An 84933-nucleotide genomic window follows, 5' to 3' on the forward strand; every position below is an offset into this window, starting at 1 on the left:
GCCGAGCTGACGGAGGCGATGGCCGTGCGCTATCACGCGGCGCGGAAAACAGGACGGCGGCGCAATCCGCCGCGAGCGACGAAACACTCCTGAAACACGATTCTCCCCGCGCCGCGTGAACGCATCCGCGTTTCGGCTCGACCGAGATGCAGGGACACAACAACGGCCCCTGCGCCACACTGGAGAATGAAGATGTTTCGTAAGCTTGCACTTGGTCTGATCGCCGCCGGTTCGCTCGGCGTTGCCGCTCTCGCCCCGACCGCCGCGTCGGCCCACGGCTTCCACCATCACTGGGGTCACGGCTGGGGCTTTGGCGGCGTCTATGTCAACAGCGGCGTCAACAATTGCTATCAGGAGCGCGTCGTCCAGACCCGCCACGGCCTGCGCGTCCGCGTCGTGAACGTCTGCGCGTACGGGATCTACTGATATCTCGCATTCACGACAAAGCCCCGATCGCACCGCGATCGGGGCCTTTGCGCGTCAAATTTTTTCCACTAGCCGGCCTGTCTATGCCGCCGAAACCAGGCCCAGGTCTCACGCGTCGTCCTGATGTAGCCGCGGCCACGATGGACGATTTCGCCGTCGACGATCCCGTTCAGCTTCGGCAGCGCGTGGAACGGGATCGAGGGATAAGCGTGGTGCTCGACATGGTAGGGCATGTTCCACGCGATCCATTTGACGATTGCGCCGGTGTAGGTGGTGCGAGTGTTCTGGAACGCGCTGCGGGTGCGCTCGCAGCCGGTGTGCTCCGCATAGAGATAGGGCCGCAAGAAGAACTGCCCAATGATCAGTGGCACGATCCAGACCCAGAGCAGCAGCGCCGACGAGAACCACAACGACAGCACGAGCAGCGCGACATAGAATCCGGCATAGACGCGCGCCTCGGTCACGATGACCGCACGCTTGTTTTCCGGGATCCAGGGCACGGTGACCTTACCACTGATGGCATGGCCGAGCATCAGCCAGAGACGGCCGGCGACCTGCAGCACGCCGCTATAGGCGAGCGCGAGCTGGGTGTCGGATTTCGGTTTGACGCCGACGACCAGCTCGGGGTCCTTGTCCGGATCCTGGGTGTAGCGATGATGGTCCCAGTGAAACAGGCAGTAATATTCGTAAGGCAATCCGATGACGAAACCCGAGAGATAGCCAACCACGAGATTGAGGCCGCGGCTTTTGAACGCGGTCTTGTGCGCGGTCTCGTGCACGGCCATGAACAGGAAGGCGACGAGATAGCCCTGCACCGCCATCAGCGGCAACGCCCAAAAGACACCCCAGGTCGAAGAGACCCTACAGATCAGCGCGCCGACCAGTACAACCAGGCCGTAATGGCTGAGGCTTTGCGCGGCACCCCTGAGATTGGAGCGCACCGACAATTCGCGCAGCATCGCCGGCGTCAGCGGCTTCAAGCGATGGCTGGACTCTGAAATCGTTGCGTCGCTCATGATCGGATGTCTGCCCTACTTGCCGAGAAGCTCTGCGATCTCGGCCTTGATGAAAGCCCGATCGCGCGGATTGTTGACGGGGTTGCCGGCGCGATGGCCATGCAGCGACGGGATCGGATGCAGCACCGCAGAACGCGCGTTGACCAGCCGGCCGAGTTCGTCCTCGTTGTCGCGAACGTCGAAATAGCGATCGGTCGCGCCCGGCATCAGCAGCATGTGCCCCTTGATCGCACCGAGCGCGCGATCGAAATCGCCGTCGAAGGTCGTGCAGCGACTGATATCGCCATTCTGCCAGATGCCGATCTGCGCCAGGAGATCGTTGGCATCGCGCCGGGCAAACGCCGCGTCCCAGGTGCGGACGAGATAGTCGTCCAGCGAGGTGAAGCCTGCTTCGCGCCAGATCTCGTCGCGATAGAAGCCGTGCGACATCGCCCAACCCGCGTAGACGCGCCCCATGGCGCGATAGCCTGCGACGGGCTTCTCGACGAAGCGGCCGTCGCGGAAGGCCGGATCTGCCGTCAGCGCGGCCTTCACGCTTTCCAGGAAGACGTAATTATAGGGCGCGCAACGGGCACTGCCGCAGACGACGGCCGCCCGCTCGACCATATCGGGATGCAGCGCCGCCCAGTGATAGGCCTGCATGCCGCCCATCGACCAGCCATAGACCAGGGCAAGCTTCGAGATGCCGAACTGCTCGGCAAGCAACCGATGCTGGACCGCAATGGCATCGTGATAGGTCGGGATCGGGAATGGCGCGGCGCTATTCGACGGCGAGGACGACAGGCCGTTACCGAACAGGTTCGGGATCACGATGAAGTAGCGTGTGGGGTCGAGCACGCCGTCGGGGCCGATCAGCCACTCGGTGTCGGTGTGCTGCGCGCTGAACGAGGTCGGGTAGAGAATGACGTTGTCCTTGTCCGGACTGAGCGTGCCGTAGGTCTTGTAGGCGAGCTTGAGCGAAGGGACGACGGCCCCGGACCGGAGCGTGACGTCGCCGGCCTCGAAGATCTCGTAGTCGCGCCCTGCCGTCATGGACCGAACTCCCGCTCACGCGACAAGCGCGCCGCGGAAACAGCGATGCATCGATCATGCCGGTCCCGCAGACGCATCATTGCGTCACGCTTAATAACTGTACTTATAGTCCATTTATTGTGAATCAGCAAGATAAATCCGGTCGCAAGCCGGCTCAGGCGATGGCGGCCAGATAGCGCGCGACAGAGGCCGCGAATGCGGCCTTGGCGCCTGCTGCGATGTCGCGACCCCACCAGGCACCGTAGATGCGGTCGAACGCCAGCGGCTCGACGGCCGCCGCAATCCGTCGCACCGCGGCGGCATTGAGCGGCATGTAGTTCGGATAGGAGTACATGAAACTGACGAAGCGGCGATCCATCGTCACCTGCGCGATATCGCCGGCGAGCAGCGCACCCCTGCTGTCCGCACCGCGCGCATAGTGCAGTATGGTGGCGCCGGGGAAATGACCGCCGGTGCGCAACAGCAGCAAATCGTCGGAGATGCGATGGCTTGCGGCGGTCCAGTGCACGATGGACGCATACGGACGCGTCACCCATTGGCGATCATCGGCGTGCAAATAGACCGGCACCCCGCCGAACGCCTCGCTCCAGTCGGCGAGCGCGCCATAGTAATGCGGATGCGAGATCGCAATCGCCTTCAGGCCACCGCGTGACCGCACATGCGCGATCGCCTCCGGCGTCGCCAGCGGTACGCAGTCCCACATCAGGCAGCCGTCCGCGAGCGGCACCAGCAGCGCCCGCTGACCGATGGCAAAGCTTGGCTCGAGTGCGATCCCAGTCAGGCCGAGATCGTCGCGCCAGACGATGCGGTGACGTTTCGAGAGCGCCTCGCGCGTGAGGAAAGTCTGCCCCTTCCAGCCGACGAATTGCCGTTCGTCCTCGCAGATCGGACAGGACGCGGGGGGATTTTTGCCATCCGGGAATTGCGCGCCGCAGGTTTCGCAGGTCCAGAGGGGCATGCCCTACTCCCGACAGAGACGATCCAGCGTCAATAAGGAATTGCTGGCCATGACTGCAAGGCCCACGGTCGGCCAGACCTGCGTGCGGACGGCCCCGGAACCTGTCGCAATGATCATTCCACGGTGATCCAGGACCTGTCTCCGTTCGTTCCCAGACCCACAGGTCGCTTGTCGAGGCGCTATGATCGCTGCTATCCGAGCTTTAGATGCGCCAATCCGGGCGAAGGCTGGTTTTCCCCGGAGGCTTGAAGCGCGGCTGTCGACTGGCACGAGCAAAGGGCCGAACACAAAGGTGGATTGGGCTGATCTGATCGGACGCGTCGCCTCGACCCGGGACCGGGAGGCCTTCAAGCGCCTATTCGAGCATTTCGCGCCGCGCATCAAGGGACTGATGCTGAAGGCCGGGTGCAGTTCGGACGAGGCGGAGGAGATTGCTCAAAATACCATGATCGCCGTCTGGCGGAAGGCAGGCCAGTTCGATCCTGCGACGGCCGGGGCCGCGGCATGGATATTCACCATCGCGCGCAACTTGCGCATCGATTTGTTCCGCAGCAGGACGCGGGCAGACCGCCTGCGGGGCACCTCTGAGCTTCTCGAGACGCCGGATCCCGCCGAGCCCGCGGATGCCGTCATGTCCCGGGTGCAGGATGCCGCGCGGATCAATGCGGCCGTCAAGCAGCTCTCGATGGAGCAATCCATGGTGGTGAGGTTGTCGTTCATCGAGGAGAGGCCGCACCCGGAAATCGCGAGCCTGCTCGGCATTCCGCTCGGAACGGTGAAGTCGCGGATCAGGCTGGCGATGAACCGCCTGAGAGACATATTGGACGAAGAAGCATGACGATCAGCCATCATCCACCGGAAGATCTTCTGGCCGACTTTGCGGCCGGCAGGTTGGAAGAAGCCCATCAATTGGTGGTGGGGGTGCATGTTGCCGGTTGCGCACGGTGCGGCCGGTTCGTGCAGGCCATCGAGCAACTTGGCGGCTTGGCGCTTGAAGATGTCGAGCCGGTGCCGGTCGCATCGGATGCGTTCGAGCAGGTGATGTCACGCATTCACGAGGCTCCTGAAAAACGAGCGGCGCCGACTGCCGAGGTCGCTCGCGGCAACGAGCAGGATGTTCCGGCGGCGCTGCGAAACTACCGCATCGGCAAGCGCAGGCGCATCGCTCCGGGTCTGAGCATGCGGCCGATCGAGTTGTCCGGTTCGGGGACGGCGCGGGCCTTTCTGCTTCGCTCCGCTCCGGGGAGCCGCATGCTCGAACACACGCACACCGGCACCGAACTGACCCTCGTGCTCGAGGGCAGCTTCAGCCACGAGGGCGGCCGGTTTGGTCCGGGTGATTTCGACTATGGCGACGACGAGGTCGATCATCGGCCTGTGGTGGGCGACGAGGGCCCATGTGTTTGCCTTGTCGCAATGACGGGCGACCTGCGCATGAACGGCCTGCTCGGCAGGCTGATCGGGCCATTCGTGCGGCTTTGATCCGTTCGCCTCCTCCTTCCGCCGGGTGATCCGAACGCGAGCCCGGAGCGTTTCGAAGGAAACGCAAGGGGAGACAGGCCATGGCCGGTTTAAGCCTGACACGACAGGCGCAGAGCGAAACATTGCCCGAACTGCTGGCATGCGTTTCGGCGGGCGACACCCGGGCCTTCGCAGCGCTGCATATGCTGACACGGAGCAGGCTGCGCAGGACTGCGCTCGCCGTCGGAACTCCGCCCCACGACATCGAGGACATTCTTCAGGAAACCTATCTGAAGATCTGGCGCAACGCTTGTCGGTTCGACAGCGGCCGCGCTTCGGCGATGACCTGGATGTCAGCCATCGCCCGGAATACCGCCATCGACCATCTGCGGGTCAGAAGACTGCCGACTCACGAGCTGGACGAGGCGCTTCTGATTCCGACAAGTGCTGATCAGCCGGCGATGGACGATTTCGACTACGCCCGCGCCGAACCGATCGCACGCAGCGTGCTGGCTCGTTTGCCGGAAGACCGCCGCAGGCTGGTGGCGCTGGCCTATCTCGAGGGTGAGAGCCGCGCGAGCTTGTCGCGGCGCTTCGGTGTGCCGGTCGGCACCATCAAGACCTGGCTGCACCGAACCCTTCTGGCGGTACGCAAGGACTGCCTCGCCGCATCCGCTGCAGCCTGACGCGGGCGAGGAACCCGCGGGTGCCCGCAGAGATCATCGAATTTCCCAACCGAGGACACCAGGACCCGCTGGTGTCCTCCGTTGCGAGACTCGAGCAGATGGTGAGAGAGGTCGAGCATCTGGCAGCGGACCAGTCCGCGGAAGGTCTCGATCATTTGCTCGCTGTCATGGAGCGCTTCGGCGATCGTCTGGTCGATCTTGCGCACCTCGTGCTTGACGACGATGCCAGGCGGAGTGTCCAGATCGCATTCACGTCGCTCTCCGACAAGATCGCGGTGACCCGAGACGCCTTTGACGAGTGCGATGGAGCGACAGATCTCTGAATTCGGCGCGACGCTCTCCCATTCGACGCCATGAAATCAGCTCTGCGACTGATCTTAATTGAGACGGAGCAACGAGATGTTCAGCAAGGTCGCAAAACCCACCCAGCCGGCGTAGGGAATGAAAAGCGTCGCTGCCAACCGATCGTTCGCCCATTGACGCCAGACAAAGGCAAGGATCGCGGCGAACAGCGCAACAATGACGCCGAGCGCCACGTCCATGCGATGAAGCGAAAAGAAGATGGGAGACCATGCAAAATTCAGGATCATCTGCAGGCCCCATAATCTCATCGTCGTTCCGCGCGGCTCCGCCTCGAAGGTGCGGAAGCCCGCCACGGCGATCATCAGGAACAGAGCCGTCCAGACCGGCGCGAAGACCGCATCCGGCGGATTGAAAGATGGCTTGTTGAGCGCCGCGTACCACGCTCCCGGACGGTTCAGAACCCCGATCAGAATCCCCGCAGCAGGGACCAGAAACAGGAAAGCGGCGCATCGGTACCACCTGCCAGCCTTACGATCGCCATCTTGCCGCAGCGCTCCGTTGTGCGTCCCATCCATGATCAATGCGCCATTCGTTGAGCGACGAGAAATCCGGTCCAGGCGCTGACACCGGCGAGGAAGGATCCCCAGCACACGTCCGCAACAGTGAGCCCCGTCGACCAATTCCTCAGCGTTGCCTGGTTGGTCAGATCGTAGGTCGCATAAGTGAAGCAGCCCAGCATCACGCCGGACGTGAAGGCGCGCAGAGCGCCGCCATCCTGCTGAGACGGCAGCACCGCGAACCAGATCAGGCCGACGGGATACGCCAGATAAAATACTGCCGCGGCTGCGAGGTCGGGCTCCGAGCGCAACATGTCGCCCAGCACCGGCCGGTAAAGCCTCTCAACCATGGTCTTGAGCCAGATCATGTCGAGCGCGACGAAGGTCGCAGCGACCGACAGATACGTAAAGAGCAGGCTCATGTCCGGTCTCCTCTCCGGTGGTGTCGCAACCGGCATGGCAAAGGCAACGCCTGGAAACGACGTGAGCCCTTCGCTGGATCACGTTGCGCCCTCGTTCCGCCTTGCCGCGCAACCTTGTCAGGCCCTTGAACCAGATCGTGCGGCGCGGGAGTTCCGATCATTCCGGCGCCTTCTTGGGCGCTCGTGGAAAGAAAGCGCTGGTGCGTGCCTGATAGTCTCGATACCGGCGGCCGCGGGATCGAAGCATCTGAGCTTCGAGCGGGGGAATTCCGGTCACGTGCACGAGTATCCAGTACATGATCGCCGGCGCGATCAGGCTCGCCCAGCCCCATGCGTAGCCCGGCGACAGTGCGATGACCGGGTAGGCCAGCCATCCGAGCCATTCGAAGAAGTAATTCGGATGACGCGACCAGCGCCAAAGCCCGACATCGCAGACCAGGCCCGAATTTGCCTTGTTGCGTTTGAAGCCTCGCAATTGCTCGTCGGCGATCGCCTCGCCTGCAACGGCCGCAAGCATGATGGCGGCGCCAACATAGTCCTGAACGCCCAGGGCAGCCCGTGGCGCGTGTGCAGCCAGGAAGACAGCGAATGGCAGCGGCACCGAGGCGAAGGCCTGCGACTGCAGGAACGCGAACATGCGAAGCGGCGCCTGTGAGCCCCATTCCTGCGCATAGCTCGCATATCGCGGATCGTCGATACCCGCCGCGGCGCGCCGGGCGATATGCGTCCCGAGCCTCACCGACCAAAGCAGCACGAGCCCGCCCGCGAGCATCTGGCGCATCGGCAGCGCCTCGCCAAACGGCAAAAGGGCCGCCACCGCCCCAACGAGGCCGACGGAGTAGGTCCAGATCGTATCGACCCACCCGGAATTGCCGGTTCGCTGCTGAACGATCCAGGCCAGCCCCATCAACAGCGAAAGCGCGAGAGCGATGCCGGCGACGATCAGTATTTGCAGGAAATCCATGCCTCACCATACGCAAACTCGGATCCTTACGTCCGCCCCAGGCCCCGGTTTCACGGGTGATCCACGCTGTCCGCTGGAACGTTTCCTCAGGCGTGTGTGGACGGGTCAGCTATGAGAGCTGTCCTGAGCCGGCGACGAACGACATTGGCCCGAAACCGGATGTTCCGGCCGTCGCTGGTGGTATTGGGGGGCGACAAAGCATGCGTTTGGCGGTGATCGGGACGGGAATTGCCGGCAATGCCGCCGCATGGCTCCTGTCCGAACGTCATGCCGTGACCGTCTACGAGCGCGAATTGCGGCCGGGTGGACACAGTCATACAGTACGGGTTGACTACGATGGCGAAGAGATCGACGTCGACATCGGCTTCATCGTGTTCAACGAGCCGAACTACCCGGAATTGACGTCTCTGTTCGCGCACCTGGGTGTGAAGACCGAGGAGACATGCATGAGCTTCGCGATGTCGGCCGACCATGGCCGATTTGAATGGCGGGGTGGCGGCGAGACCTTCCTGCAGGTCGCCTCCGGCCTGTTTGCCCAGCCGCGCAACCTCTTCTCCCCGTCGTATTTTCGCATGCTGGCCGAGGTCCGACGCTTCAACAAGGAAAGCGTCTCCGACTTGCGGGCTGGCCGGCTCCAGAACCTGACACTCGGCGAATATCTGCGCCAGGGAGCGTTCAGCCCGCGCCTGTTCAGCGATTATCTGGGACCGATGGGAGCCGCCATCTGGTCGTCGCCCTCAGCCGAGATCCTCGCCTTTCCCGCGGAAAACTTCATCGCGTTTTTCGACAATCACCGGCTGCTGCATCTGGATCGGCCGCTCTGGCGGACCGTCCAGGGAGGCAGCCGGCGCTATGTCGAGAAGCTCACGGCCAGGTTCAAGTCCAGCATCCGGCTCGGCTGCGCTGTGACGTCGATCCATCGCACCGAGCACGGGGTGACGATCGGCGACAGTCACGGCAATCAGGACTCCTACGACGCTGTCGTGATGGCCTGTCACAGCGATCAGGCCCTGGCGATGTTGTCGGATGCCGACCCACGCGAGAGATCCATTCTCGGCGCGATCCGCTACGCTCCAAACACGGCCTATCTGCACCGCGACCTCAACCTCATGCCGAAACGCCGCAATGCATGGGCATCCTGGAACTTCTTGCGATGGCGACGCGAAACGCCTGCCCAGAACGATGTCGCGGTGACCTACTGGATGAACCGGCTGCAGGGCATCGACGACAGCAAGCCGCTATTCGTCAGCCTCAATCCCCCTTTTGAGCCGGCGCCTCATCTCACTTTCGGCAAGTTCACATTCGCGCATCCACAATATGACGCGGGCGCGTTTGCCGCGCAGAGGAACCTCCCGCAAATCCAGGGACGCCGCCGCACCTGGTTTTGCGGCGCGTGGACCGGCTACGGATTCCACGAGGATGGCCTGCGCTCCGGCATCGCCGTCGCCGAGGCACTTGGCAGTTCGATGCCGTGGCGACAGTCCGGCGCGTTGCTGGCCCAGGCTGCCGAGTAGAAGATGTTGCAACCGGGCGCTCCAGAACGAACAGCGACGTCATCTGCAGCCGCGCTCTATCTGGGCAGGGTGATGCACGCACGCATGCGGCCCGTGCACCACAGGTTCACTTACCGGGTGATGAACCTGCTCATCGACCTCGACCGGCTTGATGAAGCGGATCGCCAGTCTCGCCTGTTCGGCGTCAATCGCGCGGCAGTCTTCAGCTTTCACGAATCCGATCACGGCAAGCGTAGCGGCGCATCCTTGAGCAGCCATGTGCGACGCCTGGCCGAGCAACGCGATATCGATCTGTCGGGAGGGCGGATCCTCCTTTTGTGCTATCCGCGGCTCTTCGGCTACGTGTTCAATCCGCTTTCGATCTACTTCTGCTATGGCAGCTGCGGCAATCTTGCGCTGCTGATCTACGAAGTCCGCAACACTTTTGGCGAAATCCATTCCTACGTCCTTCCGGTCGAGGACGCTGCTGGCGGCGGTGCCATACGACAATGCCATACGAAGGAGTTCTACGTCTCGCCATTCATGGAGATGCAAACGAAGTATCGTTTCAGCATTGCCCCGCCCGATCAGCAAGTGAGGGTCAGAATCGTGCAGACCGATGAGCACGGTGCTATATTTACGGCCGCATTCTTCGGGCAACGTCGCCCGCTGACCAGCCGCTCACTGTTGGCGACGCTCGTCACGCTGCCACTTCTCACCTTCAAGGTCGTCGCGGCCATCCATTGGGAAGCGATCCGGCTTTGGCTGAAAAATGTTCCTTACGTTCCCCGTCCGAACCAACGCTGAATGTGAAGCCATGGACCTCGCAGCCACTCACCAGACTGCTCGCTTCGATGACGTTCCCTTGCTCGCGCGGCTCGCGCTGCGGCTTGCCTCGCGGCTCAAGCTCGGCACCGTGGATGTTCGCCTTCCCGACGGCAGAACGGTGGTGTTGCGGGGAACGCATCCGGGTCCGTCCGCGACCATCGAGCTCAACAGTTACGCCTTCGCGCGAAGCCTGGTCCTGGGCGGCGATATCGGCATGGCCGAGGCTTACGTTCGAGGCGATTGGAGCACACCGGATCTCTCCCAGCTGCTTTACGTGTTCTGTCTCAACGACGACCTGGTCGATAGCGCCTTCGCCGGCAATGCATTGGTCCGGCTTTGCCGGCGCGCGCTGCATCGGCTGCGCCGAAACACGCGGCTGGGATCGCGGCTGAATATCCACGCCCATTACGATCTCGGCAACGCGTTCTTTGCGGCCTGGCTCGATCCGAGCATGACGTACTCGTCGGCATTGTTCTCGCCCGAGGCGACCGACCTGCTCGCTGCTCAACGGCACAAATACGAACAACTGGCGAAAGCGATCGAACTGCGGCCCGGCCATACCCTGCTCGAGATCGGCTGCGGCTGGGGCGGCTTTGCCGAATATGCCGCCAAAGCTTGCGGCGCCAAGGTCTTGGCGCTCACCATCAGCAAGGAGCAGCACGCATTCGCCAGCCGGCGCATCCACGAAGCCGGGCTCAGCGAGAACGTCGAGGTCCGGTTGCAGGATTATCGCGATCAGGACGGGCAGTTCGACCGCATTGCCTCGATCGAGATGATTGAGGCTGTCGGCGAGCCGTTCTGGCCGACATACTTCAATCAACTGCATCAACGGCTCAAGCCGGGCGGTCTTGCCGGCATCCAGGCGATCACCGTCCGAGACGAGCTCTTTGACAGCTACCGGCGCCGCGTGGACTTCATCCAGAGATACATTTTTCCGGGCGGGATGCTGCCTTCGCCGAATGTCCTGCGCTCGCTCGGCGAACGCGTGCAGATGCCTCTGATCCGCGAGCGGGTCTTTGGACAGGACTACGCCAAGACGATCGCGGTCTGGCGAGCGAGTTTCGGCCATGCCTGGACGGACCTGACCTCACTCGGGTTCGACGAGCCGTTCCGGCGGCTGTGGGAATATTACCTCTGCTACTGCGAGGCAGGTTTCAGGGCCGAAAAGATCGACGTCCGACAGCTTGTATTCGCGCGCCGAAGCTGACGTCGCTGACGTTTCCGGTGTGAACGAACCCTCAGGCAGCTTCCGACGTTGATCGCGCACGCTGCTCGAGCAGGCCGATCGTCGAGACCAAATTGTCACGTCGCGCGCGAAGATTAAGCGCAAGCAGCGGGTATGTCGGCTGCAGCACGTCAAACACCCCTGCTCTCGCCTCTTCCTCGAGAATGTCTGTGTTCATGAGCCGAACGCGCCACCACAAATCGGCGACCAACGCATCGAGCCGGAGTTCGCCAGCAGCACCAGAACGGGACACTTCCTGCATCACTTGCCTCAACCTGAAACGGCCTCGCTACCAAGGCCAGACTTTGGTCCTGGCTGAGCAAGCAGAGTGCCAGCTATGGGCGGCGCGATCTGGTTCCGGAACGGAGTGCTGCGCGAGCCCGCTGGTCAAGGCTTGGCGCTCAAGGCTTGGCGCTGGGGAAGTGTTGCCCGTGGAGGGCGAAAATGGTGCCCAGGAGGGAATCATACGCACCCTCGACAGGACAAATTGCTGTTTGCCCTCAATATGGCGGTGTGAGTCCCCCGGCGCGGTGGCAGAGATTCGCTCCATCGCCAAATCCGCTACCGAGTTAATCCCGCGCTTGATTTGGATCAGAGGCTTGCTCTTTCATAAGCCGATACAAATGCCCGCGACTGATGCCGAGCAGCCCTGCTGCTTGGCGCTTGTTACCGCCGGATCTCTCCAACGCGGCCCGAATTTCCGCTGCGGTTTGGGACCGGATGCGTTCCTTCAACAATCCGGACACATTCTCCGCTTCCGGCTTTGGCAGAGCATGTGCGGTGAGCACCGGCAATTGACCGGTCACGATGAAGCGAGTGAGCACGTTTTCCAGCTCCCGCACATTTCCAGGCCACCCATGCGCGCCTAGGGACGCTAACTGTTTTCGCGATAGATCCCTGGTCTCGCTGCCCAACCGCTCTCCAATCCGGGTGAGCAATTGTCGGGCGAGAAATTCCATATCGTCCCGGTCACGGAGCGACGGCACGTTGATCGGCAACACGCTCAGGCGGTAATAGAGATCCTGCCGAAAGCGGCCGACCTGGGCCAGTTCCGGAAGTGATTGATTGGTTGCGCAAACAATTCGGACATTGACCCCAACCGGAGTTGTGCCGCCTACCCGCACCATCTCATTCGTCTGAAGCACCCGCAGCAAACTGCCCTGCAGATGCAGCGGCATATCTCCGATTTCGTCCAACAACAGGGTGCCCCCGGAGGCAAGCTCGAACTTCCCCGGCTTTCCCCGGCTTCGGGCGCCCGTGAACGCGCCCCCTTCATAACCAAACAATTCAGCTTCAATCAGTTCGCCCGGGATTGAAGCACAATTAATCCAGACAAAGGGGCCCTCGGATCGGCTCGAATTCGTGTGAATCGCGTGGGCGGCCAGCTCCTTGCCGGAACCGGTCTCTCCCGAGATCAACACGGGAAGGTCGTGGCCGGCGACGACCTCGAGCGAGTGCCGGTACGCGTCCATGAGCCCGCCTTGGCCAACGATGTCGCGCATGCTGAAGCGGGAGCGCCATTGCTTGTTCGCCTGCGGCAGTGCCAGTTCGGCTTGCGCGACCCGGCGAAACGTCCTCTTCAAAGCACCGAGATTCGAGAACAGGGCCAGACCGACCGCGCCAATAATGCGGCCATCCTGAAGCACTGGGACCTGTCGCGTAATGAGTTGGTGTCCACGCACTTTCAGGGGATAACCGATATGGCTGCCTTCGCCGCGCGCCACGAGATGGAGCTTGGTTTGTGGACCAACGACATCGGTAATATGTCGCCCAATGAAGTCGTCCGCCTGGCCTTCTAGCAATCTGCAATACGGCTGGTTGATCAATACGATTGTGCCTGACGTATCAACCGCGACCAAGCAGTCCGAGACATGATCGAGGACAAGCTTCAGGAAGCTCGCTTCCTCGGACGACCCGGCGATCCACTGGGACAGAACCATTTACGGAAACCTCAGATCAGCAAACGTTACGGTTGCGCGACATACTGTCTCGCAAACGCGACACTAGCGTCACGTTCGGAAAGCGTCAAACCGTAAGGGCCGCTCCCCGCCGCACGCGTTTTGGCAACGAGAACAATTCATTAGCTGCCCCCGTGCAGCGGGGCGCGGACATGGCACGGCGCTTGCGATCTTACTGTGATGGAATCGACCTCGGGAGGGAGCGAAATGACGACCACAAGAACCATCGCAGTCGGCGATACCGTCGTGCAGGTGTCCGGAGCAGGAATGCCGATGGTGTTCGTGCACGGCTTTACGACAACAGCGGAATTCTGGCGTGAGCAGGTCGAGCCGTTCTCGACCGGTTACCAGATGATTCGCATCAACCTGCCCGGTCACGGTCGCTCACCACGCCCCGTAGATCGAAAATATACGATCGCCGCCTTTGTCGAGGACGTGCTCGGAGTGTACCGCGCATTGTCCATCGAGTCGGCCATTCTCGTCGGCCTTTCGATGGGCGGAACTGTGGCCCAGAGCCTCACGCTTGCCCACCCGAAGTACGTGCGGGCGTTGGTGCTGGTGGGAGCCACGCCTCATGGATTGGGCGCAGATGTCAATGTCGACAACGTACGCAAAGCCATTGACGAACTGGGTGCGGCGACGGCGAGCCAGAAGGTGATCGAACGATCCTTCGGCTCCGCCGCGAGCACCGAGCTCATCGACTTTGCCAGGAACGAGGTCACGCGGACGCCGGCCTTTGTCGCGCGCCAGGCGATTGCCTCGCTCAACGCCTCGGATAGCCGCGCGAAGCTTGGCGAGATCTGCGTGCCAACGCTGGTCCTCGTCGGCGAGGAGGACGTCATCACCCCACCGAGAGAATCGCAAACCTTGGCGGACGGCATTCCGAATAGTCGCCTTCACATCATACCATCGGCGGGCCATTTCCCGATGCTTGAGCAACCAGATACTTTCAATCGCTTGCTGAACGAATTTCTAGCGCAGCAGGACGTGCCGCCACGCCCGACCGAAGACGCGTCGTCTTACACACACCAAGCCGTTTGATGCTGGAGGATCGAATGTCCATTCAAGCTATCGAATCAGAAACCATCCTCGCGTCCAACGGCCTCGATCGCGATACCAAGCGCATTGTCTTCGCGGCCGCCCTGGGCACCGTTTTCGAGTGGTACGATTTTTTTGTCTACGGCTCGTTGGCAGCGTTTTTCAGCACGCTGTTTTTTCCGAACGGAAATGACACCGCGGCATTGCTCGCAGCATTGGCGACCTTCGGCGCGGGCTTCGTTCTACGCCCACTCGGCGCCATCGTGTTCGGACGCCTCGGCGATCTCGTAGGCCGCAAAAAGACATTCCTCGTAACCATGCTGGTGATGGGCCTCGCTACCGCGGCGGTCGGCCTGCTGCCCTCATTCGAGACTTTCGGCTGGTGGGCGCCGACCATCTTGGTCGGATTGCGCCTGCTGCAAGGGCTCGCCGTTGGCGGCGAATTCGGGGGTGCGGTGACCTACGTTGCCGAGCACTCCGATCCGGACAAGCGAGGCTTCACGACAAGCTGGATCCAGATCACGGCGACGCTTGGGCTGTTTCTCTCGCTGGCAGTGATCATTCTTTGCCGTTCTTCGATGTCGGCGGAGAGCTTCTCGAGCTGGGGCTGGCGAATTCCATTCATCGGATCGATCGCGCTTCTGATCCTCTCTTTGTACATTCGGCTGAAGCTGCACGAGTCGCCGGTGTTCCAGCAGATGAAGGCCGAGGGCAAAGGCTCGAAAAATCCTATCGCTGACACATTTGGTGACAGGCGCAATCTGCGTTTGGTGCTCGTGGCCATCTTTGGAGTCGTAGCGGGGCAGGCGGTGATTTGGTACACGGGGCATTTCTACAGCCTCTATTTCATGACCACCGCACTGAAGATGAGCCAGGATCAGGCCAATTTCTACCTTCTGGTCGCGCTCATTCTCGGCACACCGTTCTTCCTGTTCTTCGGCTGGCTCTCCGACAAGGTGGGGCGCAAGTGGATCGTCGTCACGGGATGCGCGCTATCAGCCCTGCTGATCATGCCGTTATTCCAGAGTCTGGCGACTTACGGCAATCCTGCGCTTGCAGAATTCCGCGCCAAGACTTCGGTGGTCGTGCACGGCGACGATTGCAGCGAGGATCAGTCATGGATTGGCCAGCTATTCCGCCCGCAAGCGACGAAGGAATGTACGCGCGCGAAGGCATTCCTGACTGCGAATGCCGTTCCATACGTCGTGAAGGCCGATACTGCTTCCCTTAGCGTCCAGATCAACGACGATCCGGCGACCGCCTTCGATGGAGCCAAGCTTCTAAAGGAGCTGACCGAACGAGGCCTCCCATCGGCGAAGGCGCCGGCTCAACCCAACGGTCCGATGGTGATCGCCATCTTGTTCGCTTTGGTCTTCCTGGCGACCATGGTTTACGGGCCGCTTGGCGCTCTTCTGGTCGAGCTCTTTCCTGTCCATATCCGCTACAGCGGCGTGTCCGTCGCACTGCAGCTCGGTAACGGCTGGATCGGCGGTTTTGCTCCATTCGTCGCAACGACAGTCGTCATCGCGAGCGGCGACATCTTCGGCGGGCTTTGGTACACGATCGCGTTTGCCGGTTTGACCGCGATCATCGGAGCACTCTTTCTGCCGGAAACCCGTGGTCGCGATATCCGCGGGCAATAGCGCGATCGCATACCTGCGGCGCCGAGTTTCGCCGTCGCAGGTCTTCGTTGGGATGCGCCACTCGAGCGGCGCATCCCACTGCATCAGACATGCGACAGGCGTGGAACAATCTGGCGGCAACAATGGCAACATCACAAAAAATTCCGGTCACTATCCTCACGGGCTTCCTCGGATCCGGCAAGACGACGCTGCTGAATCAATTGCTCGAAAGCGACTTGATGGCCGAGTCAGCGGTCATCGTGAATGAGTTCGGAGCCATCAGCATCGACGCCGAGCTGGTCGTCGGCGTTGACGAGGAGATTCTCCAGATCAACAACGGCTGCATCTGCTGTACGGTCCGCTCGGATCTTGTTTCGACGATCACCAATCTTCTCTCAGGAACAAGGCCCATCCGCCGCATCCTCATCGAGACCACAGGGTTGGCCGATCCAGCCCCCATTATTCAAAGCTTTATTGTCGACGAGGTGCTTTCTGAGGTCACGGCGCTCGATGCAGTCGTGACCGTGGTCGACGCCATCAATATAGACCGGTGGCTCGCCGATCAGGGCTCCGGCGAAAACGTCGCGGCCGAGCAGATCGCCTTCGCCGACGTCCTGGTGATAAGCAAGCTGGATCTTGTCGACCAAGACGCACGCGCCAGATGCGAGGCGACTATTCGGACCATAAATCCCATGGCTCCGATGGTCGGAGCGATCGACAGTCGGATAGACGTCGCCTCAATCGTCGACGTCAAGGCCTTCGATCTGAAAAACTGCTTGTCCATTGAACCGCTGCTGCTCTCTGAGCTCGAGCACGAGCATGATCCCTCAGTGGTCAGCGTCGAAGTACGCGCAGAACGCGCCCTCGACGGGCCTCGATTCTTCCGGTGGCTCAATGTGTTCGTCCTGGAGAATGGTGAGACCCTTCTACGCTGCAAGGGTGTCCTGTCGCTGGCGGGCGAGGCCCGGCGTTGGGTTTTCCATGGAGTCCATATGACGCTCGAAGGTCGACCAGGCAGGGCCTGGGCCTCGAATGAGCACCGCGCCAGCGCGATCGTCTTCATCGGAAGAGGGCTCGACGCAACGCGAATTCGAAATGAAATTTCGGATCTGACCTCGTCGGATACCAGCCTGGTCACGTGATCAAAGCCAGAAGAGGGGCGCTGTAACAATGAAGTTGCAACACTATCTAGGAGGCCTCGAAGGTCTCGATCCGATCTCGCTTGAAACGCGGGTGTTCGTGGAAGCTTGGGAGGAGAGGATCTTCGGCATCCACACGGCGATGATGGCACTGAGTTCGCAACTCGATCTCGAAGCAACACCGAGTACATTCAACACCGAATGGACCTGGGCCGACCTGCGCAAGGGCGCAGAGTCGATGAATCCGTTCGATTACTTCAAATTCCGCTACTATGAGAAGTGGCTGGGCGGAATCTCTGCGTATTTGGTCGCGAAGGGTTACATCACTCAGACGGAACTCGACGCGCGAACCGAAACCTTCTTGACGTCAGCCCCAGTCATGCCGAAAGGCGGAGACGCCGCTGTGGACGCTCGCGTGCGGAAATATCTGCTGATCGGCGACGATCCGAAACGGGAGCGCTCGACCCAACCACGCTTCGCGCCCGGCGAGGCGGTTTGCGTCGCCGATCCGAAATCGGTCGATCACACTCGCTTGCCAGGGCATCTTCGGAACAAGGCGGGCATTATCGATAGCGTGTATCCTGACGCTTACACCTATCTTTGCGAGATCGGGCCGGACGGGATCGGCAAAGCAATGCCCGTCTACTGCGTCAAATTCGATCCCGAAACTCTGTGGCCAGGAAATACCGAGCAGAATTTTACCTTTTACGCAGACCTGTTCGAGGCCTATCTCGAACCGGCCATCGCATCCTGAGGAGCCACATGATGCAACGTTTCGAGTATTCCACGGATCGAGAAACGGTGAACGCGGCGCGCGTCCGCGCGCTGGAGGCTCTGCTTATCGAGAAGGGAGTCATCACGCGCGAGACTGTCGACAAGATCATGGCAATCTTCGCGACTGAAATGGGCCCGTTCAATGGCGCCAAGCTTGTTGCGAAAGCGTGGGTCGATCCGGCATTCAAGAAGGTTCTGGCCGAAGACACCATGGCTGCTGTCGAACAGATGAAGTTTGTGACCGGGGGAGCCGGCGCCGAAGGCGAGCATATGCGAGCGGCGATCAACACGCCGGAGGTGCACAATCTCATCATCTGCACCCTCTGTTCCTGCTATCCTTGGCCGATTCTGGGCCTGCCGCCCTATTGGTACAAGGATCCTTCGTTCCGCGCGCGAGCTGCACGCGAGCCCCGCAAAGTGCTGAGCGAATTTGGACTGAACATTGGGCCGGAAAAGGAAATCAGGACCTGGGACAGCAGCGCCCAGATCCGCTGGTTCGTTGTCCCGGAACGACCGGCGGGCACCGACACCTTCAGCGAAGAGCAGTTGACAGCTCTTGTCACACCTGAGTCGATGATGGGCGTCGCGATCGTCAAGCCGCCGAGCACCTGAAGCGATGCAAACAAACTTCGAGCATTTCGCCCTGGGAAGCATGTTGGGGAAGACCGACATGCCACCCAAGGATAACGGAAGCCTTTGCTTCGGCGCGCCCTGGGAGCGTCAGGCATTCGGCCTGGCGCTTGCTCTCTCCAAACAAGGCTTGTTCGAATGGGAGGATTTCCGCTCGGAAATGATATCAAGCATCGCCGCTTGGGAGGCCACCCACGACAAGACCGACCCAACCTGGGACTACTACGAGATCTGGCTCACCGTAGTTGAGCAGATGGTGCAACGATCCGGCTTGATCGAGCAATCGGCCCGGTCGTCTTTCTAGGCGCCTCGATGTCGGGTCGATGCAGCGGGGCCCCAGAGCGCGGCGGGCTGGACTTGATCGTACGTACACTTAGCGAGCGCTAGGGAGATAGATCTGCGGGGACCTTCGCGCCGATCATCTGGTGAACGTAGCCGTACGAATCGTGCCCCAGCGCACAAAATCGTGGATTTGGTGCCCAGGGGCGGAATCGAACCACCGACACTGCGATTTTCAGTCGCATGCTCTACCAACTGAGCTACCTGGGCGTGCTCCAAAGAGGGGCCAAAGCCCATCGAGCGGGCGGTTTATAGTGGGCTGAAGGCTGCCTGTCCACCCGGCTTCGCCAAGTGGCTTCGCTGGGCGCGGCCCGGCTGTGAACAAAACTGCCGCGGGAGCGCAAGTCGGGCAATTTCTTCAATTAACAAATTGATAAACCGCAATTATTCCTCTCCATCTGCCTCGTCATCCCGGCCGGGGATGACGTAGGAGCCTTTCAGCCAGCGGTTCAGATCGACGTCGCGGCAGCGCGGGGAGCAGAACGGGCGGGTGGCCTCGGACTGCGGCTTGCCGCAGATCGGGCAGGTTTTGAGGGGGCTTGCGGGCTTTTTCACCTGGTTGTCCATGAGGTGCTCAGCTTACACGAGGTGAGAGAGTTCAAGAGCCTGTCGCCAAAGGGGTTCCTCCGGCGGAAGCGCAGGTGTCCCGGCCAGGCCACGCGGAGCGGTTCTACTGTGCATGGGGTTGTTTTCGCGATTTTTGCAGGAGCGGCTTTTCGGCTCACACGGCGGTGGCGTTGAGCCAGCCGAAGCGGATCGGGAAACCTTCGCCGCCGAGCAGCGTCGTGGTCTCATAGAGCGGCAGGCCGACCACGTTGGTGTAGGACCCCACCATCTTGACCACGAACGACCCGGCGATGCCCTGCACGGCGTAGCCGCCGGCTTTGCCGCGCCATTCGCCGGAGCCGATATAGGCTTGGATGTCGTCCTCCGAGAGGCGCTTGAAGCGGACGCGGGTCTCGACCAGGCGCTGGCGGAAGGCCTCCCGCGGCGTCACCAGAGTGATCGCGGTGTAGACGCGGTGGTTACGGCCCGACAGCAGCCGCAGGCACTGCGCGGCCTCGTCGACGAGGTTGGCCTTGGGCAGAATGCGGCGGCCGACCGCCACCACCGTGTCGGCGGAAAGGATGAAGGCGCCGCGCAGCTCGTCGTCGAGCTGCACCGATTTGAGCGCCGCATCCGCCTTGGCCCGCGCGAGCCGGTTGGCGCAGGCGCGCGGCAGCTCGCCCCGCTTCGGCGTCTCGTCGACGTCGGCGGGCCGGAGCGCGTCCGGCTCGATGCCGGCCTGGTTGAGCAGCGACAGGCGCCGCGGCGAACCGGAGGCGAGAACGAATTTGGGGCGGCCGAGCATCAGGTGATTTGGGGAATGAAGCAGGGGGTGAATTGCGCGCGGAACCTATCGGACGGGGGCTGATTTCACAACCCGGGAACCCGGACTTTACTGATTCGACGGGTACAGGATGCGTGTGCCCGCAGTCTGTGACGCGGGTGTTACGGGCGCCGAATGCTACCCGTTCGCCGCGCCCACCTTCGAAAATCGTCGGCGGATGCGCAGCAGGAGCTGGTCGCAGATGTCGCGGTAAGCCGCTAACTTCTGATCGCGGCTGCCTTCCATGGTGGTGGGATCAAGCGTCGGCCAATACTCGACGTCGGCGGCGAGCGTGCGGGTGAGCTCCAGCGCTTTGTGATGCGCCTCCGGCGAGAGCGTGATGATCAGGTCGAAATTCAGCCCTTCCCAATCCTCCAGCTCTTCGAAGGTCTGCGGCTTGTGGGTGGAGATGTCCTGGCCGAGTTCGGCCATCACAGACACCGCGAACGGATCGAGCTCGCCGCGCCTGGCGCCGGCCGACTTCACGTAGAGGCCTTGCGGAAACATGTGCCGCAGCAGGCTCTCGGCCATCGGCGAGCGCACGCTGTTCATCGCGCAGGCGAACAGCACCGATTGCGGATCGCGTGCGCGTGGGGGCGCAGCCATCCGCGTTTAACCCTTCCAATGCAGGACAGTAATGAGCGTGAACAGCCGGCGCGAGGTCTCGAAATCGACCCGCACCTTGCCTTTCAGCCGCTCCTGCAGCGTGCGCGAGCCCTCGTCATGGATGCCGCGGCGGCCCATGTCGATGGCCTCGATCTTGTCCGGCGTCGCCGTGCGGATCGCCTGGTAGTAACTGTCGCAGATCATGAAATAGTCCTTCACGATCCGCCGGAACGGCGTCAGGGACAACAGATGCGCGACCACCGGCGTGCCGTCCTCGCGGCGGATGTCGAACATCAGGCGGCTGCCGGTGATGCCGATATGCAGCGTGAACGGCCCCTTCCCGTCGGCGCCCTCCGGCGCGAACAGATTCTGCTCGATCAAATCGTAGATCGCGATCGCGCGCTCATGCTCGATGTCGGGCCCGGAACGGCCGATCGAGTCCTCGTCGAGCGTGACGCCGACGATGCGATTCTGCGAGTCGTCCTGATCGGGCGGCTGGGTCATGACAAATTGAGGCGCAATCCAATCGAGCGCGAATGGGCATCTAGCCCCTCCGCCTTGCCGAGAATCATCGCGGCCGGACCCAGCGCACGCAGCTGGTCCGGGCCGCATTTCAGGATCGAGGTGCGCTTGAGGAAATCGTGCACCGAGAGGCCCGAAGAGAATCGTGCCGAGCGCGCCGTCGGCAGCACGTGATTGGATCCGCCGACATAGTCGCCGATCGCCTCCGGCGTGTGCGGCCCGAGGAACACGGCGCCGGCGTTGCGGATCCTTGCGGCCAGCGCGTCGGGATCTTGCGTCATGATCTCGAGATGCTCGGCGGCAATCGCATCCGCGAGCGGAATGGCGTCGTTGAGGTTCTTCACCATGATGATGGCGCCGAAATCGGCCCACGAGGCGGTTGCGATCGCAGCGCGCGGCAGCGTCTTCAACTGCGCCTCGACGGCCTTTTCGACATCGGCGGCAAGGCGCGCGGAATCGGTGATCAGGATCGACTGCGCACTGGCATCGTGCTCGGCCTGAGCCAGCAGGTCGGCGGCAATCCAGTCGGCATTGCCGGTGTCATCGGCGATGACAAGCACCTCCGAAGGACCGGCGATCATGTCGATGCCGACCTTGCCGAACACCAGCCGCTTTGCCGCGGCGACATACGCGTTACCGGGTCCCACGATCTTGGCGACCGGCGCGATCGTCGCGGTGCCATGTGCGAGCGCGGCAACCGCCTGCGCACCGCCGACGCGATAGATCTCGGTGACACCGCCAAGCTTTGCCGCCGCCAGCACCAGCGGGTTGAGCTTGCCGTCGGGCGAGGGCACCACCATGACGAGACGCGTCACGCCGGCGACCTTTGCCGGCACCGCATTCATCAGCACGGAGGACGGATAGGCCGCGGTGCCGCCGGGCACGTAGAGGCCGGCGGATTCGATCGCGGTGTAGCGCCAGCCGAGCTCGACGCCGAGCGAATCGGTGAAGCGTTCGTCCTTCGGCAGTTGGCGGCTGTGATAGGTCTCGATGCGATCGCGCGCGAGCTTGAGCGCATCCAGCGTCGCGGCATCGCAGGCTTTCACCGCGGCCTCGATCTCGGCGGCGGTGACGCGCAGGCCGGAGGCATCCAGCGTCAACCGGTCGAACTTTGCCGTGGCCTCGAGCAGGGCGGCATCGCCCCGCTTCGCCACGTCGTCGACGATGACACGCGCGGCCGCCTCGACGTCGGCCGAGGCCTCGCGCTTGGCGGCGAGGAAGGCCCCGAATCGCTGGTCAAAATCGGCGCTGCTGCGGTCGAGACGAACGGGCATCTTGGCTTCTAACTGGTTTTTGGGGGCGCGGCTTGGCTCACCAGGCCCCCTGCTCAATGGCGCGGCGGGGAAGCTGCGTCAACCCTTGGGCCGGGCCGTTCCCCTCCGCCGTCGTCCTGGCGAAGGCGGAATGCGAGGCCTTGGCATGCCACCTCACCCCTCCCCTTCAGCCTCCAATCCCGTCCCCAGCTGATCCGCCCCCAGATCCGTCAGCTCACATTCCAGGCATTCGACGTCGAGGCGGATGGCGCCGCCTTGGGCAAACAGGAGCAGCGCGCTCCCGCCGGGGGCGTCCTGGCCGTGGAATTCGATGCCGACGAGGTCCAGGACAGTGTCCGGCGCGTCGAGGTCGATGTCGCGCGACTTGCACGCGAGCACGCGGTCGAAACGGAGGGCGGCCACCAGCCTGCGCGGCTCGGCCTGGCCGTCCAGCGTCTGCTCCCAGTCCAACCGGCTCATGCCGACCACCAGCCGCTTTTCGCTTTGTCGCCAGATGATGTCAGAGGGCTGCACGCGGGCGTCCTGGACGTGAGCCGAGATCACGGAGAGGTCGTCGGCGTCGAGTGCGATCAGTTTGAGTTGGGGAGACATCGACGGCGCTTCTCCTTCGGGCGGACAGGGCTCAACGCGCGCGGGCGGGGAAATTTCCTTAGAACTAATGCCCCACTGGACTAGAGGCTATTGATATCCTCCATCTCCAGCACCTTCTTGGGATAGCCGGCGCGGACGACATGGATCATGGCGCGGCCGATCTGCTCGGTCGAGGTGACGAGCCGCGGCGAGAGCCGGCGCAGCACCGGCCACAGTGGCCGGGTTGCTGCATACACGGCCTGCACCCACGCGGTCTTGGAGCGGGCACCATGGAGCGGCTGGATCGCTCCAGGCCGGAACATGTAGGCCGCCTTGAACGGCAACTTGAGCAGATCGTTCTCGGTCTTGCCCTTGATCCGCGCCCACATCCGCGAACCCTGCTCGGTGGAATCGGTGCCGGCACCTGTGACATAGACGAATGTCATCTGTGGATTGAGCCGTGCCAGCGCGGTCGCCGCTGCGAGCGTGAGGTCATAGGTGAGGTGACGGTAGCGCTCCTCGCTCATGCCGATCGAGGAGACGCCAAGGCAGAAGAAGCAGGCGTCGAAGCCGGTGAGCTGCGCTTCGATGGCCGAGTAGTCCGTGAAATCGCCGTGCGTGATCTCCGTGAGCTTGGCGTGGCGGACGCCGGTCGGGCTGCGGCCGATCGCAACCACGCGGCCGATGCCGGCATCGACCAGGCATTCACGCAAGACGCCCTGCCCGACCATGCCGGTCGCGCCGAAGATGATGATCCGCATCGGGAGCTCCCCGACAGGCTCGCGGCTCATGCGGCGGCCGCGATCTCGTCGAAGGATATACCGGTCAAAGTCGCCGAGACATCCCACAGCATGGCTGCCGAGGCTAAATCCTTTGCCTGCGGCATGATCTTCGCCGACCGCGGCGGCCCTTTCAATTCGTAGAACCCGTTCGGACCGTAATAGCCGCCGGGCTGCGCCGCCGGCGAGGTCGCCGCCAACAAGATCGGCAGCGCGCCTTCCGCGGCAGACTGGCTGATGAAAGGCTGCAGCCACCGGCTCACACGCGACTGGAACGTGTTCGCACCCGGCCCGTTCGCAATAAGGTCGGTCCGCGCGTAGCCGGGATGTGCGGCAAGGCTGGTCAGACCCCAGCCTGCGGCGAGACTGCGGCGCTGCAATTCCAGCGAAAACATCAGCATCGCCAGCTTGGACTGACAATAGGCCCGCCACGGACGATAGGAATGCCTAGCCTGCAAATCGTCGAAATTGATCGCCCCGGAGCGGTGCGCAAGGCTCGAGACGTTGACGACTCGAGCCGCCTTCGCCCGGCGAAGCTGCGGCAACAGCTGCGCCGTCAAGGCGTAATGACCGAGATAATTGGTGCCGAGCTGCATCTCGAAACCGTCCGCCGTCTGCTGCCGCTTCGGCAGCGCCATCACGCCGGCATTGTTGACGAGCAGGTCGAGCTGCTCGTTGCCGGCGGCAAAGCGCCTGGTAAAATCGGCGACGGAGGCGAGGCTGGCGAGGTCGAGATGCTCGTAGGCGATCAGCGCATTCGGAAAGCGCTCGCAAATGCCCTCGATCCCGCGCAGACCCTTTGCGTCGTTGCGCCCTGTGAGTATGACGATGGCCCCGGCGCCTGCCAGCGCCATGGCTGTCTCGTAGCCGAGGCCGCCGGTCGCTCCGGTCACGACGGCAGTCTTGCCGCTGAGGGAGGGGATGTCTGCCGTGGTCCAGTCGGTCATGCCATAGCTCCGTCGGGGCTGGGAAAAGCCCCGCGACGGTTCTAAATGTGCACTGGGTGCAACTTTGCAAGTGGTGAAATGATTTGAAGCTTTCCAAGGTCGCCGGGAAATCAATCAACAGGCGCACCAAGCCATTGCCGGCAGGAGCAAAGTCCGCCGATGGTCCCGGCCTGCGCCAGCGCAAATTGCAAGAGACCCGCGAGCGGTTGACCCGCGGGGCGATGGCACTATTCCTGGAGCGCGGCTTCGAGGCCACGACCATCGACGACATCGCGGCCGCGGCGGACGTGTCGCGACGCAGCTTCTTCCATTACTTCGCCTCGAAAGAGGACGTGGTCGCGGCCTGGCAGGAAGGCGCCGCCGCCGCGCTGGTCGCGGAGGTCGTGGCGCGGCCGGCGGGCGAAACCATGCTGACCGCGGCGGAGAACGCGATCGCGGCGGCGCTCAAGCGGATCGATCCGGCTGAGGCTGCGGCAATGTCGCGGCTCAAGCGCGACAATCCCGCGCTTCGGGCGCGCGATCAGCTCAAATACGAGAAGCTCGAGCGGGCGCTGGCCGAAGGGCTCGCCCAGCGCGCCAGAAACAAATCGGAGCAGTTGAAGGCGCGGCTCGTCGCCATGATCGCCACCGGCGCGATGCGCGTCGGCGGCGAGAGCTGGATCGGCGGAGGGGCGCGGGAGAAGCCAGAAGTTTTCGTCAAGCGCACCTTCGACGCGATCAGGGCGATATTGGCGTGATGCCGCTCACTCCTTGAAAAACGCCAGCAGGTCCGCGTTGATGGTCTCGGCGTGCGTCGTCGGCATGCCGTGCGGAAAACCCTTGTAGGTCTTCAGCGTGCCGTTCTTGAGCAGCTTGGCCGACAGTGGCGCGGAATCGGCGTAAGGCACGATCTGGTCGTCGTCGCCGTGCATCACCAGCACCGGCACACTGATCTTCTTCAAATCCTCAGTGAAGTCGGTTTGCGAGAACGCGACGATGCCGTCGTAATGCGCCTTCGCGCCGCCCATCATGCCCTGGCGCCACCAGTTCTGGATCACCGCTTCCGACGGCTTTGCGCCGGGACGATTGTAGCCATAGAAGGGGCCGGCCGCGATGTCGCGGTAGAAGCTGGCGCGGCCGGCAGCGAGCTGCACCTGGAAATCATCGAACACGCTCTTGGGCAGGCCGCCGGGATTGGCCGCGGTCTGCAGCATCAGCGGCGGCACTGCGGAGAGGATCGCGGCCTTCGCCACCCGGCTCTCGCCATGGCGCGCGATGTAATGCACCACTTCGCCGCCGCCGGTGGAGTGGCCGACATGGATCGCATTCTTGAGGTCGAGATGGGCGGTCACGGCCGCGAGATCATCGGCATAATGATCCATGTCGTGGCCGTCGGCGACCTGCGACGAACGGCCATGGCCGCGGCGATCATGCGCGATGACGCGATAGCCATGGGTGACGAAGAACATCATCTGCGCGTCCCAGTCGTCAGCCGATAGCGGCCAGCCATGGCTGAACACGATCGGCTGGCCCGAGCCCCAGTCCTTGTAGAAGATCTCGACGCCGTCCTTGGTGGTGATGATAGGCATTGTCAGGCTCCTTGAATGATCAGGCGAACGCCATCGGCTTGAAGCGGCGCCAGGCGCCGATGGTGAGCACCACGAAGAACACCAGCACGAGGCCCTGCACTACGGCGAACACGGGGCCTCCGGGCGGCGCCGGCGCCACGGCGGGTGCGAGCGCGGCGAGCGCCGGCACCTTCAGGAACGACTGGATCACCAGCACGAAGACGTTGAAATACAGCGAGATCATCGCGGTCACGATGTAGATCGGGCGCCAGACACCAGCGAGCTTCATGCCGTAGAGCGCGAGGCAGGCGATCGCGAGCAGGACCAGCGAGATGATGCCGATGATATGCGACGGCAGCAGCTCCTTGAACGGAAACAGGAAGCCGGTGGCGCTGGTGAGGATCGTGAACAGCAGGAAAATCGCGGTGAGGCCCGGCATCGACTTCGAGCCGAGCAGGCCGAACATCACGACGAGGCCGGCCGCGATGCCGATCAGGCTGATGATGACATGAACCAGCGTGAAGGCGGGCAAGCTCAACCCAAGAACCATGACATCTCTCCTACTCTCCGCATTGAGATCGGGATTGATATTACGGTCCTCATCGAATTGCCACATGCGCTGGTGTCACACATGCGTGCGCAGCCATGCGGCATCGTGCGAATCGAAAAACGCATGGCTGAATTTTTTGCAACGCTGTCACAAACGACGGCAATTTGTGGTGCGTAGCTCGGATGGAGCGATAGCGTAATCCGGGATTCTCGCATGCAAATGCAGCGGCCCCGGATTACGCTACGCTCCATCCGGGCTACACGACATACGTCGAATCGCGGCTCACACTTCCTTGGTGTCGAAGATCAAGAGGTCGGCGCCGCCGCTGGCGAATTTCGGCACGTCAGCGCCGGTCGCCTTACCTTCCGGGCTAGCGAATGCCGCCTGGATGTCGGCCGTGCTGTCGAAGGTGAGAATGGCAACGAGATGGATTCCGGAAGGTCCAGCGGGGGAGCCGACCGGCCCCTTGCTGATGGCGTACTTCTTCAGGCCTGGAAGTTTCTTCGCGAGCGGAATGTGGGTCTCGGCATAATATTTGTCGAAGGCCGCAGCATCCGTGGGCGTTTTATACAGCACGACGATTTCAGCCATTTAGTCCTCCCGTTAAGCGTTTTCTTTGTCGATCCTCATGGTGAGGAGGCGCGCGAGCGCCCCTGCGGACGATGCTTGCGCATCGCCGCGCGAACCATGCAGGCCCGGCTGTTGCATCCGGGCCTTCATCCTTCGAGACGCGCGCAATGCGCGCTCCTCAGGATGAGGAGATAGTCACGCATCACCCGGCAAGATGGCAAGCCTCAATCGACTTGCCATTTACTTGTCTTGTCCTTGACTAAAGCGCCGGTTTTGCAGCGTCGCCGAGATAGCCGTGCAGGGAGGCAACGACCTGCGCGCCTTCGCCGATGGCGCCGCCGACGCGCTTTACCGAGCCGGAGCGGACATCGCCGACGGCGTAGACGCCGGGCACCGACGTCTCCAGCGGGGCCACCAGCCGGCCCTGGTTCTGCTCGGACTGCGCGCCTGTCACGACGAAGCCGCCGCGATCGAGCGTCACGCCGCAGCCGTCGAGCCAGTTGGTGGCGGGATCCGCGCCAACGAACAGGAAGAGATTGCGGATGTCGGCAAAATCCTCGTCGCTCGAGAGCCGGCTCTTCCAGCGGATGCGCCGCAGCAGCGAGGCCTCGTCGCCTTCGAGCGCCGTGATCTCGGTGTTGAACATCAGTTCGATGTTCGGCGTGGCTTCGATGCGCTCGATGAGATAGCGCGACATGCTGGCGCCGAGGCCGCCGCCGCGGATGATCATCAGCACTTTCTTGGCGTGCCCCGAGAGGAAAACAGCGGCCTGCCCCGCGGAGTTGCCGGCGCCGACCAGCGCGACCTCCTCGCCGGCGCACAGCTTCGCCTCGACCGGCGAGGCCCAATACCAGACGCCGCGGCCTTCGAATTTATCGAGGTTCTCGATCTCGGGCCGGCGATAGCGCGCGCCGCTGGCGACCACCACCGCGCGCGAATGCAGCGGGTCGCAGCCGTCAAGCGCCACCGAAAACGCGCCATCCTTGCGCGTGCAGTCGAGCGACTTCACCGTGACCGGGATCATGATTTCCGCGCCGAACTTTTGCGCCTGGTTGAAGGCGCGCGCGGTCAGGGCCTGGCCGGAAATTCCGGTCGGAAAGCCCAGATAGTTTTCGATGCGCGCGCTGGCGCCGGCCTGGCCGCCGAAGGCGCGGGTGTCGAGCACGGCGACCGAGAGGCCTTCGGATGCGGCATACACGGCGGTGGCGAGCCCGGCCGGCCCGGAGCCGACGATCGCGACGTCGTAGATACGGTCGTTGCGCGGGCCGCCGATCATGCCGATCGCGCGTGCAAGCTCGGTTTCGCCGGGATTGCGCAGCACCGCACCATCGGGGGTGACGACCAGCGGCCAGTCGTCCGGCTTGGGCGAATAACGCGCGATGACGTCGGCTGCGTCGCGATCGCGCGCGGGATCCAGCAGATGATGCGGCTGGCCGTTGCGGGTGAGGAAGCCCTGCAGCCGCACCACACCTGCCGAATGCGACGGGCCGATCAGCACCACGCCGCCGACGCCGCCCTGGAGCAGATTGACCCGGCGCAGGATCAGCGCGCGCATGATGCGCTCGCCGAGCTCGGCCTCGGCGACCAGCAGCGCGCGCAGCCGCTCCGGCGGCAACAGCAGCGTCTCGACTTCGCCTTCGGCGCGGCCGTCGACCAGCGCCGGCCGTCCCGAGAGCTGGCTGAGCTCGGCCAAAAATTGCCCCGGCCCCTGGTCGATCAATGGGGTGACATGGCCAAGGCCGTCGCGCTGGGTGATGGCGACGTGGCCCTTCAGCACGACGAACATGCCGGGCCCCGGCTTGCCGGTCTCGAACAGGAATTCCCCATCAGCATAGTTGCGGACCTCGCCGAAATGTCTCATCCGCTCGATCTCGGCCGATGTCAGCGTCGGAAAGGTCTGTTCAGGGCGGGTGAACCGCGACATCTGCGCGTCACCGTCGGGTCGTTGCGATTCGTCCTGCCCCATTGCCACGTCATGCACTCCAAAAAATTCTAGTCGCCGGTCTTGCCGGCCATCTCGCCGGCGGTCCCCTCATTTAGGGAATCATCTTCGTTCTGCGAGGGGCCGCCACTTGTGGCCCGTTCGCGCGCCTGCATCTTTCGCCGTTTCAGGTTTTCGCGCAGCGCCGATTTGAGCCGGTCGTCGCGGGACGCCCTCGCCTGTCTCGACTCCTGTCGGTCGCCCTTGTCGTTCTCGTCTGCCATCGGGGTCCATTACAGCGATCGGCGATAACATGCCCGAGGAATAAGGCAGCTCAAGAGGCCCGCGCGATCCGATCGTGCGAAAATCGAAATGGATCGAATCCGGCGCATCCGGCAACTGGCCAGTTGGGTGGGGATATCGGAACCGAATCCGGGGAAAGTCGGCCGTTTCGAGCCAAAACAGGCATTTTGGCCTCGATACCGGCCCGATTTTATCGGTTTGGCGGAGCTAGCAAGCTTGCACAGGAGGGGGGCTTGTGGCAGATATCGGCCCGCTTGGTAGGCCCCTCGTGGCGGCCGATTCTTACCCCAGCACATGCTGCCGTAGCTCAGTGGTAGAGCACTCCATTGGTAATGGAGAGGTCGACAGTTCAATCCTGTCTGGCAGCACCATTCCCTGGCTCAAATCACACGTGAAGCAGCCTTCTCGCGGCATGAGATGCCCGAGTTTTGCTTCTACCTTGACCCTCTTCTGTGAAGAGGGCGCAGGGAAGACCGGGTGCCGGCTGGCACCCGCGGTCCGCTGCGCGAAAGTGTAGCGCAAAAAGACCGCACAGCAGCATACAGGTGACGCCGAACACTCGGCCTTCCCTGCGCAGTGGGTTGACGGCTTATGCCGCGCTCTCCCCGGCGACGAGTTCCTTTTTGTCGCCGTCGCCTTGCGAATTGACGATGCATTGAGACCCGGTAGAGCCCCGATGCATCTCCGCAAGGCTTGACCGTAGCAACGACGGCCAGGACCACACGATTTTGCCGTACGCAGCGATCCGGCTTCGCCCAAAGGCTTCGCCGGACACGTCCTGCTTCGCCCAAAGGGCTTCGCAGGGCGTTGGCGCCGTTCGTCCGCACCCTAGGCAAGACCTCACGAGGTTCATCTCGCCCTGGTCCCGCCTTCGTGCCCGACGCTGCCGCGTCCACCGCTCCCCGATCCACGTTTCGTTACGACGGACGATCGCCCCTCTCCCTGGACCGGGATGACGGATTGATACTGCGATTCCGAATTTCGGTAAAGTGGAATATTTTTATGGGAGGGGATTGACGGGGTTTTGCGGGAGGCGGGTGTTTTGCCCGACGGGTCGCCCTTGGCCACGCGTGCTGCTTTCGACATACTCGGCGAATCCAAGAGGCAATCCTGCGACAGGGGGTCTCAGCGTCACTGCGAGCAACTAATATTCGGCAATCTGGAATAGTCGAATGGCGTGGGAAAAGATCGTCAAGCGAATTGGGATGGGTTGTTGCCCAGAATGTCAAAGCCCTGGCTTTGACTATCAAGAAGGCGCAAATCCTCACGACGATGAAAGAGCCGCGGTCCGATGTCCGAACTGCGGATGGAAAGGGATGCTTGGCCAAATGCGCATCATCCCGGAGCCGGGCACAAATTAGAGCATTCCCACAAATGAGTGGCGTGAAACGAACGTCATCGATCGTCCTGCTCGCGCGATTGGTGGGCTTCACGCTTTGTGGAGCCGTTCTCGGATTCGCGGCTATGCTGATCGGAACCTCGGTTCTGAGTCGCGTAAAGGGAGGCATTCATGGCGATTGGACGCTCGTTGTGCTCATTGGAATCCTCGTTTGCTTTGCTCTAGGTGGAGTTGCAGGGGCCAAAGGAGCCACCCGCCTCGTCAAGTCCCGGCGCAGCTAAGGAATTGTTCGGTGGCCAAGCATGCATGATCGCAAACTCGTAGGATGGGTAGAGCGAAGCGAAACCCATCGAAGCATCGTGCGGTGGCGAAACATGATGGGTTTCGCAAGTGCTCTACCCATCCTTACGCATTATCACTTGATCACTTCTCGTCACCCATCTGATACCCCGCAAAGCGATCGTCGCTGCGGCGCAGCCGTCGGCAAAGCTCGCGATTGATGTTCTGCAGGACGATCACGTAGGCGTGGATATCGGCCTTGTAGCAGGCGTAGAGCTTCTGGGCCGTCAGCTCGTAAAGCACGGTCGGACTCTCCGCGACCACCGTGGCGGATCGATTCTGCATTTCGATCAGCGTCATTTCACCGAAGAAATCGCCGGGCTCCAGAACGGAAATCGGGATGACGCTTCCCGAATTCGCCCGTTTGCTCACCGCCAGCCGGCCGGACTTGACGATGAACAGCGAGCGTCCGGGATCGCCCTCCGTCACGACGGTTGCTCCGGTATCAAATCGGCACTCGACCAGCATCGACATCAGGAGGTCGAGACTTTGATCCGGGATACCGCCGAAGAACGGTGTGGCGAGCAGGAATGCTTTCAGGTCGGGGACACTGACGGCCATCTCGTGAGGATAAGCCTCGGCGCCATCAGCGGCAAGCAGAGGAGACATCGGCGCTGACGATGCTCAACGTGTTGGAACAAGGCGGTCAGTGAAAATTTCGTAGCTCGTAGGGTGGGCAAAGCGAAGCGTGCCCACCAACCACTATTGATAGATAGATGGTGGGCACGGCGCTACGCGCCTTTGCCCACCCTACGCTTACTGCCGCGCAACACTCTCGCCGCGCAACGTTCGCCTTCTCCAGAGATCAACCATGACCTTGACGGTCGCCGCGAGCACGGCTGCGCACAGCGCCCCCTTCGACACCGTCTCCATTGTCCCCTCGATCAGCAGGCAATGGGCGACGCTGCCTGCGACGATGACGATCGCGAGCGGAATATGGACGATGCGCCAGGTGCGCAGCCGCAGGCCCAATCGCCGGCGGAGTGGCGCCAGAAGCGCGACGATGAAGATGGCCCACATGGCGGTCACGCCGAAGGGGGAGAACGGCGTCGGTGAGGTATAGGTCAGAGCGTCGATCATATCGGGCGGACTGGTGATCCAGAGGCCGGCGACATGGATCACCATCGCCAGAGCGAGCGCGCCGCCGATCCACTGATGGGCGCGCCGGCCGCGATAGGCCGACAGGCCCGGCAGATATCCGCCGATCAGCAGGGGCTGAACGAGCACGAGACCGAGCGCAATGATCCCGGCGAAGCCGGCGAGGATGTAGACCGGGCCGCGCCATGCGAGCTGTTCGCTTCCCGCAGCGAGCGCGATCGGCACGCCGATGGCCAAGGCAAGGGCGACCCAGATCAGGGGCGCCCGGGCCGATCTCCGCCCCTGCATCTCCAATGCGATCAGGCCGCCTGCAGGACGAAGTGCGCCTCGAGGCTGGTTTCCTTTGCGCTCCGCATCACCGGCCGCAGAAAGACTGTTTTGAACTCGCCGCTGTCATAGGCGAGGTGGCCATGCGGCTGACCGAAGATGGGAATGATCTGCGGCATCTCGAGCCGGAACTTGCCGTCCTTGTCGGTCAGCGTGGCCCCATGACTCTGCGGCTCGTGCTCTTGGCCTTCGGTGGTGTGCGCCCAGATCTGGATGCGCTGCCCAGCCAGTGGAGCCCCGTCGCCGGCGCGGCGGACGGTGCCACTCATCCAGAAGCCGCCCTTGCCGATCCGCTCCACGATCGCCGCGCCCTTGCGGTAATTGTTCGCCCCGCCCGACATCGTTTCGGTCGGTGCAAGGCCGTCCGCGCGGGCCGGCAACAGCAGGCCGGGAACACCGGTTGCCAAGACCCCGGTTGCTACGATCGAGCCGCCCGCGGCGAGGAGGCTCCGGCGATTAAGTACGACCGCGGTCATGTCGGTTCCTCCTGGCGAGCGTCGATTGGGTTAGTGAGTGTACAACAACAGGCGCCAGACGCCCAGTTGGGCCGAGGGGCGCAACGGGTCGCAATGACGGTGTTGTGAACGGGGTGCAGGCCGCCCGCATATGCATCAATGATCGTCGTCTTCCTTGACCAGCGTCAACAAGCGAAGCGTCAAGAACGTGAATACGGCGACCGTCACCGCGACATCGTAAGCGCCGAGCCCGACGGAGACGCCGATGGCGCCGGTCGCCCAGAGGCTCGCGGCCGTCGCGGTGCCCTGCACCGAATTTCCCTGCTTGAGAATAGCGCCACCGCCGATGAAGCCGATGCCGGTGATGAGGCCCTCGATCACCTTTGCCATCCCGTCAGGCGAATGCACGAGCAGGCTTTCGCTGGCCTGCACGAAGCCGCAGCTTGCCATTGCGACCAGCGGAAAGGTGCGCAAGCCCGCGCTTCGCGCCCGCTTCTCGCGATCCCAGCCAATGGGAACGGCGAGCGCGAAGGCCGCAGCCAGCGCAACGACATGAACGCCGATGTTGAATCTGTCCAAAGAAAGCCCCCGAAATGAAAATCGTCGCCATTGACCAAACCGGCCGGCAACGCCGCAATGCGGCCCGCGGTTTCAGTGCAGGCGGATTTGCCGCATGCATCAGCAGCGAGGACTTCGCCTCCGCGTAAGGAGGCGGCGCAGCACAATGATCGCTTCGGCTGGTATTCCTGCGGCCGGCTCCTACATGTCGAGTCCACGTTCCCATCGCACGCGCCGTCCGGACCCGCCCATGATCCCTTTCTCCGTACTCGACCTCGCTCCCATCCGTCAGGGCGGAGACGCATCACAGGCATTTCGCAATTCGCTCGATCTCGCCCAGCATGCGGAAGCCTGGGGCTACAAGCGCTTCTGGCTGGCCGAGCATCACAACATGACGGGCATCGCGAGCGCGGCGACGTCGGTGGTGATCGGGCATGTCGCGGGCGGGACAAAAACGATCCGGGTCGGGTCCGGCGGGATCATGCTGCCGAACCATTCGCCGTTGGTCATCGCCGAGCAGTTCGGCACGCTGGCCTCGCTCTATCCCGGGCGGATCGATCTCGGGCTCGGCCGCGCGCCAGGCACCGACCAGTTCACCGCGCGCGCGCTGCGGCGCGATCTCGCCACCAGTTCCGAGAATTTTCCGCAGGACGTGCTGGAGCTGCAGGCGCTGCTCGGCGACGTGCAGCCGAACCAGGCCATCCGCGCCGTGCCGGGCATGGGGACGAAGGTGCCGCTGTGGATCCTGGGATCCAGCACCTTTGGCGCGCAGCTCGCAGGCATGCTCGGCCTGCCGTTCGCGTTCGCCTCGCATTTCGCGCCGCAGATGATGATGCCGGCGCTGCGGGAGTATCGCGCGCGGTTCGAGCCCTCGGCGCAGCTCGACAAGCCCTACGCGATGGTCGGAGTCAACGTGTTCGCCGCCGACAGCGACGCGGACGCGCAGCGCATGTTCTCATCGCTGCAGCAGCAGTTCATCAATCTGCGCCGCGGCACGCCCGGCCCGCTGCCGCCGCCGGTCGACGACATGGACGCGCTGTGGTCGCCGGCTGAGAAGGCGATGGTCGGCCAGTCGCTGTCCTGCTCGGCGGTCGGCTCGCCTGCCGTGGTCGAGCAGAAGCTGAAGGCGCTGATCGCGGAGACCGGCGCGGACGAATTGATGACCACGGGCCAGATCTACGACCACGCCGCGCGCCTGCGCTCGTTCGAGATTGCGGCTGGGGTGCGCGACAGGCTGGCTTCACAGCCGGCCGCGTGAGCGCAGTGGGTGCAGTTCACGAGGTCGTCATGCCCGGGCTTGTCCCGGGCATCCACGTTCTTAGTGCCGCGTGGCGACGCGTGGATGGCCGGGACTAGCCCGGCCATGACGTTGTGGAAGCCTTGGTGCCCGCTCTCCCCTCAATCCGGAAAGCCGAACAGCTTTGCCGGATTGTGCACCAAGATCTTCTCCAGCTCCGTCTGATCAGGCGCGTAGCGGTACATCAGCTCCAGCAGATCGGCGTCGTTGGGCGGCTGCTTGACCGAGACCGGATGCGGCCAGTCGCTGGCCCAAACGCAGCGGTCGACCGCCGCCTCGATATAGGCGCGCGCGATCGGGATGACGTCATCGTAGGGTGGGCCGAGCTTCGAGGTCTTCTCGCCGAGCGACAGCATCACCCAGAAATTGCCCTTGGCGAGCAGCTCGAGCATCTTGCGCAAATTCGGATCGTTGCTGCCGGCTTCCGGATCGGGCCGCGCCATGTGGTCGATCAGCACGGGCACGTCGAGATTCTCGTATTTGGCGACGCTGGAGACGATGCCGTCCTTCTCGGGCTGGATCTTGACGTACCAGCCGAGCTCGCGGATGCGCGCAATGGCGCGGGCGAAATCGGCATCCGACAGCACGGCGCCGAGCTCCTGGCGGAAGCTGAAGCGCGCGCCGCGAACACCTGCGTCATGCAGCTTTGCGAGATAAGCGTCGTTCGCCTCGGCGAACACCAGGGCGTTGGCGCAGCCGCGATAGTTCGGGCCCATCGCGGCGAGACCGTCGAGAACGACGGCATGATCGGCGCCATAGGTGGTGGTCTGCACGATGATGCCGCGCTCGATGCCGAGCGTCTTGTGCACGCGCAGCGCCGCTTCCCAGGTCGCGGTCGGCATCCGATAGGCCGCACCCGGACGTTCCGGATATTTGTCCACGGGACCCAGGACGTGAAACTGGCTGTCGACGGTTTTGGGCGGCGGCGCCTTGACCGGGCGGCGCGGATTCGGGTCGAACGGCAGATAGGTCGGCATGCGCAAAACTCCCTCAGTCGATCATGGCGGTGAAGTCGCACTGCACCAGCGCGTCGCCGTCCATGTTGTCCATCGGCAGCGCGTGGCGCGCCGGGCGCGAATGCTCGTCCGGAAACATCTTCAGCCACTCGACATTCACGGGCCCGCGTTGCGTACGGTCCTTCAGCCACACCGTCATCTTAATGATGTCGTCCGTGGTGCCGCCGGCGGCCTCGACCGTCGCCTTCATATGCGCGAACATGTTGGCGCATTGCGCGTCCAGGCTCTCGGGCATTGTGCCGGCCGCATCGCGGCCGAGGATGACGCCCGACATCACGAGGTTGCCGATGCGGCAGGCGTTCGGAATCGGGTTGGCGTGCTTGAAGCCGCCGATATGGATGCTCTTGCGCCGCGTTTGACCAATCATTGTGCGATCCCTCTTGCTTATTGGTTCAGACGAACTGGCACGACACCGAGCCGAACGCGCCATAGTCGGCATGAAAAGTGTCGCCGCGGCGGATGTCGACCGGCCGCGTGAACGATCCCGCCAGCACCACCTCGCCGGCGGCGAGATGCTCGTCATGCGGCGCGAGGCGGTTGGCGAGCCAAGCGATGCCGTTGGCGGGATGATTGAGCACACCGGCGGCAAGCCCGGTTTCCTCGACCTCGCCGTTGCGGAACAGCAGCGCGCCGATCCAGCGCATGTCCGCATCCATCGAACGGAACGGCCGGCCGCCGAGCACCAGCGCGGCGTTCGCCGCGTTGTCCGAGATCGTGTCCATGACCTTTCGCGCCTTGCCAGTTTCGGGATCGACGCGGTGCATGCGCGTCTCCAGAATCTCCAGCGCCGGGGTCACGTAGTCGGTGGCGTTGAGCACGTCGAAGATGGTGCAATCGGGCCCGCGCAGCGGCGCCTTCAACACGAAGGCGAGTTCGACTTCGATTCGCGGTGCGTGAAAGCGGTCGAACGGGATAGGCGTGGCATCGGCATAGAACATGTCGGCGAACAGCACGCCGTAGTCGGGCTCGGAAATGCCGACCGCGTTCTGCATCGCCTTCGAGGTCAGGCCGATCTTGTGGCCCTTGATGACCCGGCCGCGACCGAGCTGAAGTTTTGTCCAGGCGCGCTGAACGGCATAGGCATCCTCGATGCTGAAATCGGGACAATCTTTCGTGAACATCGTGATCAGCGTCTTGGTGCGCTCGGCTTCGTCGAGCCGCGCGGCAAGGCGTTCGATGGTGGCGGCATCCAGCATGGCTCAGCTCTCCGCCGCGACGGTGTTGCGCAGCACGCCGATGCGGCTGGATTCGACCTCGACGACATCGCCGACTTTCAGCCAGCGCGGCGGGTCGAAGCGGGCGCCTGCCCCGGTCGGCGTGCCCGTCACGATCATGTCGCCGGGCTTGAGGGTTGCGAAGGTCGAGAGATAGGAGATCAGAAAATCGAACGGGAACATCAGCCGCTCGGTGGTGTCCTGCTGCCGCACCTCGCCGTTCACGCGCGTGACGATGTCATGAGGCCCGCGCGGGTCGAGCTCGTCCGATGTGACGATCCACGGACCGATGCTGCCGGAGCGGTCGAAATTCTTGCCTTGCGTGACATTGAACTTGCCGTGGCGCAGCCAGTCGCGGATCGTGCCCTCGTTGCACAGCGTCATGCCGAAAATGTGGGACCAGGCCTTTTCGCGCGGGATGTGCCGGCCACCCTGGCCGATCACGATGACGAGCTCGCCTTCGTAGTCGAGCTGATCGGAGATCTCAGGCTTCTCCAGCGGCTGACCGGAGCCTGTCATCGAGGACATGCTGCGCACGAACAGGCTGGGATATTTGGGCAGGTCGGAGCTGTCTTTATACTCCGCATTGCGCTCGGCGTAATTGACACCGATGCACCAGAGCTTTTCCGGCGCCAGCACCGGCGGAAGCAGCACGAGATCGTCGAGTGCGTAGTCCGGCTTTTGTCCGGCGACGGCTTCCTGCGCGTCGGCCAGCGCATTGGCCGCGATCAGCGCCCTCACATCGGAGAAGTCACGGCCGATCCGCCGGGTCAGGTCGACGACACCGCCGTCGATGGCGGCACCGTAGCGCGGCTCTCCGTCCACGAGATAACTCAGGAGTCGCATGGTCGTTCTCCAATGGTCTTGTGGCGCGCGCAGGGGCGGCGCGCTCAGTCTTTCGATTTGGGAGTCTGGAACACGCCGCGCAGCGTCACGATCTCGCCGAGCCGGGCGTAGCGCGGGCCGCCGACGCGTGCGATCGGATCGAGCGCCGCGGTTTCGACCTTGCCGTCGTTCACGAGGCCATCGCGGAGGTGGAACATCACGACTTCGCCGACGATCAGGCGGCTGCGGGCGTCGCCGAATTCGAGGCACTGCCGGAAGCGGCATTCCATCGCGACGGGTGCAATGCTGAGCCGCGGCACCTTGATGCGCTCGCTCGGGATCGTCTCGAGACCCAACTCCGCGACCTCGCTGATCTCAGGCGGGTGCTCGACCGACGAGTCGTGCACGGCCTGCATCAGCGGGGTATCGGCGATGTGGATGACATATTCCTCGGTGTCGAGAATGTTATGCGCGGTGTCCTTGTAGTCCGCGCCCTTGCGGCCGACGCTGATGGCCAGCATCGGCGGCTTCTGCGAGACGAAGGTGAAGGCGCTGAACGGCGCGAGGTTGAGCACGCCTGCGCGGGACAGGCTCGTCACCCAGGCAATGGGGCGCGGCACCACGATGCCGGTCATCAGCCGGTAGATGCGTTCGGCGCCGAGCTCGGTGGGGTCGATCCGCATCGATCAATCCGCCTTGATGTTGGCCTTGCGCACGATCGGAATCCATTTGGCGTCCTCGCGTTCGAGATAGGCCTTGAATTCGTCGGGGGTCATCGCGACGGCTTCGCCGCCGAGCTTCTCGAACTTGTCGACCACGGCCGGGTCCTTCAAAATCGCGGTCAGCGCCTCGTGCAGCTTGTCGACCACGGGCGCCGGCGTGCCTGCCGGTGCGAACAGGCCGGTGAAGGTCTGGCCGTCAAAGTCCTTGTAGCCGAGCTCGGCGAAGGTCGGCACGTCGGGCAGCGACTTCAGGCGGTGCGGGCTGGTGACGGCCAGCGCCCGGAACAGGCCGGCCTTGATGTGCTGCAGGCTGACCGTGAGCTGGTCGAACGCGAACTGCACCTGCCCGCCGAGCAGATCGTTGACCGCTGGCGCATTGCCGCGATAGTGCGCGGTGACCCATTGCAGATCGAGGCTGGACTGCATCAGCTCGCTGAGCAGATGGTTGGTGGTGCCGGGACCGGGCGAGGCCATCGTCAGCTTGCCGGGCTCGCGCTTGGCGAGGTCGATGAATTCCTTGAAATTCGTCGCCTGCACGGAAGGATGAACCTCGAGCACCAGCGGCGTCATGGAGATCGTCGTGATCGGCAGGAAATCCTTCTTCCAGCTATAGACGTCGCGCTTATTGATTTCGGTCGCGAACAGCACCGGGCCGTTCGCGCCGACGAACAGCGTGTAGCCGTCGGGCGCGGACTTCGCGAAGGCCTCGCCCGCGATCATGCCGCCGGCACCCGCCTTGTTCTCGATGATGAAGGGCTGGCCGAGCTTTTCCTGGAGCTTGTCGGCGATAATGCGCGCGGCGCTGTCGACATTGCCGCCGGCCGGATAGGGCACGATCAGCTTGACGTTGCGCGACGGCCATTGCTGGCCCCACGCCGGTCCCGTCAACATCGCCGCTGCGGCAGCTATGGCAATCCAGATTAATCTCATGTTAACCTCCCGGCGGCGCTTCCAATTTTACGTCGATTTGCCTGAATTCGTACACGGCATCTCGATTCGGGGCGCAATCTCCAGATGCGCGCTTTACCTGTCGAGCGAATTGTGGCGTTCTTGTCCATATTATGGACAAGACCACTTCCGCGAAATCCGCCCGCCGCATGACGGAGCCGCGACAGGGGGCGCAGGCGATCCGGCGCGCGCTCGCGGTGCTGCGCATTCTTGCCGCGGGCCGCGAAGACGGCGTGCCGCTGGTCGAGGTGGTGCAGGCGACCGGCCTCATCCGCCCGACCGTGCACCGCATCGTGCACGTGCTGATCGAGGAAGGCATCGTCGAACGGCACGACAAAACCGGGCGCTACGCGATCGGCAACCAGGTGCCGGAGCTCGCGCTCGCCCGGGCCCGGCCGTCGCGGCTGCTGATCGCCGCAAATCCGTCGCTGCAACGCGCCTCCACCGAGATCGGCGACACGCTGTTCCTGACGGTGCGGACCGGCAACGACACGCTGTGCGTCGATCGCAGGATCGGAATCTATCCGATCCAGGTGCTGTCGATCGAAGTCGGCGCGCGCCGGCCGCTCGGCGTCTCCAGCGCAGGCGTTGCCATCTTGGCCGCGATGCCGGCCCAGGACGCGCGCAAAATCGTCGTAGCCAATGAGAAGCGATTCGAGGCCTACCAGACCGACGCTGCGATGGTGCTGGGCCAGGTCACAGCCGCGAGGCGGCTGGGGTACGGTATGAGGGAAATTGGTCTCGTGCAGGGCACGAAATCGATCTCGACCTGGATCAAGACCCCGGACGGCCGCCCCGCTGCCGCGATGACCGTCTCCGCCGTTCGCACGAGGCTCGGCCCACGCCGCGAACAGGAGGTCGCGGAGATCCTGCTGCGGGAGGCGCGGATCATCGAGCAGGCGATCCGGGGTTAGGCAACCCTGTCAATGGGCTGACTTCGCGCGCCGTTTTGTGGCACAAGAGCCGCCTCCGCCGACCGAGCAACGAGGCCCCGCATGCCCGCGCCAAAACCGCCCGCCTTCGAGACCCTGAGCCTGCATGCGGGCCAGCATCCGGATCCCGCGACCGGCGCCCGCGCCGTGCCGATCTACCAGACCACGTCCTACGTGTTCCAGGATTCCGATCACGCCGCAGCGTTGTTCAATCTCGAGCGCGCGGGTCACATCTATACGCGCATTTCCAATCCGACCACCGGCGTGCTCGAGGAACGGCTGGCGGCGCTGGAGGGCGGCGTCGGCGCGATCTGCACCGCGAGCGGCATGGCCGCGCTGCATCTGGCCATCGCGACGCTTCTGAACGCCGGCGACCATATCGTCGCGTCGAGCTCGCTCTATGGCGGCACCATCAACCTTCTGGCGCACACGCTGCCGCGCTTCGGCATCACCACCAGCTTCGTCAAGCCGCGCGATCTCGAAGCGTTTCGCGCGGCGATCAGGCCGAACACGAAGCTGGTGATCGGCGAGACCATCGGCAATCCCGGGCTTGAGGTTCTTGATATTCCGAAGGTCGCGGCGATCGCGCACGATGCGAAAATTCCGCTGCTGATCGACAACACGTTTGCCACCCCCTATCTCAGCCGCCCGATCGAGCTCGGCGCCGACATCGTCATGCACTCGGCGACCAAATGGATCGGCGGCCACGGCATCGCGATCGGCGGCGCCATCGTCGACGGCGGCCGGTTCGATTGGCGTTCATCCGGAAAATTCGGCGTACTGACCGAGCCCTATGGCGGCTATCACGGCATTGTCTTCGACGAGCAATTCGGCACCGCGGCCTTCATCATGCGCGCGCGGACCGAAGGCCTGCGCGATTTCGGCGCCTGTCTGTCGCCGACCAACGCGTTCCAGCTGTTGCAGGGCGTCGAGACGCTCGGCGTACGCATGGACCGCCACATCCAGAACACGCACCTCGTGCTGGAAGCGCTGAAGGCCAACAAGGCCGTGGATTGGGTGCTGCATCCCTCGCTCGAGGACCACGCGGACTACCAGCTGGCAAAGACACTGCTGCCGCGCGGCGCCGGCTCGATCGTCTCCTTCGGCATCAAGGGCGGCCGGCCTGCTGGCCGCAAGTTCATCGAATCGCTGCGCATGATCAGCCATCTCGCCAATGTCGGCGACGCCAAGACGCTGGTGATCCACCCGGCGTCAACCACGCACCAGCAGATGGACACCGAGCAGCTCAAGGCCTCCGGCATTGGCGAGGAGCTGGTGCGGCTCTCGGTCGGCATCGAGACCGCAAGCGACATCATCGACGATCTCGCGCAGGCGCTGCGCATCTCGCAAAAGGTCTGACACCATGAAGCTCTCCGTCAACGGCGCCGAGGTGCTGGTCGCAACCGGCGGCCGCGACTTCGACAGATCCCTGCCCGCGGTCGTCTTCCTCCATGGCGCCGGCTTCGATCATTCGACCTGGGCGCTGCATACGCGCTGGTTCGCACATCACGGCTTTGGCGTGCTGGCACCTGATATGCCCGGCCACGGCCGTTCGCCCGGACCTTCGCTCGCAAGCATCGCCGAGATGGCCGACTGGACGGCGGCCCTGCTCGATGCGGCCGGAGTTACGAAAGCGCATCTGATCGGCCATTCCATGGGATCGCTGATCTCGCTGGAGACGGCCGCACGTCACCCCGACAAGGTGTCCGCACTCAGCCTGATCGGCACGGCCGCGACCATGACGGTCGGCCCGGATCTGCTGAAGGCGGCCGAGGCCAATTCGCAGGACGCAAACGACATGGTCTCGATCTGGGGCCTCGGCTTCAACGCCGAGCTCGGCGGCAGCCTCGCACCGGGGCTGTGGATGCATGGCGGAGCGCAGGCTGTGTTGAAACACTGCGAGCCGGGCGTGCTGTTCAGGGATTTGTCGGCCTGCAATGCTTACGCGAATGCGCTTCAAGCCGCCGCGAGCGTGAAGGTGCCTACGACGCTCATCCTCGGCGAGCGGGACATGATGACGCCGGTGAAGGCCGGCAAGGCACTCGCGGCGGCGATCCCGCATGCGAAGACCGTCGTGGTACCCGGCGCCGGTCACATGATCATGGCCGAGCGCCCGGATGAATTGCTGGTGGCGCTCAGGAACTGAAAGGATCAATCGTCCATCTTGCGCGTTGCGGTCAGATATCCCTGTGAATATCCAGAGGGAACAGAACCCATGCCAAGACAGGAAGTCATTCGCAAAGCCAGGCAAGACAAGCGTGCCGGTAAATCGGCAACCACGCAGGCCGGCGAATTCGTCAAGGACCAGATCGACAAGATCCGCAAGGGCAAGCATGGCGCGCGCTCGACGAAACAGGCCATCGCCATCGGTCTGTCGGAAGCGCGCCGCGCCGGCGTCGATCTCCCGCCGCCGCGGAAAGGGCGCGTCAAGAAGGCGACGCGACGCAGCGCCAAATATGCCTATGAGGTCGGTCAGGGCAAGCGCACCCCGAAACGCCGGCCGCGCGTATCGCGAGCCGTCGAAAAGGTTTTGAAGAAGGAGCCGCGCTCGACCGCATCGCGGAGCGCATTGTCGAAACAGGGCAAGCGCGCCGCGAGCCGACGAACGGCCGCGTCGCGTTCAGCCACCGCGCGCAAGGCGAGCCGCACCAAGGGCGCCAAGGCGCGCTCCACCGCCGCAAAGAAGGCGGCACGCACCAGGGCGCGCCGCCGGAGTTGATCAATTCGCGCGCCGGCTCCGCTCGGAGAGCACGTTCTCCCCCTTCTTCCCTTCTCCCCTTGCGGGAGAAGGTGGCGCGAAGCGCCGGATGAGGGGTTGTGTCCGCGCATAACGTTTTCCGTGAGGACAGAGACCCCTCACCCGTCTCGCTGCTACGCGGCGAGCCACCCTCTCCCGCAAGGAGAGAGGGGAAGAACGAACTCACCACATCGTCGCGGCCGCACGCTCGGGCCAGATGCGATCGTACTCCGCGCCGCCGACCCTGTTCTCGCTCATCTCGGCGAGGATCTGGCCGGGTGTCGGCAGCGTCTTGGGGTCGATGCGCTTGTCGGGATTCCAGAGATCGGAGCGGACGATGGCGCGGGCGCACTGGAAGTAGATTTCGTCGACCGTCATCACCATCACGCTGCGCGGCGCCTTGCCTTCGACCTTGAACGAGGCCAGCAGTTCGGGATCGATGGAAAGAAAGGCCCGGCCATTGGCTCGGACCGCATTGCCGGAGCCGGGGATCAGGAACATCAGCGATACCCTGGGATCGCGTACGATGTTGCGCAAGGAATCGACCCGGTTGTTGCCGCGGCGATCCGGCAGCATCAGCGTCTTCGGGTCATGAATGCGGACGAAGCCGGAGAGATCGCCGCGCGGCGAGCAGTCGATCCCTTCGGGTCCGATGGTGGCGAGCGCGGCGAACGGCGCCTTTTCGATAAAGACGCGATAGAGCGGGGTGACATGGTCGGCGACTTTCACGGTCGAGGCGTCGTTGGTGACGCCGTAGATTGCCTCCAGCTGCTCGACCGTTTCGATCACCGACATTCCAGTCTCCTTGCTGTGCCGGCTATTCGTGCCAGCCTTGATTCCGGATCACGCGCAGAAGCTGACGGCCATGATACTCCGCGCTGCCCGCGTTGAGAATGGTGACATCGGCCTGCGCCGATGCGTCGTCGACGTTGCGCGTCAGCCTTTCGGCGATACTGCCGTCACTGTGCCGGGCGCGAGCGGCAAGCCGCTGCGCCAGCACATCCGGCGGCGCAGTGATCGCGACCACCACGACGTTTGCATAGGTCTGGCGCAGCGCGCCGATCACGGTGCGCGAAACATTGGCGACGACGGCGCGGCCGGCACGAATGTCGTCGTTGAGGTCGAGCTGCAGCGCGTAGCAATGCCCATGCGCCTCCCAATGCACGGCGAATTCGCCATGCTCGTGCGCGCGACGGAATTCGTCAGGGCTCACCGCAATATTGTCTTCGTCGGCCGACGATTCGCGCGTCACGACACGGCGCGGGAAGACGATGTCGTGATCCTCGATGCACGCCGCCCGCGCCAGCCGCAGCAGCGTGTCCTTGCCGGCTCCGCTGGGGCCGACCACGAGCACGAGCCGCCCCGGCCCGACCGCGCCCGTCTGCGTTCCCGCCACAGTGACGGTCTCGCTCATGCGACACGGCCCCCTTCGCGCCAGACGCTACGGACCGCAGGGACGTGGCCTGCGACGTGCACGCGAATCAGATCGGCACGCTTGCCGACGGAAATCTCACCGCGGTCGGACAGGCCGACCGCCTCGGCGGGCGCCTTCGTCACGGTGCGGATCGCCGCCGCAAGGCTGATCGCGGGCACGTGCTCGGGCAAATGCAGCGCAGCCATCAGAAGGCTCGAGGGAATGTAGTCCGACGACAGGATGTCGAGCAGGCCCTCGCGGGCGAGATCGACCGCGGCGATGTTGCCGGAATGCGAGCCGCCGCGCACGACGTTCGGCGCACCCATCAGGATGTCGATCCCGGCCTCGTGCAGGCCGCGCGCGGCCTCCAACGTGGTCGGGAATTCCGCCACCGAAACGCCATCGCGCACGGCGTCGACGACGTTCTCCTCGGTGGTATCGTCATGGCTCGCCAGCGGGATCTTGTACTTATGTGCCAGCGCCACGATCTCGCGCATGTTGGTCGCGGCATAGGCCTTCTGATACTCGAAACGTTTCGCGAACAGTTCGTCGAGCTGGGCGTCGGTCTTGCCGCCGCCCTTGCCGCGATAATAGTCGCGCAGCTTGCCTTCGTCGCGGAACTGGCGCTGGCCGGGGGTGTGGTCCATTAGCGACATCAGCCGCACGTCGGGACGGTCGATCAGTTCCCTGGCCTCCTCGACCACGCTCGGCATCGGGATTTCGCAGCGCAGATGCAGGAAGTGATCGGCGCGCAGCAGGTCGGCATCGCGCGCGGTCGTGATCGCCGCGGCAAGCACGCCGGCGCGCCCGTCGACTTCCTCGGCGCCGTCCTCGCGCCAGACCCGGAGCGAGTCGAACACCGTGGTAATGCCCGATGTCGCGAGCTGGCCATCATAGGAGACGACGGCCGCGACCGGATTCCAGAACACTTTTGGCCGCGGCACGTAATGCGCCTCGAGATGGTCCGTGTGGAGCTCGATCAGGCCGGGCATGATCAAATCGCCGCCGGCATCCTCTGACCCCGCAGGCGCCCTGCCCTCACCGATCTCGGCGATGCGTCCATCGGCGAGGGCGAGCCAGCCCTGTTCGATCACGCGTTCCGCCAGCACGATCCTGGCGTTGGCGATCACGATGTCCTTCTTGGCGTTCATATCCATTTCCTTCAGGCCGCGGCGGCGAAGCTGGTGACGTCGACGATGCGGTCGGCAATCTGATGACGGATTTCGTCGTCATGGACAATGGCGACCATGGCGACGCCCTGGCGCTTCTTCTCGGCGACTAGTTCGACCACGACAGCGCGGTTGGCGGCGTCGAGCGAGGCGGTGGGCTCGTCGAGCAGCAGGATCGGCAGATCCGAGATGAAGCCGCGCGCGATGTTGACGCGCTGCTGCTCGCCGCCGGAGAAGGTCGCGGGCGGAAGCTGCCAGAGCCGCTCGGGGATATTGAGCCGATGCAGCAATTCGCCAGCACGGGCTTGCGCCTCAGCGCGCGCCAGACCGTTGACGATCAGGGGCTCGGCGACCACGTCGATGGTGGCAACCCGCGGCACCGCGCGCAGGAACTGGCTGACATAGCCGATGGTGGCGCGGCGGATGTTGAGGACCTCCCGCGGCTCGGCGGTGGCGAGATCGATCACCTCGCCGCGATGGCGAATGCCGATGCGGCCGGAATCGCAGCGATAATTGCCGAAGATCATCTTCAGGATCGATGATTTTCCGGCGCCTGATGGCCCCGACAGCACGACGCATTCGCCCGGGTTGACGTGGAAGGTCACGCCGCTGACAACAGGCAATTCGATGCCGCCCTGCAGGTGCATCGTAAAGCTCTTGTTGGCATCAGTGATGTCGATCATGGCGGTCATTGGAAAACTCTTCCTGGAAGGCTCATGGCGGCAGAATCGAGGAGACGAGGAGTTGGGTGTAGGGCTCGCGGGGATCGTCGAGCACCTGATCGGTGAGGCCCGTCTCGATGACGCGGCCGCCCTTCATCACCATCACGCGGTGCGACAACAGGCGCGCGACCGCGAGATCATGGGTGACGATGATGACCGCGAGATGCAGCTCGGCGACCAGGCTGCGCACGAGGTCGAGCAGGCGGGCCTGCACGGAAACATCGAGGCCGCCGGTCGGCTCGTCCATGAACACCAGCCGCGGCTCGGTGACCAAGTTGCGGGCGATCTGGAGACGCTGGCGCATGCCGCCGGAATAGGTCCGCGGCGCATCGTCGATGCGTGCGATGTCGATCTCGACGCGGGTCAGCCAGTCCGACGCGGTATCGCGGATGCGACCGTAGTGATTCCAGCCCACCGCCATCAGCCGCTCGCCGACATTGGCGCCGGCCGAGACCGCCATGCGCAGCCCCTGCGCGGGGTCCTGGTGGACGAAGCCCCAATCGGTGCGGAACAGGAAGCGTCGTTCGGCCTCGCCCAGCGTAGCGAGATCGCGGGCGACGCCGTCGCGCATCCGGTAGGACACCTGGCCGCTGCTGGCCGCTAGCTGGCCCGACAGGAGCTGGAGCAGCGTCGATTTGCCCGAGCCGGATTCGCCGACGATTGCCAGCACTTCGCCGGGATAGAGCGAGAACGAGACATCGCGGCACGCGGCGATGCGGCCATAAGATTTGCTGAGCGACTCGGCAACGAGCAGTGGCTCGTCATTCTCGAGCATGTCTTGATCAGCCATTCGATGCCTCCTGCGCCTTCTCCTTGTACGGCGCGGCGCTGAGGCTGCCGTGATGGCCGGCGGCCTGGCGGCCCTCGCAATAATCGGTGTCGGAGCAGACGAACATGCGCCCGCCCTTGTCGTCGGTGACGATCTCGTCGAGATAGGAATTTTCCGCGGCGCAAAGTGCACACGGCGCGTTGAAGCGATAGGGCTCGAAGGGATGGTCCTCGAAGTCGAGCGACACGACTTGCGTATAGGGCGGGATTGCGTAGATGCGCTTCTCGCGGCCGGCGCCGAACAGTTGCAGCGCCGGGCAATTGTCCATCTTGGGATTGTCGAATTTCGGCGTCGGCGACGGGTCCATGACATAGCGCGCATTGACCTTCACCGGATAGGCGTAAGCCGTCGCGATGTGGCCGAAGCGGGCGATGTCCTCGTAGAGCTTCACATGCATCAGGCCGTATTCGGCGAGCGCATGCATGCGCCGCGTCTCGGTCTCGCGCGGCTCGAGGAAACGTAAGGGCTCCGGGATCGGCACCTGATAGACTAGCACCTGATTCTCGTGCAGCGACGTCTCCGGAATGCGGTGGCGGGTCTGGATCACGGTCGCATCTTCTGTGGCCGTCGTCGTGGCGACGCCGGCGGTCCTGGCAAAGAACTTTCGGATCGAGATCGCGTTGGTGGTGTCGTCGGAGCCCTGGTCGATCACCTTCAGCACGTCCTGCGGCCCGAGGATCGCAGCGGTGACCTGGACGCCGCCGGTGCCCCAGCCATAGGGCATCGGCATCTCGCGGCTGGCGAACGGCACCTGATAGCCGGGGATCGCGATCGCCTTGAGGATCGCACGACGGATCATCCGCTTGGTCTGTTCGTCGAGATAGGCGAAATTGTAGGCGGGCGCGTTCATTCCGCGGCCTCCTTCATGGCGTCGGGCGCATTGGCATCAGTGAATTCCTTGCGCAGCTTGCGCAACAGGCCGAGCTCGGACTGGAAGTCGACATAATGCGGCAGCTTCAGATGCTCGACGAAGCCGGTCGCCTGGACGTTGTCCGAATGCGACATCACGAATTCCTCGTCTTGCGCCGGTGCGAGCGCCTCCTCGCCGAGCTCGCGGGCACGCAGCGCGCGATCGACCAGCGCCATCGACATCGTCTTGCGCTCGCTCTGGCCGAAGGCAAGGCCATAACCGCGCGTGAAGCACGGCGCTTCGGTCGCGGAGCCCTTGAACTGGTTGACCATCTGACACTCGGTGAGCTCGATCGAGCCGAGCGGCACGGCGAAACCGACGTCTTCCGCCGAAAATTCCACCTCGACCTCACCGAAGCGAATCTCGCCGGCGAAGGGATGGTTGCGGCCGTAGCCGCGCTGGGTGGAATAGCCCATCGCCAGCAAGAACCCTTCGTCGCCACGCGCGAGATTTTGCAGGCGCAGGTCACGATCCGCCGGAAAGTTCAGCGGCTCGCGGGTGAGGTCGCCGACGCTGGCGCCCTCTTCCGCTTGCGGCGAGGATTCGATCAGCCCGTCGCGGCCGAGAATGTCAGTCACGCGCGGCGTCGGCGCCGTGGATGCTTCGGCCGTCGCCGGCGCTTCCGGCACAAAGCCGTCGGCGAGCGAGGGATCGAGCAGGCGGTGGGTATAATCGAAAGTCGGGCCGAGGATCTGGCCCCCGGGAATGTCCTTGAAGGTCGATGACACCCGCCGCCGCACCCGCATCGCGCCGGTCTCGACCGGCTCGCTGGCGCCGAAGCGCGGCAGGGTGGCGCGGAAGGCGCGGACCAGAAAGATCGCCTCGATCAGATCGCCGCGCGCCTGCTTGATGGCGAGCGCCGCAAGCTCGCGGTCGTAGAGCGAGCCTTCGCTCATGACGCGGTCCACGGCGAGGCCGAGCTGCTCCGAAATCTGGTCGAGGGAGATTTCCGGCACGCTTTGATCGCCGCGCCGCGCACTGGCGAGCAGGCGATGGGCGTTCTCGATGGCGCGCTCGCCGCCTTTGACTGCGACATACATGCTTAGCTTCCCTTGCTCACGACGCGCGTGGTGCGCGGGATCGCAACCACGGCGTTATCGGCGACCAGCACCACATCAACGCCGCGCGGAAACAGCGCTTCGTTGACGCGCAGGCGCTCGAACAGGTCGAACGGCTTGATCGACGCCTGAAGCGTCGCGACACCGTCGATGCCGGGGCCGCGCAGCGCGAAGCCGCGCCCCGAATCCAGGCTCTCGACCTGAAGAATCAGCGTGGTCGACCGATCCGGATATTCGCTGGTGCCCAGCGCGAAGCGCTCGAGCGAAGGCAGCGCCCCGCCGTCGCTGATCAGCGCGAAGCTTGCGATCGAGGAATCCTGCACCACCGGCGCGCCGGTGTGGAATTTCAGCCATTTCACGAGGTCGGTGCTTTCCGACATGCGCGCATCGAGCCAGAGCGGCGTGTCGTGATCGAACAGCGTCAGCGCGATCGCGGCCGTGCCGCGCATCATCGTCTGAGGCGCTCCTGATGTCGGCACGATGCGCTGGACCGAGCCCGGCCGCGCCATCGCGTCCATGACCGAGCGAAAGGTCGATTGCGCCGACAGCACCTTGTCGGCGAACCCCGGCGGCAGTTCCGCAATCGTGGTCATGATCTCACCCTTCACCGCGCACCATGGTGTAGAAATCAACCTTCGTCGCAGCGGTCTCGGCCGCCACCTGCTTGCGCCTGATCATCAGCTGCTCACGCAATGGCGCGATGATTTCCCGCTCAACCGCGCCACTGAAATCACTGGACTGCACCAGCGCATCGCACAGCGCGATCAGCCGCGCCTTCTCACCGTCGCGACCGAGCGTGTAACCGAAGCCGACCTCGCCACTCGCAAGCCGCACCGCAGCGCGCGACACCGTGGCTTCGCCGAGATTGAACGGCGCACCGTCGCCACCGACGCGGCCACGCAGCATGACGAGGCCGTTTTCCGGCGCACGCAGATCCTGATGCGCCGGCAGGGCGAGAGCGCGGAGGCGAGCGGCGATCTCGCCCGCCTCCGCGTGCGCCAGCACGGCCATTGCGGCCTGGCGCTGGGCTTGCTGATTGTTGTGCTGGGTCACCAATTCCACCGACCTTTTCTGAAGAACTTGCCGAATCCAAGTTGTCTATGATACTAGACAACTTGATACCGGAGCGCCATGACTGTTTCGTGACAAAGGCGTGATTTCTGGAGTAGCTTCCCGGCCACATGAGCATGCAGGACACAGCCTCCTCCGGCGTCGCGTTGTGGCGCCTCGTTGCCGACGGCATCGAGCGCGGCATCGCCGACGGCCGCTTTGCCGCCGGCGACAAGCTGCCGGGCGAGGTCGAGATCGCCGAAACCTATCGCGTGAACCGCCACACGGTGCGACGTGCGCTGGCTGCGCTGGCCGAGCGCGGCATCGTGCGGGCCGAGCGCGGCAGCGGAACCTATGTCGAGGCGCAGAAGCTCGCTTATCCGCTGCGCTCGCGGACGCGTTTCTCCGAGATCGTCGGCGCGGACGGCCGCGAACCGCATGGCCGGTTGATCGAGGCGTCGGATGATGTCGCGACCCGCGAACTCGCGCGCGAACTTGGATTGAAGGCCGGCGCACCGCTGGTGCGGATCGAGGCGATGCGCCTCGCCGACCGCACGCCGATCTGCGTCTCCACGACGTGGCTGTCGGCACAGCTGTTCCCGGGTGCGGGCGAGATCTTTGCCGCGACCCGGTCGATGACGAAATTGCTCGAGCATTACGGCGTCCGCGACTATCGCCGCGGCGCGACCCGGATCACCGCCGGCATTGTCGATGCAACCGACGCCGCACGGCTCGATCTGGCGCTGGGACGGCCGATCCTGGTGGTCGACGCCACCGACCAAGATCTCGACGGTAAGCCGCTGGTGACCAAGCATTCGCGCTTTGCCGCGGAGCGGGTGGAGTTTCTGGTGGAGTCGTAGGGTGGGCAAAGGCGCGCTTGCGCCGTGCCCACCATCTATCCAACGCTGCGATTGAAGTGGTGGGCACGCTTCGCTTTGCCCACCCTACGAGATCGATGATCAGGCCACCGCCCTTCGGCCGATGATCGCAAAGCGGAGTTTGCCCGAGACGAAATCGATCGCGGCGACCGCGACCAGGATCATCAGGATCAGGAACGACACCTTCTGCCATTCCAGCACGCGAATCTGCTCGGCGAGCTGGAGGCCGATGCCGCCGGCGCCGACGATGCCGATGATGGTGGCCGAGCGCGTGTTCGACTCGATGAAATAGAGCACCTGACCGGCGATCACAGGCAGGACCTGCGGCAGCAGACCGAAGCGTATCTCGTGCAGCGCACTGCCGCCGGAGGCGCGGATGCCCTCGACCTGCTTCTGGTCGGCGCCCTCGATCGCCTCCGAGAACAGTTTTCCGAAGGCACCGAAATCCGACACGGCGATGGCGAGCACGCCGGCAAACGGGCCGAGCCCGACCACGTTGATCCACACCAGCGCCCAGATCAGCGTGTCGACGCCGCGGATCGAATCCAGGAAACGTCGAATCGGGAAGCGCAAAATGCTCGACGGCACGACGTTACGCGCGGCAAGAAGGCTGACCGGCAGCGCGAACAGTGCGGCCAGCGTCGTGCCGAGCAGCGCGATCGACAGCGTCTCGCCGAGCGCCTTCAGATAGATCGGCAGCGACGAGCCGGGATCCGGCGGGATCATCATCAGGCTGATCCAGCCGAGCTGGCTGAGCCCCGCGACGAAGCGCGAGGGCGAGAAATCGAGATCGACCAAGCCATAGACCAGGATCGCGAGCGCCGCGACGATCATCGCCGGCATGGCGAGCCGCGCCGAGGCCGGCCGGTCGAACACATCAGGGTAGCGCGCGCGAAGCTCTCGCGTGTCGATCTGCTGCGGCCCCGTCACGTCCGCGCCTCCTTGCCGAACAGGCAGCCGCGCAGCCAGCCGGTGCTGATGTCGATGATGAAGACCGTGACGATGATGGTGAGCAGGATCGCGCTGACGTCCGAGTAATAGAACTTGCGGATGGCGACGACGAGCTCCTGGCCGATGCCACCGGCACCGACGAAGCCCATCACGGAGGCCTCGCGGACATTGATCTCGAAACGCAGCAGCGCGTAGCTGGCATAGCCTGCCGTGACCTGCGGCAGGATGGCGAAGCGCATGCAGGAGAGCCAGCTCGCGCCGGTCGAGCGGACGCCTTCGACCGGTTTCATGTCGGCGTTCTCGACGATCTCCGAGAACAGCTTTCCGAGCGCGCCGGTGGAGTGAATCGCGATTGCCAGCACGCCCGCCATCGGTCCGAGGCCGAACGCGATCACGAAGATCAGCGCAAACACGATGCCGGGCACCGTGCGCGCGAATTCGAGCAGACGCCGCACCACGAAACGCACCCAGGGCGCGGGCGAGGTGTTTTCAGCCGCGAAGAAGTTCAGGCAAAAAGCAAAAGTCGCGCCGATCAGTGTGCCGACATAGGAGATCAGCAGGGTCTCGCCCAGCATCTTCAACCATTTGCGCCAGCCCCAGAGCCATTCGCCGACATCGGTCCAGACCCGCTGGCCGGTGTCGAGTGTGAGGATGCGGTCGAAATAGCTGATGAAATTGCCGTAATGGGCGAACAGCGTGCGCAGATTCACTTCCGCGCCGATCGCCGCGAGAAGCAGTGCTGCGGCGAAGATCACGGCTCCAAAGAGGAGTCGGAGCCGCTTGCGCGCGACCGCCTGGCGATAGGCGGCGTTGAGCACGGCGAGCTGCTGCTCGGGAAGGATCGAAACCGCGACGGTCATCTTGGCCAGGAAAAATGGTCAATCAAAGAGAAAGAGCCGGGTCCATCGACCCGGCTCCAGTGCGTCGTCCCGAAACTCAGGACGCCTTCTTCTTACGCAGCGCATCGACGAACTTGATCAGCTCGATCGTGCCATCCCAATCCTTGGTGGTCGCGGGATGAAAACCCTTCTTCTGGCCGTCCTGGAGGCGATCGAACGCAGCCTTGTCCTTGGCCGGCGCGTCGAAGAACGCCTTCGCGATCGCGGCCTTGGCCTCTTCCGGCAGATCGGAATTGTAGGCATAGGGACCGTTGATGATCGGCGCCGACTTGTGGATGATGCGGAAATCGTCCTTCTTCATCGCCGAGCCGTCGGCATTCTTCAGCATGCCCTTGGTCAGCATCTGCGCCAGCGTCGAATCGTCGTCGCTGGTCCACTGGTTGGCGGCAACGTCGACCGTGCCCTGCGCCAGCGCCAGGATCGCGTTCTCATGGCTGCCGGTGAAGACGACCTTGCTGAAATAGGTGTCGGCGTCCGCGATGCCCAACTTGTCGAGCTCGAAGCGCGGCACGTTGTTGCCGGAGGTCGAGTTCGGGTCGACGAGGCCGAGGTTCTTGCCCTTGAGCTGGTCGATGCTCTTGTAGGGGCTGCTCGCCTTGACGAAGAACGCCGAGTAATAACCAGTGGAGCCGTCGGCGTTGATGTCGTTGGCGAAGGCGTCGGTTTTGACGCCGGTGAGGCGGGCTCGGGCGAACGACGCCGAGCCGTAGCTCGCGATGTGGATGTTGCCGGCGCGCTGGCCTTCGATCACGGCCGCGTAGTCGTTGGCGATGCGCAGCGTGACCTTCACGCCCAGTTCCTTGGAGAGATAGTTCATGAACGGCGCCCAGCGCTCGGTCACGCCCGAGGCGTTTTCCGCCGGAATGACCGCGAAGGTCAGTTCGGGATATTTGGCCTTCCAGTCCTCGGCGGAGGCTGAAGTCGTGAACGCGAGCGCGGCGGCGCCGGCAAGAATCAATCTGCGAGTGATCATGATACCCTCTTCATCGGTTGGGGTCGGTTGACGCAAAACTGGTGACTGTTGATGCGGCGCGGCTCAGGCGGCGGCCGCCGTTCCAAGCGCTGGAATGCCCTCTCGCACCGGCGCAGGCGTGCTGCCCATGACATCGGCGGCTTCGAGATCGTAGAGCTCGCGCGCAACGTGCTCGGTCAACTCCGCCGGCGCGCCGTCGAACACCACGCGCCCCTGCGCCATGCCGATCAGGCGGTCGCAATAGCTGCGCGCCAGGTCGAGCGAATGCAGATTGCAGAGCACGGTGATGCCGAAGTGCTTGTTGATGCGCAGTAGCGCATCCATCACGATCTTGGTGTTGCGCGGATCGAGCGAGGCAATCGGCTCGTCGGCGAGGATGATGTCGGGCTGCTGCACCAGCGCCCGGGCGATCGCGACGCGCTGCTGCTGGCCGCCGGAGAGCTGATCGGCGCGCTGGGCCGCGAGCGGGGCGATGTCGAACTGTTCGAGCGCGGACATCGCCAGCGCCTTATCCTGCTCGGGCCAGGTCTGCGACAGCGAGCGCCAGGCCGGCATCGTCGCAAGCCGTCCCATCAGGACGTTGGTGAGGACATCGAGCCGGCCGACCAGATTGAACTGCTGAAAGATCATCGCCGAGCGCGCCCGCCACTGCCGCAGCTCCTTGCCGCGCAGCGCCGTGACGTCGAGGCCGTCGAACAGGATGCGGCCCTGCGAAGGGGTCGCGAGACGGTTGATGGTCCGCAGCAGGGTCGACTTGCCGGCGCCGGACCGTCCGATCACGCCGACGAAACCGCCGGGAGAAACTTGAAACGAGGCATCGTCCACCGCGGCTTTCATGCCGAAGCGACACGTCAGACCTTCAACCACCAGCATGCAGGGCTCCAGAGTAGCTGGGACCCACCGCTAACGCCGGCGCTTGACACTTGTGTGACACGGACATTGCGGTGCGGCGATCCTACACACCTCATCCACACCTCATCCGCTGTCATCGTGTCGTCATGACATTGTCATCAAGCCACTCGAAGAGAAACGCCCGCCCTCTCGTTCGGATAGCAACATGGCCGCCAAAGCTCTTTCGGTCCAGCCGACCATCGATCCCTCGGCGACGCTGCACGACACCAGGCTTGGGGCCTACACCGAGGTCGGCGCGCGCACGATGCTGCACGAGGTGACGATGGGCGATTACTCCTATGTCGTGAACGACGCCCAGATCACCTACACGACCATCGGAAAATTCTGCTCGATCGCGGCGATGACGCGAATCAATCCGGGCGATCACCCGATGCACCGCGCCACGCAGGCGCACTTCACCTATCGTTCGAGCGCCTACTTCGAAGGCGAGAGCGACGACACGGAATTCTTCGACTGGCGGCGCCAGCACCACGTCCATATCGGCCACGACGTCTGGATCGGCCATGGCGCGATCGTGCTGCCGGGCCGCAACATCGGCACCGGCGCGGTGATCGCGGCCGGCGCCATCGTCACCAGGGACGTTCCGGCCTACACCATCGTTGCCGGCAATCCGGCGCGCATCGTTCGGCGGCGGTTCTCGGAAGAGGTTGCGGGGCGGCTTGCGAGGCTCGCCTGGTGGGATTGGGATCACGACAAGTTGCGTGAAGCCCTGCCCAATTTCCGCAAGCTCGGGATTGAGGATTTCCTCACGGCATACGAAGCAGGGGCACCCTCTTCTGCCAGCAAACGAAGCGCGGTCGCGTGACAGACATATTCCTAGAGGGCGGGCGGGCCCTGATCGGCTCCGAGTTCGCCGAAACGTCGCTTCTCGTGTCCGGAACGGACATTGCAGAGATCGATGCCTCGCGCGGCCGGGCCCGGCTTGCGATCGACGCGCGCGATCTGCTGGTCCTGCCGGGCATCGTCGATCTGCATGGCGATGCCTTCGAGCGGCAGATGATGCCGCGCGCCGGGGTCGACTTTCCGATCGACGTGGCGCTCGCCGACAGCGACCGCCAGGCGATCAGCAACGGCATCACCACGGTGTTTCACGCCACGACCTGTTCGTGGGAGCCGGGCCTGCGCAGCGCCGACAATGCGCGCGGCCTGATGGAGGCGATCGAACGGCAGCGCCCGCAATTCGCCGCCGACACCCGCTTTCATCTGCGCCACGAGACCTACAATCTCGACGCCGAAACCGAGATCAGCCAGTGGCTCAGCGAGGGCCGCGTCGACCTGTTCGCCTTCAACGACCACATGGACGGCACGGTCGGGGACATGGCCAAGCCCCGCAAGCGCAATCGCATGGTGGAGCGCACCGGACTGTCGAGCGAGGAGTTCGACCGCCTCGTCGGGCGTGTGCTCTCCCGCGCCAGTGAAGTGCCGGCTTCCGTGTCACGGTTGGCCGCGGCGGCACGCGCCGCCGACGTGCGGATGCTCTCGCATGACGATGCGACGCCGGTGATGCGCCAGGGCTTTCGCGCCATGGGCGTGGCGATCGCAGAGTTTCCGATCAACGAGGAGACGGCGCGGGAGGCGGCAAGCCACGGCGACGCCATCGTCTACGGCGCGCCGAACGTCGTGCGCGGCGGCAGCCACACCGGCTGGACCAAGGCATCCGACATGATTGCCAAAGGGCTCTGCTCAGTGCTGGCCTCGGACTATTACTATCCCGCGCAGCTGCTCGCTGCGTTCCGCCTCGCCGCCGATGGCGTGCTGCCGCTGACCAAGGCCTGGAACCTGGTCTCCGCCGCGCCCGCGCGCGCGGCCGGCCTTGCCGATCGCGGCGTGCTCGCGGAAGGCCGACGCGCGGACATCCTGCTGGTCGACGACAGCGTGCCGCTGCGGCCGCGGCTGATCGCCGTGATATCAGGCGGCAAGCTCGTGCATCTCACCGACGCGACGCGGTTGCTCGGCATGGCAGCTACCCCGCGCGAAGCTGTCGTCGCGGCATAAACCCGCTATGCTCGGACGATGACAAGTTTCCCCCGCTACGCGATCTATTTTGCCGCAGGCGTCGACAGCGCCCTCACCCGCTTCGGCGCGGAGTTGCTCGGCTACGATGCCTATACCGGCAACGAGCTGCCCTTTCCCGCTGACGCATCGCGTCCCGCGCCGGACTGGCGCGACATCACCGCCGATCCCCGCAAGTACGGTTTTCACGGCACGCTGAAGGCGCCGATGGCGCTCGCGCCGGACAGGACAGAGGCGGAGCTCTTGGCGGCCTGCGCGGCCTTCGCCGGCGAGGCGCGGACGATCCCGGTGATTCGCCCTATCGTCGATTCCATCAGTGGTTTTATTGCGGTCATTCCGGCTGATCCGGTCGGTGCGCTCCAAGAGCTCGCCGCCGATTGCGTCCGCGCGTTCGACGGCTTTCGCACCGCCCTGACGGCGGAGGATCGCGCGCGTCGCAAGCCCGAGAAGCTCAGCGAGCGGCAGCGCGACTATCTCGATCGCTGGGGCTACCCTTACGTGATGGAGGAATTCCGTTTCCACATGACACTGACGGGGCGGCTCGAGGCGGAGCGCCGCGGCCCGATTCTGGACATGCTGCGGGGAAGGTTTGCTGCTCTCGGTCTCAAGACGCTTGCGATCGATCGCGTCGCGCTGTTCAAGCAGGATGACGCCAAAGCTCGCTTCCGCATCATCGGCGAGTGGGCCTTGACGCAGTAAGCGTCAGTGCCAGCTCGCGAGATTGAAACCGAGCGCCACAACGCCAACCAGAATGAGGCTGGTCGCCCAGATTACATCCAGATTGAACCAGCTTCGCGAGACGAACCTCAATCCCAGATGGCGGTAGACCAGCCATGCCAGGCATCCGCCGGCGCTGACCATGGCGGCAACGTGCACCAAAGACACCAGCACCGCCATCCCGAGACTCGCCTTCATCAACGCGCCAGCGGCCTCATGGCCGGCATCGAGTTCGAAGGCCTGGCAGAGCCCGAGATAGATCGGCACGAGCATCAAGGCGGCGCCATGAGCAATGGCAACGGCAAATGACCAGAGCGCCAATTGCGTCGGCGGAATTCGTGCCAGCGCGCGCGGATGGCGCCGCTCGACCAGCCGATAGACGCCGAAGCCGATGAGGAGAAGGCTCGCGCCGAGCTGGATCGAGCGCTGCCACTCGGCCAGCACGAGCAGGAGCGCGAATGGCAGCAGTACGAGAAGTGTTGCCAGGAGATGTCCGGCCGCCAGAGCCCACAACGCACGAAAGAGCGCGCGCGGGCTCTTGTCCATGAGCCCGACCGAAACGGCGAGCGGCCAGCCCATTCCCGGATTGACCCCGTGATAGAGACCGCTCGCAACAAGAGCGAGCCACAGCCAGCCCTGGCTCGCGTGTGCCCAATCTAGGCCGACGGGTAGCAAAAGGAGTCCGTCGAACAATCGCCGCCCTCCAGCCTGATCTGGTGCGCACGATATCCGTCGGGGAAGCTCACGAAGTAGTTCTTGTCGAGCTCGAGGCCACCATTGTGACCGACATTGGCCATGACTTCCACACCCGGAACGCCATCGGGATAGAACTGGTCATCCCAGGTGGAATAGAGCGAATTGGTCCAGTACACCCGCCTGCCGTCCCGGCTGATCTCGACCATCTGCGGACCGGCCGCAAATGCCTTGCCGTTCGGATGGGGGGTGCGGCGCGCGATGCCGCCGATGTGAACCGAGCCCGCAAGCTTCGGCTTTCGCGGATCACTCACGTCGTACTGGCGCATTTCACCCGTGCCCCAGCACGAGACATAGAGAAAACGATCATCCATCGACAGATCGATGTCGGTCACCAGCGGCGGCACGGCGCCAAAGCCCTGAAGCAGCGGCGGGAGCTTCTCCTTTGGCGCAGGCTCGGGAGGGATCGTCGCCGTCTTCTCCGCATGGAATTTTCCGCCTTCGCGCCACCAAGTCCAGATCGATGCTTCGAGATTCGTGGTGTCGACCACAACGCCTACGAAGCCGTATTCGCGAACCGGATCGTGCGCCGGCCGTACCTCCAGCGCCATCTGATGATTGGCGCCGAGGTCGATAGTCTGCACGTTGCGACGGGCGCTAAGATCCCAGAAGTGGAGACGATGGCCATATTTGTTCGCCAGCAGATCTTCCGCGACGATCCCGTTCTCGAACTGCGGCGGCAACGCCCATTCACTCGTCACCATGTAGTCGCGCGGCAGGTTCCACCAGAAATCATAGTGCAGCGTCTGCGGACCGCGGTCGATCTCCCATCGTCCAAGGACCTCGAACGTCTCGCAATCCATGATGAAGACGCCTGGAGGCCCGTTGGTGCCGTCCTTGCCGCCGCCGCCGAGCGTGCTCACATAGACGCCGTCCGGCCCGCAATGGATGGTGTGCGGCCGCGAATAGCCGGTCTTTTTGAAGACTTCCTCGGGCTCGATGATCTTGTGGATTTTGGCTTTGGTCGGATCGGGCTTGGTATCGATGATGTAAATCCGCGACGAGCGCAGCCCGGGGATGATGAGATAGCGCCGCTCGATGAAGGCATGCCCAGTGAGCGGCGACAAGGCGGAGGAGCAGGCATTCCAGCCGAAGTGATGAAACTCATCGCCCTTGTTGGGCATCGTCACGGTGTGGACGATCTGGCTGTAGGTCGGCGATCCCGGCTTGACGTCGATGACCGCGAGAGCATCCGGTTTTGAAAAATCCGGACTGAGCAGCAACGTGTAGGCAAAGTTCTCGGCAGCTGCTTCCATCGCAAGCTTGGGCGATGCGTGAAAGGTGGGATCCGGCCTCATCGTCATGGCACTGCCTCCCTGTTTCGTTGGTTCGCACCAACCTGCTTCGGAATAGCGGCATAATGAAGAGTTGTTGCGCGATGTCTCGATATGCTCCGCGGGCCTGGTTGGCGAGCGTACAATATGTCATCGCCGGGCTGCGCGAAACCGCCCGAACCGCGTTAATTCGACGCTTTCAGCCGGATGGAAGCTGGCGGGATCAGGCCAGGGCGCGCACCTCACACCGTGCATCACACTCAGTGTCGTCCCGGCCTAGTGCGCAATCGCGCACGGGAGGCGGGACACATAACCTTCGGGCGCGCTTGTCCAGGACGCCGGCAGAGGCTACTTCCCCCACCTCAACGCCAGCGCATCGCGCTCCTTGGCCAGCTCCAGCAGCCCTGCCCGCGTCGCCGGATGCAGCGGTTGCAACGGATGCCGCACCGTGTCCGACTTGATCACGCCGCCGGCCTGCATCATCGCCTTGCAGGCGATCAGGCCGCACTGGCGGTTTTCGTAGTTGATCAGCGGCAGCCAGCGTTCGTAGGCGGCTTTCGCCTCTTGGCGTTTGCCGGCGAAATAGGGATCGACGATCTGGCGGATGCCGTCGGGGTAGCCGCCGCCGGTCATCGCGCCGGTGGCGCCGGCGTCGAGATCGGCGAGCAGCGTGATCGCTTCCTCGCCGTCCCAGGGACCCTCAATATCGCTGCCGCCGGCCTCGATCAGGCTGCGCAGCTTTGACGCGGCGCCCGGCACCTCGATCTTGAAATAGCGGATGTTGGAGAAGTCGCGCGCCAGCCGCGCGAGCAACTCGACCGACAGCGGCGTACCGGCGACAGGCGCATCCTGGATCATGACCGGAATATTGATCGCGCCCGACAGCACCTTGAAGAATTCGACGACGCCTTTCTCGGGTACGCGGAAGGTTGCGCCGTGATAGGGCGGCATGACCATCACCATGGCGGCACCGGCCGCCTCGGCCTGCTGGCTGCGCGCGGCGGAGACGGCCGAGCTGAAATGCGTGGTGGTGACGATCACGGGAACGCGGCCCGCGACATGCTCCAGCACCGCATGCATCACGGTCTCGCGCTCGGCATCCGTGAGCACGAACTGCTCGGAAAAATTGGCGAGAATGCATAGACCGTTCGAGCCCGCGTCGATCATGAAATCGATGCAGCGGCGCTGTCCCTCGAGGTCGAGCTCGCCGCGCGCGTCGAAGATGGTGGGTGCGACCGGGAACACGCCGCGATAGGGGCGCTGGGCCTTGTGTTGGGGCGTGACCGGCATCGAACTCTCCATCCCTGATATCTCTTACATCTGCCGCGACGCTCGCGCAGCTTCACAGATGTACCCGCCGCGTGCATCGGCGGCAATGCCGATCGCGCGACGGTGGGACGGAAGATTGTCGAAGTTATGCGGTCCTCACCGCGCCCAAAAAGCCCTCGACCGCTACGCGGAGACGATCGGCGTCGGCGGACATTTTCGTCACGGATACCGACAGGACCGAACCGGCATTGCCCGTCTCCTGATTGAGTCTGGCGACGCTGCCGATGGTGTCGGTGACCTCGCGGGTTCCCTGCGCGGCCTGCTGGAAGTTGCGGGAGATCTCGGTGGTGGCCGCGCGCTGCTGTTCGACCGCGGCCGCGATCGCCGTCATCTTCTCGTCGATGCCGCTGATCGCGCCGCCGATCGCGCGGATGGCAGTGACCGCCTGGCCCGTCGCGCCCTGGATCTCCGCGACCTGGCGGGAGATCTCTTCCGTCGCGGTCGCCGTCTGCGAGGCGAGGCTCTTGACCTCGCCGGCGACCACGGCGAAGCCGCGGCCGGCCTCGCCCGCGCGCGCGGCTTCGATGGTGGCGTTCAGCGCCAGAAGATTGGTCTGCCCTGCGATGGCGTTGATCATCTTCACAACCTCGCCGATGCGGCCAGCGGTCTGATCGAGGATCTCAACCGTCGCATTGGTCTGCGCTGCCTGCGACACGGCTTCGCGGGCCTCGCGGGCACTGGCCTGCACCTGCGCCGAGATCTCGCCGACGGACGCCGAGAGCTCTTCGGTCGCGGCCGCGATGGTCTCGAGATTGTTGGTGGCCTGTTCGGCGGAGGACGAGACCGCCGCGGTCTGGCTGCTCGATTCCGAAACCAGCGAGCGCACGTCGGTCGCGGTGGCATCGAGCTCCTTCGTCGACGCGGCAACGCTGTGAATGACGGCTTGCACGGTGTCGTCGAAACTGCGGCAAGCCGCATCGACGGTGCCGGAGCGGGCGAGCTGCAGCGCCTGCTGCGCTTCGCGCTCCCGACCCAGGCGTTCCGCGGTCGCGGCACTCTCGCGCAGGCTTTCGAGCGCGGCGGCCATGGTGCCGAACTCGTCGGGATGTCTGGATTGCGGAACGGGCGTCGCGTGATCGCGGGCGCTGATCTTGGCGATCGCATCCAGGATGGCGCGCACCGGGTGCATGAGGCGGTTGCGCACCACGTAGATGCCGGCCAGGGTCACGGCCAGCGCGAGCAGGAACGCGAGCGACTGCACGACGAGATTGGTGAGCGCCTTGGCCTGCACCGTCTCCGCCCGCGCGATCGACTGGTCGAGCGCCTTGTTCGCCACCGCGACGATGGACGCGAAGGGTGACTGACACAGCGTATTCCATTCCGCGGCGGGCATCGCGGGCTTGCCGCTGCCGTCGAAATTCTTGGTGAGCTCGCCGATCTGCTTGAGCGCACCATCGGTCTTGGCCTTCGCGTCCGTCGCGGCCGTCACCAGCTCTGCCGCCACGCCGGGCGCAGCCAGCAACTCGGCCATGCCCGCCCAGCCGGAGGTGATCGTGCCATCCCATTGCGCCACTGATCGCTTCTGAGCGTCGTCGAGCGGCTTGCTGCTGTTGACGTTGGAGCGAAGGGACGAACAATGGATTCCATAACGATCGCGCACCTGCCAGGCGAAGCGCCGGACCTGGATCATGCGGGCGATGAAGGGGTCGTCCATCCAGGCACGGTTCGACACCGCGGTGGAGGCGAGGTTGGCCGTTTCGATCACCTTGGTGACGGCATCGTACCAGGAATTGGTCCGCTCGATCTTGCGTTCGGCGCGCGGGCGCTTGGCTTCATCGTAGAACAGCTGGAATTGCGGGGAGGCGGCGCTCCAGCCTTGCTTCAATGTGCCAGAGAGTTCGTCGCGGCGGGCGAAGTCGACGGTGGCAAGCGCGGCGCCGATCGCGTCATAGCCGCCCTGCTCGGCCTTCTCCGCCGCCTCGAGTTTGGCACGCGGATCATCCTCGCCGAGGATCGCGCTCTGGGCATCGCCGCGATTGTTGCGCAGCGCCAGCACGCCATGGAAGATCGCCTTGTCGGCGGCGGCAAGCCGCGCGGTCTCGAGGCTGTCGCTGTAGCGGCCGAACGCTCCGACCATCTGGATCGCCGTAGACGCCAGCGCACCCGCGGCCAGCAGGGCCATCAAGGTCAGCAGGAGCGAACTTACCGATTTCTTAAACATTGCCATGGTGTCGGGGCCTACGCTTTCTAGCGTCACCTTGCCCGCGACATGCCAATGTTCCGTTAAGGTTTTAATCGAATTGGCGTGAGTTTCCGACCCGACAAGCCTTCCTGCAGCCCCGGATCTCACGCAACCTTGGTGAAATCCGGCGGACGGCGTTCCGCAAACGCCGTGAAGGCCTCGCGCGCCTCGGCGGTGCGCAGGCGCAGTCCGAACTGCTCGCCTTCGGCATTCATCTGCGCGACCAGCGCCTCGCCATTGCGCATCAGCTTCTTGGTGGCGGTGAGCGCGCCGGCCGGCTGACGGGCAAGACGCTGCGCCAGCGCGAGCGCTTCGGTATCGAGTTTGTCGAGCGGCACCACGCGGTTGGCGAGCCCCCATTCCAGCGCGGACTTGGCCGGCACGGTCTCGCCGAGCGCGAACATCTCGTAGGCCCGTGCGTAACCGATGCGCGCGGGCATCAGCAGGCTGGAGGCGGCTTCCGGCACCAGCGCTAGGCTGACGAAGGGCGTCGACAATTGCGCGTTGTCGGCAAGCACGACGAGATCGCAATGCAGCAGCATCGTGGTGCCGACGCCGACGGCGCGGCCCTGCACCGCGGCGACCAAAGGCCGGGTGCACCGCGCCAGCGACTGGATGAAGCGCACGACGTTGCGGCTTCCTTCCGACTTGCCCGCTGCGACCGCGGCGAATTCGCCGACGTCGTTGCCGGCAGTGAACATGTCGCCTTCGCCACGGATCAGGATCACGCGGGCCGATGTATCGGACTCGGCGGATTCGATGGCATCGGCGAGCTTGCCGTACATCGCATCCGTCAGCGCGTTCTTCTTGTCGGGGCGCGCCAGCGTGAGTGTGAGAATTCCGCCGCTGTTCTCGATCCGGACGTGCTCGGTCATGGGTCTCTCCTCTATTCCTCTGGATCTCGCGAAAGCTCTGTTGGAAGTTCTCTTGAAAGCTCTCTTGGAAATTTGTCCTGAATGCTGGTCAGCCAGCGCGCGACGATATCGATCTCCGCACTGGTGAATCCGTCCGTCAACGCGGCGTTAACCTGTGCCGCGTTGGCCTTTGCCTGTGCGAGCGCTGCACGGCCCTTCGGCGTCAGCCAGACGCGCCAGGCGCGCCCGTCCTCCCGATCGGCCCGCCGCTCGATCAGCTTTGCAGCTGCCGTGCGGTCGACGAGGCCGGAGATGCCGGCCGGCCCCAGATCGAGCGCCGTGCCCGCCTCACCCATGAGCACGCCGTCCTGCTTGCCGAGAATGAACAGAAGCCCTGCCTGCGCCGGCGTGACCTCGCTCGAAGGCTGCGCCGCCATCCAGCGCTGCAAGCGCCGCTGTGCAACGCTCAGCAGGTAGATCAGCCGATGATGCCCCGCGCCGGCCTCCTTATTTCGCATGCGAAATAGATAATCGAAGCGGCTCGGAATGTCAAAGGACGGCAGGTGGATCGATGTACCGCGGCAGTCGTCGAGCAACAGGCCGCACCGGCGCACCAGGACCTCACCCACCAATCGCAATTAGGTGCCGCCGCAACGCTTGACGGTTGCCTCGTTTTGTGTTCCCTATTCGTTCTATTCAATCATAGATTGTCCCGGAGACTTTCGTGATGAACAGTATGCGTGGCCCGAACCAGCCGACCCAGCTCGTAATTCATAATGACGATGATACGCCGGACCAATTCGTGATGGATCTGCTTCGGCAGGTTTTCGGCAAATCAGACCGTGAAGCGACCGCGCTGATCACCCAGATCGAGCAGAAGGAAAGGGCGGTTTGCGGACCTTACCCCCAATCCGTCGCCGAAGCCCTTTTCAAATCTGCGCAACAATCCATCGGCCTGGCCGGCCATCAACTGCAGGTCACGCTTGAGGCGGTCACGACTCCTTGCGAACTCTGCGGCAAGCCGGAGGGACAGATGGACGTGCGTATCGGCAGCCGCACGGTCTGGCTGTGCAGCGACTGCATGCGTGCGGCGGATGAGCCCTCGAACGAACAAGAGGAAGATTTCGACTTTGCTTGCGACGTTCTCGACTGGCACCTTGCCACCACGGCGCGCAGCAAGCTCGTGACCACGATCCGCCAATTTCCCGGCCACATGCGGGTCGATCTCCAGGCCGCGGTCGACCGGCTCTTCGGCAAGGCCATCCGGCTGGTGGGATTGAACGAGGAGCAGCGCTACGAAACGCTGTCGATTCCACGACTGCTCAAGGAGGGCCGCTATGCGATCGCGATTGCCCCACTGCAATATTCCGACGTCGACGTAGGCGAGAAGAGCCCGGTCAAGTGTCTGGATAACGGATTGTGGCTGTGTGAGCAGGATAATCTCCGCTATGCGGTTTTGCTCTGCGCACACCGCGAATACAGTCGCGAGCCCGGAATTCGAATCGAGATTCTCGTGCCCGCAGGTTCCGCAGGCGCGGCTCTGGTCCAGCAATGCTTCAGTGAATTGGAAGAAGCCGTACAGGCTGCGCGGACCTATCGCGGCAAGATCCTGTCGCTCGATGCCGACTCCGACTATCGCGGTCGCTCGCGCGGCATCACGGTGCATCGCTTGCCGCAGGTCGCCCGCGACGAGGTGATCCTGCCGGAGCAGACTCTGCGGCTGCTCGATCGCAACGTTCTGACCTTCGTCAACACCCGAGACCAACTGCGCCGGCTGGGTCAATCGACACGCAAAGGCATCTTGCTGTACGGGCCGCCGGGCACCGGCAAGACCCACACGATCCGCTATCTCGCAACGCATTTGCCCGGGCATACGACGCTGATCATCACGGCCGAACAAATCGGTCTACTCGGCGCCTATATGAGCTTGGCACGGCTGCTCCAGCCGTCGATGGTGGTGATCGAGGATGTCGATCTCATCGCCCGTGACCGCGATGACATGGGGCCGTGTGAGGAATCCATGCTGAACAAGCTGCTCAACGAGATGGACGGCCTGAAGGAAGACGCCGACATCCTGTTCGTCCTGACCACCAACCGGCCGGAGGACCTCGAGGGAGCTCTCGCGGGTCGCCCCGGCCGCATCGATCAAGCTATCGAAGTGCCGCTGCCCGACGAGACTGGCCGCGGCAAGCTGGTCCGGCTCTACGGCAAAGGACTGCCAATCGAGGACGCGGTCATCGCCGAAGCGGCCCGTCGCAGCGAAGGCACGAGTTGCGCCTTCATCAGGGAGCTGATGCGGCGGCTGGCGCAAGGAAGCATCGCGCGGGACGGCGGCAACACCGTGATCTCCGCCGATATCGACGAGGCGCTTGACGACATGCTGTTCTCTGGCGGCCGGCTCAATGCGCAGCTGCTCGGCGGCGCCCAGGCGATGGCGGCGGGGTGACGCTCCGAAGTGGCGCGCCTGCTAGGGCGCGCAGGTGAAGCTCGCCGCCTCTGTCACCGGGCCGCTCTTGTAGTGCGGCCACGCCGGCCAGCGGCACAGCGGCAGCGCGCGAAGCGTCGCAAAGGACGGCGCTTCCACCTTCTGCTCGGTGACTTCCAAATCGCCGGGCGCCTTGCCCTTTTCGACCCAATCGACCAGCACGCTCAGCATGTCGACATTGGCCGGCGCGCCGGAGCCGACGTGGTCGACCCCGGGCGCGGTGTAGAGCCGCGCGAACTCGGCCGTCTCGGCCTTGCCGAGCTTGCGTTCGACGCTCTCGAAATAGCGGATGCCGGCATAGGGGCTCTGCGCGTAGTCGGCCATGTGTTCGAGCATGATCAGTCGGCCGCCGCGGGCGCGGAAGCGGCTGAGATCGGGGTCGGTGGAATCCATCAGGCTGGAGACCTCGAGCAGCCGCGCCTTGTGCTGTTCGGGCTTATACGTCGTCACGTCGAGCTTGGGATCGCGCGCGAACACGTATTGGATGCCGCCGGCGCCGTAGATCCAGGCGATGCCGTTATTGGGCGCAGGCGGTTGCGCGGGAGGCGCCGTGCCGAGCCACCACGCGACCCAGCCGCCGGTCGGGCCAACCGCCGGCGTGTCCTCGCCCGACACGCCCCAGCCCGGATAATCGTCGAGACCGTTGGCGAGCGGGAACGGGAATTTGTAGGTCGCATGCAACGTGTCGATCGCCTTGATCTGTGCGTCGGTGAGGCACTGATCGCCCGACTTGCCGCTGGCGCAACGCAGCGTCTCCGCCTTGAAGGCCGCCTTGCAGGACACGGGATCTTGCACCAGCGCGTCATCGGAGCCATCGGCCTTGTCGCAAGCGGCCCGCACGGCATCGCCCACGAGCTTCACCTGCGCCGGATTGATCCAGCCCTCACCCATGGTCGCGAGCCCCGAGCGCGTGCCGGCATGCTGCAGGCCAACCCAGTTGATGACGGGCACGCGGGCAAAGATGCCGTCGAAATCATCGGGATAGCGCTGTGACATGGTGAGGCCTTCGCGGCCGCCTTCGGAAGAACCCATGAAGTACATCTTCTCAGGTCTCTTGCCGTAAGCGCGCTGCATCAGCGCGACTGCGGTATCGCGGACCCTCTTGTAGGCGCGATGGGCAAAATTCTCGAAGGCTTCGTCGTTGAGTGCGAACAGCTGCGGCGGCTCGCCCGGCTTGGACTCATGACCGGAATCGGTGCCGTAGGTGACGAAGCCGCGCGCGAGCGGCGACGGCTTGTCGAAGGGATAGGCCGGCGGCAGCGCCAGGCCCGTGATCAGCACGCCATTGAATCCGCCGCCGCCATATTGCAGCGAGCGGCCGTTCCATTCGACGGGCAAATTGACCTGAAACTTGATCGGGGGCGCCTTGGGATCGGTGGGATCGATATGGCCGAGCAGCTTGCAGAAGCCGGGATTGGCGGGCGTGACGCGCCCCGACGGCGTCGGGCCGCGTTCGGCCACGGCCAGTTGCGACGGCGCCAGCAACGTCGCCGAATCGATCTTCACGGCGTCAGCGCCGCCGACGAGGCCCTTGCAGACGGTGTCCGCATCCTCAGTCAGCGTCACCGCTGAAGCGGAATTCGCGCCCAGCGCGCCCGCTGCGCCCACCAGCAATGCGCACAGCTTCACATGGATTTGCGCCATCGTTTCCCCCTGAGTTTCTGTTCGTTCCGCCAGCAGGCCGCATTCAAGGCGACCTGCGGCCGCCCGTCAATGACGCTAGTGCTCGAACACCAGCCGCGCGCCGACGGTGCCCTCGAGGCTGCGGATCTGCGCAAGCAGCGCGCCTGAATCCTGGCCGCCGAGGTCGGCATCGAGCACGACGTAACCGAGATCGCCGGAGGTCTCCAGATATTGCGCGGCGATATTGATGTCGCGCTGCAGGAAGACCTCGTTGAGCCGGCGCAGCATGCCGGGCACGTTGCGATGGACGTGGCTGAAGCGCGCGCCGGAGGGACGCAGATGCAACTGCACCTCCGGGAAATTCACTGCCCCCGTGGTCGAGCCGGTGATGAAAAAATCGACCAGCTTGCGCGCCACCTCGCCGCCGATGCGCTCCTGCGCCTCCTCGGTCGAGCCGCCGATATGCGGCGTGAGGATGACGTTGCCGAGGCCCTGCACCGGGCTCTTGAAGCGGTCGGAATTCGAGGACGGCTCGACCGGAAACACGTCGATGGCGGCACCCGCGAGATGGCCGTCGCGCAGAGCCCGCGCCAGCGCGTCGAGATCGACGACGGTGCCGCGGCTGTTGTTGATCAGGAGGGAGCCGGGCTTCATCGCCCGCAGCTCTTTCTCGCCGATCATCCCGGCGGTCTCCGGCGTCTCCGGCACGTGCAGGCTGACGACGTCGCTCTGCGCCAGCAGCTCTTCCAATTTCTCGACCGGCTCGGTGTTACCGTGGCGGAGCTTGTCGGTGCGGTCGAAATAGATCACGCGCATGCCGATCGCCTCCGCCAGCGTCGAGAGCTGCGAGCCGATATTGCCGTAGCCGATGATGCCGAGGGTGCGGCCGCGCACCTCGCGACTGCCGGTCGCCGACTTGTCCCAGCCGCCCTCATGGGCTGACACCGAGCGCGGAAAGATGCGCCGCAGCAGCATCACGATCTCGCCGATCACGAGCTCGGCGACGCTACGCGTGTTGGAGAACGGCGCATTAAACACGGGAATACCGCGCTTGCGCGCCGCCAGCAGATCGACCTGATTGGTGCCGACGCTGAAGCAGCCGACGGCGAGAAGCTGGTCGGCCGCTTCCAGCACCTCATCGGTAATCTGGGTCCGCGAGCGGATGCCGAGCAATGACACGCCCTTGAGCGCCCGCCGCAGATCCTCGCCGTCCAGCGCCTTGGTCAGGCGCTCGACATTGGTGAAACCCGCAGTTCTGAACAGGTCCACGGCGCTGTCGTTGACGCCTTCGAGCAGCAGCGCCTTCGCGTTCCGCTCAGGGCTTTGGCCTGGGGCTGGCATGAAATCTCCGTGGGTCACAGCTTCGCCGCAGCTCATAGACCGCGGGGGATGCGCAGCACAATAGGGTTCGGATACGGGGAGAAGATGGCGGGGCGGTCGTCAGATCACGTAAAACCCGTGCGTTCCGTCCAGACGCAATTGTTCGACCAGACCATATTCCCAGTCGAGATAGGCCTGCATCGCGCGCTCGTCGACGCCGGTGCCTTCATAGGGGCGGCGGTAGCGGTGGGCGGGGTCGGGCCTGGGCAGGACGTGCGGCGGACCGACTTCGAGCGCGCCGTCATAGCCGCCTTCGCGCACATAGACCTCCCAACCCATCTGCGCGAGCCAGGACGCCGTCATGTCGGCGCGGACGCACTTGTCGTCGGTCAGCACGATGCGCGCGCCGCGCACCGGTGCGGCCATGTCGGTTTCCTGCACGAGCTGGCCGCCGGGATAGTGGCGGAAGCCCGGGAGGTGGCCGGCCGCATATTCCTCGGCGTCACGCACATCGAAGCGATAGAGCGTGCGATCGGTCTGCGCGACAAGCGCAGCCATCTCGCTCGCGCCGATGTGGCGCACACCGGCGCGATAGGCGACGTCGCGGGCATTGGCCGGGCCGCCCTCGAACGACCCGATCGCACCACGCCGGTCGGCACCATGGTCGAGCGTATGCCGCGCCAGCGTCCAGCCGATGGTGCCGTTGCGCAGCGCCCGGACCTTGTTCGGCACGCCGGCATTGATCAGCGATTGGGTGCCGATGATCGAGCGGGTGCGGCCGGCGCAATTGACGATGATGGTGGTGTCGGCATCGGGTGCCGCCTGCCCTGCCCGCAGCACCAGCTCCGCGCCGGGCACGCTGACCGAGCCCGGGATGTTCATGGTGGCGTATTCGTCGAAGCGGCGGACGTCGAGGATGGCGATGTTAGCCTTGTCCGCGATGAGTTTTGCCACCTCGTCGGCACTGAACGAGGGCGTGTGCCGGCGCGACTCGACCAGCTCGCCAAAGGCTTTTGAGTAGGAGTTGACGTCCTCGAAGATTTGATAGCCCGCGTCGCGCCAGGCCTTCAGCCCGCCGTCGAGCGCGCGGATGTTCGTGTAGCCCAGACCCGCGATGCGCTCGGCGCCGGCAGTGACCAGTTCTTCGCCATCATCATAGAGCACGATCGGCACATCTTTGCGCGGCAGCCTGACCTCGGCTTCGATCGCAATCCGATCGGCGGCCAAATTGGCGGCGAACAGCGGATGACCGGTCGCGAAGCCAGCCTCGTGCCTGAGATCGAGCAGCGCGATCTCCTCGCGCAACAGCAACGCGCGGCGGATATCGGCGGGGGTGACGGTGGTGAGCTTCATGGCATGAACTCTGGGAAGTGGCCATGAGCTTTTGAACCATTGTTGCGGCATTGGCTAGCCATGCCGCGCACAATCAAATTCAATAGCCCTTGTCAGACACATCATGGTCGAGGAGGAAGATCCTGCGCGCGAACGCCTCTCGACGGTCGCGAGTTCACCGCGTCGGCGTCACCTCAATCACATTCGTATGTAGCGACCACTTTCGCGAAGTCGAGCTGATCGAGAGCATCGCGGTCGATCCAGAAATGAAGCGTGCATCCGATGTTGGCGTGCCAGTCAAGAAACGCGCGATCACCTTGCATCTGGAGCAATAATATATCTTCCAAGTGCTGCTCCGTCGCATTCTGCGGGCCACTGCCATATCCCAGCATCTGATGCAGGGCGGTGTTAAAACGGCGGTATTGGCCGTCTCTTGCGGTCGGGGTCTTCCAATGATTTCGACGCGCGAAATTCGTAAGATAGCTGAGAGGCACGTCGTCGAGAGCTTTAACATCCTGCTCCGCCATGCATCGGATCGTATGATTGATGGCATTGCCGAGATCCGACGCGATTGTGGACGAATACGTATAGACGTATTGTCGGACATTCTCGTAGGTGTGCACGACGTCGGTCCACCAGGCCCGAAAGGTCGCTCTTGTGTCCGCATCCACGTTATCCATTGGAGTCAGCGCCCGACAGCGCTCGAGCCATCCGATTGCGCCAGCGCGAAGGCGCTTCAATTCCGCGGCTCCCTCGTCGTTGAGCGGCTTGTAGGAGTATCCGGGTGTCAGGTCGCGAACGACGTGCGACAGCACAGACCGAACCACATGATTGATCAGGAGCCAGTTGAATGGCCAATGATCGTCCTTCTCGTATTCGGACGCCATTCTGAATTGCACCAAATCAGGTCCTCGCGGCTCCCCGGGACCCAATGCCTTGCATAATTCTGCGATCAAGAGTTCGCCTCCGACGGCGTCCTCATGGAAATAGAAGTCCCGGAATACGTGGAAAGAAAGTGGATATTTGAATTCGACCTTGGAATGAAAATCGATCGCCGGATCGAGCCATTTGACCTGGGCGTCACCATTGGTCCCCGCCAGCGGCATTAGATCGGCCGGTGGCGCGCGGTCGGGATATGCGTCACCCGCAGCAGTACCGTAGAGAATACGGCAAGGCGGACGTCCTTCGCCCACGAACACGGAGCTGCAGAAGAAATAGAGCGTGCCTCGCTTCGGCAGCGGCGACCAACCGGAGCCCGGGACTTCGGCCAGGTCGATCTGAGCGACGAAGGTGAGCGCGACGGTCTCCAAGGTTTGGTTCGCTCTGACCTCCGCCGTCGGCCACTCGAACTGCGGAGGCAGCCTGGGAAGCCCGCCGAAGAAACTCCGCGCTGGGTGCGCGAGCGGCACTGGCAGGTCACTGCGTCTCACCAGTACGGCAGGCAGCGCAGTCTCTTCGATCTCGTCGCGTTCGGACAACGCCATCAGATAACCACCACTTCAGGATGCACCTCACCAATCGAACCATTTTGCGAAGGCTCCGACAAGTGCTTCTTGTCCGCAGCGCCAACGCGATTCGTTGTCACTGCTATTCGGCGATCGCCGAACGGCAGTCGACGCGATCACTCGCCCGGCACGAGCCGGCCGAGCGGTGGCTGCGCGGGGCGTCGCAGCTTGCGGCGCGAGAGATAGAGCAGGACGCCGGTGACCGCGAACAGCGGCATGAGCGCCGCGGCCACCATGAACGCGAGCTTGCCGGGCCAACCCAGAATCGCGCCGCGGTGGATGTCGAGCACGTTCGCGATGATCTTCTCGCCGAACGTCTTGTCGGCGTAGCGTTCCGCGGAGACCAGCTGACCGGTGACGGCGTCGATGCGGAATTCGTCGCGCGTGGTATCGAGCGTGGAGTCTTTCCCCCGTGAGCGGATCCGGATCGCCGTCCCCGCACCGGCGGGCAGCGTCAGCAACGCCTTGGAGAAGCGGCTCCCCTCCTCGCGCTGGAAGGCGGCCCACGCGCGATCAAAGCCGATCGGCTGTGCCGTCTCGCTGGCGCCGGCGGCCGAACGCGACGCCTTTGCAGGCATCCTGAGCTGCATCTTAGCGGCGGCGACTTGCGGCCGCGACAGCAGCCAGACGACTCCGTCCTTGTACCAGTCGAACGAGTACCAGAGCCCGGTGAGCGTCATCACCAGATAGACCGGCAGGACCCAGGTGCCGATCACCGCATGCAGCGAGCGATGCAACCCGCGCCCGCTGAGCCCGAGATTTGGCTTCAGCCACATCTTCACGCTGCCTGCACGCCGCGGCCAGCGCAGCACGAGACCCGAAACCAGCATCACGATGAGGCCGAGCGCCGCGATGCCCGTGATCTGGCGCCCCCAGCCCTTGGCGTCACCGGGAATCAACAGCCAGCGATGCAGCTTGCGCACGGTCGCAAAGAATCCCTCGCCGCGCGGCGCACCCAGCACGCGCGCGTCATAGGGATCGACATAGAGCGAGGACGGCCGCGCGCCCTGTTCGTCGCGGGCAAAGCGGACATGCACCGGGGCGGACGGATCACTCGCTAGCGTCACGGCGGAGACCTTGCCGACATTCTGCCCCGCGGTCAGGCGCGCAACCAGCTCGTCCGGCATCAGCGCCGCTGCCTGGCGCGGCGCGACCTGCATGATGCCGCTGTTCAGATAGTCGCCGATCTCGTCCTCGAAACTCATGATCATACCGGACAGCGCGATCACAGCGAGCAGCAACGCGAGCACGAGGCCCGCGATGGAATGGACCCGAAGCAGGGTCGCCTTGATCGCGCGCCAGGGGTCACGCATTGGCACGGGCCTTCCCGCTCGGCGCGGTCATCAGGCGAGCGTCCCTGCGCGACATGCCCATCGCTAAAACTTCACCGTCGCCGACAGCGACACCCGCCGCGCGTCGCCGATGGCGACGTTCAAATTATTGACGGCGGAGGGATAGTAGACGGTGTCGAACAGGTTCTTGACGTTGAACTGGTAGATCACCGGCGTGTTCTGGTGTTTCGTCTCATACGTCGCGAAAATATCGGCGACCACATAAGACGGCAGGAAGAAAGTGTTGATGGAATCGCCGGGGCGGTCCCCAACATAGCGCGCGCCGCCGCCGAGGCGGAGCTGACCCGGTAGGGCTGTGCCGAAGTCATAGACCAGATAGAGCGAGGTGGTGTTCAAGGCGACGTTTTGCAGCTTCTTGCCGAGCAACGTCAAATCCTCGGATGCCGTCACGCGGGCGTCGGTGTAGCCATAACTGCCGATCAAGGCCCAGCTGTCGGTGAGCCTGCCGGTGACATCCAACTCGACGCCGCGCGAGTGCGCACGGCCCACGGTGTGGAGTTCCACCACGCCGGCGCTGTTCGTCTTCGTCGTCTGCACGTTCTTCTTGTCGAGATCGTAGAGCGCCAGCGTTCCGGAGATACGCTTGTTCAAATCGAACTTCACGCCGGTCTCGTATGACACGCCTTCTTCCGGCGCGACATTGGAGCCGATCGTGACGCCGATCGGCGCAATGGTCGAATTCGGCTTCAGCGATTCGGTGTAGCTCGCATAGAGAGAGATCTGGTCGGTCAGCTTGAAAATGGCGCCGCTAAGCGGGAGCACCTTGTCCTGAGATACATTGGTGTTGGTGACGAACGGCTTCCCGCGCCCGGCGATCTGGTCGTAATCCATGTACCGCACGCCGCCGACCAACGCGAACCGCTCTGTCAGATGCAGCGTGTCCTGGACGAACATCGACCATTGGCCGAGCTTGTCGGTCTGCGCACTGTCTGGATTGGACACCGTCGTTCCCGGTCCGATCAGACCGTAAACGGGATTGTAGACATTGAAGGCGGGAGTTGCCTGCCGGATCAGATTGTCCCGGTAGATCGTGCGATACTGGCCGTCGCCACCGAACACCACATCATTGCGCATGTCGCCGAGCCAAAAGCCGCCGGACATGTAGGACGTTCCGTAGCTGGCGTTGCTGAGCGAGCCCCGTGTGCCGTCGTTGCTGCGGGTCTCGGCGCCCGTCGTGAAGTTGAGCGTGGAGATGCGGAGCTGGTTGGCGCTGAAGGTTTCCGTGTTGTAGCTGTAGCCAGCGTAGAGCTTCCAGTCCTGATTGAAGCGGTGCTCGACCGACGCCTGGATCAGGTCCGACGTACCCCATGTGTTATTGAATGGCTCGTCGAGCCGGCGCGTCGTGGGCACCGCCAGCGGCGCCTTCGTCACCGGATTGAACGCCGTGCCGCGATCGAACGGATAGATGAACTCGCGATGCTCGTAGTTGAGCTGCACCGTGGTGTCCTGACCGTACCAGGCCAGCGACGGCGCAACCAGCATCTCGCGATGCCGGCCGAAATTACGCCAGTAATCCTCGCTGACGCCGTAGCCGATGAAGCGATAGGCGAGGCCCTGGTCACCAATCGGACCGGTGATGTCGAGCAAGCCGTCAGCGCCAGTTCTCGAGGCATTGAAGGCCGAGCCGAGCAGCGTGACCGAGCCATGCTGGTACAGCTCCGGCCGCTTGCTGATAGTGTTGACGATGCCCCCGGGGTCCATGATGCCGTAGAGCAGCGAGGCCGGTCCCTTCAGCACTTCGACGCTCTGGACTGCGGGATTGAAGCTGCGCCCCTGCACCAGCGGCATGCCGTTGCGCATGATCGAGCCGTCGCGGTTGTCGCCGAAGCCGCGGCGGATCACTGCGTCCTGGCTGCCGGCGAGCGTGTTGGTCTGGGTGATGCCGGAAACGTTGATCAGCGCGTCGTCGATGTTGCGCGGGAGCTGGTCCTTCAACACCTGCGCGGGCACGATGTTGACGGCCTGCGAGGTGTCGAGCGGCGAGGCGCCGCTGCGCAACGTGGTTGCGCTCGGCATCGCGCGGTAGCCGAGCTTTGCGGCTTGTTGCGCGGCGGCTTCCGCGGCGGCGCGTTCCGAGAGCGTCGGCGCTGCGGGGGCTGGATTGCGATTGCGCTGGCGCGCTGCGGCTTGCGTACGGCGTGGAGACTGCTCCGATGCACGCGCCGCTTTCGGCCGCGGTGCCGGCGCCTCCACCGTCACCGGCGGCAGTGCGGATTGGGCCTGCGCGGTCGCCGAGCTGGAGGGACATTCAGCGAGCAGCACGGCCGCGCCGATGAGAAGACCCGCGCGGCTATCGCCGGCAAGCGTTCGACGGCCGCTGACGCGCTGGCCGTCCAGATAGACACGCACTTTCGATTCACTTCCAGGTCAGACGCAGAAGCTGGCGCGTCTAACAGTCGTGCTACGCGAAGAGAACCGTAGGCGGCCTTGAATCGCTCTAGTGTTGAATGGTTCTAGATTCCGATCGCGCTATTCGGCAATCCTCGATTGATTGCGCAGCGAGCGCGACACGCAGCGCGCGAATTCACAGCACCTGTGGCGGTTTTGCGCGATCTCACGCGATGGCGGGCACCATCAATTCGTCGAGCTTCCGCTTGAGCGCGGTGCCGTCGGACAAGGCCCGGAGCGGCGGCCGCACGCGCAGCCAGCTCGCATCGCCCGTCTGTGCCGCGAGGATGGCTTTCAGCGTCGTGAGGAAGGATGGCGATTTCACCACGATGTCCACGGCAGCCTGCATTCGTGCTTCGACATCCTTGCCGTCGATCATTGCCTTGACCAGCTCCGGCGCGATGTTGGCCATGCCGCAGATGGTGCCGGCACCGCCGGCGGCGATCGCGCGGGTGATGTCAACCTCGTTGCCGACAGTGATGGCGAGCTCGGGCGCGGCGGCGCGGAACGCCTGGAACTGCTTGAAGTCGCCGCTGGAGTCTTTCAGGCCTGCAACGACCTTGCCGTAGCGCTTGCGCAAATTCGCGGCGACGCTCGTCGGGATCGCGACACCCGAGATCTGCGGGATATGATAGAGGTAGGCCCGCAGGCGATCGTCGGCGACGCCGTCGAGGATCACCGCAAACGCATCCTCGATGCCTTCAGGGGTGACGCTGCGGTCGAAGTAAGGCGGCAGACACAGCACGTGACGCAGGCCGAGGCCGAGCACGGCACGCGTCAATGCGATGCTGTCGCTGATCGCGGGGAAGCCGCCGCCGATTCCAATTCGCTCCGGCGCAACGCCAGCCTTGAGCACGGCCTCGATGGTCGCGACGCGTTCGGTGACATTGAAGGAGGTGCCCTCGCCGGTGGTGCCGAACAGCACGACACCGTCGACGCCCTTGCCAAAGAGTTGCTTGGCGTGGGCTGCGAGCTTTGCGGAGTCCACGCTGCCGTCCGTCGCGAGCGGCGTCGCCGACGCCACCCAGAACCCGCGAATCGCCTCCGTCATCACACCATCCGTTGCTGTGGCTCCGGACCAAGCCTCTGATCTCGGACGATCCGAGGGGGGCTTCCCGAAGCGTTGTTTTTGCTTTACTTTTCGCGTTGTACCTTACATACAACAAAGGCGCAAATCCTTTCCGTCGTCATGGCGCGCATGACACGCAGCCAGATTCCGAGGAGGTCTCGCATGAACATGGTGACCCCCATTGAACGGCCGACCCAGTTGCTTGGCGCCTTGCGCGACAGGCTCGGCGCGGCTGCCGTGCTTGTTGGCACCGACGTGCCCGCGCGCAATTGCAACGACTGGAGCGCGAGCCTGCCGCAAACGCCGCTTGCGGTGATCCGTCCGGTCGACGCGCAAGGCGTGGCAGACGCGATTCTGACCTGCCGGCAGGCGCAGCTGCCGTTCGTGCCGCAGGGCGGATTGACCGGGCTGTGCCGCGGCGCATCGCCTGAAGCAGGCTGGGTCGCGATCTCGCTGGAGCGCATGAGCGGCATCGAGGAGATCGATCATGCCTCGATGACGATGACGGTGAAAGCAGGCACGCCGCTTCAGACGATCCAGCAGGCGGCCGACGAAGCCGGATTCTTCTTCCCGCTCGATCTCGGCTCGCGCGGATCCTGCGCGATCGGCGGCAACCTCTCGACCAATGCCGGCGGCAACCGCGTGATCCGCTACGGCATGACGCGCGAACTGGTGCTCGGGCTCGAAGTGGTGCTGCCCGACGGCACCATCATCACCAGCCTCAACAAGCTGATGAAGAACAATGCCGGCTATGATCTGAAGCATCTGTTCATCGGCTCGGAGGGCACGCTCGGCATCATCACCCGCGTGGTGCTGCGGCTGTTTCCAAAACCGCGCTCGACCATGGCCGCGCTCTGCGCGCTCGAGGACTATGCCGCGGTGATTGTGCTGCTCGGCGCCGCGCGAAGCGGGCTCGGCCCGCTGCTGTCGGCGTTCGAGGTGATGTGGCCGGATTACTGGGACGTGATCACGAAACGCGCCGGCGTCAAGCCGCCGGTCGCCGCAGGCCACGGCCTCTACGTACTGGTCGAAGCGCAGGGCACCGACGAGAGCCTCGACGCGCCGCGCTTCCAAAGCTGGCTCGAAGAGCTGATGGAGCGCGGGCTGCTCGCCGACGCCGCCGTGGCGCAATCGCTGGCGCAAACGCAAAGCTTCTGGCGCGTGCGCGACATCTGCGCCGAGTTCGGCCAGGTGCTGGGGCCGCACATCTCCTACGACATCGGCCTCGCCGTGGCGCGGATGGACGAGTTCGTCACGCGCTGCAAGGCGGCGCTCGCGGATGGCATCGAGGGATGCGAGAGCGTCTATTACGGCCATATCGGCGACGGCAATCTGCATCTCGTCTCCTGGGTGACCGGCCTTGCCGTCGAGCGGCAGCCGAAGGAAGCGATGGATGCGATCATCTACGGCCTCGTGCGCGAGATGGGCGGCAGCGTCTCCGCCGAGCACGGCATCGGCACGCTGAAGAAGAAGTGGCTGGGTCATGCCCGCAGCGAGGCCGAGATCGCGCTGATGCGGACGCTGAAGGCCGCGCTCGATCCCGATCATCTGCTCAATCCCGGCAAGGTGATCTGAGAGAGCCGATGCGATCGCTGAAGCTCGATGCACCGAAATCGCTGTCGCAGCGGGTGATGCAACGGCTGCGCCAGGCCATCATCGACGGCGAGTTCGCGCTCGGCGCCGCCATCTCCGAGGAGATGGTGGCAAACTCCTTCGGCGTCAGCCGCACCCCGGTGCGCGAGGCGATGGGCCAGCTGCAGGCGCAGGGCCTCGTCGTGATCCGGCCGCAGGTCGGCAGTTTTGTCTTTACGCCAAGCGCGGAAGACATCACCGCGCTCTGCACGTTCAGGATCGCGCTCGAACCCAAGGCCGCCGAACTCGCCTTCCGCCATGATCGCGCCGGTGCGATCACGACGATGAGCGAGGCGATCGCGGCGATGGAGCCGGCGATCGCGGCCAGGGACAACATCGCCTATGGGCGCGCCGATGCCGCGTTCCACGAGGCGCTGTTCCTCCATTGCGGCAATCGCTATCTCGCCGAATCCTATCAGCTCGCATCCAGCCGCGTCGCAGCACTGCGTACCAATTTGACTTCGCCGATCGACGTTCGCACGCGCACGTCTTTCGACGAGCATCGCAAGCTGCTCGATCTGTTCGCGCGCGGCGAGTTCGCCGGCTTCGCGACGCTGATGACCACGCACATCACCAATTCTGGCGTGGTCTACGCCAAAGCGCTGAAGGTGGATTGAGCGCTGCTACCGCGCGCCTTTGGTGCCGGGCCTGTCCAGAAAATCCAGCGCGGTGTTGATCTGTTCGAGCTGGTGCTCGATCCTGTCGCGGTCCTCGACCGTGGGCGCCTTCTCGAGCTGCTCGACGAGCTTCTGCTTTCGGAGCAGCAAGTTCTCTATGACTGTACTCACGGCTCCCCCATCCGCCAGAGGCGAACATCGAGGCGATATTAGACCCCGGACGCGAGCGCGCGCCAGCCGGGTCCGGCGCAAACCCTGCATCAGAATGTTCGCGAGGGCAGTTGGTTCCTGCGTGTGACGCGAGAACGGATCAGCTTAGGCGCGCTTAGTGGGTCGAGCCCACGCGCGCGAGTTGCACCGGTGCGACGTGGGTACGGGTGACGGAGACCGAGAACAGCGCCAGCAGCGCGCACAGCATGCAGAGCCTCATCCGCACCGTCCTGCGATCGGTGATCGGCAGGAACAGGAAAAACATCATCGCCAGGATCAGCAGCATGTCGACCACAAACATCGATCTCTCCCTTGAAACGAGGCAGAGCATGACGGGGGACAGGCTGGGCGGTATGTGGACGGCGTCACACAGCTGATGGCGGCGCTCGCGAACGGTTAACGTGTCCGCACGCCCGGGCTGCCGCCCACGGAACCGGATCTTTCACGTGCCCGTCGGTTGTATTCGCCGTCCCGGAGTCCTATGCGTATGCGCCATGGACATCCAGATCATCGCCGCCGAAAAACCCCTGATGGCGCAGGCGCGCCCGCGCAAGCCGGCGCCGTTCCTCCCGATGAGCCGCGCCGAAATGGATGCGCTCGGCTGGGACGCCTGCGACATCGTGCTGGTGACGGGCGATGCCTATGTCGACCATCCCAGTTTTGGCATGGCCATCATCGGCCGCCTGCTGGAGGCGCAGGGTTTTCGCGTCGGCATCATCTCGCAGCCGGACTGGCATTCGGCCGAGCCATTCAAGGCACTGGGCAAGCCGAAGCTGTTTTTCGGCGTCACCGGCGGCAACATGGACTCGATGGTGAACCGCTACACCGCGGACCGCCGCATACGCAGCGACGATGCCTATACCGCGGGCGGCGAAGGCGGCAAGCGGCCGGACCGCTGCACCGTCGTCTACGCCCAGCGTTGCCGCGAGGCGTTCAAGGGCGTCCCGGTCGTGCTCGGCGGCATCGAGGCGTCGCTGCGCCGGATCGCGCATTACGATTACTGGTCCGACAAGGTGCGCCGCTCGGTGCTGGCCGACGCCAAGGCGGACCTCTTGCTTTACGGCAATGCCGAGCGCGCCGTCGTCGAAGTGGCGAACCGTCTTGCCGCCGGCGAGGCGCCGCGCGAGCTCGACGACATCAGGGGCGTCGCGCTGTTCCGCCGCGTGCCCGAGGACTACGTCGAGCTGCAAGCCGACGATATCGACTCCGCCGATGAAGGCGCATCGCGGACGAAAGGCTTGACCGTGATCCGGCTGCCCGCTTTGGAGCAGGTCGAGCAGGACAAGGAAGCCTATGCGCGCGCGTCACGCGTGCTGCATCGTGAGAGCAATCCCGGCAATGCGCGGCCGCTGGTGCAGCGCCACGGCGATCGCGATCTCTGGCTCAACCCGCCGCCGATCCCGCTGACCAGCGACGAGATGGATGCGGTCTACGATCTTCCCTACGCGCGCGCCCCGCATCCGTCCTACGGTGACGCGAAGATCCCGGCGTGGGACATGATCAAATTCTCGGTGACGATCATGCGCGGCTGTTTCGGCGGCTGCACCTTCTGCTCAATCACCGAGCACGAGGGCCGCATCATCCAGAACCGCTCCGAGGGCTCGATCCTGCGCGAGATCGAGAAGATCCGCGACAAGACGCCCGGCTTCACCGGCGTCATCTCGGACATCGGCGGTCCCACCGCCAACATGTACCGGATGGCGTGCAAGGACCCGAAGGTCGAGGCGGCGTGCCGGCGGCCGTCCTGCGTTTTCCCCGAGATCTGCCCGAACCTCGACACCTCGCATGACGATCTGATCCGGCTCTATCGCAAGGTGCGCGAGACCAAGGGCATCAAGAAGGTGATGGTGGCCTCCGGCGTGCGCTACGACCTCGCGGTGGAAAGCCCCGAATACATCAAGGAGCTCGTCACCCATCATGTCGGCGGCTATCTGAAGATCGCGCCCGAACATACCGAGCGCGGGCCACTCGACAAGATGATGAAGCCCGGCATCGGCGCCTACAACCAGTTCAAGCGGATGTTCGATGCCGCGGCCGAACAGGCTGGCAAGAAATATTATCTGATCCCGTATTTCATCGCGGCGCATCCGGGCACGACCGACGAGGACATGATGAACCTCGCGCTGTGGCTGAAGAAGAACCGCTATCGGGCGGATCAAGTGCAGACCTTCCTGCCCTCGCCGATGGCTACTGCAACGGCGATGTACCACACCGGCGTCAATCCCTTACGCGGCGTGCGGCGCGGCGGCAGCGACAAGGTCGAGGCGATCAAGGGCCTGCGCCAGCGCCGCCTGCACAAGGCGTTCCTGCGCTACCACGACCCCGACAATTGGCCGGTGCTGCGTGAAGCCCTGAAAGAGATGGGCCGCGCCGACCTGATCGGCTCGCGCCCCGACCAGCTGGTCCCCGCGCACCAGCCGCCCGGCACCGGCAAGGCCGCCGGCACGCGGCGACCGGTTCGTCCAGACGGCAAGACCCAGCGGTTCACGACCAAGAATCTGCGGGTGATGAAGTAGCGGGCGAGCCGGATCAGATCCGGTTCATCCTCGCACTGTCGTGCCCCCAAAACAAAAACCTCGAAAACAACCCCATGCACAGTAGCCGGCATGAGCGGGATCAATGACTTAGGTGCTTTGCGAATCCGTTGAATCCGGCGGGCGAGATAACGAAAAAACGAAAATTAGGTTTTGACGAAATATTGACTCGTCGGGCAAAACAGGCGCAAGCTGCCATTGTCGCGGCACGCGTGACAGGGCGAGGCCCAACCGCTACTCCGTATCAATATCCTCGAGCTTCACACCGCGTCCCGCGCGCAGGCTCGAAGCAACCGTCCCCCGACTTGAATCCATTCAACACAGCAGGCGTCGGTGCGCGCCCGGATGCGCTGGGGAGCGTAGTCGTAAACCCGATCGCGGGGTAGGCGGTGTCCGCTCTGTCCGCGAAACCGGACATGGCCAGTCCGGCTTTGTGAGTCAGCTACGGGCCAAAACCGGACTCACGGTGTCATACACATGTGTCGCGCGTAGTCTATTGCTGCGATCTGCTTTCAAGCAGCCGGTCGCGGACGTCCTCCGATACAAAACGCTCCGCCCGCTGCCATGCCTCGTCGTTGTCGCCGCGGAACTGAAAATATTTCCTAAACACGATGCGCTGAGATTTTGCATCGATAGCAACAGTCTGCGCAAACTGCACCAGCGTGCTCATCTTATGGAAGCCGCCGATGATCAGGATCTGCGCGCCGGCCTGTGACGCAGCGCGCAGCCGATCGCGCAACATTGGTCCATCGGTCGGGCAATTTGAAGCGCAGGAGGACGGCACAAGTTTAAAACGGTGGTCCGCCGTGACATCGTCCCGCAGCGCGGTCATGAATGCCCGCAATCGCTTTTCATGTACGGCCGTCTGATCGGTGGGCTCGTTCGACGTGTCTCTATACTTGAAATCGTCGACGGAGACAGCCAAAGCGTGGCTGGCGGTCTCGGCGGATGCATCTGCGATGAGGCTGGTTCCCAGGAGCAGACCGGCTGTGGTAACAGCGTGCAGGATTGAGCTGTGGCGCATCGTGATGACTCGATCTCCTCGGCTAAGCCCATCTTAGAAGATCGATTCTTTCCGTCTCCTGTCGAAGAAATTAATGCTTGGTAACGCTACGCGGCCGCCCATCGCAGCGCAGCGCTAACGTCTGCAGTGAGTCACAAGCGGTCCTCAGCCGCATGCACACGGCGGGTCGGCTGAGGGCCAAAAGGCGATCATGCGGGATATTATTCTATCAAGAGCAGCCCCCGCTTCTCGTCGCCGTCGAAGGTATTAACAGCGTCGAACAGCCGCTTCCGCTCGACGAGCCAGGGCTGGAAATCGAGATTGACATCGAGGACGAAAACGAGGTCCTCGGCTTCCAAATAGCCCCCGATTGGCGAATGGTGGCCACTCCCAGCACCGAAAATTTGAGCGCGATCGAAATTCACGATGTAGCGTCGCCCCGGATCGTTGGAGCGACGGAGATGCTCCAGAAACAGGGTCTCGCTGAGTTCACGCAAGACTGTAACTTTCCGGCTGGTGTGGGACTGGGCGACTTTGGCCAGCTCGTCGAGCGTGAGACCCATGATGCATACGCCTGTCCAGCAGCTCCACGTGCGGGCCAACACCTTGCCCTCCGTCCTCGCCGCCTCGCCAAGAGACCGGTACGTATTCGCAACAGCGGCAGGTCCGCAGCGAGAGCCATTTGATTGCCAATCAACATGTCTTTGGAATGTGGCTGCCACGGGCAGGTGCCACGCACGCTCTATGAGTTCAGGCGTACGTGTTACCGATGAAGCTATGGCTTCTGATGGAACGTGCGATCGGCTGACCACCAGGGCCCCGGCCCACACCAGACCCACGGCGAGAACCATGCTGCTGATGCTGACGCGGTGCCATCGCTTCATCGGTCAAAACCTTTGGCGGCAACGACGACATCGGCCGGCAAAATGATATTCAGTAGCCTACCGGCAGGAAGAAATTTCATGTGCGCGTCCGTTCGGGCTGAAAATGCGACCGCATCTCGACGGGGCTGACCAAGTCTTCAGGAAAAGCGACAGCCAATCGGACCCTTTTCCGCGACATCGCCGACACGTTTCAGCGTCGCGATCCAGATGCTAGATTTCCGACCCTACCCCGAATAGGAGGACGACATGCCCGATAGCGTCTACAAGGTCATTGAGCTGGTCGGCACCAGCACCGACTCGTGGGAGAAGGCGGCTGCCAATGCGGTCGAGCAAGCCGCTAAATCCCTCCGGGATCTTCGCGTTGCAGAGGTGGTCAAGCTCGATATGCAACTGGACGACAAGGGAAAAGTCGAGGCCTATCGCACCAAGCTCAACGTCTCGTTCAAGTTCGAAGGC

General features: G+C 63.9%; 91 protein-coding genes and 2 tRNA genes (1 of these 93 running past the window's edge). 31 read left to right on the forward strand and 62 right to left on the reverse strand.

The genetic code is table 11. From position 1 onward, the window contains the following. Positions 1 to 93 carry the final stretch of a helix-turn-helix transcriptional regulator gene (locus ABIB66_RS27685; RefSeq protein ID WP_354256230.1) on the forward strand. It extends 927 nt beyond the left edge of the window, so 93 of the gene's 1020 nt are visible here — the last part of the coding sequence; its start codon lies beyond the left edge, outside the window; it ends in the stop codon at positions 91 to 93. Positions 94 to 192: 99 nt separating this feature from the next. Next, a complete protein-coding gene (locus ABIB66_RS27690; protein WP_018459448.1) occupies positions 193 to 426 on the forward strand; it encodes a hypothetical protein in 234 nt (77 codons plus the stop codon). A 68-nt stretch (positions 427 to 494) separates the two neighbouring features. On the opposite strand, the gene ABIB66_RS27695 is transcribed toward ABIB66_RS27690, so the two are convergent. The 3 genes from ABIB66_RS27695 to ABIB66_RS27705 form a co-directional block, all read right to left on the reverse strand. Next, positions 495 to 1442 (reverse strand): fatty acid desaturase, encoded by a 948-nt coding sequence (locus ABIB66_RS27695; RefSeq protein ID WP_354209536.1) that lies wholly within the window; start codon positions 1440 to 1442, stop codon positions 495 to 497. Between the two features lie 15 nt (positions 1443 to 1457). Then, entirely contained in the window at positions 1458 to 2474 is a 1017-nt protein-coding gene (locus ABIB66_RS27700; RefSeq protein ID WP_354209537.1) for an alpha/beta fold hydrolase, read from the reverse strand. Between the two features lie 154 nt (positions 2475 to 2628). After that, the gene (locus ABIB66_RS27705; RefSeq protein ID WP_354209538.1) at positions 2629 to 3432 is read right to left on the reverse strand and encodes an MBL fold metallo-hydrolase; all 804 of its coding nucleotides are present in this window, start codon (positions 3430 to 3432) and stop codon (positions 2629 to 2631) included. 292 nt (positions 3433 to 3724) lie between these two features. Between ABIB66_RS27705 and ABIB66_RS27710 the strand changes: the two genes are divergently transcribed. From ABIB66_RS27710 to ABIB66_RS27725, 4 genes are all read left to right on the forward strand, one after another. After that, on the forward strand, positions 3725 to 4270 hold the full coding sequence (locus ABIB66_RS27710) for a sigma-70 family RNA polymerase sigma factor (protein WP_354209539.1): 546 nt from the start codon (positions 3725 to 3727) through the stop codon (positions 4268 to 4270). Beyond that, the gene (locus ABIB66_RS27715) at positions 4267 to 4914 is read left to right on the forward strand and encodes a ChrR family anti-sigma-E factor (protein ID WP_354209540.1); all 648 of its coding nucleotides are present in this window, start codon (positions 4267 to 4269) and stop codon (positions 4912 to 4914) included. The genes ABIB66_RS27710 and ABIB66_RS27715 overlap by 4 nt, the downstream gene beginning before the upstream one ends. An 80-nt stretch (positions 4915 to 4994) precedes the next feature. Beyond that, positions 4995 to 5579, forward strand: a complete 585-nt coding sequence (locus ABIB66_RS27720) for an RNA polymerase sigma factor (protein ID WP_354209541.1) — start codon at positions 4995 to 4997, stop codon at positions 5577 to 5579. 20 nt (positions 5580 to 5599) lie between these two features. After that, entirely contained in the window at positions 5600 to 5902 is a 303-nt protein-coding gene (locus ABIB66_RS27725) for a hypothetical protein (RefSeq protein WP_354209542.1), read from the forward strand. A 54-nt stretch (positions 5903 to 5956) separates the two neighbouring features. Here the strand turns inward: ABIB66_RS27725 and ABIB66_RS27730 are convergent, their stop codons facing one another. From ABIB66_RS27730 to ABIB66_RS27740, 3 genes are all read right to left on the reverse strand, one after another. Then, entirely contained in the window at positions 5957 to 6532 is a 576-nt protein-coding gene (locus ABIB66_RS27730; RefSeq protein WP_354256233.1) for a TspO/MBR family protein, read from the reverse strand. Then, positions 6460 to 6861 carry a DUF2177 family protein gene (locus ABIB66_RS27735; protein ID WP_275172357.1) on the reverse strand — a complete coding sequence of 134 codons (402 nt, stop codon included), beginning with the start codon at positions 6859 to 6861 and terminating at the stop codon, positions 6460 to 6462. Before ABIB66_RS27735 ends, ABIB66_RS27730 begins: the two co-directional genes overlap by 73 nt. Before the next feature lie 157 nt (positions 6862 to 7018). Beyond that, positions 7019 to 7825 carry a DUF1295 domain-containing protein gene (locus ABIB66_RS27740; RefSeq protein WP_354209543.1) on the reverse strand — a complete coding sequence of 269 codons (807 nt, stop codon included), beginning with the start codon at positions 7823 to 7825 and terminating at the stop codon, positions 7019 to 7021. A gap of 200 nt (positions 7826 to 8025) precedes the next feature. On the opposite strand from ABIB66_RS27740, the gene ABIB66_RS27745 reads away from it, so the two are divergent. Genes ABIB66_RS27745 through ABIB66_RS27755 form a run of 3 tightly spaced genes read left to right on the forward strand, consistent with a single transcriptional unit; the run spans position 8026 to position 11353 of the window. Next, positions 8026 to 9339: an NAD(P)/FAD-dependent oxidoreductase gene (locus ABIB66_RS27745; RefSeq protein WP_354209544.1), complete on the forward strand. Its 1314-nt coding sequence runs from the start codon at positions 8026 to 8028 to the stop codon at positions 9337 to 9339. Between the two features lie 3 nt (positions 9340 to 9342). Further along, the gene (locus ABIB66_RS27750; RefSeq protein WP_354209545.1) at positions 9343 to 10125 is read left to right on the forward strand and encodes a DUF1365 domain-containing protein; all 783 of its coding nucleotides are present in this window, start codon (positions 9343 to 9345) and stop codon (positions 10123 to 10125) included. Between the two features lie 10 nt (positions 10126 to 10135). Next, entirely contained in the window at positions 10136 to 11353 is a 1218-nt protein-coding gene (locus ABIB66_RS27755; protein ID WP_275172361.1) for an SAM-dependent methyltransferase, read from the forward strand. 31 nt (positions 11354 to 11384) lie between these two features. On the opposite strand, the gene ABIB66_RS27760 is transcribed toward ABIB66_RS27755, so the two are convergent. Both ABIB66_RS27760 and ABIB66_RS27765 read right to left on the reverse strand, forming a co-directional pair. Next, the gene (locus ABIB66_RS27760; protein ID WP_354209546.1) at positions 11385 to 11633 is read right to left on the reverse strand and encodes a hypothetical protein; all 249 of its coding nucleotides are present in this window, start codon (positions 11631 to 11633) and stop codon (positions 11385 to 11387) included. 307 nt (positions 11634 to 11940) lie between these two features. Next, a complete protein-coding gene (locus ABIB66_RS27765) occupies positions 11941 to 13311 on the reverse strand; it encodes a sigma-54 interaction domain-containing protein (protein WP_354209547.1) in 1371 nt (456 codons plus the stop codon). A 225-nt stretch (positions 13312 to 13536) separates the two neighbouring features. On the opposite strand from ABIB66_RS27765, the gene ABIB66_RS27770 reads away from it, so the two are divergent. The 6 genes from ABIB66_RS27770 (at position 13537) to ABIB66_RS27795 (ending at position 18836) form a co-directional block, all read left to right on the forward strand. After that, complete coding sequence (locus tag ABIB66_RS27770) at positions 13537 to 14370, forward strand: alpha/beta fold hydrolase (RefSeq protein WP_354209548.1); 834 nt, start codon at positions 13537 to 13539, stop codon at positions 14368 to 14370. 14 nt (positions 14371 to 14384) lie between these two features. Next, positions 14385 to 16010: an MFS transporter gene (locus ABIB66_RS27775; protein ID WP_354256238.1), complete on the forward strand. Its 1626-nt coding sequence runs from the start codon at positions 14385 to 14387 to the stop codon at positions 16008 to 16010. 122 nt (positions 16011 to 16132) lie between these two features. After that, positions 16133 to 17131, forward strand: a complete 999-nt coding sequence (locus tag ABIB66_RS27780) for a CobW family GTP-binding protein (protein WP_354101109.1) — start codon at positions 16133 to 16135, stop codon at positions 17129 to 17131. A gap of 28 nt (positions 17132 to 17159) precedes the next feature. Further along, positions 17160 to 17882 carry a nitrile hydratase subunit beta gene (nthB, locus tag ABIB66_RS27785; RefSeq protein ID WP_354062866.1) on the forward strand — a complete coding sequence of 241 codons (723 nt, stop codon included), beginning with the start codon at positions 17160 to 17162 and terminating at the stop codon, positions 17880 to 17882. An 8-nt stretch (positions 17883 to 17890) separates the two neighbouring features. After that, the gene (gene nthA, locus ABIB66_RS27790) at positions 17891 to 18514 is read left to right on the forward strand and encodes a nitrile hydratase subunit alpha (RefSeq protein WP_354062864.1); all 624 of its coding nucleotides are present in this window, start codon (positions 17891 to 17893) and stop codon (positions 18512 to 18514) included. A gap of 40 nt (positions 18515 to 18554) precedes the next feature. Next, the gene (locus ABIB66_RS27795; protein ID WP_473320670.1) at positions 18555 to 18836 is read left to right on the forward strand and encodes a nitrile hydratase accessory protein; all 282 of its coding nucleotides are present in this window, start codon (positions 18555 to 18557) and stop codon (positions 18834 to 18836) included. Positions 18837 to 19005: 169 nt separating this feature from the next. On the opposite strand, the gene ABIB66_RS27800 is transcribed toward ABIB66_RS27795, so the two are convergent. From ABIB66_RS27800 to ABIB66_RS27840, 9 genes are all read right to left on the reverse strand, one after another. Further along, a tRNA-Phe gene (locus ABIB66_RS27800) sits at positions 19006 to 19081 on the reverse strand. A gap of 174 nt (positions 19082 to 19255) precedes the next feature. Further along, positions 19256 to 19438 carry a DNA gyrase inhibitor YacG gene (gene yacG / locus ABIB66_RS27805; protein WP_354062795.1) on the reverse strand — a complete coding sequence of 61 codons (183 nt, stop codon included), beginning with the start codon at positions 19436 to 19438 and terminating at the stop codon, positions 19256 to 19258. 154 nt (positions 19439 to 19592) lie between these two features. After that, positions 19593 to 20222, reverse strand: coding sequence for a Maf-like protein (locus ABIB66_RS27810; RefSeq protein WP_007597557.1), 630 nt, complete (start codon positions 20220 to 20222; stop codon positions 19593 to 19595). A 156-nt stretch (positions 20223 to 20378) separates the two neighbouring features. After that, positions 20379 to 20846, reverse strand: coding sequence for an arsenate-mycothiol transferase ArsC (locus ABIB66_RS27815; protein ID WP_354209550.1), 468 nt, complete (start codon positions 20844 to 20846; stop codon positions 20379 to 20381). A gap of 6 nt (positions 20847 to 20852) precedes the next feature. Beyond that, on the reverse strand, positions 20853 to 21350 hold the full coding sequence (locus tag ABIB66_RS27820; protein ID WP_354209551.1) for a UPF0262 family protein: 498 nt from the start codon (positions 21348 to 21350) through the stop codon (positions 20853 to 20855). Next, on the reverse strand, positions 21347 to 22642 hold the full coding sequence (gene hisD, locus ABIB66_RS27825) for a histidinol dehydrogenase (RefSeq protein ID WP_354209552.1): 1296 nt from the start codon (positions 22640 to 22642) through the stop codon (positions 21347 to 21349). Before hisD ends, ABIB66_RS27820 begins: the two co-directional genes overlap by 4 nt. A gap of 153 nt (positions 22643 to 22795) precedes the next feature. Further along, complete coding sequence (locus tag ABIB66_RS27830; RefSeq protein WP_354209553.1) at positions 22796 to 23233, reverse strand: DUF2948 family protein; 438 nt, start codon at positions 23231 to 23233, stop codon at positions 22796 to 22798. An 80-nt stretch (positions 23234 to 23313) separates the two neighbouring features. After that, positions 23314 to 23973 (reverse strand): NAD(P)H-binding protein, encoded by a 660-nt coding sequence (locus tag ABIB66_RS27835; RefSeq protein WP_354209554.1) that lies wholly within the window; start codon positions 23971 to 23973, stop codon positions 23314 to 23316. 26 nt (positions 23974 to 23999) lie between these two features. Next, a complete protein-coding gene (locus ABIB66_RS27840; protein ID WP_354209555.1) occupies positions 24000 to 24938 on the reverse strand; it encodes an SDR family oxidoreductase in 939 nt (312 codons plus the stop codon). Between the two features lie 83 nt (positions 24939 to 25021). On the opposite strand from ABIB66_RS27840, the gene ABIB66_RS27845 reads away from it, so the two are divergent. Continuing rightward, positions 25022 to 25675, forward strand: coding sequence for a TetR/AcrR family transcriptional regulator (locus tag ABIB66_RS27845; protein ID WP_354209556.1), 654 nt, complete (start codon positions 25022 to 25024; stop codon positions 25673 to 25675). 6 nt (positions 25676 to 25681) lie between these two features. Here ABIB66_RS27845 and ABIB66_RS27850 read toward each other — a convergent pair whose 3' ends face one another. The 5 genes from ABIB66_RS27850 to ABIB66_RS27870 all read right to left on the reverse strand — a co-directional run bounded on the left by ABIB66_RS27850 (position 25682) and on the right by ABIB66_RS27870 (position 29810). After that, the gene (locus tag ABIB66_RS27850) at positions 25682 to 26506 is read right to left on the reverse strand and encodes an alpha/beta fold hydrolase (protein WP_275173981.1); all 825 of its coding nucleotides are present in this window, start codon (positions 26504 to 26506) and stop codon (positions 25682 to 25684) included. 19 nt (positions 26507 to 26525) lie between these two features. After that, positions 26526 to 27035: a hypothetical protein gene (locus tag ABIB66_RS27855; protein ID WP_354209557.1), complete on the reverse strand. Its 510-nt coding sequence runs from the start codon at positions 27033 to 27035 to the stop codon at positions 26526 to 26528. A 282-nt stretch (positions 27036 to 27317) separates the two neighbouring features. Beyond that, the gene (locus tag ABIB66_RS27860) at positions 27318 to 27626 is read right to left on the reverse strand and encodes an EthD family reductase (protein WP_007615494.1); all 309 of its coding nucleotides are present in this window, start codon (positions 27624 to 27626) and stop codon (positions 27318 to 27320) included. A gap of 238 nt (positions 27627 to 27864) precedes the next feature. Continuing rightward, positions 27865 to 29571 carry an FAD-dependent oxidoreductase gene (locus tag ABIB66_RS27865; protein WP_354062778.1) on the reverse strand — a complete coding sequence of 569 codons (1707 nt, stop codon included), beginning with the start codon at positions 29569 to 29571 and terminating at the stop codon, positions 27865 to 27867. A 26-nt stretch (positions 29572 to 29597) separates the two neighbouring features. Then, positions 29598 to 29810: a hypothetical protein gene (locus tag ABIB66_RS27870; RefSeq protein WP_354209558.1), complete on the reverse strand. Its 213-nt coding sequence runs from the start codon at positions 29808 to 29810 to the stop codon at positions 29598 to 29600. Between the two features lie 315 nt (positions 29811 to 30125). Here ABIB66_RS27870 and ABIB66_RS27875 point away from each other — a divergent pair. Beyond that, positions 30126 to 30200, forward strand: a tRNA-Thr gene (locus ABIB66_RS27875). Between the two features lie 1391 nt (positions 30201 to 31591). Here the strand turns inward: ABIB66_RS27875 and ABIB66_RS27880 are convergent. From ABIB66_RS27880 to ABIB66_RS27895, 4 genes are all read right to left on the reverse strand, one after another. Further along, positions 31592 to 32068 (reverse strand): Crp/Fnr family transcriptional regulator, encoded by a 477-nt coding sequence (locus tag ABIB66_RS27880; protein ID WP_354209575.1) that lies wholly within the window; start codon positions 32066 to 32068, stop codon positions 31592 to 31594. Positions 32069 to 32263: 195 nt separating this feature from the next. After that, positions 32264 to 32893, reverse strand: coding sequence for a ferric reductase-like transmembrane domain-containing protein (locus ABIB66_RS27885; protein ID WP_354209576.1), 630 nt, complete (start codon positions 32891 to 32893; stop codon positions 32264 to 32266). Between the two features lie 11 nt (positions 32894 to 32904). Continuing rightward, a complete protein-coding gene (locus tag ABIB66_RS27890) occupies positions 32905 to 33408 on the reverse strand; it encodes a peptidase associated/transthyretin-like domain-containing protein (RefSeq protein ID WP_354209577.1) in 504 nt (167 codons plus the stop codon). Positions 33409 to 33543: 135 nt separating this feature from the next. After that, positions 33544 to 33966, reverse strand: a complete 423-nt coding sequence (locus ABIB66_RS27895) for an MgtC/SapB family protein (RefSeq protein WP_275174002.1) — start codon at positions 33964 to 33966, stop codon at positions 33544 to 33546. A gap of 229 nt (positions 33967 to 34195) precedes the next feature. Between ABIB66_RS27895 and ABIB66_RS27900 the strand changes: the two genes are divergently transcribed. Then, the gene (locus ABIB66_RS27900; protein ID WP_354209578.1) at positions 34196 to 35203 is read left to right on the forward strand and encodes an LLM class flavin-dependent oxidoreductase; all 1008 of its coding nucleotides are present in this window, start codon (positions 34196 to 34198) and stop codon (positions 35201 to 35203) included. Positions 35204 to 35343: 140 nt separating this feature from the next. Here ABIB66_RS27900 and ABIB66_RS27905 read toward each other — a convergent pair whose 3' ends face one another. The 6 genes from ABIB66_RS27905 to ABIB66_RS27930 are packed head-to-tail and all read right to left on the reverse strand — an operon-like array spanning position 35344 to position 39949. Next, positions 35344 to 36219, reverse strand: a complete 876-nt coding sequence (locus ABIB66_RS27905; RefSeq protein WP_354209579.1) for an amidohydrolase family protein — start codon at positions 36217 to 36219, stop codon at positions 35344 to 35346. A gap of 13 nt (positions 36220 to 36232) precedes the next feature. Then, entirely contained in the window at positions 36233 to 36625 is a 393-nt protein-coding gene (locus tag ABIB66_RS27910) for a RidA family protein (protein ID WP_354209580.1), read from the reverse strand. 25 nt (positions 36626 to 36650) lie between these two features. After that, on the reverse strand, positions 36651 to 37454 hold the full coding sequence (hpaH, locus tag ABIB66_RS27915; RefSeq protein ID WP_354209581.1) for a 2-oxo-hept-4-ene-1,7-dioate hydratase: 804 nt from the start codon (positions 37452 to 37454) through the stop codon (positions 36651 to 36653). Positions 37455 to 37457: 3 nt separating this feature from the next. Continuing rightward, positions 37458 to 38318: a fumarylacetoacetate hydrolase family protein gene (locus tag ABIB66_RS27920; protein WP_354209582.1), complete on the reverse strand. Its 861-nt coding sequence runs from the start codon at positions 38316 to 38318 to the stop codon at positions 37458 to 37460. Positions 38319 to 38362: 44 nt separating this feature from the next. Further along, the gene (locus tag ABIB66_RS27925) at positions 38363 to 38980 is read right to left on the reverse strand and encodes a flavin reductase family protein (RefSeq protein ID WP_354209583.1); all 618 of its coding nucleotides are present in this window, start codon (positions 38978 to 38980) and stop codon (positions 38363 to 38365) included. A 3-nt stretch (positions 38981 to 38983) separates the two neighbouring features. After that, on the reverse strand, positions 38984 to 39949 hold the full coding sequence (locus ABIB66_RS27930; RefSeq protein ID WP_354101175.1) for a Bug family tripartite tricarboxylate transporter substrate binding protein: 966 nt from the start codon (positions 39947 to 39949) through the stop codon (positions 38984 to 38986). Between the two features lie 131 nt (positions 39950 to 40080). Between ABIB66_RS27930 and ABIB66_RS27935 the strand changes: the two genes are divergently transcribed. The 4 genes from ABIB66_RS27935 (at position 40081) to ABIB66_RS27950 (ending at position 43618) form a co-directional block, all read left to right on the forward strand. Further along, positions 40081 to 40881, forward strand: coding sequence for an IclR family transcriptional regulator (locus ABIB66_RS27935; RefSeq protein WP_354209584.1), 801 nt, complete (start codon positions 40081 to 40083; stop codon positions 40879 to 40881). A gap of 81 nt (positions 40882 to 40962) precedes the next feature. Then, entirely contained in the window at positions 40963 to 42258 is a 1296-nt protein-coding gene (locus ABIB66_RS27940; RefSeq protein WP_354209585.1) for an O-acetylhomoserine aminocarboxypropyltransferase, read from the forward strand. A 4-nt stretch (positions 42259 to 42262) separates the two neighbouring features. Beyond that, the gene (locus ABIB66_RS27945) at positions 42263 to 43045 is read left to right on the forward strand and encodes an alpha/beta fold hydrolase (RefSeq protein ID WP_354209586.1); all 783 of its coding nucleotides are present in this window, start codon (positions 42263 to 42265) and stop codon (positions 43043 to 43045) included. A gap of 69 nt (positions 43046 to 43114) precedes the next feature. Continuing rightward, a complete protein-coding gene (locus tag ABIB66_RS27950) occupies positions 43115 to 43618 on the forward strand; it encodes a DUF6496 domain-containing protein (RefSeq protein ID WP_354209587.1) in 504 nt (167 codons plus the stop codon). Between the two features lie 201 nt (positions 43619 to 43819). On the opposite strand, the gene ABIB66_RS27955 is transcribed toward ABIB66_RS27950, so the two are convergent. From ABIB66_RS27955 to phnG, 9 genes are read right to left on the reverse strand one after another with little or no spacing between them, the layout of a single operon-like run. Continuing rightward, positions 43820 to 44431, reverse strand: coding sequence for a pyridoxamine 5'-phosphate oxidase family protein (locus tag ABIB66_RS27955; RefSeq protein WP_354209588.1), 612 nt, complete (start codon positions 44429 to 44431; stop codon positions 43820 to 43822). A 22-nt stretch (positions 44432 to 44453) separates the two neighbouring features. Then, positions 44454 to 45050: a phosphonate metabolism protein/1,5-bisphosphokinase (PRPP-forming) PhnN gene (phnN, locus tag ABIB66_RS27960; protein ID WP_354209589.1), complete on the reverse strand. Its 597-nt coding sequence runs from the start codon at positions 45048 to 45050 to the stop codon at positions 44454 to 44456. Then, positions 45047 to 46201, reverse strand: coding sequence for an alpha-D-ribose 1-methylphosphonate 5-triphosphate diphosphatase (locus ABIB66_RS27965; RefSeq protein WP_354209590.1), 1155 nt, complete (start codon positions 46199 to 46201; stop codon positions 45047 to 45049). The genes phnN and ABIB66_RS27965 overlap by 4 nt, the downstream gene beginning before the upstream one ends. 11 nt (positions 46202 to 46212) lie before the next feature. Then, entirely contained in the window at positions 46213 to 46911 is a 699-nt protein-coding gene (gene phnL, locus ABIB66_RS27970) for a phosphonate C-P lyase system protein PhnL (RefSeq protein WP_354209591.1), read from the reverse strand. A gap of 22 nt (positions 46912 to 46933) precedes the next feature. Continuing rightward, a complete protein-coding gene (gene phnK / locus ABIB66_RS27975) occupies positions 46934 to 47731 on the reverse strand; it encodes a phosphonate C-P lyase system protein PhnK (RefSeq protein ID WP_354209592.1) in 798 nt (265 codons plus the stop codon). Further along, positions 47724 to 48620: an alpha-D-ribose 1-methylphosphonate 5-phosphate C-P-lyase PhnJ gene (locus ABIB66_RS27980; RefSeq protein WP_354209593.1), complete on the reverse strand. Its 897-nt coding sequence runs from the start codon at positions 48618 to 48620 to the stop codon at positions 47724 to 47726. Before ABIB66_RS27980 ends, phnK begins: the two co-directional genes overlap by 8 nt. Continuing rightward, positions 48617 to 49720 carry a carbon-phosphorus lyase complex subunit gene (locus ABIB66_RS27985; RefSeq protein ID WP_354062733.1) on the reverse strand — a complete coding sequence of 368 codons (1104 nt, stop codon included), beginning with the start codon at positions 49718 to 49720 and terminating at the stop codon, positions 48617 to 48619. Before ABIB66_RS27985 ends, ABIB66_RS27980 begins: the two co-directional genes overlap by 4 nt. A 2-nt stretch (positions 49721 to 49722) precedes the next feature. Beyond that, the gene (gene phnH / locus ABIB66_RS27990) at positions 49723 to 50331 is read right to left on the reverse strand and encodes a phosphonate C-P lyase system protein PhnH (RefSeq protein ID WP_354209594.1); all 609 of its coding nucleotides are present in this window, start codon (positions 50329 to 50331) and stop codon (positions 49723 to 49725) included. A 4-nt stretch (positions 50332 to 50335) separates the two neighbouring features. Further along, a complete protein-coding gene (gene phnG / locus ABIB66_RS27995) occupies positions 50336 to 50800 on the reverse strand; it encodes a phosphonate C-P lyase system protein PhnG (protein WP_354209595.1) in 465 nt (154 codons plus the stop codon). Positions 50801 to 50919: 119 nt separating this feature from the next. On the opposite strand from phnG, the gene phnF reads away from it, so the two are divergent. Next, positions 50920 to 51648 carry a phosphonate metabolism transcriptional regulator PhnF gene (gene phnF, locus ABIB66_RS28000; protein WP_354209596.1) on the forward strand — a complete coding sequence of 243 codons (729 nt, stop codon included), beginning with the start codon at positions 50920 to 50922 and terminating at the stop codon, positions 51646 to 51648. 99 nt (positions 51649 to 51747) lie between these two features. Here phnF and phnE (ABIB66_RS28005) read toward each other — a convergent pair whose 3' ends face one another. The 4 genes from phnE (ABIB66_RS28005) to phnC all read right to left on the reverse strand — a co-directional run bounded on the left by phnE (ABIB66_RS28005) (position 51748) and on the right by phnC (position 55362). Next, a complete protein-coding gene (gene phnE / locus ABIB66_RS28005) occupies positions 51748 to 52596 on the reverse strand; it encodes a phosphonate ABC transporter, permease protein PhnE (protein WP_354209597.1) in 849 nt (282 codons plus the stop codon). Further along, positions 52593 to 53477 (reverse strand): phosphonate ABC transporter, permease protein PhnE, encoded by an 885-nt coding sequence (phnE, locus tag ABIB66_RS28010; RefSeq protein WP_354209598.1) that lies wholly within the window; start codon positions 53475 to 53477, stop codon positions 52593 to 52595. Before phnE (ABIB66_RS28010) ends, phnE (ABIB66_RS28005) begins: the two co-directional genes overlap by 4 nt. 76 nt (positions 53478 to 53553) lie before the next feature. Then, the gene (phnD, locus tag ABIB66_RS28015; RefSeq protein WP_354209599.1) at positions 53554 to 54489 is read right to left on the reverse strand and encodes a phosphonate ABC transporter substrate-binding protein; all 936 of its coding nucleotides are present in this window, start codon (positions 54487 to 54489) and stop codon (positions 53554 to 53556) included. A gap of 63 nt (positions 54490 to 54552) precedes the next feature. After that, positions 54553 to 55362 (reverse strand): phosphonate ABC transporter ATP-binding protein, encoded by an 810-nt coding sequence (gene phnC / locus ABIB66_RS28020; protein WP_354209600.1) that lies wholly within the window; start codon positions 55360 to 55362, stop codon positions 54553 to 54555. Between the two features lie 184 nt (positions 55363 to 55546). Between phnC and ABIB66_RS28025 the strand changes: the two genes are divergently transcribed. Genes ABIB66_RS28025 through ABIB66_RS28035 form a run of 3 tightly spaced genes read left to right on the forward strand, consistent with a single transcriptional unit; the run spans position 55547 to position 58113 of the window. Next, positions 55547 to 56206, forward strand: a complete 660-nt coding sequence (locus tag ABIB66_RS28025; protein WP_354256244.1) for an LbetaH domain-containing protein — start codon at positions 55547 to 55549, stop codon at positions 56204 to 56206. Continuing rightward, positions 56203 to 57396 (forward strand): alpha-D-ribose 1-methylphosphonate 5-triphosphate diphosphatase, encoded by a 1194-nt coding sequence (locus tag ABIB66_RS28030; RefSeq protein WP_354209602.1) that lies wholly within the window; start codon positions 56203 to 56205, stop codon positions 57394 to 57396. Before ABIB66_RS28025 ends, ABIB66_RS28030 begins: the two co-directional genes overlap by 4 nt. Positions 57397 to 57414: 18 nt before the next feature. After that, on the forward strand, positions 57415 to 58113 hold the full coding sequence (locus ABIB66_RS28035) for a DUF1045 domain-containing protein (RefSeq protein ID WP_354209603.1): 699 nt from the start codon (positions 57415 to 57417) through the stop codon (positions 58111 to 58113). Positions 58114 to 58116: 3 nt separating this feature from the next. On the opposite strand, the gene ABIB66_RS28040 is transcribed toward ABIB66_RS28035, so the two are convergent. The 6 genes from ABIB66_RS28040 to ABIB66_RS28065 form a co-directional block, all read right to left on the reverse strand. Continuing rightward, positions 58117 to 58710, reverse strand: coding sequence for a hypothetical protein (locus ABIB66_RS28040; RefSeq protein WP_354209626.1), 594 nt, complete (start codon positions 58708 to 58710; stop codon positions 58117 to 58119). Positions 58711 to 58787: 77 nt separating this feature from the next. After that, positions 58788 to 60188, reverse strand: coding sequence for a selenium-binding protein SBP56-related protein (locus ABIB66_RS28045; protein ID WP_354209604.1), 1401 nt, complete (start codon positions 60186 to 60188; stop codon positions 58788 to 58790). A gap of 318 nt (positions 60189 to 60506) precedes the next feature. Next, the gene (locus tag ABIB66_RS28050) at positions 60507 to 61448 is read right to left on the reverse strand and encodes a dihydrodipicolinate synthase family protein (protein ID WP_354209605.1); all 942 of its coding nucleotides are present in this window, start codon (positions 61446 to 61448) and stop codon (positions 60507 to 60509) included. 124 nt (positions 61449 to 61572) lie between these two features. Next, positions 61573 to 63654 (reverse strand): methyl-accepting chemotaxis protein, encoded by a 2082-nt coding sequence (locus ABIB66_RS28055; protein WP_354209606.1) that lies wholly within the window; start codon positions 63652 to 63654, stop codon positions 61573 to 61575. Between the two features lie 119 nt (positions 63655 to 63773). After that, positions 63774 to 64544: an enoyl-CoA hydratase gene (locus tag ABIB66_RS28060; RefSeq protein WP_354209607.1), complete on the reverse strand. Its 771-nt coding sequence runs from the start codon at positions 64542 to 64544 to the stop codon at positions 63774 to 63776. 11 nt (positions 64545 to 64555) lie between these two features. Then, positions 64556 to 65041 (reverse strand): MarR family winged helix-turn-helix transcriptional regulator, encoded by a 486-nt coding sequence (locus ABIB66_RS28065; RefSeq protein ID WP_354209627.1) that lies wholly within the window; start codon positions 65039 to 65041, stop codon positions 64556 to 64558. 209 nt (positions 65042 to 65250) lie between these two features. Between ABIB66_RS28065 and ABIB66_RS28070 the strand changes: the two genes are divergently transcribed. Further along, the gene (locus ABIB66_RS28070; RefSeq protein WP_354209608.1) at positions 65251 to 66969 is read left to right on the forward strand and encodes an ATP-dependent Clp protease adaptor ClpS; all 1719 of its coding nucleotides are present in this window, start codon (positions 65251 to 65253) and stop codon (positions 66967 to 66969) included. A gap of 21 nt (positions 66970 to 66990) precedes the next feature. On the opposite strand, the gene ABIB66_RS28075 is transcribed toward ABIB66_RS28070, so the two are convergent. From ABIB66_RS28075 to ABIB66_RS28105, 7 genes are all read right to left on the reverse strand, one after another. Continuing rightward, entirely contained in the window at positions 66991 to 68652 is a 1662-nt protein-coding gene (locus ABIB66_RS28075; RefSeq protein WP_354209609.1) for a tannase/feruloyl esterase family alpha/beta hydrolase, read from the reverse strand. 75 nt (positions 68653 to 68727) lie between these two features. Continuing rightward, positions 68728 to 69972, reverse strand: coding sequence for a phosphoglycerate dehydrogenase (gene serA, locus ABIB66_RS28080; protein WP_354209610.1), 1245 nt, complete (start codon positions 69970 to 69972; stop codon positions 68728 to 68730). Positions 69973 to 70071: 99 nt separating this feature from the next. Beyond that, complete coding sequence (locus ABIB66_RS28085) at positions 70072 to 71304, reverse strand: rhodanese-like domain-containing protein (protein ID WP_354209612.1); 1233 nt, start codon at positions 71302 to 71304, stop codon at positions 70072 to 70074. A 173-nt stretch (positions 71305 to 71477) separates the two neighbouring features. Continuing rightward, a complete protein-coding gene (locus tag ABIB66_RS28090; protein ID WP_354209613.1) occupies positions 71478 to 72767 on the reverse strand; it encodes a DUF1963 domain-containing protein in 1290 nt (429 codons plus the stop codon). Between the two features lie 137 nt (positions 72768 to 72904). Next, on the reverse strand, positions 72905 to 74101 hold the full coding sequence (locus ABIB66_RS28095) for a PepSY-associated TM helix domain-containing protein (protein WP_354209614.1): 1197 nt from the start codon (positions 74099 to 74101) through the stop codon (positions 72905 to 72907). 63 nt (positions 74102 to 74164) lie between these two features. After that, positions 74165 to 76489 (reverse strand): TonB-dependent siderophore receptor, encoded by a 2325-nt coding sequence (locus ABIB66_RS28100; RefSeq protein WP_354209615.1) that lies wholly within the window; start codon positions 76487 to 76489, stop codon positions 74165 to 74167. A 205-nt stretch (positions 76490 to 76694) separates the two neighbouring features. Further along, a complete protein-coding gene (locus tag ABIB66_RS28105) occupies positions 76695 to 77579 on the reverse strand; it encodes a dihydrodipicolinate synthase family protein (protein WP_354209616.1) in 885 nt (294 codons plus the stop codon). Positions 77580 to 77759: 180 nt separating this feature from the next. On the opposite strand from ABIB66_RS28105, the gene ABIB66_RS28110 reads away from it, so the two are divergent. After that, a complete protein-coding gene (locus ABIB66_RS28110) occupies positions 77760 to 79172 on the forward strand; it encodes an FAD-binding oxidoreductase (protein ID WP_354209617.1) in 1413 nt (470 codons plus the stop codon). An 8-nt stretch (positions 79173 to 79180) separates the two neighbouring features. Further along, positions 79181 to 79846, forward strand: a complete 666-nt coding sequence (locus tag ABIB66_RS28115) for a GntR family transcriptional regulator (RefSeq protein WP_275174070.1) — start codon at positions 79181 to 79183, stop codon at positions 79844 to 79846. Positions 79847 to 79852: 6 nt separating this feature from the next. Here the strand turns inward: ABIB66_RS28115 and ABIB66_RS28120 are convergent, their stop codons facing one another. Both ABIB66_RS28120 and ABIB66_RS28125 read right to left on the reverse strand, forming a co-directional pair. Continuing rightward, on the reverse strand, positions 79853 to 80017 hold the full coding sequence (locus ABIB66_RS28120) for a hypothetical protein (protein WP_275174072.1): 165 nt from the start codon (positions 80015 to 80017) through the stop codon (positions 79853 to 79855). Positions 80018 to 80171: 154 nt separating this feature from the next. After that, positions 80172 to 80357, reverse strand: coding sequence for a hypothetical protein (locus ABIB66_RS28125; protein WP_275174073.1), 186 nt, complete (start codon positions 80355 to 80357; stop codon positions 80172 to 80174). Positions 80358 to 80550: 193 nt separating this feature from the next. On the opposite strand from ABIB66_RS28125, the gene ABIB66_RS28130 reads away from it, so the two are divergent. Then, a complete protein-coding gene (locus tag ABIB66_RS28130; RefSeq protein WP_354209618.1) occupies positions 80551 to 82572 on the forward strand; it encodes a YgiQ family radical SAM protein in 2022 nt (673 codons plus the stop codon). 511 nt (positions 82573 to 83083) lie between these two features. Here the strand turns inward: ABIB66_RS28130 and ABIB66_RS28135 are convergent. Both ABIB66_RS28135 and ABIB66_RS28140 read right to left on the reverse strand, forming a co-directional pair. Beyond that, positions 83084 to 83614, reverse strand: coding sequence for a DUF2380 domain-containing protein (locus ABIB66_RS28135; RefSeq protein WP_275174089.1), 531 nt, complete (start codon positions 83612 to 83614; stop codon positions 83084 to 83086). A 200-nt stretch (positions 83615 to 83814) separates the two neighbouring features. Then, positions 83815 to 84477 carry a phytochelatin synthase family protein gene (locus ABIB66_RS28140; protein WP_009859446.1) on the reverse strand — a complete coding sequence of 221 codons (663 nt, stop codon included), beginning with the start codon at positions 84475 to 84477 and terminating at the stop codon, positions 83815 to 83817. 246 nt (positions 84478 to 84723) lie between these two features. Between ABIB66_RS28140 and ABIB66_RS28145 the strand changes: the two genes are divergently transcribed. Next, positions 84724 to 84933 (forward strand): dodecin family protein (locus ABIB66_RS28145; RefSeq protein WP_354212187.1); only part of this gene is annotated, 210 nt, incomplete at its 3' end.

Source organism: Bradyrhizobium sp. F1.13.3 (assembly GCF_040548265.1).
Classification (GTDB): Bacteria; Pseudomonadota; Alphaproteobacteria; order Rhizobiales; family Xanthobacteraceae; genus Bradyrhizobium.

Bases quoted from the DNA above. Each gene is read 5' to 3' on its own strand.
- phnC (WP_354209600.1), bottom strand. From the start codon at position 55,362: ATGCTGGTGGTTGAAGGTCTGACGTGTCGCTTCGGCATGAAAGCCGCG.
- ABIB66_RS27910 (WP_354209580.1), bottom strand. From the start codon at position 36,625: ATGATTGGTCAAACGCGGCGCAAGAGCATCCATATCGGCGGCTTCAAG.
- ABIB66_RS27695 (WP_354209536.1), bottom strand. From the start codon at position 1,442: ATGAGCGACGCAACGATTTCAGAGTCCAGCCATCGCTTGAAGCCGCTG.
- ABIB66_RS28025 (WP_354256244.1), top strand. From the start codon at position 55,547: ATGGCCGCCAAAGCTCTTTCGGTCCAGCCGACCATCGATCCCTCGGCG.
- ABIB66_RS28040 (WP_354209626.1), bottom strand. From the start codon at position 58,710: ATGGGCTGGCCGCTCGCCGTTTCGGTCGGGCTCATGGACAAGAGCCCG.
- ABIB66_RS27980 (WP_354209593.1), bottom strand. From the start codon at position 48,620: ATGAACGCGCCCGCCTACAATTTCGCCTATCTCGACGAACAGACCAAG.
- ABIB66_RS27955 (WP_354209588.1), bottom strand. From the start codon at position 44,431: ATGTCGGTGATCGAAACGGTCGAGCAGCTGGAGGCAATCTACGGCGTC.
- ABIB66_RS27905 (WP_354209579.1), bottom strand. From the start codon at position 36,219: ATGCCGACCTATCTGCCGTTCGACCCGAATCCGCGCCGCCCGGTCAAG.
- yacG (WP_354062795.1), bottom strand. From the start codon at position 19,438: ATGGACAACCAGGTGAAAAAGCCCGCAAGCCCCCTCAAAACCTGCCCG.
- ABIB66_RS28090 (WP_354209613.1), bottom strand. From the start codon at position 72,767: ATGGCGTTGTCCGAACGCGACGAGATCGAAGAGACTGCGCTGCCTGCC.
- ABIB66_RS27690 (WP_018459448.1), top strand. From the start codon at position 193: ATGTTTCGTAAGCTTGCACTTGGTCTGATCGCCGCCGGTTCGCTCGGC.
- ABIB66_RS28035 (WP_354209603.1), top strand. From the start codon at position 57,415: ATGACAAGTTTCCCCCGCTACGCGATCTATTTTGCCGCAGGCGTCGAC.
- ABIB66_RS27755 (WP_275172361.1), top strand. From the start codon at position 10,136: ATGGACCTCGCAGCCACTCACCAGACTGCTCGCTTCGATGACGTTCCC.
- nthB (WP_354062866.1), top strand. From the start codon at position 17,160: ATGAAGTTGCAACACTATCTAGGAGGCCTCGAAGGTCTCGATCCGATC.
- ABIB66_RS27965 (WP_354209590.1), bottom strand. From the start codon at position 46,201: ATGAACGCCAAGAAGGACATCGTGATCGCCAACGCCAGGATCGTGCTG.
- ABIB66_RS27940 (WP_354209585.1), top strand. From the start codon at position 40,963: ATGCCCGCGCCAAAACCGCCCGCCTTCGAGACCCTGAGCCTGCATGCG.
- ABIB66_RS27765 (WP_354209547.1), bottom strand. From the start codon at position 13,311: ATGGTTCTGTCCCAGTGGATCGCCGGGTCGTCCGAGGAAGCGAGCTTC.
- ABIB66_RS27770 (WP_354209548.1), top strand. From the start codon at position 13,537: ATGACGACCACAAGAACCATCGCAGTCGGCGATACCGTCGTGCAGGTG.
- ABIB66_RS27745 (WP_354209544.1), top strand. From the start codon at position 8,026: ATGCGTTTGGCGGTGATCGGGACGGGAATTGCCGGCAATGCCGCCGCA.
- ABIB66_RS27920 (WP_354209582.1), bottom strand. From the start codon at position 38,318: ATGCGACTCCTGAGTTATCTCGTGGACGGAGAGCCGCGCTACGGTGCC.
- ABIB66_RS27705 (WP_354209538.1), bottom strand. From the start codon at position 3,432: ATGCCCCTCTGGACCTGCGAAACCTGCGGCGCGCAATTCCCGGATGGC.
- ABIB66_RS28085 (WP_354209612.1), bottom strand. From the start codon at position 71,304: ATGAAGCTCACCACCGTCACCCCCGCCGATATCCGCCGCGCGTTGCTG.
- ABIB66_RS27795 (WP_473320670.1), top strand. From the start codon at position 18,555: ATGTTGGGGAAGACCGACATGCCACCCAAGGATAACGGAAGCCTTTGC.
- ABIB66_RS27720 (WP_354209541.1), top strand. From the start codon at position 4,995: ATGGCCGGTTTAAGCCTGACACGACAGGCGCAGAGCGAAACATTGCCC.
- ABIB66_RS27780 (WP_354101109.1), top strand. From the start codon at position 16,133: ATGGCAACATCACAAAAAATTCCGGTCACTATCCTCACGGGCTTCCTC.
- ABIB66_RS27985 (WP_354062733.1), bottom strand. From the start codon at position 49,720: ATGTATGTCGCAGTCAAAGGCGGCGAGCGCGCCATCGAGAACGCCCAT.
- ABIB66_RS27700 (WP_354209537.1), bottom strand. From the start codon at position 2,474: ATGACGGCAGGGCGCGACTACGAGATCTTCGAGGCCGGCGACGTCACG.
- ABIB66_RS28105 (WP_354209616.1), bottom strand. From the start codon at position 77,579: ATGACGGAGGCGATTCGCGGGTTCTGGGTGGCGTCGGCGACGCCGCTC.
- ABIB66_RS28070 (WP_354209608.1), top strand. From the start codon at position 65,251: ATGAACAGTATGCGTGGCCCGAACCAGCCGACCCAGCTCGTAATTCAT.
- ABIB66_RS27835 (WP_354209554.1), bottom strand. From the start codon at position 23,973: ATGCGGATCATCATCTTCGGCGCGACCGGCATGGTCGGGCAGGGCGTC.
- ABIB66_RS27855 (WP_354209557.1), bottom strand. From the start codon at position 27,035: ATGGTTCTTGGGTTGAGCTTGCCCGCCTTCACGCTGGTTCATGTCATC.
- ABIB66_RS27760 (WP_354209546.1), bottom strand. From the start codon at position 11,633: ATGCAGGAAGTGTCCCGTTCTGGTGCTGCTGGCGAACTCCGGCTCGAT.
- phnH (WP_354209594.1), bottom strand. From the start codon at position 50,331: ATGACCACGATTGCGGAACTGCCGCCGGGGTTCGCCGACAAGGTGCTG.
- ABIB66_RS27865 (WP_354062778.1), bottom strand. From the start codon at position 29,571: ATGGGGCAGGACGAATCGCAACGACCCGACGGTGACGCGCAGATGTCG.
- ABIB66_RS27840 (WP_354209555.1), bottom strand. From the start codon at position 24,938: ATGACCGACTGGACCACGGCAGACATCCCCTCCCTCAGCGGCAAGACT.
- ABIB66_RS27900 (WP_354209578.1), top strand. From the start codon at position 34,196: ATGATCCCTTTCTCCGTACTCGACCTCGCTCCCATCCGTCAGGGCGGA.
- ABIB66_RS27885 (WP_354209576.1), bottom strand. From the start codon at position 32,893: ATGCAGGGGCGGAGATCGGCCCGGGCGCCCCTGATCTGGGTCGCCCTT.
- ABIB66_RS28095 (WP_354209614.1), bottom strand. From the start codon at position 74,101: ATGCGTGACCCCTGGCGCGCGATCAAGGCGACCCTGCTTCGGGTCCAT.
- ABIB66_RS28115 (WP_275174070.1), top strand. From the start codon at position 79,181: ATGCGATCGCTGAAGCTCGATGCACCGAAATCGCTGTCGCAGCGGGTG.
- ABIB66_RS27775 (WP_354256238.1), top strand. From the start codon at position 14,385: ATGTCCATTCAAGCTATCGAATCAGAAACCATCCTCGCGTCCAACGGC.
- ABIB66_RS27740 (WP_354209543.1), bottom strand. From the start codon at position 7,825: ATGGATTTCCTGCAAATACTGATCGTCGCCGGCATCGCTCTCGCGCTT.
- ABIB66_RS28140 (WP_009859446.1), bottom strand. From the start codon at position 84,477: ATGAAGCGATGGCACCGCGTCAGCATCAGCAGCATGGTTCTCGCCGTG.
- ABIB66_RS27945 (WP_354209586.1), top strand. From the start codon at position 42,263: ATGAAGCTCTCCGTCAACGGCGCCGAGGTGCTGGTCGCAACCGGCGGC.
- phnE (WP_354209598.1), bottom strand. From the start codon at position 53,477: ATGACCGTCGCGGTTTCGATCCTTCCCGAGCAGCAGCTCGCCGTGCTC.
- ABIB66_RS27815 (WP_354209550.1), bottom strand. From the start codon at position 20,846: ATGGCTGCGCCCCCACGCGCACGCGATCCGCAATCGGTGCTGTTCGCC.
- ABIB66_RS27715 (WP_354209540.1), top strand. From the start codon at position 4,267: ATGACGATCAGCCATCATCCACCGGAAGATCTTCTGGCCGACTTTGCG.
- phnD (WP_354209599.1), bottom strand. From the start codon at position 54,489: ATGATCACTCGCAGATTGATTCTTGCCGGCGCCGCCGCGCTCGCGTTC.
- phnN (WP_354209589.1), bottom strand. From the start codon at position 45,050: ATGAGCGAGACCGTCACTGTGGCGGGAACGCAGACGGGCGCGGTCGGG.
- ABIB66_RS27830 (WP_354209553.1), bottom strand. From the start codon at position 23,233: ATGTCTCCCCAACTCAAACTGATCGCACTCGACGCCGACGACCTCTCC.
- ABIB66_RS27870 (WP_354209558.1), bottom strand. From the start codon at position 29,810: ATGGCAGACGAGAACGACAAGGGCGACCGACAGGAGTCGAGACAGGCG.
- ABIB66_RS27925 (WP_354209583.1), bottom strand. From the start codon at position 38,980: ATGCGGATCGACCCCACCGAGCTCGGCGCCGAACGCATCTACCGGCTG.
- ABIB66_RS28125 (WP_275174073.1), bottom strand. From the start codon at position 80,357: ATGTTTGTGGTCGACATGCTGCTGATCCTGGCGATGATGTTTTTCCTG.
- ABIB66_RS27930 (WP_354101175.1), bottom strand. From the start codon at position 39,949: ATGAGATTAATCTGGATTGCCATAGCTGCCGCAGCGGCGATGTTGACG.
- ABIB66_RS27880 (WP_354209575.1), bottom strand. From the start codon at position 32,068: ATGGCCGTCAGTGTCCCCGACCTGAAAGCATTCCTGCTCGCCACACCG.
- ABIB66_RS28055 (WP_354209606.1), bottom strand. From the start codon at position 63,654: ATGGCAATGTTTAAGAAATCGGTAAGTTCGCTCCTGCTGACCTTGATG.
- phnL (WP_354209591.1), bottom strand. From the start codon at position 46,911: ATGACCGCCATGATCGACATCACTGATGCCAACAAGAGCTTTACGATG.
- ABIB66_RS28110 (WP_354209617.1), top strand. From the start codon at position 77,760: ATGAACATGGTGACCCCCATTGAACGGCCGACCCAGTTGCTTGGCGCC.
- ABIB66_RS28065 (WP_354209627.1), bottom strand. From the start codon at position 65,041: ATGCGAAATAAGGAGGCCGGCGCGGGGCATCATCGGCTGATCTACCTG.
- ABIB66_RS27735 (WP_275172357.1), bottom strand. From the start codon at position 6,861: ATGAGCCTGCTCTTTACGTATCTGTCGGTCGCTGCGACCTTCGTCGCG.
- ABIB66_RS28045 (WP_354209604.1), bottom strand. From the start codon at position 60,188: ATGACGATGAGGCCGGATCCCACCTTTCACGCATCGCCCAAGCTTGCG.
- hisD (WP_354209552.1), bottom strand. From the start codon at position 22,642: ATGCCCGTTCGTCTCGACCGCAGCAGCGCCGATTTTGACCAGCGATTC.
- ABIB66_RS28130 (WP_354209618.1), top strand. From the start codon at position 80,551: ATGGACATCCAGATCATCGCCGCCGAAAAACCCCTGATGGCGCAGGCG.
- ABIB66_RS28075 (WP_354209609.1), bottom strand. From the start codon at position 68,652: ATGGCGCAAATCCATGTGAAGCTGTGCGCATTGCTGGTGGGCGCAGCG.
- ABIB66_RS28060 (WP_354209607.1), bottom strand. From the start codon at position 64,544: ATGACCGAGCACGTCCGGATCGAGAACAGCGGCGGAATTCTCACACTC.
- ABIB66_RS27950 (WP_354209587.1), top strand. From the start codon at position 43,115: ATGCCAAGACAGGAAGTCATTCGCAAAGCCAGGCAAGACAAGCGTGCC.
- nthA (WP_354062864.1), top strand. From the start codon at position 17,891: ATGATGCAACGTTTCGAGTATTCCACGGATCGAGAAACGGTGAACGCG.
- ABIB66_RS27820 (WP_354209551.1), bottom strand. From the start codon at position 21,350: ATGACCCAGCCGCCCGATCAGGACGACTCGCAGAATCGCATCGTCGGC.
- ABIB66_RS27935 (WP_354209584.1), top strand. From the start codon at position 40,081: ATGGACAAGACCACTTCCGCGAAATCCGCCCGCCGCATGACGGAGCCG.
- ABIB66_RS27750 (WP_354209545.1), top strand. From the start codon at position 9,343: ATGTTGCAACCGGGCGCTCCAGAACGAACAGCGACGTCATCTGCAGCC.
- phnF (WP_354209596.1), top strand. From the start codon at position 50,920: ATGAGCATGCAGGACACAGCCTCCTCCGGCGTCGCGTTGTGGCGCCTC.
- phnK (WP_354209592.1), bottom strand. From the start codon at position 47,731: ATGGCTGATCAAGACATGCTCGAGAATGACGAGCCACTGCTCGTTGCC.
- ABIB66_RS27810 (WP_007597557.1), bottom strand. From the start codon at position 20,222: ATGCTCGGCCGCCCCAAATTCGTTCTCGCCTCCGGTTCGCCGCGGCGC.
- serA (WP_354209610.1), bottom strand. From the start codon at position 69,972: ATGCCAGCCCCAGGCCAAAGCCCTGAGCGGAACGCGAAGGCGCTGCTG.
- ABIB66_RS27850 (WP_275173981.1), bottom strand. From the start codon at position 26,506: ATGCCTATCATCACCACCAAGGACGGCGTCGAGATCTTCTACAAGGAC.
- ABIB66_RS27860 (WP_007615494.1), bottom strand. From the start codon at position 27,626: ATGGCTGAAATCGTCGTGCTGTATAAAACGCCCACGGATGCTGCGGCC.
- hpaH (WP_354209581.1), bottom strand. From the start codon at position 37,454: ATGCTGGATGCCGCCACCATCGAACGCCTTGCCGCGCGGCTCGACGAA.
- ABIB66_RS28050 (WP_354209605.1), bottom strand. From the start codon at position 61,448: ATGCCGGTCACGCCCCAACACAAGGCCCAGCGCCCCTATCGCGGCGTG.
- ABIB66_RS28135 (WP_275174089.1), bottom strand. From the start codon at position 83,614: ATGCGCCACAGCTCAATCCTGCACGCTGTTACCACAGCCGGTCTGCTC.
- ABIB66_RS27890 (WP_354209577.1), bottom strand. From the start codon at position 33,408: ATGACCGCGGTCGTACTTAATCGCCGGAGCCTCCTCGCCGCGGGCGGC.